This window comes from Veillonella sp. 20925_1_51, from assembly GCF_041431445.1.
GTDB lineage: Bacteria > Bacillota > Negativicutes > Veillonellales > Veillonellaceae > Veillonella > Veillonella nakazawae.
Map to the genome: position 1 here is coordinate 1 of NZ_JAPVXT010000002.1, position 115,343 is coordinate 115,343.

Annotated in this window: 103 protein-coding genes, 1 other RNA gene and 1 other annotated feature (1 of these 105 running past the window's edge); of the genes, 18 read left to right on the forward strand and 86 right to left on the reverse strand. The window is 36.4% G+C overall.

Annotation, left to right across the window (positions count from 1 at the left end; translation table 11 throughout):
* The 30 genes from O3607_RS02500 to O3607_RS02645 form a co-directional block, all read right to left on the reverse strand.
* Positions 1 to 1,243 (reverse strand): aminotransferase class I/II-fold pyridoxal phosphate-dependent enzyme (locus O3607_RS02500; RefSeq protein ID WP_371443259.1); only part of this gene is annotated, 1,243 nt, incomplete at its 3' end.
* Between the two features lie 243 nt (positions 1,244 to 1,486).
* Positions 1,487 to 2,056 carry a porin family protein gene (locus O3607_RS02505; protein WP_371443260.1) on the reverse strand — a complete coding sequence of 190 codons (570 nt, stop codon included), beginning with the start codon at positions 2,054 to 2,056 and terminating at the stop codon, positions 1,487 to 1,489.
* An 81-nt stretch (positions 2,057 to 2,137) separates the two neighbouring features.
* Positions 2,138 to 3,181, reverse strand: a complete 1,044-nt coding sequence (gene ftsZ / locus O3607_RS02510) for a cell division protein FtsZ (RefSeq protein WP_060924208.1) — start codon at positions 3,179 to 3,181, stop codon at positions 2,138 to 2,140.
* A gap of 138 nt (positions 3,182 to 3,319) precedes the next feature.
* On the reverse strand, positions 3,320 to 3,664 hold the full coding sequence (locus O3607_RS02515) for a small basic family protein (protein WP_005386246.1): 345 nt from the start codon (positions 3,662 to 3,664) through the stop codon (positions 3,320 to 3,322).
* Positions 3,661 to 4,356, reverse strand: coding sequence for a DUF881 domain-containing protein (locus O3607_RS02520; protein WP_024065456.1), 696 nt, complete (start codon positions 4,354 to 4,356; stop codon positions 3,661 to 3,663). The genes O3607_RS02515 and O3607_RS02520 overlap by 4 nt, the downstream gene beginning before the upstream one ends.
* A gap of 23 nt (positions 4,357 to 4,379) precedes the next feature.
* Positions 4,380 to 5,237, reverse strand: coding sequence for a cell division protein FtsQ/DivIB (locus O3607_RS02525; RefSeq protein WP_024065457.1), 858 nt, complete (start codon positions 5,235 to 5,237; stop codon positions 4,380 to 4,382).
* Between the two features lie 27 nt (positions 5,238 to 5,264).
* Positions 5,265 to 6,197, reverse strand: coding sequence for a D-alanine--D-alanine ligase (locus O3607_RS02530; RefSeq protein WP_060924207.1), 933 nt, complete (start codon positions 6,195 to 6,197; stop codon positions 5,265 to 5,267).
* The gene (gene murC / locus O3607_RS02535) at positions 6,194 to 7,576 is read right to left on the reverse strand and encodes a UDP-N-acetylmuramate--L-alanine ligase (protein ID WP_178884779.1); all 1,383 of its coding nucleotides are present in this window, start codon (positions 7,574 to 7,576) and stop codon (positions 6,194 to 6,196) included. The genes O3607_RS02530 and murC overlap by 4 nt, the downstream gene beginning before the upstream one ends.
* Positions 7,577 to 7,590: 14 nt before the next feature.
* Positions 7,591 to 8,700, reverse strand: coding sequence for an undecaprenyldiphospho-muramoylpentapeptide beta-N-acetylglucosaminyltransferase (gene murG / locus O3607_RS02540; protein WP_060924205.1), 1,110 nt, complete (start codon positions 8,698 to 8,700; stop codon positions 7,591 to 7,593).
* Entirely contained in the window at positions 8,700 to 10,070 is a 1,371-nt protein-coding gene (gene murD / locus O3607_RS02545) for a UDP-N-acetylmuramoyl-L-alanine--D-glutamate ligase (protein WP_060924204.1), read from the reverse strand. The genes murG and murD overlap by 1 nt, the downstream gene beginning before the upstream one ends.
* A gap of 84 nt (positions 10,071 to 10,154) precedes the next feature.
* Positions 10,155 to 11,141 carry a phospho-N-acetylmuramoyl-pentapeptide-transferase gene (mraY, locus tag O3607_RS02550; protein ID WP_024065462.1) on the reverse strand — a complete coding sequence of 329 codons (987 nt, stop codon included), beginning with the start codon at positions 11,139 to 11,141 and terminating at the stop codon, positions 10,155 to 10,157.
* Between the two features lie 58 nt (positions 11,142 to 11,199).
* Positions 11,200 to 12,558, reverse strand: a complete 1,359-nt coding sequence (murF, locus tag O3607_RS02555; RefSeq protein WP_024065463.1) for a UDP-N-acetylmuramoyl-tripeptide--D-alanyl-D-alanine ligase — start codon at positions 12,556 to 12,558, stop codon at positions 11,200 to 11,202.
* Between the two features lies 1 nt (position 12,559).
* The gene (locus O3607_RS02560) at positions 12,560 to 14,044 is read right to left on the reverse strand and encodes a UDP-N-acetylmuramoyl-L-alanyl-D-glutamate--2,6-diaminopimelate ligase (RefSeq protein WP_178884778.1); all 1,485 of its coding nucleotides are present in this window, start codon (positions 14,042 to 14,044) and stop codon (positions 12,560 to 12,562) included.
* 55 nt (positions 14,045 to 14,099) lie between these two features.
* Complete coding sequence (gene ftsL / locus O3607_RS02565) at positions 14,100 to 14,504, reverse strand: cell division protein FtsL (RefSeq protein WP_060924202.1); 405 nt, start codon at positions 14,502 to 14,504, stop codon at positions 14,100 to 14,102.
* A gap of 21 nt (positions 14,505 to 14,525) precedes the next feature.
* The gene (gene rsmH, locus O3607_RS02570; protein WP_060924201.1) at positions 14,526 to 15,458 is read right to left on the reverse strand and encodes a 16S rRNA (cytosine(1402)-N(4))-methyltransferase RsmH; all 933 of its coding nucleotides are present in this window, start codon (positions 15,456 to 15,458) and stop codon (positions 14,526 to 14,528) included.
* A gap of 9 nt (positions 15,459 to 15,467) precedes the next feature.
* The gene (gene mraZ, locus O3607_RS02575; RefSeq protein WP_060924200.1) at positions 15,468 to 15,899 is read right to left on the reverse strand and encodes a division/cell wall cluster transcriptional repressor MraZ; all 432 of its coding nucleotides are present in this window, start codon (positions 15,897 to 15,899) and stop codon (positions 15,468 to 15,470) included.
* A gap of 398 nt (positions 15,900 to 16,297) precedes the next feature.
* Entirely contained in the window at positions 16,298 to 24,037 is a 7,740-nt protein-coding gene (locus O3607_RS02580; RefSeq protein ID WP_285364988.1) for an ESPR-type extended signal peptide-containing protein, read from the reverse strand.
* A 377-nt stretch (positions 24,038 to 24,414) separates the two neighbouring features.
* Positions 24,415 to 24,735, reverse strand: coding sequence for a thioredoxin (gene trxA / locus O3607_RS02585; protein WP_227282900.1), 321 nt, complete (start codon positions 24,733 to 24,735; stop codon positions 24,415 to 24,417).
* Between the two features lie 9 nt (positions 24,736 to 24,744).
* A complete protein-coding gene (locus tag O3607_RS02590) occupies positions 24,745 to 25,119 on the reverse strand; it encodes a CoA-binding protein (protein WP_371443261.1) in 375 nt (124 codons plus the stop codon).
* A gap of 125 nt (positions 25,120 to 25,244) precedes the next feature.
* On the reverse strand, positions 25,245 to 26,213 hold the full coding sequence (gene gluQRS, locus O3607_RS02595) for a tRNA glutamyl-Q(34) synthetase GluQRS (RefSeq protein WP_227282899.1): 969 nt from the start codon (positions 26,211 to 26,213) through the stop codon (positions 25,245 to 25,247).
* A gap of 117 nt (positions 26,214 to 26,330) precedes the next feature.
* Complete coding sequence (locus O3607_RS02600) at positions 26,331 to 29,240, reverse strand: insulinase family protein (RefSeq protein WP_285364994.1); 2,910 nt, start codon at positions 29,238 to 29,240, stop codon at positions 26,331 to 26,333.
* 140 nt (positions 29,241 to 29,380) lie between these two features.
* On the reverse strand, positions 29,381 to 29,698 hold the full coding sequence (locus O3607_RS02605; RefSeq protein ID WP_005386222.1) for a hypothetical protein: 318 nt from the start codon (positions 29,696 to 29,698) through the stop codon (positions 29,381 to 29,383).
* 7 nt (positions 29,699 to 29,705) lie between these two features.
* Complete coding sequence (locus O3607_RS02610) at positions 29,706 to 30,935, reverse strand: aspartate kinase (protein ID WP_060924195.1); 1,230 nt, start codon at positions 30,933 to 30,935, stop codon at positions 29,706 to 29,708.
* Between the two features lie 219 nt (positions 30,936 to 31,154).
* On the reverse strand, positions 31,155 to 31,544 hold the full coding sequence (locus O3607_RS02615; RefSeq protein WP_060924194.1) for a class II SORL domain-containing protein: 390 nt from the start codon (positions 31,542 to 31,544) through the stop codon (positions 31,155 to 31,157).
* A 148-nt stretch (positions 31,545 to 31,692) separates the two neighbouring features.
* The gene (cobO, locus tag O3607_RS02620) at positions 31,693 to 32,235 is read right to left on the reverse strand and encodes a cob(I)yrinic acid a,c-diamide adenosyltransferase (protein WP_024065941.1); all 543 of its coding nucleotides are present in this window, start codon (positions 32,233 to 32,235) and stop codon (positions 31,693 to 31,695) included.
* A gap of 2 nt (positions 32,236 to 32,237) precedes the next feature.
* Positions 32,238 to 33,617 (reverse strand): cobyrinate a,c-diamide synthase, encoded by a 1,380-nt coding sequence (locus tag O3607_RS02625; RefSeq protein WP_371443262.1) that lies wholly within the window; start codon positions 33,615 to 33,617, stop codon positions 32,238 to 32,240.
* A gap of 29 nt (positions 33,618 to 33,646) precedes the next feature.
* Complete coding sequence (gene cobI, locus O3607_RS02630) at positions 33,647 to 34,354, reverse strand: precorrin-2 C(20)-methyltransferase (RefSeq protein ID WP_371443263.1); 708 nt, start codon at positions 34,352 to 34,354, stop codon at positions 33,647 to 33,649.
* Between the two features lie 86 nt (positions 34,355 to 34,440).
* Positions 34,441 to 35,295 carry a sirohydrochlorin cobaltochelatase gene (locus O3607_RS02635; RefSeq protein ID WP_371443264.1) on the reverse strand — a complete coding sequence of 285 codons (855 nt, stop codon included), beginning with the start codon at positions 35,293 to 35,295 and terminating at the stop codon, positions 34,441 to 34,443.
* A gap of 207 nt (positions 35,296 to 35,502) precedes the next feature.
* Complete coding sequence (locus tag O3607_RS02640) at positions 35,503 to 36,384, reverse strand: sirohydrochlorin cobaltochelatase (RefSeq protein WP_371443265.1); 882 nt, start codon at positions 36,382 to 36,384, stop codon at positions 35,503 to 35,505.
* Between the two features lie 119 nt (positions 36,385 to 36,503).
* Positions 36,504 to 36,860, reverse strand: coding sequence for a hypothetical protein (locus tag O3607_RS02645; protein WP_371443266.1), 357 nt, complete (start codon positions 36,858 to 36,860; stop codon positions 36,504 to 36,506).
* 479 nt (positions 36,861 to 37,339) lie between these two features.
* Here O3607_RS02645 and O3607_RS02650 point away from each other — a divergent pair, with 479 nt between their 5' ends.
* Complete coding sequence (locus tag O3607_RS02650; protein ID WP_371443267.1) at positions 37,340 to 38,329, forward strand: sirohydrochlorin cobaltochelatase; 990 nt, start codon at positions 37,340 to 37,342, stop codon at positions 38,327 to 38,329.
* 51 nt (positions 38,330 to 38,380) lie between these two features.
* Complete coding sequence (locus O3607_RS02655) at positions 38,381 to 39,322, forward strand: ABC transporter substrate-binding protein (RefSeq protein ID WP_371443268.1); 942 nt, start codon at positions 38,381 to 38,383, stop codon at positions 39,320 to 39,322.
* A gap of 68 nt (positions 39,323 to 39,390) precedes the next feature.
* On the opposite strand, the gene O3607_RS02660 is transcribed toward O3607_RS02655, so the two are convergent.
* From O3607_RS02660 to O3607_RS02715, 12 genes are all read right to left on the reverse strand, one after another.
* Entirely contained in the window at positions 39,391 to 40,173 is a 783-nt protein-coding gene (locus tag O3607_RS02660; protein WP_371443269.1) for an ABC transporter ATP-binding protein, read from the reverse strand.
* The gene (locus O3607_RS02665) at positions 40,173 to 41,168 is read right to left on the reverse strand and encodes an iron ABC transporter permease (protein WP_009351759.1); all 996 of its coding nucleotides are present in this window, start codon (positions 41,166 to 41,168) and stop codon (positions 40,173 to 40,175) included. Before O3607_RS02665 ends, O3607_RS02660 begins: the two co-directional genes overlap by 1 nt.
* Positions 41,169 to 41,406: 238 nt before the next feature.
* On the reverse strand, positions 41,407 to 42,072 hold the full coding sequence (locus O3607_RS02670; protein WP_371443270.1) for a precorrin-8X methylmutase: 666 nt from the start codon (positions 42,070 to 42,072) through the stop codon (positions 41,407 to 41,409).
* A complete protein-coding gene (cobK, locus tag O3607_RS02675; protein ID WP_295220732.1) occupies positions 42,059 to 42,847 on the reverse strand; it encodes a precorrin-6A reductase in 789 nt (262 codons plus the stop codon). The genes O3607_RS02670 and cobK overlap by 14 nt, the downstream gene beginning before the upstream one ends.
* Positions 42,844 to 43,533 carry a precorrin-3B C(17)-methyltransferase gene (cobJ, locus tag O3607_RS02680; RefSeq protein WP_004696265.1) on the reverse strand — a complete coding sequence of 230 codons (690 nt, stop codon included), beginning with the start codon at positions 43,531 to 43,533 and terminating at the stop codon, positions 42,844 to 42,846. The genes cobK and cobJ overlap by 4 nt, the downstream gene beginning before the upstream one ends.
* A 29-nt stretch (positions 43,534 to 43,562) precedes the next feature.
* Positions 43,563 to 44,708 (reverse strand): cobalt-precorrin 5A hydrolase, encoded by a 1,146-nt coding sequence (locus O3607_RS02685; protein WP_371443351.1) that lies wholly within the window; start codon positions 44,706 to 44,708, stop codon positions 43,563 to 43,565.
* Positions 44,709 to 44,712: 4 nt separating this feature from the next.
* Positions 44,713 to 45,474 carry a precorrin-4 C(11)-methyltransferase gene (gene cobM, locus O3607_RS02690; RefSeq protein WP_371443271.1) on the reverse strand — a complete coding sequence of 254 codons (762 nt, stop codon included), beginning with the start codon at positions 45,472 to 45,474 and terminating at the stop codon, positions 44,713 to 44,715.
* Between the two features lies 1 nt (position 45,475).
* The gene (gene cbiT, locus O3607_RS02695; protein ID WP_054748358.1) at positions 45,476 to 46,063 is read right to left on the reverse strand and encodes a precorrin-6Y C5,15-methyltransferase (decarboxylating) subunit CbiT; all 588 of its coding nucleotides are present in this window, start codon (positions 46,061 to 46,063) and stop codon (positions 45,476 to 45,478) included.
* On the reverse strand, positions 46,060 to 46,686 hold the full coding sequence (gene cbiE / locus O3607_RS02700) for a precorrin-6y C5,15-methyltransferase (decarboxylating) subunit CbiE (protein WP_054748360.1): 627 nt from the start codon (positions 46,684 to 46,686) through the stop codon (positions 46,060 to 46,062). Before cbiE ends, cbiT begins: the two co-directional genes overlap by 4 nt.
* Positions 46,662 to 47,780: a cobalt-precorrin-5B (C(1))-methyltransferase CbiD gene (cbiD, locus tag O3607_RS02705; protein ID WP_371443272.1), complete on the reverse strand. Its 1,119-nt coding sequence runs from the start codon at positions 47,778 to 47,780 to the stop codon at positions 46,662 to 46,664. Before cbiD ends, cbiE begins: the two co-directional genes overlap by 25 nt.
* 71 nt (positions 47,781 to 47,851) lie before the next feature.
* Entirely contained in the window at positions 47,852 to 48,346 is a 495-nt protein-coding gene (locus tag O3607_RS02710) for a YajQ family cyclic di-GMP-binding protein (RefSeq protein WP_004696277.1), read from the reverse strand.
* A gap of 311 nt (positions 48,347 to 48,657) precedes the next feature.
* Positions 48,658 to 50,274, reverse strand: a complete 1,617-nt coding sequence (locus tag O3607_RS02715) for a WG repeat-containing protein (RefSeq protein WP_371443273.1) — start codon at positions 50,272 to 50,274, stop codon at positions 48,658 to 48,660.
* 205 nt (positions 50,275 to 50,479) lie between these two features.
* Here O3607_RS02715 and O3607_RS02720 point away from each other — a divergent pair, with 205 nt between their 5' ends.
* The 3 genes from O3607_RS02720 to O3607_RS02730 all read left to right on the forward strand — a co-directional run bounded on the left by O3607_RS02720 (position 50,480) and on the right by O3607_RS02730 (position 54,120).
* Positions 50,480 to 51,379, forward strand: coding sequence for an RluA family pseudouridine synthase (locus O3607_RS02720; RefSeq protein ID WP_371443274.1), 900 nt, complete (start codon positions 50,480 to 50,482; stop codon positions 51,377 to 51,379).
* 251 nt (positions 51,380 to 51,630) lie between these two features.
* The gene (gene fba / locus O3607_RS02725; protein WP_060924176.1) at positions 51,631 to 52,560 is read left to right on the forward strand and encodes a class II fructose-1,6-bisphosphate aldolase; all 930 of its coding nucleotides are present in this window, start codon (positions 51,631 to 51,633) and stop codon (positions 52,558 to 52,560) included.
* 3 nt (positions 52,561 to 52,563) lie between these two features.
* Entirely contained in the window at positions 52,564 to 54,120 is a 1,557-nt protein-coding gene (locus O3607_RS02730) for a polysaccharide biosynthesis protein (protein ID WP_005386176.1), read from the forward strand.
* A gap of 77 nt (positions 54,121 to 54,197) precedes the next feature.
* On the opposite strand, the gene O3607_RS02735 is transcribed toward O3607_RS02730, so the two are convergent.
* A complete protein-coding gene (locus O3607_RS02735; protein WP_308522894.1) occupies positions 54,198 to 55,565 on the reverse strand; it encodes a hypothetical protein in 1,368 nt (455 codons plus the stop codon).
* Between the two features lie 121 nt (positions 55,566 to 55,686).
* Positions 55,687 to 56,724 (reverse strand): AEC family transporter, encoded by a 1,038-nt coding sequence (locus tag O3607_RS02740; RefSeq protein ID WP_371443275.1) that lies wholly within the window; start codon positions 56,722 to 56,724, stop codon positions 55,687 to 55,689.
* A 237-nt stretch (positions 56,725 to 56,961) separates the two neighbouring features.
* Between O3607_RS02740 and O3607_RS02745 the strand changes: the two genes are divergently transcribed.
* Positions 56,962 to 57,702 carry a gamma-glutamyl-gamma-aminobutyrate hydrolase family protein gene (locus O3607_RS02745; protein WP_060924173.1) on the forward strand — a complete coding sequence of 247 codons (741 nt, stop codon included), beginning with the start codon at positions 56,962 to 56,964 and terminating at the stop codon, positions 57,700 to 57,702.
* Positions 57,703 to 57,717: 15 nt separating this feature from the next.
* A complete protein-coding gene (locus tag O3607_RS02750; protein ID WP_156718910.1) occupies positions 57,718 to 59,025 on the forward strand; it encodes an APC family permease in 1,308 nt (435 codons plus the stop codon).
* Positions 59,026 to 59,287: 262 nt separating this feature from the next.
* Here O3607_RS02750 and O3607_RS02755 read toward each other — a convergent pair whose 3' ends face one another.
* Entirely contained in the window at positions 59,288 to 60,127 is an 840-nt protein-coding gene (locus O3607_RS02755; RefSeq protein ID WP_371443276.1) for a hypothetical protein, read from the reverse strand.
* 139 nt (positions 60,128 to 60,266) lie between these two features.
* On the opposite strand from O3607_RS02755, the gene O3607_RS02760 reads away from it, so the two are divergent.
* From O3607_RS02760 to O3607_RS02775, 4 genes are all read left to right on the forward strand, one after another.
* Positions 60,267 to 60,926 (forward strand): HAD family hydrolase, encoded by a 660-nt coding sequence (locus O3607_RS02760; RefSeq protein ID WP_371443277.1) that lies wholly within the window; start codon positions 60,267 to 60,269, stop codon positions 60,924 to 60,926.
* Positions 60,927 to 61,280: 354 nt separating this feature from the next.
* Positions 61,281 to 61,892 carry an acetate uptake transporter gene (locus tag O3607_RS02765; protein ID WP_371443278.1) on the forward strand — a complete coding sequence of 204 codons (612 nt, stop codon included), beginning with the start codon at positions 61,281 to 61,283 and terminating at the stop codon, positions 61,890 to 61,892.
* A 247-nt stretch (positions 61,893 to 62,139) separates the two neighbouring features.
* Positions 62,140 to 63,543 (forward strand): hypothetical protein, encoded by a 1,404-nt coding sequence (locus tag O3607_RS02770; protein ID WP_371443279.1) that lies wholly within the window; start codon positions 62,140 to 62,142, stop codon positions 63,541 to 63,543.
* Between the two features lie 14 nt (positions 63,544 to 63,557).
* Complete coding sequence (locus O3607_RS02775; RefSeq protein WP_371443280.1) at positions 63,558 to 64,790, forward strand: threonine/serine exporter ThrE family protein; 1,233 nt, start codon at positions 63,558 to 63,560, stop codon at positions 64,788 to 64,790.
* 120 nt (positions 64,791 to 64,910) lie between these two features.
* Here the strand turns inward: O3607_RS02775 and O3607_RS02780 are convergent, their stop codons facing one another.
* The 3 genes from O3607_RS02780 to O3607_RS02790 all read right to left on the reverse strand — a co-directional run bounded on the left by O3607_RS02780 (position 64,911) and on the right by O3607_RS02790 (position 67,965).
* Complete coding sequence (locus O3607_RS02780) at positions 64,911 to 65,513, reverse strand: hypothetical protein (protein ID WP_371443281.1); 603 nt, start codon at positions 65,511 to 65,513, stop codon at positions 64,911 to 64,913.
* Positions 65,514 to 65,785: 272 nt separating this feature from the next.
* The gene (locus O3607_RS02785; protein ID WP_371443282.1) at positions 65,786 to 66,556 is read right to left on the reverse strand and encodes a hypothetical protein; all 771 of its coding nucleotides are present in this window, start codon (positions 66,554 to 66,556) and stop codon (positions 65,786 to 65,788) included.
* A 191-nt stretch (positions 66,557 to 66,747) separates the two neighbouring features.
* Positions 66,748 to 67,965, reverse strand: a complete 1,218-nt coding sequence (locus O3607_RS02790; protein WP_371443283.1) for a hypothetical protein — start codon at positions 67,963 to 67,965, stop codon at positions 66,748 to 66,750.
* A 247-nt stretch (positions 67,966 to 68,212) separates the two neighbouring features.
* Between O3607_RS02790 and O3607_RS02795 the strand changes: the two genes are divergently transcribed.
* From O3607_RS02795 to O3607_RS02805, 3 genes are all read left to right on the forward strand, one after another.
* Positions 68,213 to 68,263 carry a hypothetical protein gene (locus O3607_RS02795; RefSeq protein ID WP_353511575.1) on the forward strand — a complete coding sequence of 17 codons (51 nt, stop codon included), beginning with the start codon at positions 68,213 to 68,215 and terminating at the stop codon, positions 68,261 to 68,263.
* A 443-nt stretch (positions 68,264 to 68,706) separates the two neighbouring features.
* Complete coding sequence (locus tag O3607_RS02800; RefSeq protein WP_371443284.1) at positions 68,707 to 69,927, forward strand: OFA family MFS transporter; 1,221 nt, start codon at positions 68,707 to 68,709, stop codon at positions 69,925 to 69,927.
* Between the two features lie 193 nt (positions 69,928 to 70,120).
* Positions 70,121 to 70,171 (forward strand): hypothetical protein, encoded by a 51-nt coding sequence (locus O3607_RS02805; protein WP_353511575.1) that lies wholly within the window; start codon positions 70,121 to 70,123, stop codon positions 70,169 to 70,171.
* A 263-nt stretch (positions 70,172 to 70,434) separates the two neighbouring features.
* Here O3607_RS02805 and O3607_RS02810 read toward each other — a convergent pair whose 3' ends face one another.
* Positions 70,435 to 71,697, reverse strand: a complete 1,263-nt coding sequence (locus O3607_RS02810) for a hypothetical protein (protein ID WP_316057571.1) — start codon at positions 71,695 to 71,697, stop codon at positions 70,435 to 70,437.
* Between the two features lie 248 nt (positions 71,698 to 71,945).
* On the opposite strand from O3607_RS02810, the gene O3607_RS02815 reads away from it, so the two are divergent.
* Positions 71,946 to 71,996: a hypothetical protein gene (locus O3607_RS02815; protein WP_353511575.1), complete on the forward strand. Its 51-nt coding sequence runs from the start codon at positions 71,946 to 71,948 to the stop codon at positions 71,994 to 71,996.
* A 202-nt stretch (positions 71,997 to 72,198) separates the two neighbouring features.
* Here O3607_RS02815 and O3607_RS02820 read toward each other — a convergent pair whose 3' ends face one another.
* The 11 genes from O3607_RS02820 to O3607_RS02870 all read right to left on the reverse strand — a co-directional run bounded on the left by O3607_RS02820 (position 72,199) and on the right by O3607_RS02870 (position 88,015).
* A complete protein-coding gene (locus O3607_RS02820) occupies positions 72,199 to 73,452 on the reverse strand; it encodes a hypothetical protein (protein WP_371443285.1) in 1,254 nt (417 codons plus the stop codon).
* Between the two features lie 67 nt (positions 73,453 to 73,519).
* On the reverse strand, positions 73,520 to 77,407 hold the full coding sequence (locus O3607_RS02825; RefSeq protein WP_371443286.1) for an AAA family ATPase: 3,888 nt from the start codon (positions 77,405 to 77,407) through the stop codon (positions 73,520 to 73,522).
* Between the two features lie 157 nt (positions 77,408 to 77,564).
* Positions 77,565 to 77,840, reverse strand: coding sequence for a hypothetical protein (locus O3607_RS02830; protein ID WP_371443287.1), 276 nt, complete (start codon positions 77,838 to 77,840; stop codon positions 77,565 to 77,567).
* Between the two features lie 370 nt (positions 77,841 to 78,210).
* Positions 78,211 to 79,260: a DUF4238 domain-containing protein gene (locus O3607_RS02835; RefSeq protein ID WP_371443288.1), complete on the reverse strand. Its 1,050-nt coding sequence runs from the start codon at positions 79,258 to 79,260 to the stop codon at positions 78,211 to 78,213.
* 79 nt (positions 79,261 to 79,339) lie between these two features.
* A complete protein-coding gene (locus O3607_RS02840) occupies positions 79,340 to 80,941 on the reverse strand; it encodes a type I restriction-modification system subunit M (protein ID WP_371443289.1) in 1,602 nt (533 codons plus the stop codon).
* A gap of 15 nt (positions 80,942 to 80,956) precedes the next feature.
* On the reverse strand, positions 80,957 to 81,805 hold the full coding sequence (locus O3607_RS02845) for a hypothetical protein (RefSeq protein WP_371443290.1): 849 nt from the start codon (positions 81,803 to 81,805) through the stop codon (positions 80,957 to 80,959).
* Position 81,806: 1 nt separating this feature from the next.
* Positions 81,807 to 82,331 carry a hypothetical protein gene (locus O3607_RS02850; protein ID WP_371443291.1) on the reverse strand — a complete coding sequence of 175 codons (525 nt, stop codon included), beginning with the start codon at positions 82,329 to 82,331 and terminating at the stop codon, positions 81,807 to 81,809.
* Positions 82,332 to 82,347: 16 nt separating this feature from the next.
* On the reverse strand, positions 82,348 to 83,577 hold the full coding sequence (locus tag O3607_RS02855) for a restriction endonuclease subunit S (RefSeq protein ID WP_371443292.1): 1,230 nt from the start codon (positions 83,575 to 83,577) through the stop codon (positions 82,348 to 82,350).
* A 29-nt stretch (positions 83,578 to 83,606) separates the two neighbouring features.
* Positions 83,607 to 86,834, reverse strand: a complete 3,228-nt coding sequence (locus tag O3607_RS02860) for a type I restriction endonuclease subunit R (protein WP_371443293.1) — start codon at positions 86,832 to 86,834, stop codon at positions 83,607 to 83,609.
* Position 86,835: 1 nt separating this feature from the next.
* Positions 86,836 to 87,405, reverse strand: coding sequence for a restriction endonuclease subunit S (locus O3607_RS02865; RefSeq protein WP_371443294.1), 570 nt, complete (start codon positions 87,403 to 87,405; stop codon positions 86,836 to 86,838).
* 145 nt (positions 87,406 to 87,550) lie between these two features.
* A complete protein-coding gene (locus tag O3607_RS02870) occupies positions 87,551 to 88,015 on the reverse strand; it encodes a hypothetical protein (protein ID WP_371443295.1) in 465 nt (154 codons plus the stop codon).
* A gap of 108 nt (positions 88,016 to 88,123) precedes the next feature.
* On the opposite strand from O3607_RS02870, the gene O3607_RS02875 reads away from it, so the two are divergent.
* The gene (locus tag O3607_RS02875; protein WP_155086756.1) at positions 88,124 to 88,360 is read left to right on the forward strand and encodes a hypothetical protein; all 237 of its coding nucleotides are present in this window, start codon (positions 88,124 to 88,126) and stop codon (positions 88,358 to 88,360) included.
* Between the two features lie 110 nt (positions 88,361 to 88,470).
* Here the strand turns inward: O3607_RS02875 and O3607_RS02880 are convergent, their stop codons facing one another.
* Together O3607_RS02880 and O3607_RS02885 are read right to left on the reverse strand one after the other, a co-directional pair.
* On the reverse strand, positions 88,471 to 88,686 hold the full coding sequence (locus O3607_RS02880; RefSeq protein WP_371443296.1) for an MmcQ/YjbR family DNA-binding protein: 216 nt from the start codon (positions 88,684 to 88,686) through the stop codon (positions 88,471 to 88,473).
* A 6-nt stretch (positions 88,687 to 88,692) separates the two neighbouring features.
* On the reverse strand, positions 88,693 to 89,922 hold the full coding sequence (locus tag O3607_RS02885) for a hypothetical protein (RefSeq protein ID WP_371443297.1): 1,230 nt from the start codon (positions 89,920 to 89,922) through the stop codon (positions 88,693 to 88,695).
* 111 nt (positions 89,923 to 90,033) lie between these two features.
* Between O3607_RS02885 and O3607_RS02890 the strand changes: the two genes are divergently transcribed.
* Positions 90,034 to 90,270 (forward strand): hypothetical protein, encoded by a 237-nt coding sequence (locus O3607_RS02890; protein ID WP_156720083.1) that lies wholly within the window; start codon positions 90,034 to 90,036, stop codon positions 90,268 to 90,270.
* Between the two features lie 97 nt (positions 90,271 to 90,367).
* Here the strand turns inward: O3607_RS02890 and O3607_RS02895 are convergent, their stop codons facing one another.
* The 4 genes from O3607_RS02895 to infC form a co-directional block, all read right to left on the reverse strand.
* A complete protein-coding gene (locus O3607_RS02895) occupies positions 90,368 to 91,009 on the reverse strand; it encodes a hypothetical protein (RefSeq protein WP_371443298.1) in 642 nt (213 codons plus the stop codon).
* A 173-nt stretch (positions 91,010 to 91,182) separates the two neighbouring features.
* A complete protein-coding gene (gene rplT, locus O3607_RS02900) occupies positions 91,183 to 91,533 on the reverse strand; it encodes a 50S ribosomal protein L20 (protein ID WP_005376311.1) in 351 nt (116 codons plus the stop codon).
* 46 nt (positions 91,534 to 91,579) lie between these two features.
* A complete protein-coding gene (rpmI, locus tag O3607_RS02905) occupies positions 91,580 to 91,777 on the reverse strand; it encodes a 50S ribosomal protein L35 (protein WP_004696338.1) in 198 nt (65 codons plus the stop codon).
* Between the two features lie 21 nt (positions 91,778 to 91,798).
* The gene (infC, locus tag O3607_RS02910) at positions 91,799 to 92,317 is read right to left on the reverse strand and encodes a translation initiation factor IF-3 (protein WP_005386139.1); all 519 of its coding nucleotides are present in this window, start codon (positions 92,315 to 92,317) and stop codon (positions 91,799 to 91,801) included.
* Positions 92,318 to 92,803: 486 nt separating this feature from the next.
* Between infC and O3607_RS02915 the strand changes: the two genes are divergently transcribed.
* The gene (locus tag O3607_RS02915) at positions 92,804 to 94,297 is read left to right on the forward strand and encodes a DASS family sodium-coupled anion symporter (RefSeq protein ID WP_371443299.1); all 1,494 of its coding nucleotides are present in this window, start codon (positions 92,804 to 92,806) and stop codon (positions 94,295 to 94,297) included.
* A 76-nt stretch (positions 94,298 to 94,373) separates the two neighbouring features.
* Here the strand turns inward: O3607_RS02915 and O3607_RS02920 are convergent, their stop codons facing one another.
* From O3607_RS02920 to rnpB, 20 genes are all read right to left on the reverse strand, one after another.
* Positions 94,374 to 95,579, reverse strand: coding sequence for an MFS transporter (locus tag O3607_RS02920; RefSeq protein WP_024065674.1), 1,206 nt, complete (start codon positions 95,577 to 95,579; stop codon positions 94,374 to 94,376).
* A 245-nt stretch (positions 95,580 to 95,824) separates the two neighbouring features.
* Positions 95,825 to 97,735, reverse strand: coding sequence for a threonine--tRNA ligase (gene thrS, locus O3607_RS02925; RefSeq protein WP_314363771.1), 1,911 nt, complete (start codon positions 97,733 to 97,735; stop codon positions 95,825 to 95,827).
* Positions 97,736 to 97,807: 72 nt separating this feature from the next.
* Positions 97,808 to 98,039: a binding site (T-box leader), on the reverse strand.
* A 248-nt stretch (positions 98,040 to 98,287) separates the two neighbouring features.
* Positions 98,288 to 99,277 (reverse strand): hypothetical protein, encoded by a 990-nt coding sequence (locus tag O3607_RS02930; RefSeq protein ID WP_119209134.1) that lies wholly within the window; start codon positions 99,275 to 99,277, stop codon positions 98,288 to 98,290.
* A gap of 61 nt (positions 99,278 to 99,338) precedes the next feature.
* Complete coding sequence (locus tag O3607_RS02935; RefSeq protein WP_060923942.1) at positions 99,339 to 99,614, reverse strand: DUF4911 domain-containing protein; 276 nt, start codon at positions 99,612 to 99,614, stop codon at positions 99,339 to 99,341.
* A gap of 96 nt (positions 99,615 to 99,710) precedes the next feature.
* A complete protein-coding gene (locus O3607_RS02940; RefSeq protein WP_119209135.1) occupies positions 99,711 to 100,952 on the reverse strand; it encodes a U32 family peptidase in 1,242 nt (413 codons plus the stop codon).
* Positions 100,952 to 101,560 carry an O-methyltransferase gene (locus O3607_RS02945; protein WP_105098738.1) on the reverse strand — a complete coding sequence of 203 codons (609 nt, stop codon included), beginning with the start codon at positions 101,558 to 101,560 and terminating at the stop codon, positions 100,952 to 100,954. The genes O3607_RS02940 and O3607_RS02945 overlap by 1 nt, the downstream gene beginning before the upstream one ends.
* 23 nt (positions 101,561 to 101,583) lie before the next feature.
* Complete coding sequence (mltG, locus tag O3607_RS02950) at positions 101,584 to 102,990, reverse strand: endolytic transglycosylase MltG (RefSeq protein ID WP_119209136.1); 1,407 nt, start codon at positions 102,988 to 102,990, stop codon at positions 101,584 to 101,586.
* Positions 102,991 to 103,160: 170 nt separating this feature from the next.
* A complete protein-coding gene (locus tag O3607_RS02955) occupies positions 103,161 to 103,457 on the reverse strand; it encodes a DUF1292 domain-containing protein (RefSeq protein WP_005386121.1) in 297 nt (98 codons plus the stop codon).
* A gap of 28 nt (positions 103,458 to 103,485) precedes the next feature.
* Positions 103,486 to 103,905: a Holliday junction resolvase RuvX gene (gene ruvX / locus O3607_RS02960; RefSeq protein ID WP_005386119.1), complete on the reverse strand. Its 420-nt coding sequence runs from the start codon at positions 103,903 to 103,905 to the stop codon at positions 103,486 to 103,488.
* The gene (locus tag O3607_RS02965; protein WP_371443300.1) at positions 103,905 to 104,165 is read right to left on the reverse strand and encodes an IreB family regulatory phosphoprotein; all 261 of its coding nucleotides are present in this window, start codon (positions 104,163 to 104,165) and stop codon (positions 103,905 to 103,907) included. The genes ruvX and O3607_RS02965 overlap by 1 nt, the downstream gene beginning before the upstream one ends.
* A 154-nt stretch (positions 104,166 to 104,319) precedes the next feature.
* Positions 104,320 to 106,935, reverse strand: coding sequence for an alanine--tRNA ligase (gene alaS, locus O3607_RS02970; RefSeq protein WP_371443301.1), 2,616 nt, complete (start codon positions 106,933 to 106,935; stop codon positions 104,320 to 104,322).
* 216 nt (positions 106,936 to 107,151) lie between these two features.
* A complete protein-coding gene (locus tag O3607_RS02975; RefSeq protein ID WP_060923946.1) occupies positions 107,152 to 107,961 on the reverse strand; it encodes a C40 family peptidase in 810 nt (269 codons plus the stop codon).
* Between the two features lie 82 nt (positions 107,962 to 108,043).
* Positions 108,044 to 109,054, reverse strand: coding sequence for a glycosyltransferase family 2 protein (locus O3607_RS02980; protein ID WP_119209137.1), 1,011 nt, complete (start codon positions 109,052 to 109,054; stop codon positions 108,044 to 108,046).
* Positions 109,055 to 109,576: 522 nt separating this feature from the next.
* Entirely contained in the window at positions 109,577 to 109,954 is a 378-nt protein-coding gene (locus O3607_RS02985; protein WP_060923948.1) for a hydrogenase expression/formation C-terminal domain-containing protein, read from the reverse strand.
* Between the two features lie 47 nt (positions 109,955 to 110,001).
* On the reverse strand, positions 110,002 to 110,580 hold the full coding sequence (locus O3607_RS02990; protein ID WP_024066802.1) for a HyaD/HybD family hydrogenase maturation endopeptidase: 579 nt from the start codon (positions 110,578 to 110,580) through the stop codon (positions 110,002 to 110,004).
* Positions 110,573 to 111,382, reverse strand: a complete 810-nt coding sequence (gene cybH, locus O3607_RS02995) for a Ni/Fe-hydrogenase, b-type cytochrome subunit (RefSeq protein WP_119209253.1) — start codon at positions 111,380 to 111,382, stop codon at positions 110,573 to 110,575. The genes O3607_RS02990 and cybH overlap by 8 nt, the downstream gene beginning before the upstream one ends.
* A 14-nt stretch (positions 111,383 to 111,396) precedes the next feature.
* Positions 111,397 to 113,298 (reverse strand): nickel-dependent hydrogenase large subunit, encoded by a 1,902-nt coding sequence (locus tag O3607_RS03000; RefSeq protein ID WP_119209252.1) that lies wholly within the window; start codon positions 113,296 to 113,298, stop codon positions 111,397 to 111,399.
* Positions 113,298 to 114,437, reverse strand: a complete 1,140-nt coding sequence (locus tag O3607_RS03005; protein WP_060923952.1) for a hydrogenase small subunit — start codon at positions 114,435 to 114,437, stop codon at positions 113,298 to 113,300. The genes O3607_RS03000 and O3607_RS03005 overlap by 1 nt, the downstream gene beginning before the upstream one ends.
* 277 nt (positions 114,438 to 114,714) lie before the next feature.
* Entirely contained in the window at positions 114,715 to 115,044 is a 330-nt protein-coding gene (locus O3607_RS03010; RefSeq protein ID WP_024064517.1) for a co-chaperone YbbN, read from the reverse strand.
* 57 nt (positions 115,045 to 115,101) lie between these two features.
* An RNA gene (gene rnpB, locus O3607_RS03015) (RNase P RNA component class A) lies at positions 115,102 to 115,343 on the reverse strand; it runs 109 nt beyond the window's last position.

Sequence of the window (115,343 nt, forward strand, 5' to 3'; positions counted from 1 at the left end):
ATTTGCCGAGTCGTTTCATAGCATTATAAATTTTTTCAGCTAGTCCTGTCATTTGGAATTTAGGAATACCACAAGCAGCTATGCGAATACCGTTAGCTAAAGCGATAACATAGATATGTTCTTTTTTCAACTCTTCACAGATAGCATTAGCAGAATCTGTAGGAATCGTAATAAAGAAACCACCGCGATATGGCAACATAGGAAGACCAACTCGTGCTGCTTCTTGTTTAAATATATCAGCACGATCGCGAATCAATTGATAATAGCAATTACGTTCATCTTCATAAGCTTTAAACTTAGCTGGATCAGCTACAATATTTGCCATTGTACGCATTGCAGGCCGGCATATATTAGACCATGTAGCACGGCTTGTAGATTTGTTGATTTCTAAGAATTCATCAGCAATTTCTTCATCATCAGAAATACCAATCAAGGCACCTACACGTTGTCCATACATAGTGAAGCCTTTAGACAAGCTATAGCAAACACATGTAAGGATTTCTTTTGGCAAATGACTGAATTTACTAAAGAATGCACGAACCTCTTCTTTTTCACCAGAATAATCAAGGTATGCAACATCAATGCCAATGATTACATTATTACGGCCTATAGCAACGAGTTCTTTCAAGAAGTTAAGGATAGATTCCCAATCTTTGTCCTCTATAGAGTAACCTGTTGGGTTATTACCAGGTGTATTAAACAAAATTACGACATTTGTTTGTTTTGCAGCTAATTCATTTACACGATTTTGGAACGCTTCATGGTTAAAGTTATTATGTTCATCAAATAAAGAATAGGTAACAAGTGTACGACCTACATCGCTACAAAGTATACGATAGGCACCCCAGTACCAATCAGCAGTCAACACCTCATCACCAGGTTCTGTATAGTTATGAACTAAGTGATGAATACCGCCTGTACCACCTGTAGTAGCAATACTACGGATATGACCTTCTGGACGAGATTGTCCAAAGCATTCCGCCTCTGCAGCAGCAAGGAACTCAGGTACACCTGCAATCGGAGCATAACCAACATATTCAGAATCTGGAAGACTTAAATATTCGTCCTTAACGGTTTTAAGGAATACTAATTTACCATCCTCATCATAAATCGCACCTAATGTACCATTAACAACGTTCTCGCGACCATTTTCTTTAGCATCAGCTTGGGCTTGGCCAGCAGTTACAAAGATTACATCTTTAAGTTTTTTCCCTTTTGCATGCTTTGCAGCAACACTTGTCATAACTTGCACCATCCTATCTAAAATGAATTATTACATATTTATCATACCTAAACTTATTTAATTATACAATGAGTATTTAAAAATATATTGTATACATAAGAAAAAATACTAATTACAATCTGAATTATAAAAAAGCTAAGGTATATAGGATATATACAATATCCTATATAAAATATTTTTATAAATCATATGCTAGTATTTATAAACAAAAAAGACCACTCATTAGAGTGGTCTTTGATATCCTTAGAAGGAGTAGCCTACACCAGCGTGTAAACCTTTTGCAGTTTTATCGTTGCTATTTACGCTATATTTATCATAGCCATAGTATACGTTCAAGTCTACATCAGGGCGAACTTCATATTGAGCACCTACTTGGTAAGTTTGTTTAATATCGTTACCCCAACCAGCTTTAGCAAAGCCGTTTACTTTTTCTATCAATGGCACATGACCAATAACACCAGCTTGGAAACCTAATTCTGTATCATTTGTACGAATTGCAGTACCAGCACCATATACGTTTACGTTTGGATGCACTTTATAAACTAATGCTAATTGATGATCTTTAATGTCGCCATTTTTTGCATTCAATTTATCATAAGAATATTGAACAGCAGTTTTATTAGAAAGATCGTGTTGCAAAGAAACCCCGAAACCGTCGTTACTATTGCCGCCACCTTTAGATACATGTTGTTTAAATGCATAATCAGCTTGTACTTTAGTGGAACCGTCGCTAATTTTTGTTACAGGTGCCGCTGCAAATGCACTACCTGCCACAACTGTAGCTGCTAGAGTTAATAATACTAATTTCTTCATTTGTACCTCCTATACACATATCTCAAGATATGTCTTACTAAGTTACTTATTTACGAATGTTTTGATTATACACTCTATAAATTAACGTTTCATGAATACAGGGATATCTGGGATACCGCTGTTAGTTGTTGTTGTAGTGGCTGCTGGACGAGATGTAGTAGTTGTTTTACCGAATTCTGGTACGCTTTTAGCGTTATTGCCAAAACCAGTTGCTACAACAGTAACTTGAACTTTATCGCCCAAGCTTTCATCGATAACAGAACCGAAGATGATATTTGCATCAGGGTCTGCTGCATCAGAAATAATTTGAGCAGCTTCGTTTACTTCAAAAATACCCAATTCGGAGCTACCAGAAATATTAAGCAAGATGCCTTTTGCACCATCGATGGAAGTTTCCAATAATGGGCTATTGATAGCCATTTTTGCAGCGTCTGCAGCACGGTTTTCACCTGTACCTTCACCAATACCCATCAAAGCTTCGCCTTGATTAGTCATGATAGTTTTAACGTCTGCAAAGTCAAGATTGATTAAACCAGGAATTTGGATCAAATCGGAAATACCTTTGATACCTTGACGAAGAACTTCATCAGCTTTGCTGAATGCATCAGATACGGAACATTTTTTATCTACAACTTGTAACAATTTGTCATTAGGAATAACAATAATTGTATCAACTTTTTGAGTCAAGAACTCAATGCCTTTTTCTGCCGCAGCACGACGACGTTTGCCTTCGAATGCGAAAGGTTTAGTTACAACGCCAACTGTTAATGCACCAACTTCTTTAGCACATTCAGCTACGATTGGAGCAGCACCAGTACCAGTACCACCGCCCATACCAGCAGTTACGAATACCATATCAGCACCTTCAAGAGCTTTAGTAATTTCTTCACGGCTTTCTTGAGCTGCTTCTTCACCGATTTGTGGGTTAGCACCAGCACCAAGGCCTTTAGTAACTTTTTCACCGATTTGAATTGTTACATCCGCTTTAGACAATTCAAGCACTTGGTTTTCTGTATTAACGGCTAAAAATTGAACACCTTTAATTTGGTTATCAACCATACGATTAACAGCGTTATTACCGCCGCCACCAACACCGATAACTTTAATATTTGCAAAATCAGACATTGAACTTCCTCCTCTTATCGTTATCTATTGTATCAATATACGTCCCAATGTATCGATTTATATACTGACTATCTTATAACAATTACATTTATTTTACACTAAAATTTAAAAACTTTCCACTATATAGAATGTGATTTATTAGAACCGCTTAGTCATAATTATTTTGCGTATAGCGCCTACATTAATAAATACACGTAACCCAAATCCAATAAGGGCCACATAATATAGGTTAATGCCTATTAAATCACCAACATATACAAGAATAACAGCTAATACCATATTTGAAAAGAACCCAATGACAAAGTTACTAAGATCAAATGTTCTTTCCAATGCTGCTCGACTGCCACCAAATACTGCATCTAAAGCTGCTAGAACAGCTACCGAAGTATAATTCGAATAACTAGCGGGGATATGAAGTGGTGCTATCCATCCTAGGATAGCCCCTATAATTAGGCCAATGATGGCAAAGATATAGATATTCATTCTTTACCTCCTAACTCATTAGGCTTCATATGTTCTTCTCTAAAAGTACCTGTGAAAGCAGGAATCGCTACATCCTCTTCTTGCTTTATAGTTACCTTTATTCCCCAATGTTTAAGTGAATCTACTACACCACCGCGCATAGTTAGCGCAGAATTTAATGTCTTTGGATCTCCAATAGCTTTCACCGTAAAGGGAGCTCCAAAGACCTTCCCATTTACAGTAATAGTCGGGCCTGAACATCGTATTTCAGACGTTCCTATGAGGCGTTGATCATTAATAGCTATCGCTTCAGCCCCACCAGCCCGTAATTCATTAACAATTCTTAGAATATCTTCATCATGAATTACATATAAATTGGGGTTTTCTCCACTTTGTACAGGCTTTAAGCTATCTTCAATCAACACACTAACGCCCGGCCCTTTAACATTAGTTAAAGCCGCTTTCATCATGAGCTGTTCATCAGCTTTACCACCGCCATTAGCGCCAGATTTTTTTAGTGACTCAATTTGCTTTAACAAAGCATCACGTTCACTCTGGGCCTCTCTCAATTGTACCGCTAAATCGCCAGTTCGTTGTAAGCGAATATTTTCTTCTATATTATCTTGAGTCATCTTATATTGGGTAACAACCATGAACCCTAATATACAGCTGACTATGGCAATTGCCCACCGTTCGTGTCTCACGACAATCATCTACCTTTATATTCAACATGACCTTATCTATCTTGTTTTTTATCATCCTTCTTAGTAGATGAATTTTCTGTAGTCGGTGCTCCATTCTGATGCTTTTTAACTTCTGGCATCACATCGGTTTTAATGTACGGTGATGAAACATTAACATCTATATACTGTACATTACCATGTGTCTTTTTAATATCTTGTAACATCGACTGAGTTAGCTCTGCTTTTTTAGCTAAGTCTTTGCCATCCCCCAGTCGAATCTGTACACCTGAAACAGTATATGCCATTATCGCATCAGGATCTCCAATATTAACCTCTGCAATATTCTTGAATGTCTCCTCATCGAGTGAGTTCAAATATTCAAGAGCCGCCAATATCGGTTTATCTACTACTGTATCACCTAATAGTATATTTCCAGCTTTCACACCAGAAATCATAGGAACAGATGTGTCTTGTATAGCTGGCTCAGATGCGATCACTTGTCCCTTACTATCAAGGGTTAAGTATCCAAACTGAGCCGGTACAACTGCAACTGCCTTGCGTTCTACTACATTTACCACCATTGTCAGTGGCAACTGATAGCTAATTTGAGCCTCTTCGACACGTAAATCTTTCGATAATCTAGTTTTTAATTTTTCTGTACTAATCTGCAATATATTAACAGGTTCATGAATATCACCAGCTACCATTACATCTTGTACAGTTACCTTATCCGATCCAGTAACTTTTAAAGATCCAAAAGGAATAGGTAGTGTAAACAACCCCACCAACACGAGAGTAACTGCACCACCGATTTTTAACACTCGTTTTCTAAATACAGCCCGTTCATCACGAACAGGTGTAGAAGACTGCATCTCCCCAGAGTTGGATGGATGGTTTTGCTTATCATCCATAGTTAACTCCTTATCTTCTATTAGCCCTTAAAATTTCCCTATACTAGCTGTTAATAGAATTCTTTCACATAATGTTGGGAAGTCAATTCCCATTTCTTTTGCTGCTTTTGGTACTAAAGATGTTGCTGTCATACCAGGCACAGTATTGTATTCAAGAACATACATATTATCTGCATGGTCTGTCATAACATCAACACGAATTACCCCACTGCCTTGTACTTCACGATACACAAGTTCCCCAATGCGTTGCATTTCAGCAGTCATTTCTGCACTAATAGGCGCTGGCACTAAATACTCAGTAGCACCTACAGTGTACTTACTCTTGTAATCATATTCACCAGAATGTGGACGAATTTCAATAACAGACAATGCTTTACCATCTAATACAGATACTGTAAATTCACGACCATCAAGAAATTGTTCTACCACAAGAATAGGGTCATATTTTAGAGCTTCCGTTACAGCCTCTTCTAACTGAGCTTCATCGCGAACAATAGTAACGCCAATGCTGGAGCCTTGCGTAGCAGACTTCACAACTACTGGAATTGTAAAATCCTTACGAATATGTTCAATAATAGCTTCTGCAGATTCAAGATTACCAGTAAAGGACTCGGATGCCGCAGTAGGAATATTGGCACCTTTAAATACATCTTTACTTACTTTTTTATTCATACCTACTGCATGAGCCATAATACCTGACCCAGTGTATGGAATTTCAGCCATTTCTAATAGGCCTTGCAACGCACCATCTTCGCCGTAACGACCATGAATTGCATTAAATACAACCTCGCCACCTAAGTCTTCAATATCTTTTAATACAGTGCGTGGATTTAGTTCTAAAGTTTGGGCATTATAACCTTTGCTTTCAAGTGCTTCTGCAATAGCAGCGCCAGTACGACGAGATACTTCAGCCTCTTTGGAAGGACCACCCATTAATACGATTATTTTTTTATCTTTCATTGTAAGCCTTCCTCCAATATAGCTAATAATTTTGGCCCATATTGATTAATAGAACCTGCACCCATGGTGATAACTAGATCATTAGGTCTTACTATTTTCGCTAATACCTCAGGCAAATCGTCAACAGATGGTACATAATTTACATCTTGACCTGTGGCCGTTTTAATAGCATTTGGAATCGTATTGCCATCAATACCAGGGATTGGATCTTCACCAGAGCTATAAATATCTGTCATATATACTTCATCAGCGCTTGTGAAAGCAGTAGCAAACTCATCCTTTAACAAGCTTGTGCGAGTAAAGCGATGTGGCTGGAATACACAGATAACACGATGCTTTTCCAACTCTTTTGCTGCTTTCAATGTTGCTTTAATTTCTGTAGGATGATGAGCATAGTCATCAACAACCCATACACCTGCTACGTGACCTTTTGTTTCGAAACGACGTTTTGCACCGATAAACTTACCTAAACCTTTTGTAATAATGCGCGTTTCTACACCACAGCAATCATGAGCAACAACAAAGGCAGCCAACGAATTCAATACATTATGTTCACCAGGAACTCGTAAGCGAATGCGCTCAACATTCACACCATTATGGTATACATCATATACCAAAGTAGAGTCTACATAGTGAATATTTTTAGCTACATAGTCATTATTATCACTTAAGCCATATGTAATGAAATTACGATTTACACGGCTCATAACATAACGAATATTCTCATTATCTCCACATACGATTGCTTTGCCAGATTCTGGTAAGGTTTCGACAAACTCACAAAATGCATTTAACAAATTATCCATTGTTTTGTAGTGATCCATGTGATCATCTTCAATGTTAGTAATAACAATAGTATGTGGGCGTAGTTTCAAGAAAGACCCATCACTTTCATCTGCTTCAACTACAGAGAAATGCCCCTTACCTAGACAACTACTACCTTTTAAATAATCTACTTCACCACCGATAATAACTGTTGGATCAGCTTCTGCTTCTACTAAAATTTGACCAATCATGGATGTAGTAGAAGTTTTACCATGAGCACCAGCTACTGCAATGCCATCTGTTACGTCTAACACAGCTTTTACAATATCGGAACGGTGTAAAATTGTAATACCTTGCTCTTTAGCAGCTACAATTTCAGGGTTATCTTCGCGAATAGCCGTAGAACGAACTACTGCATCAACGCCTTTTACATAATCTTTATTATGGCCAATATGAACTGTAGCGCCCATATTTCTGAACTTTTCAATAACTGCAGAATCAGCTACATCTGAACCAGATACGTCATAACCTTTTTGAATTAAAATATTCGCTATAGCACGCATGCCAGACCCACCTATACCAATAAGATGAATCTTATGAATACCGTCTAACATAAAACCTCTCCTTGTTACTTTGCAATAGATAATGCTAACTTTGCAATATCATGAGCCGCATTAGGTTTACCTAACTGCAACGCTCGTTCTCCCATTTGTGACAATAAATCACGATTGGCCATAAACATTTCAATTTCCCCTATCAAATCATGGGCACTTAACATTTGATCAACAATCATATGCGCTGCCCCTTCTTGAACAAAAATACGGGCATTATAGGTTTGATGATCTTCCGCTGCATATGGATATGGTACCAATACAGATGGAATACCTCGAACTGCTAGTTCAGCAAGACCGATAGCACCAGACCTAAAGACTGCTAAATCAGCTGCCGCCAATGCTTTTGGCATATCGTGTAAATATGGCAAGATCAAGGAGGAATCACCTAAACCATCACCATTGGTAATACCAAGCTGAGATAACACAGATTGATATTCCCCATCCCCTGTAATATGGATTAATTTAATTCCTTCTGTTCCTTGAAAATGCTTATGTACATCAATCATAGCATTATTGATGGTTCTCGCCCCACGAGAACCACCGGCTATAAGAACAGTGAACGTGTCATCACTTAAATTAAAATAATTACGTCCATCTTCCCTAGTATCAACTAATACATCAGGACGTACTGGATTACCAGTATATACTACGCGTTTTGCCTTTGAAAAAGATGATTCTGCATCCTTGTAACCCATAGCGACTACATCAACAAAACGGCTTAGAATTTTATTTGTAATGCCTGCAATGACATTTTGTTCCTGTATCAACGTTGGAATATTGCGCAATGCTGCGGCCATAAGAATAGGACCACAAACATAACCGCCCGTACCAATAACTACATCAGGCTTAAAGTTGGAAATGATTGTATTAGCTTTCACAAGAGAAAAAGCAGTCTTGCCTAACGTCACCAACGTACCAAAAGATAATTTACGTTGCAAACCTTGTACAGGTAATGTAGTAAATTCAATGCCTTCTTTAGGCACTAAGGTAGCCTCTAAGCCCCTTTCCGTTCCTACATATAAAACCTGTGCATCAGGGTTCTGTTTCATAATTTCCTTATATATAGTTATTGCTGGGTATATATGTCCACCAGTGCCACCACCTGAAATAATGATACGTTTCATTAATGGTGTCTCCCTTCTTGCAACATATGAACACAGTTTTTAAAATCATCGCCACGTTCTTCAAAACAGCTATACCAATCAAAACTTGAACAAGCTGGCGATAATAATACAATATCACCTTGGACAGCCAATTTATAACCCTGTTCTACAGCATCTTTCATAGATGAAGCTCTATAAATAGGCTGAACACCAGCCTCTTTTGCAGCAGCTTCAAATCGATCCGCCGCTTCCCCCATAAAGATAACAGCTTTTGTGTGATGTTTAACAAGCTGCATAAAGTCTTCTAACGGAGTCATTTTATCATGACCACCAGCTAATAAAATAACGGATTGATCAAAGGATTCCAATGCTTTTACAACAGAGTCAACATTAGTAGCTTTAGAATCATTATAGAATGTAATTCCATCAAGAGTTTTAACTCGTTCTAATCGGTGTTCAACACCATGGAACTCGCTTATAATACGATGAATAGTTTCTATCGGCACACTTAACGCATAAGCTAAAGCGATAACAGTTAAAATATTTTCAATATTATGGCTACCTGGAATGTGGATATCAGCACTACCAATAACAGGTGTTGCTATACCATTCTTTGTTACATAACATTGTCCTTTATCATAGTAAGCACCATTTGAAACCACTTGATGTTGACTAATTTCAAGGATATGGCTAGGTGCACGATGTTTCATGTCTGCTACAATAGGATCATCAATATTAAGCACCATAAAATCTGTACTCAATTGATTTTCAAAGATGCGTTCCTTCGCAGCAATATAATTTTCCATTGTCTTATGACGAGCTAAATGATCTGGTGTAATGTTGAGCATAATAGCACCAATCGGTCTAAAATGCTTAATTGTTTCTAATTGATAGCTAGATAACTCAGCTACCAAAAAACCATCTGCTGGCATGGAATAAGCTACTTCACTAAGAGAATCGCCGATATTACCACCAACGCGAACTGGCTTTCCAGTTCCTTCCAATACCTTAGTTAATAATGTTGTAGTAGTGGTCTTACCATTTGTACCTGTAACGGCTACAATTGGCGATTTAGATAACTCATAAGCTACTTCTACTTCACTAACCACATCAATACCACGAGCTTGAGCGGCTTTTACAATGGGAATATCTAGAGAAATACCTGGAGAAATAACAATGCGATCCACGCCATCAAGCAAGGATTCATCTTGTCTACCGGTAATAATATCTACACCTGCTGATACAAGTCTTTTTTCCTCATCTGCAGGCAGTGTAACAGGCTTATAATCATTTAACACTACATGGGCCCCAACTTGAGCTAATACCCAAGATGCGCCTATACCGCTGGCACCAGCGCCAAGAACAAGTATATGTTTATCTCCGTATTCCATCTATATCACCTAAATTATCAACAAAAATAATGTATTCCTATCTTATAAGCATACCATTATTTGCGTGTTCCGTTAAGTATTATCTTACAAAGTTATAGTCGCTAAAACGACACCAATAACAGCTAATACAGCACCACCAAACCAGAAGCGATTAACAACAGTTTGCTCAGCCCAACCAGATAACTCAAAATGATGGTGAATTGGGCTCATTTTAAATACGCGTACACCACGAGTTTTAAAGGATATAACTTGAATAATAACGGACAATGCTTCCATAACAAAAATGCCACCAATTACAACGAGTAGCAATTCTGTTTTAGTCAAAATTGCCATAGCCGCAAAAGCACCACCTAAAGCTAAGGATCCAGTATCCCCCATGAACACCTTCGCAGGGTTTACATTGTATACCAAGAAACCAAGGCAAACAGCGGCTACAATAGCGCCAAAGTAAGCAACGCTTTCAGCACCAATAGAATTTGTTGTAGATGCAGCCATAAGACCAATCACGGAGAAAGCAATCGCAGCTACAGCAGAGGTACCACTAGCTAATCCATCAAGACCATCTGTAAGGTTTACTGCGTTCGTAGCACCTACGATAATTAAAAACGCCAAAACATAATAAGCCCAACCTAATTGAAGATGTATATCTGCTACAGGAATCCACAATGTGGTAGGAATAACCATAATTTCAGTAATACAGTAACAGAATATGGCCGCCAAAATAAATTGACCTAGCAATTTTTGCTTAGCTGTTAAGCCAAGATTACGTTTTTTAACGGCTTTTACAAAATCATCAAAAAAGCCCAATAAACAATGACCCAATGTTAAAAACAATAACATGCCTGTACCTACATTCCATGGTGCGAAAATAGCAACACCAAGAACAAGGGCGATCATCATGAAGGCACCACCCATTGTTGGCGTACCCGCTTTCGCCTGATGACTTTCTGGACCTTCTTCACGAATACTTTGTTGTGCGTGTAAAGAACGCAACATAGGAATAGCAATTTTACCTAGCACTACTGTAATGATAAAGGTCACTACAAAGGCTAATAGAATATGATATATCATATGAACCCTCTACTCATTAATAAACAGATGACGGCTAGATATAACTAGCCGTAACCATTTATTCTCGATCTTTTAATTCTTCAACAACCCGTTCCATTCGCAAGCCTCGGGAACCTTTGACAAGGATAACATCCCCTTTTTCACGAATATCGCTATAGGCATTAGCCATTTCCAAATGGCTATTACAACGGAATGCAGTTAAACCTGCTTTTTTTGCTTCCTTAGCGATGAAGGCCGCAGCATCACCAAATGTGAATACTACACTATAGCCTTCTTCAGCAAGCAATTGACCAATTTCACGATGCGCCTGTTCAGTATAATCACCAAGCTCAAGCATATCACCAAGCATAGCGATTTTACGTTTACCTTCTAGTTGACCTAATGCTTTAATCGCTTCAGCCATAGAGGAAGGATTTGCATTATATGCATCATTTAAGATAACAATATCTTCAAATGGTACGATTTCTTGGCGCATAGGAGTGCCAGTAAACTCGCTTAAGCCTTTACGAATGGTGTTGGATTTAATCCCCAAAACACGACCAGCTACAATTGCTGCCAATGCATCATATACATTGTGTTCACCAATCATAGGTAAGAAGATATCGAAGACTTCGTCATAACATTTGCAAGTAAACTTAATACCGTCTTTTTTATAACGCAAATGGCTACCAATACAAGTAGCGTTGCGTTCAATACCATAGGTAATAGTTTTACCCTTAGCAAGGCTATCCATAGCCTTAACATATGGATCATCTTCATTGAGAATAGCCACACTATTTTCAGGCAAACAACGAATTAATTCACCTTTAGCTTGTGCAATGGCTTCACGAGAGCCTAACAACTCAATATGGCTAGTACCAACATTGGTAATAATGCCCATAGTTGGTTCCGCAATCAATGCAAGCTCTTCAATTTGACCAAGGCCACGCATGCCCATCTCTACGACACATGCTTGATGTTCTGCAGTTAAGCGCAACAATGTTTTTGGCAAACCAATTTCATTATTAAAGTTTTTTTCAGTTTTCAAAACATTAAATTCTGTACCAAGTACAGCGGCCACCATTTCCTTTGTCGTAGTTTTACCAGAGGAACCAGTAATAGCTACTACAGGAATATCGAAACGGCGACGATGGTAACGTGCCAAGTTTTGGTATGCTACCAAGGTATTTTCTACCTCAATACAAACAATACCTTCTACGGCACGACCTTTTTCTACGATTGCACCTGTAGCACCCTTTTCAATGGCCGTGTTGATGAAATCATGACCATCAAAGGTATCACCTTTTAAGGCTACAAATAAAAATCCTGATTCAATCGTTCTTGTATCAGTAGATACATCTAAGAACTTAATATTGTCGGTATGTGTACTCGTCCCTTCTGTGGCTTCTACCACTTGAGACAATGTAAATTCTGCCATATTAGATCTCCTTGAGGGCTGCTCGCGCCTCTTCACGATCATCAAAATGAATCGTTTTATCCTTTAAGATTTGGTAATCCTCATGCCCCTTACCTGCAATCAGTACAATATCCCCAGGTTTTGCATTTTGTATTGCATGTTGAATCGCTTCCCGACGATCAACAATAACTTCATAATGAGAGCCTTCACGAAGGCCTTCTTTAACGCCTGCTTCAACATCTTTTACAATTTGTACAGGATCCTCTGTACGTGGATTGTCAGACGTTACATACACAACATCACCATATTGTGCAGCAATACGGCCCATGATAGGTCGTTTTGTCGCATCTCGGTCACCACCACAACCAAAGACTACAATAATGCGATTTTCTTGAATAGCCTTTGCAGTTTGTAGAATATTTTCTAGCCCATCTGGTGTATGTGCATAATCTACAACCACAGCAAATGGTTGACCTTCTTCAATGAGCTCAAAACGGCCAGGCACAGCGCTAAATGTTTTCAATGCTTTATCTATATCTTCCATAGATATGCCTTCTAATAGACAAGCACCAATAGCAGCCAAAGTATTATATACATTAAATAAACCTGTGGTATTCATAGCTACTGTATAGTCATAGCCATCATAAGAGACAGTGTAACGGCTAGACTTAGGTGTCATTTCTACATCATGAGCATTCAACGTACCTTTACCATCAATACTGTAAGTAATGATAGGTGCTGTTGTTTTCTCAATTACACGATGACCATATTCGTCATCGATATTAATGATAGCCCCTTTACCAGATTTAGTTTGATTAGGTGCGCTAACTTGTTCAAATAATTTACACTTAGCTGCCAAATAATTTTCAAAGGTCTTGTGAAAGTCCAAATGATCTTGTGTTAAGTTTGTAAATACCGCTGTATCATATTCAACACCAGAAACTCGCCCCAATGCCAATGCGTGTGAAGAAACCTCCATTACGCAATGTGTAACACCTTCCTCTACCATTTGATGAAGAATATGTTGCAAATCCACTACATCAGGTGTCGTATTATGAATTGGATATGTTGTATCACCAATCATAATATGAACAGTACCAATAACGCCCACTTTATGACCTTGAGCTTTCAAAATATGGCGAATCATATGCGTTGTAGTCGTTTTACCATTCGTACCAGTAACGCCAATCATGCGCATGGAATTTGCTGGATAATCAAAGAAATATGGCACACATGCCATCATAGCTTTACGAGTGTCCTCTACAGTGATAACACAAACATCACCACTTACCTCTACTGGTTTAGATACAAGTACTGCTACTGCACCAGCTTCAACAGCTTTATTTACATAATTATGACCATCTACAGTGGCACCATCTAAAGCAATAAATAAACTGCCTACTTTTACAGCACGAGAATCAGCTGTAATATCTAATACTTTAACAGCTGTATTACCTTCTACATGCGTTGTTTGCAAGGTTTTTACTATATCTTGTAATTGTTTCATATACAATCTCCTTTACACGCAAAGGAAAGCAGCCCAATACGAGCTGCTTTGCCTGCTAGTCTATAATTTGCTGTTTCTCTTGTACAGTGCGTTCAGTAACAGCGCTTTTTGTGCTATAAACAAAAGAATCAGGCAAAACCATCCCTAGTTGTTGTTCTGCGATTTGTTGGATACGAACGGGCGACTTTAAGGAAGCCACTTCAACATCCAAAGCATCATTATCTTTTGTTAATTGTACTACAGCTTGCTGTGTTTTAACTACTTCGTAGCCTAATTTTGTGCTGTACGCATTCATAACCATCATAATAAGCAAAAATGCAACTAATGCAGCAATACCATATACAACTTGCCACATCATAGGACTCAAATCTAAAGCCACACTTGCACTACGTTTTCTCCCTTGTGAAGCGACCAACACATCGCTTTTTACTTGGCCCACAACAGCCTTTCTCGCTAACATAAACACTAACCCCTTCCAATTCTACAACTTGACGGCTACGCGCAACTTCGCGCTTCTAGCCCTCGGATTAACCTCAATCTCCCCTGCACTTGGCTCTATAGCCTTATTCTTCGCCTTCACAACAGCTTTGTGGTTACATACACACATCGGTAGTTCTGGAGGACATATACATGCTGTACTCAACTCTTTGAAAGTTTGTTTTGTAATTCGATCTTCCAAGGAGTGAAATGTGATAACCCCAATTTTCCCCTTTGGTTTCAACATGGATACAGCATCTACAAAACTATCATGCAAGATAGCTAATTCTCTATTTACTTCAATGCGAATGGCTTGGAACGTCCGTTTTGCCGGATGCGGTCCATCTTGACGCGCCTTCGCAGGTATTGCTTGTTTAATAATTCTAACTAACTCACCAGTAGTGGTTATTCGTTTTTCTTGACGTGCATTAACGATGAATTCAACAATCCGCTTAGCCCATCGTTCTTCACCATAGTCACGGATAATTTGCAATAGTGCTTCAGCATCATATTCATTAACAACTTCCTCTGCTGTTAATGGTGCTTCCTTATCCATCCGCATATCAAGTGGACCATCATTCATATATGAAAAGCCACGTTCTGGTGTATCTAATTGATAACTTGATACGCCAAGATCAAAGATAAAACCATCTACTTCATAGATGCCCTCATTTTGAAGGGCTTCCTTTAAGTCAGAAAAGTTTGTCGGTATCGTTAACACCTGACACTTTAAATCAGATAGACGCTGTCGAGCTACGCTCAATGCATCTTCATCTTGATCTAAACCGATTATCATGCCTTCTGGGTCAAGCATTTCGCCCACTGCGTGCGCATGTCCTGCCCCACCAAGGGTACAGTCCACATAAATGCCTTTTGGATTAGTTACGACGGAGTCCACCGTTTCGCGTAAAAGTACGCTGGTATGATTAAATTCCATCATAGCCTCCTATAACATAATCCCTTCAAGCCCTTCGACTAATTCTTCCATACTTTCAGCCACTTGATCATCATAGTAATCATATTTTTCGCGGCTCCAAATTTCAACGTGATCCCCAGCACCGACAATAACGGCCTGTTTATCAAGGCTCGCATATTCACGTAGTGGTACAGGAATGAGGACACGACCTTGTTTATCATACTCAAGCTCAGCAGCACTACCAAAAACAAAACGTTTTAAGGCACGTACGCTAGCTTTAGTGGAGGATTGTGATTGTAAAGCTGTAGAAATTTTCTTCCACGCTTCTTCGGTGTAAATAGCTAAGCAGTTATCTAGGCCCTTAGTCACAATGCATACTTCGCCTAGTTGTTCACGTATTTTCGCGGGTATAATCATCCGCCCTTTTGTATCAATGGTGTGATTATATTCTCCCATGAACATACGTATCACCGCCCTTTACTATTCCTTATCCACCACTATATGGTAAATTCTACCACAATTCCCCACCATTCACAATAAAAAATCCATTTTTATCCCACTTTTTTATATTTTTCTTTCATAATCTCTATTTTTCTCGTTTTTTCTTCGATACATATGTTCGAAAATAAATAATAATTAGCTCATAAAAACCACTATCTACCACCAAGAGGAATTATATAGTTCTATCTGTATCTAATCCCCACTACAAGATAGCTATCCACTCTATTACACCAAAATATAAAGATATATATGGAGATAATCACCACACATCCACACAAAAGAAAACCGCGTAGCATTTCTGCTACGCGGTTTCTATACCTACGATAGATTATCATGTAACCCATCGGTTGGGAGGCATATTATTTAGTTGTTTTTACAGCTACTTTTGGAGCTTGTTGTGGTTGTTGTGCAATCACTTTATCAAGAAGTTCACGAATTTCTTTGTTTTGTGCTTGCAAATCAGCCACTTTGTCTTCAAGAACTTTTACAGTTGCAGGAGATGCTTTAGGAGCTGTAGGAGCATTACCAATACCGATTGTTACACCAGCATTTGCCATTACGCTATGGTCACCACCATAAGCTGCACCAGCATGGATTAATAAATCAGGATTTGCATAATGAGCTACACCCAACGCAGTAGATGTTTTACCTTTGTAAGTACCAACAGCGGCCATAATTTGAGCTTTTTGACCTTCATGGTATTCGATAGGTTTCAATGCTGCCAAAGCTGCTGCATTAGCACCTACAACTTTAACATCACGTTCTACGCTGCTAATGCGGCGAGAGTTTTCTGCGATTTGTGCATCATGTTGTACAAGTGTTGCATGATCTTGTAATGCAATGTTAGAAGCTTTCAAGCTGTAATTTGCAGCTTCTGCTAATGTACTGATATCTTGAGTATTTTTATTTACTTGTAAGCCCAATACATTAACTTTTTCATTATTTTCTAATGCAATAGCACCAATGTTTTTAGTTAATTTAACGTTTTCATCAACTTTAGTATTTACATTTGCAATTGCTGTTGCATTGTTAGAAATGTCTTCTGTATTTTTGTTTACTTGTAAACCTAATACACTAACTTTTTCATGATTTTCTAGTGCTAGAGTACCAACAGCTTTAGTTAATTGTGCATTTTCGTTAACTTGGTTAGCTACTGCAGTTACACGGTTATCTACCTTAGTGATATTTGTAACATTAGTATCTACTTTAGCATTTAGAGTGTTGATGTTTGTAGTATTTGTATTAACTTGGCTAGATACTTTGCTAATATTGCTTGTATTTGCATTAACTTGGTTAGTTACATTTGTAATATTAGTTGTATTTTGGTTAACAACATTATTAATATTAGCAATATTAGTTGTATTAGTATTAACTTGTTTAGATACATCGTTAATAACTTTACTATGTTCATCAACTTTGTTGATTACTTTTTGTACAGTTACATTAGTATTTTGAATTGCTTCAGCATTTTGCTTGATCGCTGCTTTGTTAATATTGATGTTTTCAGTGTTATGTTTGATTGCTTCAGTATTAACAGAAACTTGGCTTTGAACATTTTTAATGCGTTCTTCGTTAGCATTTGCTTTTTGAGTATTAACATTAACTTGTTCTTTTACTTTGTTTACATCAGCGCTTACATTTTGTAAGTTCTTAATTGCTTCAGTATTTTTGCCAACTTGATCTTTCAAACCAGATACATCAGTTTTGATATTGTTGATTACAGTATTTTGATTATTAACTTTCACATCAATATCATTTACCTTGCTATCGATATTAGTTACTTTATTGTTAATATTAGTAACTTTGTTATCAATATTTGTAACTTTAGCATCAATATTCTTCACATCGTTTTTAACGTTAGTAATGTTGTTGTTTACAATATTGATTTTTTGATCAACTTTAGCATTGATGTTTGTGATATCGGCTTTAACTACTGTCACATCAGCTTTAATATTGTTTACATTCTTTTCAACGTTAACAACATTAGCTTTAATGTTATTAATATTGGAAGTGTTATTTTGAATGTTTACAGTATTAGCTTGGATATTACTATTTTGAGCGTTAATGTTTTGAGTAATATTTTCTACTTTTTGAGCTACATTAACGATTGTAGTATTGCCTTTACCAACTTGACCTTTCAAGGATTCAATAGCTTGAGAGTTAGCATCAACTTTACCAGTTAACTTGTTAATAGCTGTTGTATTAGATTCAATACGGCCAGTATTAGCATTTACTTTAGCAGTTACATCTGTAATGTTAGCAGTGTTACCAGCAACTTGTTTGCTAATGTTTGCAATAGCTGTTGCATTGTTAGCAATGTTAGTTGTATTATTTGTAACTTGTTTGCTTACATTCGCAATAGCTGCAGTGTTATTAGCAATATTTGTAGTGTTAGACTCTACTTTATTGTTAATATTAGCCACATTTGCTTTGATGTCAGTAATAGACTTGCTATTATTAGCAATTGCATTTGCATTAGCTTCAACTTTTACATTTACTTCATTAACTTTGTTGTTGATAGTTTTATTAATTTCTGTGTTGTTATTAGCAATCTTAGCATCAATATTTTGATCAACTTTGTTAATGATTGTTGTGTTATTTTCGTTGATTGCAGTTTCAATGTTTTTGTTAATAACAGTGTTATTATTAGTAATTGCAGTGTTGATATCATTTCTAATCACTGTGTTGTTTGCTTCAATCTTAGCATTGATTGTGTTTTCAACATTAGTAACTGTTGTACCAACTTGGCCTTTTAATGCTTTAATAGCATCTTCATTAGCACTGATACGTGCAGAGTGATCTACAATGTTACCTTGTAAGTAGTCTAAACGTTCATCATGACGATCTACACGTTTAGTAAGACCAGCTACATCACCTTTAACACCATCAATCTTAACATTTACATCACCAATCTTAGTATTAATAGTGTTGTTGATTTGTTTGTTGTTTTCATTGATTTTTACATCGATGTTTTTATCAACTTTGTTAATGATTGTTGTGTTATTAGCAGTAATCTTAGCATCGATATTTTGATCTACTTTGTTAAGAATTGTAGTATTGTTAGCTTCAATCTTGTTATTGATAGTAGATTCGATGTTAGTGATAGTAGTACCAACTTTGCCGTTCAATGCTTCAATAGCTTTTGTATTCTTGTCGATAGCAGCTTTGTTATTGCCAATGAATGTACGGTTTTCGATAGCAATTGTACCAGCTACATTGATGTCTTTTTCATTTTGGTCAACACGTTTAGTAAGACCATTCAAGTCACCTTTAATGCCGTCAACTCTAACATTTACATTGTTGATTGTATTGTTAATCGCTTTGTTGTTTTCAGCGATCTTAACATCTACAGATTTATCAACTTTGTTAATAATTGTTGTGTTATTTTCGTTGATTGCATTTTCAATGTTTTGGTTAATTACAGTGTTGTTAGCTTCAATCTTAGTATCGATGTTTTTATTAATAACTACATTGTTTTCAGTAATTTTGTTATTAATAGTAGTTTCGATATTTTGAACTGTTTTACCAACTTGACCTTTTAATTCATCAATAGCTTTTTTGTTATCGCCGATAAATTTACGATTTTCGATAGCAATTGTACCAGCTACATTGATATCTTTTTCATTTTTGTCAACACGTTTAGTAAGACCATCCAAATCACCTTTAACACCGTCAACTTTTACATTTACATTGTTAATATTTGTAGTGTTGTTTGCGATGTTTGTGGAATTTTCAGTGATACGTTTGCTATTGTCAGCAATTGCTACTACATTAGCTTGAATGTTTGTAGCATTGTTAGCAATGTTAGTAGTATTATTTTCTACTTTACCATTGATATTAGTAATTTGGTTTTTAATATCGTTGATTACTGTAGAAGATTTACCTACTTGACCTTTTAATTCATCAATAGCTTTTGCATTAACATTGATATTTGTAGTGTTATTTTCAATTGCAACTTTGTTATCGCCAATGAATTTACGGTTTTCAATTGCAATTGTACCAGCTACATTGATATCTTTTTCGTTTTGTTCTACACGTTTAGTAAGGCCAGCTACATCACCTTTAACACCGTTAACTTTAACATTTACATTGTTAATAGCAGTTGTATTGTTAGCGATGTTAGTAGTGTTAGCATCTACTTTCACATTAGTTGCATCGATACGTTTGCTATTATTTACGATAGCCTTTGTATTAGCATCAACTTTAACGTTTACGTTGTTGATCGCAGTTGTATTGTTAGCAATATTAGTAGTGTTAGCATCTACTTTCACATTAGTTGCATCAATACGTTTGCTGTTGTCTACAATAGCTTTAGCATTAGCATCAACTTTAACATTTACGTTGTTAATTGCTGTAGCATTTTTAGCAATATTAGTTGTATTATTTGCAATATTTGTAGTATTGTTTTCTACTTTACCATTGATATTAGTAATTTGTTTCTTAATATCGTTAATAACTGTAGATGATTGACCTACTTGACCTTTTAACTCATCGATAGCTTTAGCATTGATGTTGATATTTTTAGTATTGTTTGCAATAGCAACTTTATTATCGCCAATGAATTTACGGTTTTCCATTGCAATTGTACCAACTACATTAATATCTTTTGCATTAGCTTTCACACCATCTTCAACTATAGAGATACGTGTGGAATGATCATTAATATTATCTTGTAAGTAGTCTAAACGTTGATCATGACGATCTACACGACCTTTAAGGCCATCTAAATCACCTTTAAGACCATTCAAATCACCTTTAACGCCATCAATCTTAACATTTACATCACCAATCTTAGTATTGATTGTATTGTTGATTTGTTTGTTATTTTCATTGATTTTTACATCGATATTTTTATCAACTTTGTTAAGAATAGTAGTGTTATTTGCATTGATTTTAGCGTCAATGTTTTGATCTACTTTATTAATGATTGTTGTGTTATTATTATTGATTTTTTGATCAATATTTTGGTTAATAACAGTGTTGTTAGCTTCAATCTTAGTATCGATATTTTTATTAATAGTTACATTATTTTCTGTAATCTTATTATTAATTGTAGTTTCGATATTTTTAATTGTAGTGCCAACTTGACCTTTTAATGCATCAATTGCTTTAGTGTTTTTATCAATAGCAGCTTTGTTATTGCCGATGAATTGACGATTTTCCAAAGCAATATTGCCAACTACATTGATGTCTTTTGCATTAGCTTTAACACCATCTTCTACTACAGTAATACGTGTAGAGTTATCTACAATATTATCATGTAAGTAGTCTAAACGTTGATCATGACGATCTACACGCCCTTTAAGGCCATCCAAATCACCTTTAACACCATCAATCTTAACATTTACATCACCAATTTTTTTGTTGATTGTATTGTTAATTTGTGTGTTATTTTCGTTGATTTTCACATCAATGTTTTTATCAACTTTGTTAATGATTGTTGTATTGTTAGCATTGATCTTAGCATCAATATTGTTATCTACTTTATTGATAATAGTAGTATTGTTAGCTTCAATCTTATTATCGATAGTTTTATTAATTACTGTATTGTTTTCGTTGATTTTATTAGTAATTGTATTTTCGATATTTGTGATTTGATTGCCAACATGACCTTTTAGCTCATCAATAGCTTTTTTGTTAGCACCAATAAGTGTACGGTTTTCAATAGCAATTGTGCCAGCTACATTGATGTCTTTTTCATTTTGAGCTACACGTTTAGTAAGACCATCTAAGTCGCCTTTAACACCATCAATTTTTACATTTACATTGTTGATATTATTATTGATTACTTTATTATTTTCAGTAATCTTAGCATCAATGTTTTGGTCTACTTTATTAATGATGGTTGTGTTATTATTATTGATTTTTTTATCAATATTTTGGTTAATAACAGTGTTGTTAGCCTCAATCTTAGTATCGATATTTTTATTAATTACTGTATTATTTTCATTGATTTTATTAGTAATTGTGTTTTCGATATTTGTGATTTGTGTGCCAACATGACCTTTCAAATCATTAATCGCTTTTTCATTGTTGGAAATACGCGCAGAGTTAGCATCGATGCGTTTACTATTATCTACAATGTTTGTAGTATTAGTTTTCACATTATCCTCAACAATGGAAATACGTGTAGAATTATCTGCAATATTATCTTGTAAGAAGTCTAAACGTTGGTCATGACGATCTACACGGTCTTTAAGGCCATTTAAATCACCTTTAACACCGTCAACTTTTACATTAACGTTATTAATTGCAGTTACATTTGCGTCCACTTTGCTATTGATATTAGTGATATTGTTTTTAATATCTTTAATATCTACTTGAACATTGCCGATGTTTTGACCAACTTTACCTTTCAAATCAGCAATATCTTTAGTGTTGATATTAACTTGGTTTTGAGTGTTGGATACATCAGTCTTAATTGTTTTATTATCTTGTTCAAGCGTCTGGATGCGACCTTCATGATTAACTAAAACTTTACCTTGATTATCAACTTTAGTGTTTAATTCAGTAATTGCAGTGGCATTTTTATTGATATTTGTAGTGTTGTTAGTGATGTTTGTTGTATTAGCATCTACTTTAGCACTTAAATCAGTTACAGAATTATTAATCTTAGTAATATCAGCTTTAACAGCATTAATTTTATTATCAACGTTAGTATTTACTTGATTAATAATAGTTGTGTTGTTAGCTTCAATTTGAGTATTAATATTTTTGTTAACTTCATTAATAATATTTGTTTTGCTATCGTTGATTTTTATATCTACATTCTTATTAACTTCATTGATAATCTTAGTGTTATTTTCACTAATTTTATTATCAATAGTTGTGTTAATATTATTGATTGTTGTGCCAACTTTACCTTTCAAGTCTTCGATGGCTTTTTTATTTTCACCGATAGCTTTTTTGTTATCGACAATACCTTTGCGGTTTTCCATCGCAATAGTATTGTTGAAAGTAATGTTGTTAGTGTTTTCTTCAACTTTAGCAGTCAAATCAGCAATAGATTTACTATTATTATTAACGTTAACAGTTAAATTATTGATTGCTTGTTTGTTGTCGTTAACCTTAACATCAACATTGTTAATGTTATTATTCAACTCAGTCTTCACATTGTTAATATTTGTTTTAATATCATTAATCTTAACATCTACATCTTTGTTCACATTGTTAATAATAGTAGTGTTATTATTTTCAATTTTTTGATCTACTTGATTAAGAATTGTAGTGTTATTGTTTTGTATTTCATTTTTAATATTTTGATTTACTTGATTAATGATATTAGTATTATTAGCTTCAATATGTTTTTTTACACTAGCATCAATGTTTGTATTTACATTATTAACAACATTATTTGTAATATTAGTGATTTTATTATCAATTTTTACATCAATATCGTTGTTAATTTTAGTAAATTTAGCATCAATATTATTGTTAATATTTGTGATGTCTTGTTGGATATTAGTGATTTGAGTGCCGACTTTACCTTTTAATCCTTCAATATCTTTGCTATTTTGATTAACTTTAGCTTTGATATTTGTAATGTCAGTTTTTACACTCTCAACCTTATTATTAACAGTATTAATATTAGTAGTATTGATATCTACCTTTTTATTTACAACGTTAATGTTATGTGTATTTTTCTTAACATTTTCAACATCAGTAGTTACAACTGTATAGTAGTTATTAATTACGGTATTACCATTGGAACCGCCTTTTTTAGGGATTTGTTGTTGCTGCTGTTGTTGCGGCACTTGTTGTTGCCATTGTTGTTGCTGTTGCTGTTGTTGTTGTTGCTGTTGTTGTTGCTGCTGTTGTTGTTGCTGTTGGTCTAATTGTTGTGGATCAACTTGATGTTGATCTTGCATATGACCCCAAGCATTTTGATCAGGTGTTAACCATCTTTGGCTACCAATAAGATCAGCTCTAGCCCAATCCTCAGGGCTGGATGCATTAGCAACACCTCCAGAAAAGCTAGCCGCCAAAATAACGGCTGCTACAATTGTAGTAGCAGATTTTTGGTGAGACTTAGCTAACTCAGACGTTACGACATAAGCGTGCTTCGTTGCACTCCATACAACTTTGAATACCTTATTCATATTAAGTTCCCTCCCAACATTTGTGGCTCTCACCCCACAATGAAGAAATAAATCAAATATTGCACTCTTTTCACTAAATATTCACAATATTTAACATAATACTATCATATATTATTTTAAATTTCCATTAAAAAATTAATAAGTTAAACTTATGCTTCATTTTTACTCATTAAAAAACGATGAATTATCCGCATAAATGCTGTGTTATTAATAATATTGAATTATGTAAAATGAAAATTTATATTTTATTTTAATTTTATATTTATGCGATACTTTTTATTTACTTCTATATAAATTATGAAAAAAACCTCATCAATGTATGTTTTATACATTGATGAGGTTTTTTTGCCTCTATTTATATGGTTTTATACCGATTATTAGAATTTAGATTCAATAGCACCTTGAAGGTCACCTTTTGGCATGAAGCCAATTTTGCGGTCTACTACTTCGCCATCTTTTAAGATAACAAATGTTGGCAATACTTCAATTTGTAAATTACGTGCTAATTCTGGTTCTTCATCAGCATTTACTTTTACAAAGTTAGCTTTACCTTCAAGCTCACCTGCAATTTCCTCGATGATTGGCATCATACGTACGCAATAACCGCACCATGGAGCCCAAAAATCAATAACAGTAACGCCACCTTGATTTACTAAATCTTGATATTCAGCAGTTTTTAATTCTTTTAATTCGCTCATTGTACCCTCCTACGGTAGTTGAACTAATACACAATCTTGAATGACATGCAGGTTTAAAGCATGTGCTTTTTCAACAACAGATGGTTTATCCGCTCCCGGTTGCAACCACACAGTAGGAATGCCAAGTTCTTTACATTCATCAAGTGCAGCAAGGCCCGCTGCTTCTGGCACAACAAAATCTACCACAGTTGGTACAACAGGAAGTGCAGAAAGACTAGGGTAACATTTGTTACCATCTATCTCTGCAACATTAGGATTAACTGGATATACTTCATATCCGTGATCTTTAAGACATTTATAAATCTTATAGCCGAACTTTTCGGTTTTATGAGTGGCTCCAATAACGGCCCACACTTTTTGATCTAAAGCTTGTTGAATTGTCATTTTGACCACCTCTTATATACTATTATAGCGAAATATCGAATATTGTCAATATAATATATCGAATTTTATAGTTGAAGAATTATACTCTTTTAGCAAATATTTCAGAACTAAAATCAATGTATCTATTATCGCTCAATGACAATTGTTTTTTGTCTTAAACTAGAACACGATAGATCTAAATTCATTAACTCAGAAAGATTTATTTCTCGATGAGTATATCTGTCTCCATCTATAAGTCCACCAGCGACAGCTAATTCCCATAAAATTCTGGATGCTGACCATTGCTGTTCTCGTAGTTCACGTATTGTAATACTCTTTTGACGCTTAGAAAGTCTATTTCCATCTGCATCTACTAAAAGTGGTGCATGACCATACTTAGGAACTTCTATATTTTTATAGGAATAGCATTGTTGTAATGTGTTATATAAATATAATTGTTGCCCTGTTGTATCAAGTAAATCATCACCGCGAATCACTTCAGTTATTCCCATAGCTATATCATCTAATACGACTGCCAAATTATAGGCATACATACCATCACCACGACGTAGTACATAATCATCTAGTTCACCTTCCAAATGAATATGCTGTGTACCTTGCCAGCGATCATCAAATTCTAGATTACATGAATCTATAGCTAAACGTAAGGATGGTTCTTTTATAGAGGATAATTCGTCTACTGCATTCTTGCTTAAATGGCGACATTTACCATCATAACGATGAACTACTTCTCCTACATGAGGCGCTGATGCTATAGATTGTAGCCGTGCTCTATTACAAAAACAAGGATAAATTAGTTTTTCTAATTCTAGATATTCTAGTATATCTGCATAATATGTTTGTCTTTCACTTTGCCAATAAGATACCTCAGGTCCACCTACACGAGGCCCTTCATCCCATTCAAATCCAAGCCATTCTAAATCATCTAGTAAAGCTTCACCTAATTCTCGTTTTGACCGTTGCAGGTCTATATCCTCCATCCGTACAACATATTTTCCTTTTTGTTGGCGTGTGGAGATATATGATAAAAGCGCTATCCACACATTACCAAGATGAATATATCCTGTTGGACTAGGCGCAAATCTACCTTTCATGAGAACTCTCCTATAGTAGAAAACAAGTGGCATATTCATTATGAATATGCCACTTATCCATCCAAAGATATGTCAAACTAAAAATTAAAGCAATATCATTTATAGATATGAAATTATTTAGCCTAAAGACACAATGTTATCAAACACATTACCAGCATCTTTAATTTTTTGTTCGTTACCCATTGTGCAAATATGATTATCATTCAGTACAGGTTCTACTACATCTGCTAGTGCAACAATATCTTCTGGCTTACATGCAATCACTTGTTTACGGAACTCTACTTTGTCCTCTAATTTAGCATCACTGAAGTACATACCCATTGCACGTGGTCCACGCAGCGCTGGCGTCATTGGCAAGTCCAAAGAACTCATAGTACCAATAATATATTTACGCATTTCACGATCAGTCAATGTGAAGTCACGAAGGTATTGAGGCAACTCTTTATATACATCTAAAGTTTCTAACAAGTTAGGATCACGATAACTACAGAAAATCATATTGCCATCATCATAGAAATTAGCAAATGCTCCGTAAGCACCACCTTGAACACGAATACGAATCCAAAGGTATTCATAACGTAATATCGTTTCTAATACGCTCATGGGACCAACATGTTTGAAACCATGATCGATGAAATTACCACCTTGAGCTACGTATTGAACCTTACCAGCTGTAACGATACCATCATTGCCGGAAAGACGAGTGATTTGTAATACATCATTACTCAATTCGGTAGTATCCCAAGTGTCAACCAATGGTTTCATTAGGTTTTCAAAAGCTTCTAATTCGCCTTCTTCACCAACAAACATAATATCTACATTATTAGCACGGAAAATTTTACGAGCTACTTCAGCTAATTTTTCTGGTAATAATGGCAAAGCCGCTGGATTAGAAGCTAGCTCGCTGATTTTTTGATAGTAACCTAAATTGCCATTATCTCTAAACTTACCAACTGCAGAAACTTGAGCCATAACACGTTGACTCACGATAGAATTACCGCGGCGGAATGCTTCATTATCCCAAATAGCTTTGCTTTCTTGAACAAGCTCAGTTAAACGGCTATCATCACTGTAATCTGCCTTTTTTACGACTTCATTAATCAAGCGACATAAATCAGGTAATTTAGAATGTAATGCTTTCGCACGCACAATCATAAGAGGCGTAAATTCATCACGCTTACCATCTTTACTGATGGCCGTAATATCAGAACTCAATCCCCCTAAATTCATATTAATATCTTTAGCCAGTGCTTCATAACCGCGCTCGGATGTATCAACACGGCCGAGGATATCACTTAAAATATCTGCGTAGAACAGCTCATCTTCTGTGAGACAACTCAAGTTAAAGTATAACCCTACATAGTTAATGCCTTTTGTGAAAGTTGGCACAAAGTGTACTTTTGTATTACCAATCTTGCTTTCACGGCGTTCTACAGCTTCCATATTAGGATTTAAATCAGATAACTCGAGCAATGGAATAGACGCTAGAGCTTCATCACTATCTGGAGTTTCTTGACGAATTTTAAGGCGTTTTGTTTGTTCTACAATCGCGTCAATCTCCTCTTTTGTCATATTCGCTTTTACAGCAGCTAAATGTTCTTTAACCTCTGCATCTTTGCGCTCTTGAAGGCCACGTTCAGGATAGATAGATACAAGAACCTTATGGTCATTATTCAAGATAGAATGACGAATTAAATCTTCGAAATATGTACCAGCTAAGCCTTTTCGAATATTCGCTAACGCCTCTTCATAGTGTAATAACTCTAATGGATCATTATCATATAACCAATTATCCATCATGCGGATAATATACGCTAACCCAATAGGTCGTCCCCCAAAGTCGCTTTCACGAAGAGCAAATTCAATGCTATTCAAAGAAGCTTCTAATAATTCTTTATCTAAGCCCTTATCACATAGCTCTTGTAAGGTAGATTCTACAATGCGTTGCAAGTCAGCTTGTTTATCTAAGTTTGAACCCGTAGCTTGTACTGTCCACATAGGTTGACGAATGCTATCTAAATAATAGCCGCTTACGTCAGAGCCAATACCAGCTTTTACCAAAGCCTGTTTAAGAGGCGCCGCTGGAGATGTTAACAAAGCATGTGTCAACACTTCAAAAGCCAAGCTATGTTCAGGCGTTACATCAGGTAATACATAAGCAAAGGAATGCAATGTGCGATTATCTGTTGGTTCTTCAGAACCTACACTATATGGATAGCTCACTACTTTTCCTTCTGTAAATGGAGCTTGTAGAGCTACCTCGGTATGAACCTCAATAGCATCAAAATGACTTAAGTACTCATCATTCAAAAATGCTAATTGCTCTTCAATATTCATATCACCATATAAGAAGATATAGCTATTAGATGGATGATAGTGGACACGGTAGAACTCTTGGAATTCTTCATATGTTAAATCTGTAATATGATCAGGATCCCCACCAGAATCAACACCATAGGTCGTATCTGGGAAAAGTTCGCGCATCATTTGACGCTCTAATACGGAATCAGGGGAAGAGTACACGCCCTTCATCTCATTAAATACAACGCCTTTGTAGGTGAGTTCATCATCTGCATTTTCTAGCTCATAATGCCAACCTTCTTGCATTACGATTTCTGCATCTTCACGAACACGTGGGTAGAATACTGCATCAAGATATACGTCCATCAAATTATGGAAGTCTTTATCGTTCTTGCTGGCTACAGGATACATTGTTTTATCCGGATATGTCATAGCATTCAAGAACGTGTTTAAAGAACCTTTTACCAGTTCAACAAAGGGCTCTTTTAATGGGAATTTTCGAGAACCACATAGAACAGAATGCTCCATAATATGTGCCACACCGGTACTATTGTGAGGTGTTGTTCTAAACGCAATATTGAATACTTTATTAGAATCTGGTGAATCAATATAAATTAAACGAGCACCAGATTTTTCATGCTTCATTTCATAAGCGGTACCATTGATCTCATCAATGCGCTCAATGCGGTCAAGGCGAAAGCCAGAATAAACCTTATTTATTTCCATGCTGTCCCTTCTTTCTATATAAATATAATTAATTTCTTCCTAACAATTCATTATAACACATCGACAACTCTATATATAGATGTTAAGAATAATTATCGAAATTCAAAACCCCATAGGCATTACCGCCTATGGGGTTCATTTTATTTATTATGTTGCATTTGCCACTTTTGATTGCGGCGCAAGGTTAACAAGCCTTCTAACACTGCTTGGAATTGTACAAAGCTTAACGTATACGGTGGGTACATATCAGGTACCACCTTATAAGAAATAGTAACTTCGGCCTTATCATAATCGTAGAAAATGCCATGTAAATTACTTACCGTAGTATAACCAGTTTGAGCTTGCTCCAATGTTGGAATAGGCTGATTTTTTAGATTTCCTAGTAGATCGCTAATGAAACCTTCCTTACGACCTTGGTCATTGAGCATTTCATCCATAAAACTACGTAGACTATCCATAAATAGATTAACCTCTTTGATCTAACAATAAGCCATTGTGGATTACACGAACAGCATCTTTAACGCGATCTTCAGCAACAAGGCAAGAAATACTAATTTCAGAAGTAGAAATGATTTCAATATTGATGCCTTCTTGGCTCAAAATATCAAACATTTGAGCTGCCACGCCTGGTTGACCTAACATACCTGCACCAATGATAGATACTTTTGCCATTCTTTCGTCAATATTTACAGCTTCAATATCAACAGTTTTTTGTAATTCTGCTAATACTTCACGAGCTAGTACAACATCATCCATAGCTACAGTGAAGATGAGGTCAGTTTTAGGTTCACCTACGGCGCGGATAGATTGAACAATCATATCAACATCCACGTTTTTTGCAGCCAATGCTTTGAACACAGTTGCTGCAACACCTGGTTTATTTTCAACGCCTACAAGGGCTACTTTTGCTGTATTAGTATCATCAGCTACGCCAGTAATTACGTGTTTATTTGCTTCCACAGTATAATCCTCCCGAATAATAGTACCTGTATTGTCACTAAATGTTGAACGTACGTGAATAGGTACACCATAACGGAAACCCATTTCTACAGCGCGAGGTTGCATTACACCTGCACCAAGGCGTGCCATCTCAAGCATTTCGCCATATGTTACTTCTTCTAATTTGAAAGCCTCTTTTGCAACACGAGGATCTGTAGAGTAAACGCCTTCAACATCTGTGAAGATTTCACAAACATCAGCTTTCATAGCGCCTGCCAATGCAACAGCAGTTGTATCGGAGCCACCACGACCTAAAGTAACCATGTCACCATATTCAGTAATACCTTGGAAACCTGCCACCACTACGATATTGCCTTCATCCAAAGCTTCAAATACGCGATTTGGATCAACGCCTAAAATACGGCCTTTATTGAATGTATCACTACTTGTAATACCTGCTTGGTCACCTGTTAAGGACATAGCTTTATGACCACGTTCGTTGAAAGCCATCGCCATTAATGCAATCGTTACTTGCTCACCTGTAGATAGCAAGCGGTCCATTTCACGACCATAAGGCTTAGATGTTACTTCTTTAGCCAATGCTACCAAGTCATCTGTTGTATCACCCATAGCGGATACAACGATAACGATTTTATCGTCTTCTTTCTTCTCACGAAGGACGCGATCAACAATATTAAATATTTTTTCTGGTGTAGCTACGGAACTACCACCAAATTTTTTAACGATTAAGGCCACAATAATCCCTCATTTAACTTATCTACTAAAAATCAATATGCATATACTTTACCACAAACAAATAGCACTGTAAAGGGATATAAGGCAATTTATCCACTATACAAAAACAAAACTCTTTTGAGTGCGGACACAACTTTAGCATGATTATTTCAGTTATTATTAAAATTTACATACAAAAGACCAGCCTTATGGCTGGTCTTTATTAGTTGATTAAGTTAATTAAGCAACTGTGATTGCTTTTTCGGATTCCCACAAACCGTGGATGTTGCAGTAGGATACAGCAATCAATTTACCAGATTTGTTCAAGGAAACTGCCAAAGAACCTTCAGAAATTGCATGTACAGGGCCTTCGTTTGCAGTTGCGCCATCACCATGTACGTTGAAGGAAATTTCACCAACTTCGAATGGCAATTGAGTACCTTCAGCTACGAAGTACAATTTGATCCATTCAATGTGATGTTCTACAGTGTTAGGATGTGCGATATCTTTACCAACGGACAATGTTACGTGGAAAGTTTCACCTGCTTTTACAGTGTCAACAGTCTCGATAACAGGAACGTGTTTTTCAGTAGCGAAATCGCCGGATTTAATGTAATCATGTACAGCCATAGTTAACCTCCTGGTTAGTGTTATATACATACTTAATGTCAAGAATATTTAGCACCTTGTGCTTATGACTATATTATACATTTTCGATATAGTTTTAGCAAGAGCTTTTTCGAAAATTTTAGATTTATTTATATTCAAGCTCTGCGTATTAGAACTCTATCCCCTTGGCGGCTTTAATGCCTTTTTCATAAGCATGCTTAACTACCTTCATCTCTGTTACCGTATCAGCCACATCAATGATTTCAGGTTTAGCATAACGACCTGTCAAAATTACGTGTAAGCGCTCAGGTTTATGTTTAAGCATATCTACTACAGAATTCACATCAATAAGATCGTAATTAATGGCATTATTAATTTCATCCATAATGATAAGATCCCATCGATCTGAATTTACTTCTTCCACTAATGTGTGCCAAGCCTCTTGAGCTGCTGCCTTATGGCGAGCAAGCTCAGCCTCTCCTACTTCATCTCGTTTATAGTAAATAAATCCCTTACCCATGGAACGAATTTCTACTTGGTCCCCTAATTTGGCAAGACCTGCTAGTTCGCCATAGCCATTACCACTTTTAATAAATTGTAAGATTAAAACCTTAAAACCTTGGCCAACAGCACGTAATGCCACGCCTAAGGCTGCTGTTGTTTTTCCTTTGCCATTGCCAGTATTAACTAAAATTAAGCCTCGTTCACTCATATTTAGCTCCTTTTAGCTTTATAGTTAGCACATATATCAACAAAATGTTGTGTACCTTCATCAGAACCAGCAAAGTTCAAATGTAAATACGATGCTAATACATTATCAGTTGCATAGCCGCCATCATAAGATTGAGGTTTGCGGCCCCCTTCTAAGTGAAAGGCCCAAGGGAAATTCTCTACAGTTGGTTCCATCGTAGAGAAATGGAACTCATGCCCACGAAGAGATGTATCTGCAGCACCTAATAAGGTATCTCGCTTAGCTGTAGCCGTAACATACCCTACTTTTTGTAGCTTTTGTTGCATAATGCAATTAGCAGGTACAATACCTACTGTATCATATACGGCGCCCTCAAAATCGTGGATACTTTCACATAAATACATGAGGCCACCACATTCTGCATAAATAGGTATACCTTTTTCATTAGCTTCACGGATAGATTCCTTCATTGACTCGTTACTAGAGAGTTGGAACAAGAACATTTCAGGGAAGCCACCACCAAATACAAGGCCGTCTACTTCGGGAATCACTAAATCATTAAGAGGGCTGAAATAAACGAGCTCGGCCCCTTTCTCTTCTAAGGCACCTAAACTTGCAGGATAGTAGAAAGAGAACGCCTCATCATAGGCTACACCAATTTTAACTCGCTTTTCAATGGATTTAGCATCTACAGTCTCTGGTAACTCAATAGCAGGTGCACTAGATGCAATGTCCAACAATTGATCTAGATTTACCATTTTCTCAACAGCTTCGCGAATCGTGTTGATTGACTCTGTTGGGTCGATTTCAGTAACAGGTGTGAGTCCTAAATGGCGCTCCGGAGAGTGCATACGATCATCTCGATAAATAGCACCAATAACAGGTACACCAATTTTATCCATACCTTCACGAACCATGCGCTCATGGTTGGCAGAACCTAAGCGGTTTAAGATAACGCCGCCAAAGTTTACCTCTGGATCATAATCACGGAAACCTTTAGCAATAGCAGCCGCACTTTCACCCATAGCCTTGCAATCGATAACAAGCACCACCGGTGCATTCAATTGCTTAGCAATTTGAGCTGTGGAGCTAACACCTTCTCGACCACCATCATATAAACCCATAACACCTTCAATAATAGCAAGGTCTACTCCATGCGCCATAGTAGCAAAGAAAGGATTTAATTTGTGAGGTGGCACGAGCCACGTATCTAAATTATAGCTGTCACGGCCGGATGCAATTTTATGAAAGCCCGGATCAATATAATCCGGGCCCACTTTAAAGGATTGCACCGTACGTCCACCATTTGCATAAGCAGCCAATAAGCCCGCTACGATTGTTGTTTTACCTACACCAGAGTTTGTGCCTGCAATGACAACACGTGGAATATGTACTGTGTTCATAAATATTACCTCGTAATACGACGTGTTTGTTAACGGTCCTTACGTTTTGCAAGGATTGTAGACAAGTAGTTGAGTTTAGTATCTTTTGGCATATTATCAAGGCCTACGAATACTTGCTCATCTGGCAAACCTACACGGCTAATCATAACCGCATCATCTGCCATATTGTGTTTAATCAAAGTTTCTTGTACTTCATCAAAGTTTTTGTACACTTTCATGATTACTGCATCATCAGCTACAGCCAATACAGCATCAATTTTTTCTTTAGGTGCTGTAGCAGGAACGATAGCTAATACTTCTTCCTTCTCTACGATTGGATAGCCAAGGTGGGAACCAATAGCACAGAAAGCAGTAACGCCAGGAATTGTTTCAATTTCATGGTCTGTATTTTCGATCAAGCGATATACATACATGTATGTGCTGTAGAACATAGGATCACCCAATGTTAAGAAGACAACGCTTTTACCTTGATCTAAGTAGGACAAGATAATGCGTTTTGCTTCTTGCCAGCCTTCCTCTTGAGTAGCATCATCCAATACCATTGGGAATACTACAGGAACGATTTCTGTATGTTCTTGAATATATGGGGAAGCAATATTAAGTGCTACAGAACCATCTTTCTTTTCTGTTTTAGGTGTGATGATAATATCTGCTTCACCTACAATAAGAGCAGCTTTAACAGTCATTAATTCAGAATCGCCAGGGCCTACGCCAATGCCATATAATTTACCTTTCATGGGGTTCTCCTATTCTTATAGTTACATTCTATTTATAATTACAATATCTTTTATTATAACTAATTTATGCAAGATATACAAAACTACTATTTAATATTTGGAATTGTTGGACGATGTGTACTACGTTTGCCATACAGATTATCAATACAATCTTGCACATGTTGACGGAAGATATCTTGTATTGCTTCATATTCACCAAGTGCGCTATGGATTGGTTTAACTTCATAACCGTAATTGGCAAGTTCATTAATAACGCTATCTTCTTCATCACCAAAGAGATCGTTTTGTGCATGATCTCCAAGAACTAATAATAATGGGTGCACATAAATTGTGTTTGGCCGTTTACCATCGAGCCATTCCCATGGCATAGCTACATCAGCCACATATGGAGCATTCTCTAAAACAGCAATACGTACATTTGTAAGGCCATCACGAATTAGTTTAAATTGTAGGTTGCCATATGATGAATTACCAGAACCGAGACCACCATGACCAACCAATAGTAACCCGTCTTCTTTAGAAATATTAAGCGATTTAATGAATCGGTCAATCAAAATTTGGTAATCATCTGGATGTTCCTCTTGGCTCATGTAGTATACGAGAGGTCTACCTACACGCAATACTTCCAATTGCCCCTCCCCTTCATGAGCGAGGATATTATTTTTCAATTTATCAAACTCTTCCCCCCCAGTAAAATGTAGAGGTTGCACAAAAATATGTGTATAGCCTTCTTGGATAAGTGTCTCTAATGCCCCTTGTTCAGTAGGAATCTCAATCCCCCGTTCTCGTAATCGTTTAACGATAATACGAGAGGAAAAAGCTAGTTCCACAGTATAGTCCGGATACGCTTTACGGATATATTCTACTACGGAATCAATATTATGTTCACGAGCACTGTCAACAGTGGACCCAAAGGCAACAACTAAAATAGCTTGTTTCATGGAAGTCTCCTTATTTAATTAATAATGTATCTTAATCATACCATAGACGACACCTTAGGGGCATACCATAGGACGTATAAAATGGATATTATAAATATTTTTCATAGTAAAAGTAAAAATCCTCCTCATTGGACTTCCAACAAGGAGGACTTTTACGTATATAAAGGAGTGTGGAGAGATGTATGTCTAATTATGTGAGAGATTAAACTAAGAAATCATACCTTGTGCTTCCATACGAGAGTTTGTCATTACAGGTTTTACAGATTCACGAGGCATGGGACGCTTCCGATCAGACATGCGGATAGCTTGGCCTAAATGTTTCAAGAATAAATCTTGTACATAAGGGTTTTCACCAAGACCTTCATTCCAAATATCTACATTATACCCTTCTTCAGCGAGCAATGCATAAATGGAGTCAGAACGCTCACCGCCAAGATAGTCCATTAAATGTGTAGAACCAATAAGAGCTAATGGTACTACTAACAAGTCTTTATGACCCATACGGTCTAATAATGTAAGAGCTTGTTTAAATGTAGGGAACCCATTTGTAGTAAATACTACTACATTTGGTGCTGCCCCATACATGGCTTTCAATTGTAATGTACTAAACTCTAATTGATTTTGACCATTTGCCATGAGCACTACAGATTTATTAAGTGCTTTTGTATTAACATGGCGTACGATACTTTCTAATGTTGCTTCATAATCGTCAGCATAGTTTTTTACACCTAATGATGTAAGTAATGGTTTACCAATATTTACTTGATTAAAACCATATTCATTGCTATGTAAAAACTTCAATGCTTGTTTACGCATTTGTTGGTAACACTGATCTGCTACTAATGTTACAGGTTGAATGTATACCTCATCGATGCCAAGACGAGCAAAATCTTGCATAGCTTCTGTGAAAGAAGAAATCTTTTCATCATATTTCTCATTCCACTTTTCCACTAATGCATCAGATAAGAATACACGGCGTACCTCCATATCGCTATACATGAAACGTACTTTTTTCTCTATACTGCCGATGGATTTCTCCACAGCATCTTGATAAATTGATCCAAAGGATGCAATAATTATGCCTTTCATATGTGACCTCCATATCGCTCATACATGATACAATCTCCATAACTGAAAATTGTTATCAACTACTATGTAATAATAGTACAAGATTAATGTATAGAAGTCAATGAGAAAAAATATCAAAATCAACCAAAATAATGTATAACCGATGCAACACCACATAAAAGAAGAAAAAATATAACAATAAACTTAATTCGACCTGTAAAGGTATCATACCTTCTCTTGTCGCCAGCTGTAATTTTGCCAGAGCGATTATGACGCCATAGACTAAAGACACAAGCAACACAAAGAATAATAATTAAAATATACTTCAAATCAATCATATAACTTGGTAAAGCAATATAATCACTAAACAATGAAAGTCCAAAGAAACAATTCCCTAAGATACCAATTACAATTTTAACTATTCGTTGCCTAGCTATAATGACGAGATAATTCACCATTAATAAGCCAAAGAGACCAATTAGAATATTCTCAAACATATCTACCCTACTAATTTAAAATCATAGTACTCTAATCTATTTAATATATACATTACACTATTACTTCAAGATACACAAAATGATGCTCTGTACTTGTGTAGCGACATCAAGAACGAGGAGCAAACAAGTATAGGGCATCATTTTTAATATATTTGTAGTAATGTTATGGGGTCCCATCAAAATATGCCTAAATAAAGATCAAATAAAATTACTCATGTATTCACATATTCATATCCATATAACCAAAAAGAATATAATTATAAAATCTACTACCATACTATATTCATCACATTAATTTCTTAAAACTCCTTATTTTTTCTATACTTCTAGGGGTATGGGGTTTATTGACACCCCTATTTCCCTTTGTTACGATTGGCGTAAGGTTATATATATGCAATAAATCTACATTTTTCAATATATTAAAATTATGTAAATAATTGCATATCCCTGTAGTTTTAGTTTTGGATAGGAGTATAGAAATGAAAAAACAATTAGCTTTAGCATCCGCTATTCTAGGTCTTGCAGTATCCTTTGGTGCACCTGTTGTATCTAATGCTGCATATCAATTAAATGAAGAAGTAAAAGATCCTACACCTGCATTAAAAGAAGCATCTACTATTGGTGTTCGCACACATGAAACTAAAGAACTTCAAAATCTTCAAAACAAAGATGCTATCGTAGTTATGAGCTTTGGTACAACTTATAAAGAAACTCGTGCTAAAACAATTGATGCTACTGTAGCAGCTATTCAAGCAGCTCATCCTAATACTAAAGTAGTAACAGCTTTCACAAGCCACATTATCCGTGACCGTATCCAACAAAAAGAAGGTATTACATACCCAACTCCTGAAGAAGCATTAGCCCAATTGAAATCTGAAGGTTACTCCCGCGTAGCTTTGACATCCTTGGATGTTATCCCTGGCATGGAATACAACTATGATGTAGCTGTTTATAACCTTTACAAAAATAACTTCAAAAAAATGACATTAGGTACTCCACTTATGTACTGGATGGGTCAAGAAGGCCAAACTGATGAAGTTATTCAAACAATTAAGGCTGTACAATCTCAATTCCCTAAAGTAGGCAAAGAAGATGCTGTTCTTATCATGGCTCATGGTACTCCAGATCCTGCAAATGCTTACTATTCTGTAATTCAAGACCGCATCCATACTCTTGGCTTGAAAAATGTATTTGTCTACACTGTAGAAGGTACTCCAAATCTTGAACAAGTTATCCCTCAATTAAAATTACATGGTATTAAGCACGTTACATTGATGCCATTCATGATGGTTGCAGGCGACCATGCTAACAATGACATGGCTGGTGCTGAACCAGATTCCCATAAATCCATCCTTGAAAAAGAAGGCTTCAAAGTAGATACTTACCTTCATGGTTTAGGTGAAAACCAAAATATCCGTAACTTGTTTGTTGAACGTGCAAACGAATCTTGGGGCGCTTTACAAAAATAATCAATTCATAATTTAACTAGTATCGTTATATAACGTACATAGGAGTACATCATGAAAAAACTACTACTTTGTAGTCTCGCTTTGGTCATGGTTGTACTAGCAATAGCTGGGTGTGGTAAATCCACATCCAGCTCTTCTGCTACTACGAAGGAATTGACCTTTAATGGTCAAACCTATACTGTACCAAAGGATCCACAAAAAATTGCTGTATTATCTAATTCTGTTTTATCTATGCTTTATGCTGTCGATGGTAAAGCCATTAGCCGTGCCAATACAACGGATAAATTAGCCCCAGAATTAGAAGCTCTACCCGCTCTTGGTCAAACTGCAAATATCAACATGGAACAACTATTAGGCTTGAAGCCAGATGTGGTATTGGGTTTAGTAAATCAACATAAAAAATATGAATCCCAATTACAAGCTAATAATATTCCAACCGTACTTTTTGATTATGATGGTATTAAAGATAATGTACCAATGTTAATATTCCTTGGCGAGTTAACCAATCATCAAGATAAGGCTAAATCTGTTATTACTACCTATGAAAGCAATATCACCAAGGTAAAAGATGCAGTTAAAAATCAACAGCCTGCACGTGTTGCCGTGTTACGTGCCACAGGGAAAGGTGTAACTGCCGAAACTGATGAAGCAGTGACTGCATCTATGGTAAAAGAACTAGGTATGACAAATGTTGTTGCCTCCCACCTAGAGGGTACAACCAAGGATAAAACTGTCCCTTACTCTCTTGAAACATTGACGGCAGATAATCCTGATATTATCTTTGTTGTTACAATGGGCAAAGAAGAAGAAATTACAAAAGCCATGAAACAAGCTATGACAGATAATCCTGCATGGGCTAATTTGAAAGCAGTACAAAATAACCGCGTAATATATTTACCATCTAAACTATTCCTATTAAACCCAGGTCTACAAACACCTGAAGCTATGGCACGTTTAGTTAAAGAAGCATACGGTATTAATGTTACATTCTAACATATTGCACCATGCTAAAGAGGGCATCCCCCAAATAGGGAATGCCCTCTTTTTCTATTAGTATCAAGCTACTCAACTAATCCTTTTACACGCACATATTTTTTATTATCAAATGTATCAAGTTGTACATCTACAGAGAAAACATCTCTAAACAACTCATCTGATATTATTTTATTTGTTTCTCCTGACGTTACTAAATGGCCTTCTTTTATAACAGCCATATAATGTGAATATTGAACCGCCTGTGTTAGTTCGTGAAGTACCATGAGAACGGTTAAATTTTGTTCCTTATTTAAGCATTTCAATAACTCCATAATTTCTAATTGGTGATTAATATCTAAATATGTTGTTGGTTCATCTAATACTAATAATTTTGGTTGCTGTGCTAGCGCCATAGCAATCCAAACGCGTTGCCGTTCGCCACCAGATAGAGATGGGATTAATTGTTCTCTCAAATGATTCGTTTTTGTAATGTCTAATGCATAATCAACAATTTCACGATCTTCTTTAGCCGTGTTTTTCCACCACGTTTGGTATGGATATCGTCCACAATATACCAATTCTTCTACAGTCATATCCTTTGGCATATTCGGTACTTGTGGCAAAAATGCCATTTGCCGTGCCAGATTGTTTTGAGAATATGATTGTAACGGTTTATCAAAAATGGTAATACATTCATGAGGGCTATGAATATATCCGATCATAGATCGTAAAAGCGTACTTTTACCACAGCCATTAGGCCCTATTAATGTCGTAATTTTACCGATAGGAACCGATACATTAATGTCATGTAGAATATGACGATTACCAAGAGTTACGGATAACTGTTTTACATCAATAGCGGTATTCATTAGTTATCCCTCCTCAACAGATACAAGAAGAACGGCGCTCCAAAAAATGCCATAATAATGCCCACTGGTACCTCTATAGGGCTCCACATAACACGTCCTATTGTATCACTGACAACAAGAACTAGTGCGCCTAATAATGCGGATCCAGGTAGTAAATATGCATAGTCGTTACCGATTATAAGACGTAACATATGGGGAATAACCAAACCTACAAATCCGATAAGCCCAGCTATACTTACAGCACCAGCTGCTAAAAGAGCAGCCACTGCAGTCATAATAAACCGTGTTTGTTCTACCTTAAGGCCTAATCCCTTTGCAGTTTCATCACCTAAACTTAAAATGGTAAGTCGTTTAGCTCCTAAACAGGCAAAAATAAGACCAATTATAGCATATGGAAACAGCACTTCTACCTGAGGCCAACTGCGTGCAGCGAGTCCCCCTACCATCCAAAGCAATGCCCCTTGTACACGATCACCGAAGAATACAAGTAGTGCTGAAATACCTGAGCCTAAAAAGGCTGCGACAGCAACACCAGCTAAGATAATACGACTAGGTCGCACTCCATTTTTCCATGCTAATGCATACACCATAAGTGCTGCAGCCATAGCACCTAAAAAGGCCACTAAAGGAACTATATGATCATACCCAGGAAATAAAATAAATATGATAACACCAGCTAGTCCTGCACCAGAGGATACCCCTACAATTTGTGGATCCGCCAGTGGGTTTTTCATAACCGCTTGTAATATAGCCCCCGATACTGCAAGACAGGCCCCTACCAAAGCAGCCACGATATTACGGGGCAAACGAATATTCCAAATAATCTGTGAAGCCGTATCTGTTAATTCATCAGACCATAACGTTCTCCATATCTCTGCTAGCGATACAGGTGTAGAACCCCAGATAAGAGATATAATCATACAAGCTATCACTGCAATAAGTAAAACAATGATAACAGATAAACGAAAGGCCTTTCGTTCATTAATAGACTCCATACGAACCCCCTCTCCATATCTTCATATACAAAATAAGTCATTTTGAAAATTCTATATTTTAGACCTAGTAACAGCGATTTTAGAGATACTACCAATTAAAAATATTTATTTTTAACTGGTAGTATCTAAGAAACGAGTATACTATTGCTAGAAAAAATATTACTTTTAACTGGTAGTATCTAAAATATACAGTAAAACCCGAATCGCAAAACTACTAAAACACGATTCGGGTTTTGTATTATTTAGATTCTTTACCTTCTACAAAAAGCATGTCATTGCGTTTTACATCTGTGTAAAGCAATGCATTACATACGGAAGCAGCGATTGGGCTACCACCTTTGTTACCTTTTACAGTGATGTAAGGAACTGGGGATACTTCCATCAAATAATCTTTGGATTCTGCAGCGCCTACGAAGCCTACAGGGATACCAATGATAAGAGCTGGTTTAATACCTTCTTCAAGAGCTAAGCGCAATACTTCGTACAATGCAGTAGGAGCATTACCGATAGCTACGATTTGGCCTTCTAATTGTTTGCCAAATGTACGCATAGCTGCGATGGAACGAGTTACACCCAATTCTTTAGCCATTTTAGCTACGTTTTCATCTTTGATTAAGCAGTGTACTTTGTTACCGCGAATTTTAAGAGCTGGTTTGGAGATACCTGTACGCACCATTTCTACGTCAGTGTAAATGTCAGCACCATTTTCCAAGGCTTCAATACCTTTTTGAACAGCATCAGGGCTCATTTTTACGAGTTGTGCGTATTCAACGTCACCAGAAGCATGTACAGTACGGGATACTACGCGTACTTCATCATCTGTTAAACCTAAATCTTTTACATAGTCGTAAATGATTTGCATACTTTTATCTTCAATCGCTTTAGGATTTTTAACGTAATCCATTAGTGTCCTCCCATAATTCGAAAAATTCATCATTCGATGATACCACGTGGCTTTCAATCTTAACACGGGGTCTATCGATAACAATAACATGGATACCAAGATCCATAGCTGCTTGTAATTTTGTATCAGCACCACCTACAAGGCCAGAGTTTTTCATAACTACAACGCTAGCCTTCGTATCGTGGAACATAATACGGTTCATATCGTAAGAAAATGGACCTTGTACTGCAACGATGCGCTTTGGACTTACATTGAGGTCTTCCATCATTTGTAACACCTCTGCGGTAGGCAAAATACGTGTCCATACTTCACAGTCTTGTAAGGCTTCAGATTTAGCAAAGATGTGCATTGTCTTACTACCAGTAGTCAAATACACATGGTTATTATTTTCCTTCGCTAACTTGCCTGCTAGATTAGCTGCCTCTACTTCATCTACTACGATATGTAATTTATCATACTCTGGTAATGGTACCTCTTTACGTTCAAACCGAACAAAAGGTATACCTTCGGCCTTTGCTGCATCTTGAGCCGTAGCTGTAACAATAGCAGCATACGGATGACTTGCATCAATTAAGAGTCGTACATTGTGCTCTTTAATCAAGTTTTGCATCGCCTCTTGGTCAAGACGGCCCGTATGTACGGTAATGCCTTTATGGGCAGCAAGCTCTGCACCATACTGACTAACAACCGTAACAAGCACATCTTCACCAGTCCGTTTTTGGATTTCTACCGCTAAGGTGCGACCATCCAAAGTGCCGGCAATGACCCAAATCATAATTTGTAGCCTCGAGGTGTAATCATGCGACCATTTTCAACATAGGTTTGGCTGTTACCGATGATAACAAGTGTTTGCATATCTACTTCTTCGTTAGTGAAGTTTTCAAGGTCAGAAATTACCATATGTTGACCTGGACGACCTGCTTTTTGCACGATACCAACAGGTGTTTTAGGATCGCGGTATTTAAGAACGATTTCGCGAACTTCATCTAAGTGTGTAACACGTTTTTTACTGCGTGGGTTGTACAAGGAGATAACCATATCGCCTTGTGCACAAAGGTCGGCACGTTTTTTAATAAGATCCCATGGAGTCATCAAATCACTCAAAGAAATGACTGCAAAGTCATGCATCAAAGGTGCACCCAATACAGATGCTGCTACGTTTACAGCACTAAGACCAGGTACGATATCTACGGAAGGACGTTTTTCTGCTGGCACTTTATTAGCAAGTTCTAACACAAGACCTGCCATGCCATATACGCCGGAGTCACCAGAGGATACTACAACGACTTGATGGCCTTCTACGGCTAAATCAACTGCTTGTTGGCAACGATCTACTTCTTGCATCATTGCAGTACCTACAGTTTCTTTACCTTCGATAAGGTCTTTGATCAAGTCGAGGTATGTCAAATAACCTACCACGCGGTCAGCTGCTAAGATAGCTTCGCGTGCTTGAGGTGTCATAAACTCTTCATCGCCAGGGCCGATACCGATTACTTTGATGTTACCTGTGCAATGGCTACCGTTGTTTTGGGATAAATTGTTTTGTGCTGTATTAATGTTCGGCTCTTGGCCGCTAGTAATGCCGTTGTCTCGCATACGTTTCCTACTCCTATAGTTCCTTTTACAAAATTAGATTCTTTTAATTTTTCTTCTTCAATGAGTGGCGCCATCTCGTCCTGTGTATAGAACACGATAGGCCACCCCATAATTTGCATAGCCTCTAAAAGGCCTACTTCGTCTTGTTTAACGATAACCGATGCTGCCGTAACAAGGCTTTTTGGTGAAAGCTTATGTGCTGCTAGCGACTGTTGTATGGCGTCAACGATCAATTCCTTTGGCGTATCTCGACGACAGCCAATGCCCATCGTATAGGTACGAGGGCGCAAAATCAATTGATTACCATACTCTGCAATTACTTTGTCTGTAATAACTACGCGAGAAGAACCTTCTTCAGCGCTTTCATTTTTACATGGAATGGAGTCAAGTTCCTCTAGAGAAACAACATGAACCATACCATGCTCACCAATATGAGCTTTCGCAGCTTGTTCTAAAGGCTCTGCATTTGGTAAGCTAGCATCGATATAATAATCAACTCGTTCTCCTCCAACGATGGCAGAGTTCACATTGATTAAGGTTTGGAAATCATCCACCAACAGATGCTCATGGCGCGCCAACACGTCAGGCGCTGGCAATCCGTTTACATCCGTAGCAGTTGTAATGACGGGGTCCGCATCGATGGCCAGCGAAATGGACTGCGTCCATTCGTTGGCGCCCCCAAGGTGCCCAGACAATAAGCTAATCACATGGTGTCCTACTTCGTCCATTACGACTACAGCAGGATCTTTGGATTTATGCTCAATATACGGTGCAATCATGCGCACTACGATACCGAGTGCCATAATACAAAGTACTTGGTCGTAATCCTTGAAAATCTGTCCAATATGGTTTTTCAGGGAATCAAAATAAATAGCCTCACCACCAGAGGGACGGTTTTCCTTTTCAAAGCAATCCGCATGGGGTGCCACCAAAGACTTGATGCGTTGACCTAGCTTTGCACCTCGTTCAGATACAGAGAGAATAGCCGTTCTATTCTTCTTAGCTCCAGTTGTAGATGCAACAGTTTCTAGTTCTTTCATCATACTAGTCCTTAGCACTGCGGTACATGTGAGCAAAGCCTTTATCGTAAAGCTTAGATAATTCGTATTCACTATCTAATACATGGCTTACTACGATCATAGCTTGGCGCAATACGCCTTCTTTCGCTACGATATCCGCAATGGTTTCCAATGTGCCACGAATAATGCGTTGGTCTGGCCAAGACGCTTTTACCACGATTGCCACTGGAGTTGTTTTGTCATAACCGCCCTCGATGAGTTCAGCTACAACCTTATCTAACATTTGAACGCTAAGGAAAATACACATTGTCGCTTCATGAGCTGCTAACATGCGCAATTTTTCCTTTGGAGGCATCGGTGTACGGCCTTCCATGCGTGTAATGATAACTGTTTGGGACACATTAGGTAATGTGTATTCTTGTTTTAATGCCGCTGCTGTAGCAAGGAAAGAACTTACACCTGGCACAACTTCATAAGAAATGCCCATGCCAGCTAGTGCATCCATTTGCTCTTGAATCGCACCGTAAATAGCAGGGTCACCTGTGTGAAGGCGAACTACGCTTTTACCAGCCTCAACGGAAGCTTTCATAACAGCCAACACCTCATCAAGGTTCATAGTAGCACTGTTATGGATTTCACAGCTTGATTTACAAGCCTCTAAAATGGCAGGGTTTACCAAGGAGCCAGCGTAAATAACAACGTCTGCCTCTTGCACTAAACGATACCCTTTGCGAGTGATTAACTCAGGATCTCCAGGGCCTGCGCCTACGATATGTACATCAACCATATTACTCTCCTTCTGCGATACGCGTTGCAGATACAATGAAAATTGGGCTCAATGGATCTAACAAATGATATGGACCAGCCTTGCGGTAACGGCTGATAGACATTTGGTAACCTTCATACGTGAAAGGACGACCTTTCAACTCTTTAAGAATTGTGTAGCCAGTTTCCATTGTTACAGCAGTTACAACTAGACGGCCACCAATTTTTAATAGACGTTGCGCCTCATCCATGATGCCTGTCATACCACCAGCACTACCGCCGATAATAACCGCATCAAGCTCAGGCAATTCTTCCATGCCTTCAGGAGCTTTAGATTTGATAACCGTCATATTATTTACATTGAATTTCTTCATATTTTCATTGATAAGGTCGATGCCTTTATCAAAGCGCTCAATCGCATATACATGCCCTTTAGGAGCTGCCAAGGCTGCTTCAATGGAGATAGAGCCCGTACCAGCACCTACGTCAAGAACGATGCTATCTTCCTCGATGCGTGCCTCGTTCATAACGGCTTTGCGAATCTCGCATTTCGTCATCGGCACGTCACCGCGGATAAATTCCTCATCAGGAATTCCGAAAAAATGTCTCATCCTAGTACCACCATTACAGAATGACCAAAGCCTTCAAGCTCAGTTAATACCTCTAACGTGGAGTCTACAATTTTTTCATCATCATAGCTCAAACGCTCAAGGGCTGCTGCTCTCGTTTCTTTTGGCCAACCTGCATCTATTAAAATACGCGCAATATGCGCCGGATTATATTCAGGATCCGTCAAGAACCCCATCTTTTTACCTGCTTCATATACGAGCTTCTCTGGTGCCGGTTGGCGACCGTGAAAGCTCATTAAATCTGCATCATGCCACACCTCATTGAGTCGTGCGAAGGCAAAGGTCATAGAACTAATGCCGGGCACAACCTCAATAGGGTTAGCAGTAAATTTCTTTTTCAAATACGGTAACAAGCTGTAGTAGCCTGTATCACCGCTTACCATAACTACAACATCATGGCTATTGAGTTCATGCTCAATTTGCTCAGCCAGTAAGCTAAGCTTACCTGTTACAGGATATGTAATTTGACCAGGCTCTTGAAAGTCCTCTAAGGACCGTTCACTGCCTACCAATACGGTGGCATGTTTAATTAAATTAAGGCCTCTAGGCACCACATAATCAGGATTACCTGGTCCAATGCCTACGATATACAAGGTATGTGCCATTGTTCAAGCTCTCCTATCTCTTTAGCATGCTTATCCATTGCCAAAATCTCACCCTTTAAGGTGGTAATAATGATACCTACCTCTGCTTCATTAGCAATGTATCGCTCACTACGTAACGATGCACGATCTACCACACGTTGGTACACCCCAGTCAGTCCTTCACGCTCCAATATTGGGAACGTAGACTCTGTAGTTTGGCAATTAAATAGCTCTTCACACACCGCTTGGGATGCCCCTTCTAAAGCAGCGTAGGCCACAATACTTTCCATGCGGCCATCACTCATGCGATTGTGTGTATGGAAACTACCACTAGCAAGTTTTATTAGCTTACCAATATGACCGATGATCAAAATACGCTTGAAGCCAATTTGTACTGCCTTTTCCAGCATAAAGCCAATAAAGTTACTGGTCTCTGCCATTTGGTTCTTATGTATACCCAGAACTTGTTCCGCCAGATCCTGACCGATACGGCCCGGCACGAGAACAGCCGTTTCACAACCATTAGCTTTCATAACCTTTAGCTGAGGTACTAACGAGTTCTTGAACCCTTCTTCACTCATAGGCTTAACGATACCCGTAGTACCGATAATGGAAATACCACCTTCGATACCCAGGGTATGGTTTAAGGTTTTCTTGGCTAATACCATACCGTTTGGTACGCTCACCGTTACCGTTACACCTTGGCCATGTACACAATGCTCTTCAAAGACGATTTTCATCATCGTCCTAGGCCCTGGATTGATAGCCGGTTCTCCTGGCGGCATCGCAAGGCCCGGTTTCGTTACCGTCCCAACGCCAAAGCCCGCCCGGAATCGTAGTTCACCAGTATCATCAAGAGTCACCGTCGTTTCCACATCATTGCCATGAGTTACATCAGGATCGTCGCCGCCGTCTTTCATAACGGTCACCTTAGCCTCTGTATCAGATATGACCTCTACGGCTTTAATAGGCACCTCAATATACTGACCTTGAGGATTTTCAATGACCACTTGATCCACGATGTTCTTATCTAAGAGGGCCAATAAACCAGCTTTCATACCTGCCGTAGCACATGAACCTGTGGTATAGCCACCCTTCATGTCCTCTACTTTCATAAGGCCTCCTACACCGATAGGGTTAGCAACTCCAATGAATCAAACTAACCCTATCTTATGGACATATGTTATTAGGAACGGAAGTTAACGAATTGCAATTCTACAGGGATATCCAATTGTTTTAACATTTGGATTACTGCTTGCAAATCATCTTTATCCTTACCAGATACACGCACTTGATCCTCTTGGATAGATGCTTGTACCTTAATTTTCATGTTTTTAATTGCTTTTACTACTTCTTTAGCATTTTCTTTTGTAATGCCTTTTTTAATAGTAATGATTTGGCGAACTGTAGCACCAGCAGCTGGCTCAACTTTGCCGTAGTCAAGATTTTTAATCGCTACGTTACGTTTAACCATTTTGCCTTTTAAAACATCGATAATGGCATTCAATTTATATTCATCATCACCGATGATTTTGATAGTGTCGCCTTCAAGACTAATTTCCGCTTTAGAACCACGGAAATCATAGCGCGTACCAATCTCTTTTTTCGCTTGGTTTACCGCATTATCTACTTCCTGCATATCCACTTCGGACACAACGTCAAAGGAACAATCTTTAGCCATTTTATACCTCCTACACCTGAACCCGTTGGGCATGGGGTTCATAGCATTACTTTCATCATCCTCATATTCCAAGTGAAAGTGTAAATGTACACCAAATCGGAATACATCTCTATAATTATACCTTATAACAGGCTTATTTTCTAGGTAAATCGATATTTTTAATTATAACTATTATTAATCATAGAAGAATTATCCATTGGATATCTATTGAATAAATATATAGATAAATATAAAAATTTTATACATATAATCAATATAGTCAAGAAATAGAAAAAGACTGCACTCTTTCAAATGCAGTCTTAAGGTTATAATTATAAAATTGTGATTTCATCGTAAGTAGGTTGAACTACTAACTCGCCTTTAGAGTTGATAATCCCCCATTTGCCTTTAATTTTTACAGGGCTGTAACCATGAGAGAAGCTACCAGTACCAGAAATATCTTTCATAACTGGAGTTTCTGTCACTGTACCATCAAGGGATAGAATCTTATAATTACCATCTTTATTATATACCCATGTATACGTATCACCAAGGAATGTTTTTACGTTCATAGATTTATCGCCTTTATAGATAACGCGACCAGTAGCCATATCTACTACATAACGATTTGTATCGTTAGTAACAGACATTTCATGTTCACCAACAAACTCAATAGTATCGTATTTAAATGGCACCTCTTGTTTGCCCGTTTCCATATCAAAAATACCATATTTATTGGTATCTTTGTTTTTCAATGTCAACAATACATTATTCATATCGATAGTACCTGCTTCATAGTTGCCAGGTTGAATTACATATTGGCCTTGACGATTCATAAAGCCTAATTTACCTTCATTACGAACCAAGGTACCATGTTCTTCCATAGGATATACATAATCGTTTTTGCTATCGATTACAACCGCACCATTACGATCAATATAGCCTCGTTTCATGCCATCATCAACAAGACCGCCAAGGCCATCAAGATATACCCCGCCGTGATTATAGAAATATCCCATACCTACAAGGCCTAGAATACCACCAAGGCCAAAGTGACTAACCTTACGGCGGAATTCAGCTAAGCCATTTTTATATGGATATACTTCATTAGATGGAGCATTAAACAATACAGTACCTTTACCATCGATAGCAACTGCTTTGCCATTAGCTTTTACGAAGGCACGGTCCTCACTAAATTTAGTTTCTACATCAGATAACGCTTTAAATTGAGGCTGAATCACTACATTGCCATTTGCATCTTTAAATCCTAGTTTACCTTTTTCTGTGAAAGCTACATAAGAATCACTTGGATAGTTTTGACTAGCAGTTTTAGGATCAAAATCATTTAACTCTTTAACAGCCGTATTCTTCTCATTAAGGCTGCTATATAAAGCTTCTTGCGCTTCTTTGCCGGATTCTAATACAGTACCATCGCCTTTAATGTGAGAAATTTTATTTTTACCTTCCTCAACAAAGAACGTACCATCCTTTTTACTAGATGCGTCTAAAGATTTATAGGCTGGCGCAAGTACGACTTGACCATTAGTACCTACGATACCCCATTTTCCCTTTTCTTTAACAAGGCCTAAATATCCCTGTTGTAATAAGGAGTCATCTTTTAATACCTTCATAGCTTTTTTAACAGCTGCTGGTGGTTCTTTAACAGCCCCAGAAATAGGTACAAAAGTATCAAGTCGACCAATACCAACACCTACGCCCACAGAGGTACTGCTAGAACGGTTTGAAGATTTTTCTGTAATAGTTGTTGTAGATGTAGATATAGTCGAAGTATGTTGTTCACGTGTAACTTTTGTACTAGTAGATGTTTTTGTATCTTGATTTGTTACTGTTGTGCTAGTAGTAGATGTTGTAGTAGATGCTGCGAAAGCACTTGTAGACATAGCCGCCAACACACAAGCGACTAATAAGGATTTCTTGTTAAGATTCATAAACCTCTCCTTTTACAAAGCAAACCATATAATCATCAATATATGGTTTTAAGAAATTGAACTGCCAAAGCATTCAAATAAATAAAACACCAATACATAAAAAATATATAAAAAACATTAATAAAAATTATACTATAAGGTTTCTATAAAGACAACGAATTATGAAAAATTTTTCATCCATTATTTATTTGATATAATATTATGTATGAAAACAGCAACTATTATCGACTTGATTGTAGATTCTGACGTACATACGCAGTCTATGAATCACATTATAAAACAACAGCATATTTCCCAACGTATGAGGCGGCGATTGCGAAATGACAGTATCATAACAGTCAATGGCAATGCTGCTACGTGGAACACCCTAGTACATGGTGGTGACCATCTCGTTATGAAATTGACACCAGAGCAAGAATTTAGTGTAAGTCCCATGAATCTAGATATTGTCTACGAAGATGAGTATATTCTAGTCATCAATAAAGAAGCAGGTATTCTAATGCATCCTACCTCAACGGTACGAGATCATACCTTAGCAAACGGCATTCTACATTACTACCAACAGACAAATCAGCATTATGATTTTCATCCGGTTCATCGATTGGATAAGGATACCTCTGGCATTGTTATCATCGCAAAAACATCTGTTGTACAACATGCGTTTGATAAAAAGCGTACTCATTTCCATAAAAACTACGACGCTATTGTAGAAGGTCAATTACCTACTAATCACATAAGCATTCAGTGGCCTATCGGACGCAAACCAGGCAGTATTATTGAGCGTTGTTGTACAATCGAAGGTAAACCAGCGCACACAGATATAACGGTTCTTAGTAGTAATGCCATTAGTCAAAATATGGTAGACCAATACTTCACTCATGTTCAATGTTTGTTACATACAGGGCGAACCCATCAAATTCGTGTCCATCTATCTCAACTGGGATATCCCTTGGCGGGAGATGATTTATATGGTGGTCATTTAAATTATATTGGACGCCAAGCACTCCATGCATCACGGGTTAGCTTTTACCATCCCATGACAGATGAATGGTTAGAACTACAGGCACCAATACCATCGGATATGAAGGCATTAATGACCTACTAAGGTAATCAATATTTACTAAATAAACACCAATACATAAAAATTAACCCACATGGGCCATAAAATTTGACGAATTTTATGCATAAGTTATACAAAAAATATTGGCCCTTTATAGTGTTTCTTGATATACTTAACTTGAATTGATATATGATTGCAATAACACTAGTTTTTTATCTAGCTCATATGCGCTAGAAATACTAGCAGTCACAGTATTAATAACATGATATGACAGGCCTATGGCCAAGGAGGACAACATGCCATTAGTTACTACTACAGAAATGTTCAAAAAAGCCTATGAAGGCGGCTATGCTGTTGGCGCTTTCAATGTAAACAACATGGAAATCGTACAAGGTATCGTAGACGCTGCAAAAGAGGAACAATCCCCTCTTATCTTGCAAGTATCTGCAGGTGCTCGTAAATATGCTAAACATATTTACCTTGTAAAACTCGTAGAAGCAGCTCTTGAAGATAGCAATTTGCCTATCGCTCTTCACCTTGATCACGGCGATTCCTTCGAAATCTGTAAAGACTGTGTAGATGGTGGTTTCACATCCGTTATGATCGACGCATCTCACCATGACTTTGATGAAAACGTAAAAATTACTAAACAAGTTGTTGAATATGCTCACGCTCATGGCGTTGTAGTAGAAGCAGAACTAGGCCGTTTGGCTGGCGTTGAAGATGATGTAAACGTATCTGATGCAGATGCTCGCTTCACTGACCCAGAACAAGCTGCTGAATTCGTACATCTTACAGGCGTAGACTCCTTAGCAATTGCTATTGGTACTAGCCACGGTGCTTATAAATTTAAAGGCGACCCTTACCTTGACTTCGACCGTTTAAAAAAAGTTGGCGAATTGTTGCCTGACTTCCCTATCGTATTACATGGCGCATCCTCCGTATTGCCTGAATTCGTAGCAAAATGTAACGAATTTGGTGGCAACATTCCTGGTGCACAAGGCGTACCTGAAGAAATGCTTCGCAAAGCAGCTCAAATGGCAGTTTGCAAAATCAACATCGATACAGACCTTCGCCTTGCAATGACTGCATCTGTACGTGAATACTTGGCTCAAAATCCATCCGAATTTGACCCTCGTAAATACTTAGGACCTGCTCGTGATGCTATTAAAGGCATGGTAGCTCACAAAATTAAAAATGTTTTAGGTTCTTCCAACAAACTATAATCAATGGCTAGTGGATTTTTAAAAGGAACCTTAATTTTAACCATTGCCGGTTTCGTAGTGAAAGCCATCGGTAGTATTAACTGGATTCTTCTATCCCGTATCTTGGGTGGTGAAGGCATCGGTATCTACCAGATGGCCTTTCCTATCTATTTGTTACTATTACAAATTTCGAGCGCAGGTGTGCCGATTGCCATCTCTATTTTGACAGCAGAACGATTAGCCTTACACGACTTTGGTGGTGCTAAGAGAGTATTTAATATATCTTTTACAATGTTAACCATTACAGGCTTTATCGCCAGTCTTGCCATGTACTTTGGTGCAGATTGGCTAATCTCTAGTGGACTCATTGCTGAAAGCCGTGCCTACTACTCTATCATCGCGCTCGCTCCGGCAGTATTCTTTGTAACGTGGATTTCCTGCTTCCGCGGGTATATCCAAGGCTATGAAATGATGACGCCAACAGCGGTCAGCCAAATCGTAGAACAACTGTTACGTGTTATCGTCATGCTCGGTGCCGCAGCTATCTTGTTACCTTATGGTCTACCGGCTGCTGCAGGCGGTGCTAGCTTAGGTGCTGGTGTCGGTGCCTTTGGTGCCTTCCTAGTCCTCTTGTACTACTACTATAAATTACCTAAGGCTAGTAGCACTGGTGAAAGCTATGATGGTCCTCGTGAATCAGCTAAAGAAATTTTGTCACGACTCTTAACATTGTCTATTCCAATTTCCTTAGCAAGTATCATGTTGCCACTGACGGCTAACCTCGATTTGCTCATCGTACCACGTCGACTCTTAGATGCGGGATTCCCGATGAACGAGGTAACAGAGTTGTTCGGTTACCTTACAGGTATGGCGGTACCGCTCATCAACTTGGCAACCATCATTACAGCGGCCCTTGCAACAAGCATTGTACCAGCTATCTCTCATGCCTTTGCCAAACGCGATCACCAAGGTATTTATGAACGTACCTCTGGCTCCATGAGATTGACATTTATGGCTACTGTACCATTTACGGTACTATTATATGTCTTAGCTGCCCCAACAGTTACTTTGATTTATAATGCACCTAAGGCAGAATTAGCAACGCAAATTACAGCGTTCTCTATCTTCTTCCTCGGTGTACACCAAGTAACAACAGGTATCTTACAAGGTCTCAACAAACCGCGTATTCCTGTAATTAATATGGGTATTGCGTTAGTAATCAAAGTCATCCTGAACTGGACATTAACGGCTATCCCATGGCTTGGTATCGGTGGTGCCGCTTGGGCAACCGTTGCTGATATTGGCTTTGCAGCGTTACTTAACTTGATTTACATCAAAAAATACACAGGCTACTTCCTTGATATTTCCTTACTATGGAAAAACGTGGTCAGTGCCGGTGTCATGGGTATACTCATCTTTATGAGTTACCACTACTTAACAGATATCTTACCAATGTGGGTTAACTTTATACTCACAGGTATCGAAGGCTTATTGCTCTACGTTATTATCATGGTTCTTTTAAAAGGACTTAATAAAAATGATGGTGCAAGCATGCCACTCATTGGAAGATTTTTTAGATAATCATAACAAAAGAGGTTTAACACTCAAGTGTTAAACCTCTTTTTTACGCTAACTATTACATTATTTTTTATTGCTACTTATTTTTTATCATTAACAACTTTTTTATTATCTGGACGTACTTCCATAAATTGGATTCGATTCGGAGTAAAACCAATCCCTACAGTAGCCTTGTCAAATAACCCTTTACTAGATTTAATATCTACATATTGAATCACATCACGCAATTTATAATTACTTACATGAACATCATGTGGTTTATATAAATAATACGTATATATATTTTGATTATCATATAATACCATACCAAAGAGTGTTGAATTTTCTTTAACCGCTTCAAAGTATAATGCAGGTACACTATTATTCCAAACTGTGGCATATTGTAATCGTTTATGCCCTTTTAATCCATGATTTTCAACAATCATTCTTAAATAACTATATAGAATATTCTTTTTCTCAACACTAAGACCTTCTGCTAAAGGTTGCTTACCCAATACAGCCTTAATACGTCCTGCTTGATAGATATCATAATCCGCTTTACCTATAACTTCATGCTCCTTAAATTTACTATTTTTTAATACTCTGAATGTATAAGGTCCAAGACGTACTGGATCAGTATATTCCAACACATCACTAGCAGACTTAATCGAAGGTAACACAAAATTAGCCAATGGTCCCATTGTGTCCGAGATAGAACGTTGCGTATCGTCTTTAATAATATTTTTTATAATATCATTATTGAGGGATTGCCCTATATGATAAGAAAGAGTCGGTGTTTTCGGTAACGTAAAATTAATTGTCCCCTCTACATGATGATTATCTAAGCCTATTACATCCCAAGTTGCTTTCTCTAGACCAGGATATGTAAAAACACCTCCATCTACAAACCGAGGAACTATCTTTTCTTTTTCTAAATTCTTTCTAATCACATCCTGTATGATAGATTTATTTACGTCTGCATACTCAACATTTGTATTTTCCCACTTAGAACCTTTAGGTTGTGGTCTTGTTTCATAGCCATAATCAGCTACTCCTGACAAAGTTATGCCACCATTCTTAATAGGATATTTAGAAAAATGTTTAGGATCAATAGACCATCCTAATATACTTTCTTTTGGACTAGTATATTTAATATCTGCCCCATTATCTGTAATAATATATACAGTTTTAGACTGATAAATCGCCCTCACTAATTCTTGTGATCTATAAATATCATCAGCTAATTTTTCATTATTATAATTTGGTTGATTTTGTGCCCATTTTTTTACTTCCCTTGCTTGACGGTCATCAATTTTTTTTGCCACGTCCCCCTGAATACGATATTCTTGATAGGCCTCTTTAGGAATATCTGGATGCGCTCCCGGAATATTGACCTCAATGGCTTGAGAAATGCCCATTGCACCTATAACACCAATACAACTTAATATTAGTAAACGCCTTAACTTCATAATTCTCTCCTCAAACGCAATAGGATATTTTATACTTTTAACACTTATTTTATAGTTTATCATTTTTACATATTTAGGTAAATAAGAAAGGTCCGACATTATAGTCAGACCTTTTTATTGTTTATGCTGTTATGCCTATCATAGTTAGGATTTCCATAATAATTGGTATAGCTACCACAAATAGTATTGTACTAATCATGACAAGTCCTGTAGCAAATGGCAAGTCAGATTTCGATTCATTAGCTACAATTGGTAATACTGCAATAACGGGACCCGCCGATTGTACAACAAAGGTAATGATTGCAATTGGTTCTAGGACGATACCTGCTCCATATTGCAAGCCCATAATGACACAGAACATAATAATCGGTGAAATTACAAAACGACCGATAATACCACCAATGGAATCTTTATTAAGACTCATACTTTTTAGCCCCGCATCATGAAGTACGATACCAATATAAATCAATGATAATGGGGTTACCATATCACCTAAGTAATTTAATGTAGTATGTAAAATTGGTGCTAAAGGAATTTCAAAGAATAAGAATATCAATGCTACAAAGAACCCTAACAATGGTGGAGGTAATAACTTCTTCAAATCAAATTTAAACTTCTTATGCTTTGTTTCTGTATCTACTGTGCTATTACTTATACCATCAGTTTTACTATTATCAAAACCTAATTCGCCATTAGGCAGTGGATCTAATTCTATAAGGAATACCCCTACCATCCATACTGAAATAGTGTTACCGATATAATATAACAAGAAATATGGTAGCGCATCTTGACCAAAGAGGGCGATTTGCACTGGTAATCCAATAAATAAGCAGTTATCATTAACTACCATATTTATAAAAATACCACGCCTACCTCGAGGTACTTTCAGTGCTTTCATCATGATAAAAGCAATGATATACGCAATTACATAGGTTAATGTAACGGCTAGCATCCCATATCGAAGGTCCCATAAATCCGATGTATGTAGATGATGCAATACAGATACGAATACACCGGCTGGTAACGCAACAGACATGATAAATCTAGATAGATTACCACTAAATATGGGATGAAACATCCCTCGCCCTTTTAATATATATCCTAGCGAGATCAGCAATACAATAGGTATGATGCTCTGTAAGGATGTAAGAAAAACCATAGTAAACCTCCCGTACAGTTTATTTGTTATCTATCATATCATGTTTTTAATAAAACATATATGAATATAATTTCCCTGCAGAGCTAATAAGAATATTAGAAAATGTATCAATCTTAACATATTTTAGTATGTATAAGTTTTATAATTAATTACAATAGTAGTATTATTTATTCACGAATATTTGATATACTAAAACTATACTAGTTGTACAAATTTTTACACATCTGAGGTGATATTATGACAAAACCATTCATTGGTGTATCTGGCAATATCTTACGAGATAACGGCGGTGCCTACGTAGATTTATTACGTTCTTATGTAAACCATGATTATCCACGCTCTATCGAAGAGGCTGGTGGCATTCCAGTTATCATTCCATTTACAAAAAATCTCGATGTAGCCCGTGAAACAGTGGCAAAACTTGATGCCTTATTATTATCTGGCGGCCATGATGTATCTCCACTTAATTACGGTGAAGAACCATTGCAAGGTCTAGGCGATGTATTCCCTGAACGAGATCAATTCGATTTTGCATTATTGAAAGCAGCGGAAGAAAAACAAATTCCTATCTTTTGTATTTGTCGAGGCATTCAAATTTTAAATGTATATCGTGGTGGTTCTCTATACCAAGATTTAAAGTATGACGAAAACTGTACGATAAAACATTCACAAAACCAAACACCTTCTCTTGGCACTCATACAGTAGATATTGAATTTGAATCAAAACTAGCAAGTGCAATTGGTCGCTCCACATGGATTACAAATTCTCACCATCATCAAACAGTAAAACATGTTGGTAAAGGTTTACAAGTAGTAGCAAGAGCTAAGGATGGTACTGTAGAAGGTTTAGAAGACTCTTCCTATCCTTGGTTAGTAGCCTGCCAATTCCATCCAGAAATGATGTCTGAAACAGATGAGAATGCAAAACGTTTATTTGCTGCCTTTGTAACAGCAGCTCGAGAAAATATAACTAAATAGTAGGAAGGTTTTAGTATGAAAGAAACAGGAAAATTTGGCTTCTGGAGTATTGTACTCCTAGGCATCAATGGTATTGTAGGGACAGGTATATTTCTACTACCAAACAAAGCATATTCTATCATTGGTTCCGCTAGTTTAGGCGTCCTATTATTTGACGCCGTTATTGCAGGCTGTATCGCCCTTTGCTTTGCTGAAGCAGCAAGCTTATTTACACGTAATGGCGGACCTTACCTATATGCAAAACATGCATTAGGTGACTTTTGGGCCTTCGAAGTAGGCGTTCTAAAATGGATTGTAACCGTTATTGCTTGGGCGGCCATGGCCGTTGGCTTTGCTACCGCATTAGGTGCTGCAGTACCGGCGTTAAGTGGTGATTTTGCAAAAGATGTTATTTCATTTATCTTGATTGTAGGTCTTACGATTGTAAATATCTTTGGTGTTAACGTTTCAAAATTTGTTAACAACTTAATCACTATTTCTAAGTTAGTTCCTCTTGCCCTATTCATTGCAATTGGCATTTTCTTTATAAATGGAGCTAACTTTACGCCAGTCTTCCCGCAAGATACTTATGTAGATGGTTCATTTGCACAAGCTGCCGTTCTTCTATTCTTTGCCTATACAGGATTTGAAGTTATTGCCATTGCTGCAGAGGATATGAAAAATCCTAAAAAGAATTTACCACGGGCTATTATCATGTGTATGCTTCTCGTGTCCGTTCTATATATGGCAATCCTCGCCGTATCTATCGGTGTACTCGGCTCTGACTTGGCTAATACAAAAGCACCAGTCCAAGATGCTTTTAACGTAATTGTAGGTCCTATAGGTATGTACGTTGTATTAGTAGGAACACTGATTTCTATGGGTGGTATCAACTTTGCGGAGGCTTACTATGCACCTCGTGTGGCTACCTCTATGGCTGAAGACGGTATGTTACCAAGTGCACTAGCAAAACGTAATCGTTATAATGCACCATATGTTGCAGCTATCGTTACAGCCATTGCCAGTGTATTACTAGCATGGTCTGGTTCTTTTACTACATTAGCAGCCATCAGTGCAGTATCTCGTTTTACACAATACTTACCAACATGTTTAGCAGTTATTATCTTCCGTCGTAAATGGGCAGACAAAACTCGATCTTATACAATCCCTGGTGGCTATTTAATCCCAGTTATTGCGATCGGCACCTCCCTATGGATGCTCGCCCAAGCACAAACTAACCAATTACTATGGGGTCTAGGCGGCTGTATTGTGATCTTGCCATTCTACTACTCCTATTGGAAAAAGAAAAAAGCTGGTCTCATTAAGGACCATGATGAAATGTAAATACTATTTTAGTTCGCTTACATATATCTATTTTAGAGATACTACCAGTTAAAAATAATTATTTCTAATTAAATTTAAAACTACCAGTTAGTCATATTGTTTTGTAAACCGATCTTCAATAACAGGAGGTCGATCTACTACAACGTGAAATTAACTGGTAGTTTTTTACATTTCTAGACTAAATATAATACTTTTAACTGGTAGTATCTCGCTAACCATATATATTTAGACTAAGTATAGTAAATTTTACTGATAGAGTTAATTAAAATAAATCTTCTTCAGTAGTTGTTGTCTTGGTTAGTTCTTCTTCAATATAGCCAACTTCATCAGTGGCTTCATCTTCGTCACGTGTGTCAATATAGATACTAATAAGCGCTAGTGCGCCTTCTTCATTGAGGGTTGCAATGGCACTCATAGGACCATAGGTTAAAATAAGGCCATCTTCTTCATCGCGAATGATATGAGGCACCGCATCAAAGTGTTGGTTCATGAGCTGATCAAAGTAATCTTCTACATCAAGGCCACTTTCAAGGGTGATGGATTCAGCATCGCCTTTTTGGAATACAACACGTGTGTCTTCATCGATGTACTGATAAAAATCATCCACATCGACATTCGCTGTTTCAAGCCACATGCTGAGGGCTGTAATCCAATCCTTTACCGTAGTTGGTGCAGAAATAAAAGCATACTCGCTTTCATCATCGCCAAAACGAAGATCATCATACTCAATACTATAGTTTTCCTGACTAGAAACAATTCGGTCTACAAGGCCTTCATCATTTACATCTACAAAAATCATATACACATAGTTATCGCCGCTTTCATAAGAAACAGTCAAACCATGACGGCCCTCATGGAATAGCGCATCCTCCTCGTACACATCGGTAATATGCATCACCTTGCACGTAACAGGCACATTATCAGCCTTAATAGACTCAGTCATAGAGGATAAAAACTCAATACTTTCATTACGATTGCGGCCAATAATGCCACGACCTGTGGACATGTATTCGCAATCCTCGGCTAGAATATTTTCAATGCCGTGAATATCTGCGGATTCAAGAATAGATTTTATCAATAAAAGAGCTTGTATTTCAGTCATACTACGCCTCCTATACACTGTAATTAATACTGCTATTATTGTAACACAATTAAAGTAACAAATACGGCTATTCTCTTGATTTTCTCCATATTTATCATATACTTATAAAGTACATATTGATTTAACATCGGAGGTCCCCATGAAATATACAACCATCGTCTTTGATTGCGACGGCACATTGCTCGATACAGCTACAGATTTAGCAAATGCTGTAAATCATGTACTACGTACACATAACTTTCCTGAAAAGTCTCTAGCAGAGGTAAAGGCAGCGCTTGGTAATGCAGTAACGTACTTGATGCGTCAATGTTTACCAAGTTCTGTAGCAGATAACGAATTAGAGCCATACATCAATGAATTCAAAGCATACTATGGTGAGCATCTGAAAGATACAACAGCTCCCTACCCAGGCATCCTAGACATGCTTGATGTATTACGTGAGCAAGGCTATAAATTGGCTATCGTATCTAACAAAATCCAAGAAGGTGTAACACCTCTCAACAAAGAATACTTCGGTGATCGCTTACCTGTTGCTATTGGTGAAAGACCTGGCTTACAACGTAAACCAGCACCAGACATGGTACTCCAAGCCTTAAAAGAACTAGGCTCTACACCAGAAGAGTCTATTTATGTAGGTGACTCTGAAGTTGACGTAGCAACTGCAGAAAACTCTGGACTACTATGTATCGGTGTTACCTGGGGCTTTAGAGAAGAATCTCTCCACCAAGAATTAGGCGTAACACATATTGCTCGTAAAGCAGAGGATATCCTAGGCATTGTAGAAAACTTAAATAAATAATATTTTAAATTATAGTCATCAACCTATAACAAATTCATATAAATCAATCGATTTATGAGTTTAAACCGCAGAAAAACAGGAATTAAAACATTCTAACTCCTATTTTCTGTGGTTTTTCTTTTATTTTCTTTCTTTTAGTAAAATTTTCACACTATGCATTTTTAGCATTCTTACTATCTCATTTCTATTGCCCCAAAAATGTGATATATGTTACATTTATATGGCAGTGCTTTCACATAGATACGCCGTCAATTCAATAGCTAGTGTATTGAACAGGAGATGACAGCATAAAATCATGTGACAATTTACTGTATGGTTGTAGTTAGTTGTCCCCCACGGAGAAATGAGGAACAAATGGAAAACGAAGTAAGAAAAGTTGAAATGAGTGAAAATGTAGCTGATCCTACAGGTCTTGGTCTACTAGGTTTAGCTATTGTATGTTTTGTAGTATCCACGTCCCGCGTAGGCTGGTCTGGTCCTACAACATCTGTTATTATCCCTTGGGCAGTTTTATTAGGTTCTATCGCCCAATTAATGGCAAGTTATTTTGATTTCAAGAAAAACAATCCATTCGGCTCTGTTGTATTCGGTGCTTACGGTTTATTCTGGTCTGCTATGGCTGGCGTTTGGTTGATCCAAATGGGCTCCTTCGGTCCTGAAATTCAAAAAGGTTTTGATGTAACGCAATTGGCATTCGCTTTTGTAGGCTTCTTAATCTTCTCTATCTTTGGTACAATTGCATCTTTGAAAACAAACAAAGTTGTATTCGCTATCATGTTCTTAATCTGCTTCCTATTCTTTGGTCTTGCAACAGACCTATTCTTAGGCAGCAAAACAGGCTTCTTCGCTCTTGCAGCATGGTCTGAATTATTTATTTCCCTATTGGGCTTCTACGGTTCTGGTGCTGTACTTGTAAACAAAGTATTCGGCAAAACTGTATTCCCTATGGGTAAAAGCATTCTGTAATAGTTTAACAACTATACAAATTACTTGCACGATAAAAGAGGTTCCAATTGATCACCTAGGTGACTATTAGGGACCTCTAATTTATTTACTTTTACGTTCCACATAGCTATATTGAAATTGAAGCCTATAAATAGCTCCATTCTTAGCTAACTTTATAGAAATTGGCAGTAAGATTTTCATCAATTGAATCATTAGTATGATATAATATTAGATTATTAAGTTATATATTTGAAAGGCGGAAAATATAATGCAACAATCATGGAAAATTGCATTTGCCTACATAGGTGTTATTGTAGGTGCAGGACTCTCGAGTGGACAAGATCTTTTACAATATTTTATAAGTTTTGGCCAAATAGGTCTTATTGGTGTTCTATTACTAGGTCTATTAAATGCCGCATTTGGTAAAATCATGCTTTCTTTGGGGAGCTACTATCGTGCAGACAATCATGAAGAAGTTTTTACACAGATTTCCCATCCTATTATTACAAGAATACTTGATTTTGTACTAATCGCTGGTAGTTTTATTATGGGCTTCGTTATGATAGCCGGTGCAGGATCAAACTTAGAACAACAATTTGGACTTCCTTTTTGGATTGGCGGATTAATTTGCTCACTTTTAATCATAACCGTATCATTTATGGACTTTGATAAAATTACCAATGTTCTAGGTATTTTTACACCTATTATGATTGTAATGATATTCATCATTACAGGTTACTCTTTTATTGGTAAAAGTCATGATTGGGCTGCGTTAGATACTATAGCCCACACAATCAAACCAGCCACAAGCAATGTATGGTTTTCTGTCATTAATTATTATTCTCTATGTGCTATGACAGCTGTTTCTATGGCCTTTATTTTAGGTGGTTCTGTTGTTCGTATTGGTATTGCTGAAAAAGGTGGCACTCGTGGCGGCCTATTAGTCGGATTAGTTGTTTTTATAGCTGCTATCTCTATTTTTGCAAATCTAGATACAGTAAAAGATGCAGATTTGCCGATTCTTGCTATTGCCAATCAAATTCATCCTTGGCTAGCATATATATATGCAATCACAGTCTTTTCACTTATTTTTAATACAGCATTCTCTCTTTTTTATTCTATTGCTAGACGTTTTGCCAACGGCAGCACAAAAAGAATGAGAATTGTTATTATTTCTGTAGTAATCATAGGATATATATGTAGTTTCTTTGGTTTTAAAGATTTGATTAGTATTCTCTACCCAATTCTCGGTTATATGGGACTATTACTCCTAATTATTCTTATTTATGGCTGGCTCCGTGATCGTAAGGATATCATTATGGAAAAACTCTTCCGAAGAAAGATGCTCCATTTATCATTAAAAAAACATAGTCCTCACAAAAATCTTTCAGAAAAAGAACGTGAACTATTCCATACATTAGGTGATATTAGTCAAGCAGATACAAAATCTCTTAAAGAAGATATTCATAATGAAGCAAAAGAAATACTTTCAAATACAGAAACAGTTCAAGAGCTAAAAGACTATGTGGAAGAGCATCTCTCAGTAGATGAAGAAGTTATACATCAAAATATCAATATTCTACAAGAACAACAGGAAGAATCAAAACCAACTGAATCTTCTAAAGATAGACCTATCAAAAAGTCCAATATAAATAACAATGAAGTAAAATGAATAACGAGGAAATAATGACAGGTGTGGAATTAGAAATTATACTAAAAGCTGGAAAAATACTACTTAGCAGTGGCGCCGAAATCAGTCGTACAGAGGATACTATGAACTACATAGCACGAGCTATGAATTTTAAAGATTTAGAAGCCTACGTATCCAATAGAGGTATTTTTGCAACTGCTAAGAAAGCTGATGGAACTGAAATTACTCGTATTTATAACGTTCCTGAAGTCGATATTAACCTCAGTAAAATTGAATCTGTTAATGCTCTCTCCCGACGTATCACACAAAAAAATATTACTATTGAGGAGATTGAAAGTGAACTTAATCAAATTGATACCATGTCAGACTATTCTTTTTTTTGGAGATTAGCAGCTTATACGTTAGGAGCTTCGGGCTTTAGCTATGCAATTGGTAGTTCTATAACAGACTCTATAATTGCAGGTATTATAGGCTTAATATTAGGCGTCTATATGTGTACGATTAAACGCATACTTAGCTCTGATGTATTGATTACCATTTTAGGTAGTATTCTAATAGCCTTATTGGGTAATCTCTTTATCCACTTTGAATTAGGCTCCAACCTATCAGTTATATTACTAGGAGCCATGATTGACATTGTTCCCGGAGTTCCTTTCGTCAATGCTATTAGAGAGTATAGCCAGAATAACTATAATACAGGAATAACCCTTATGATGGGCGCGTTACTTACCTGTATTTCAATGGCTGTAGGGGTCGCAGTAGTACAATCACTACTCTTCAACACACAAATGATTCCTCTTTATACCTCTAATTTAGATACTAATTCCTTAACCTCTATGTTTATGCGTAGTATAATGGCTGGTATTGGTACTACAGCATTTGCAATCTTATTCCGTGTAGCTAAACAACATTTTATCGATTGTACAATATTAGGATTCATCTCATGGTTCTTGTTCTTAACATTATCTTCACTACAGTCTAATGTTATGCTCTCCATATTCATCAGTGGTTTTATCATCGCCATAGCATCAAGAATATTGGCTGTTAAACGGAAATGCCCTGCTATAGTTTTCCTAATGACTAGCTTATTCCCTTTACTACCAGGCCTCAGCTTTTATCGATCCATTTATTATATGCTAATGGGACAAGAAACTATTGCCATTAGCTTCGCAAAAGAATCCTTTTTGATAGCTTTTACAATTGCTATATCTATCGTAATTGTAAAACATATAAAACCACCACAAATCAAAAAACACACTTATAAGTAATATAACCTTATATCAAATTCATGTAAATTAAAGCATTATAAAAGAGGTTCCTATAAGTCACTACTATGACCATTAGAAACCTCTTTTATTTATAACTATATTGTGCTAATTAGATATCACTTATTTATAACTGAACTGCGCATCCATAATCATTTGGCGCAACTGTTCAATGCGAACACCATTTGGTAGCTTGTCTCTATAAAACTGCAACTTATAATAGTAACGAGTTTCCTCATAATCAGTAACTAATACCATATCAGTCCTATTATGTAACGGCCAGCCATACATAAATTCGGCTAGCAAACTACGCACACCATCATTATTGACCTCTATTACATCATGCTTAACAGGCAATACCATCTTTACGGTAGGTTCAGGAACTGTTCTATCATTAATGAGCTGATTAACCTCAGCATCTAGAGTAGGAGTAGGACTATTACTATCAATAGATCTAGCCTTTACATGCATAAATACCCCATCAGAGGTTCTAAACGCCCTACCATCGATGTCCTTTGTTTCACCCTGCGTTTCGATAGCATTCTTTAATACTCGGAATTGATACGGTCCATAAAACTTTGTATCTGTAATAGCATCTAATGCCGCATCATATTGACCATTATGTACATTCGTAACATGCATAAGAGGTTTAATATCGTTAGCTTGTGAAAGCAGCGGTACGGCTAAACACAAACCTAAGCTTATTAATGTAATATAACGTTTCATACAAATATCCCTCATTGAACTCTAATATTAACTGTATTGTAACATAATAAAAAGATATTCATGAAAATGCTGATTGAAGGCATGAAAAAAGGCCCGACATAGAAGTCAGACCGTTTCTTCAATTTTAAAACTTTAGAAGCGAAGTCTGGCGACCAAACCATTTATGCCTCACTTTGATATAAATTATATCATATCTAAATAGGGAAAGGAGACTCATACGATTTCTTTTTATTTTAAAGCATAATGAACCTATTCAAGAAATAATATGCAAACTAAGCTTCAGTGTCGTCAATATAAATATGTACAGAATTTGCTGGCCCCGCTAAACTACGGCCGATTTCAATCGTCATAGGTCCATACTTTATAAAGGATCTATTATTCTTATCATTAATTATATGTGGCATAGTATAGAAAAATAAATTCATTATCTTATCAAAGTCATTTATAATTTCTTCCTTACCTAACAACAAAATAGGTTCTTGATTTTTTCTTTGAAAATGTACACAGCACTCATCAGCAAGTGAATCATAAAAAGAATGCTTATCTACATATCCAGTTTCTAACCAAATACTAATGGCTGTAAGCCAATCCAAAAAATCAACAGGCTCCTTATAAAAAATGTAATCTATAGGAGGGGAATTATATTCAGCACGATGTTTATCAAGTCTAAAACTCGGAATATTATTACTAACAATAATTTTGTTAATAAAATTATTTGAATCTAACTCAATAAACATACCTATAGCATAATTGTCCAATTCATTGTATGCAATAGCGAGCCCTCTTTCACCTTCATAAAAAAACTCTTTTTCGTTAGTTCCCTCACTAAGTGTCATCATATGTGCATACACAGCTAAATTATCATCTCTGGTCCTTTTTGCCATTGAATTTAGAAAATCATATACTTCTATCTTTCCATTTTTTAATATATTCCTCTCAACATTAATATACTGACAATTATCTGCTAACAAATTATTAATCCCCTTAAAATCAGCATATTCTAATGCAGATTTAAATATTAATAACACATGATTTATATTCATCTAGGACACCGCTTTCAAAAAAAAAATAATTATTAGCGCCTTAATTACTGAATTGACTACAAAAAAATAAACCATACCTCATACATCTAATAATAATTTCATTATATAGTAAAATTTATTGAAATAAATTTATAAAACCCAAAATTCAGAAAGATAGATGAGGCTTTTTTACTATAAGATAAAAATAAGAATTAGATAAACCAAACATCCTCTTGATACATATTACCAGTGTCAGATAATGTTGCATCTGTAATTAATTTTCGTAATTGTGCCTTGGTATATGCACCATTATCTAAGGGATAGTGGATTGAATTTTGGTACTTAAAACTGTCATCATAAGTAATAAACATGAATATACCTTGTCGATTATCTAATTCAAGATCTAGTAATAAACCTGGTACACCATCATTCCAAACAAAGGAATGGCTACCTTTAGTAATCTTTGGGGAACCAGGAAGTCCAAAGAGTTCTGCAGTTTTATTATCAATTTTATGTAACAGATCAATTTCGTCAAATGAACTAAATATACCCTTTTCCAAATTATTCGCAGGGTCAATCAAAATTTGTTGCCTTATATCTTTATTAACTGTGAAAGTCACACCATCTATCTTAACATTAGGGTTATTTTCTTTAACAGCTGATTTAGGAACTCTAAAAGAATATTTCTTATAGTTTTCTACTCGGCTATAGTCATCTAAATCTCGAAGAGATTGAATTGAAGGCAATACATAATTGGCCATTATTTTATTAATATCATTTGATGTGACACTCTCCGTTACACGAGGATACAGAATAACATTATATGCTTGCTTAGGATGCTTACTCAACTCAAAATTTAAAGCAATAATGTCCATATCTACAGCACCAGTAAGAGTTATTTTTCTCCAGTAACTTTTACTAAGACCATCATATTTAAAAACCATATCTGTTTTATCAGGAGAATATGGCATTTTATTTTCAATAATAGCAGTAACAATCATTGGGGACTGAAATAAATAACCAGCCGTTGCATCCGGAAAATCACTTAATGCCTCTTTTTGTACTGCACTAAATGGTAATGTTACTGATAGGCCACCCTTTTTATTATGTAAATTCACTACTGTGTTACCATCAAACTTACGGCGTTCAATAGTATAAATCTCATTCTTTAAGGCTTCTACTGCATCGTCATCTACAACAACACCAAACTCTTGATTAAAGCGCTCTTTAGAATAAGCGGAAAATGAATCTGCCTTCTTTTTTAATCTCTCATCATATGTAGACTCAATTTTATCAGTCGTATATACCGCCTGTACATATGCATCACGCGAAATACTTGGATCTGCACTAGGAAGATTCACATCGACAGCATAACTAGAAACACTAATAGCGCTCAATACAATAGCACTTAATAATAATCGTTTTAACATATACATCTCTCCACAAATAGTAATATTAACTGTATTGTAACATAATGCATCAATTTTAGTTATAATACTTACAAAACGAAAGAGGTTCCTATTGGTCACCAAGGTGATTATTAGGAACCTCTAATCTATTTACTTTTATTATTGACAGCACTATATTGAACTTGAGGCCTCTAAATGGGTCCAGCCTTTGCTAATCATCTAGAGATTGGCGGTGATCAATATGAGTACATTCAAAGTATTATCATTGATGATTTCCTTTGGTATACTTGTAGCGACCATTATCATGGCAGCAAAGTGATTGACCTCTAGCTGAAAGCTAGCTTTCTAATCGTGGTATGAAAAAAGGCCCGACATAGAAGTCAGACCGTTTCTTCAATTTTACTTACTAGAAGCGAAGTCTGGCGTCCAAACCATTTATGCCTCACTTTGATATAAATTATATCATATCTAAATAGGGAAAGGAATCAAAGGATTTCTTTCCCTATTTTCAATTACAAATGTTTATGGTGCATACGATAGTGACTTATATCATCGACAAGATATCCTCTTAATTGCTATATTTATAATATATTACTACTGGGCTGACGGATTCGTAGAATTGACTACATGCACAGTAGCGCACATCGTGTGATAGCCGACCGTCTGGGCAAGCTTTTGTTCAGGCGGTCTTTTTTTGTTCTCTCATAGCAAATTTGCTATATAAATTTTTAATCATTTCACCGATATGAAAGGAGTTTTCTTATGAGAAATCGTTGGCTTATTGCACTAGCTGCCATTGGTCTGCATATATCCATCGGTAGTGTGTACGCATGGAGCGTGCTCACACGACCTATCATGACAGATATGGGATTTACTATGTCTCAAACAACATGGACCTTCTCCCTAGCTATCCTGATGCTTGGACTGTCTGCAGGCTTTTTAGGATCCTTTGCAGAAAAAATAGGTCCTAAGAAAAGCGGCCTTCTTGCTATGTTATTCTGGGTGGCAGGCCTATTAGGCACTGCTTATGCACTTAGTGTCCATAATCTTACCTTACTCTATCTCTTCTATGGTATCATCGGTGGTATCGGACTAGGTATTGGTTATATAACACCAGTTTCTACACTGGTAAAATACTTTCCAAATCGCCCAGGATTTGCCACCGGGTTAGCCATTATGGGTTTTGGATTTGCTTCACTCATTGCAGGCCCGCTTATGCAATTCCTCGTAGCGCAAGTTGGATTAGTAAATAACTTCATTATCCTCGGCGTAATCTATCTAGTGGTTATGGGTACCTCTTCTCTCTATTTAAAAGCACCTCAACCAAAACAACCACCTCGAACTACGAAAGATAAATCCACTATGTACGTTCACAACCATGGTATGCTAGCTAATGATGCTATGAAAACTTGGCAATTTGGTGCCCTTTGGTGGATTTTCTTTATTAATATTACCTGTGGTATAGGTCTTCTATCCTTAGCATCCCCTATGGCACAAGAAACCATTGGTATGACACCTGCAGCAGCTGCATCACTAGTTGGTATCATCGGTATCTTCAATGGTGGAGGTCGCATTGCATGGTCCACTATCTCCGACTACTTTGGCCGTGCACAAACTTACATACTATTCTTTATTATACAAATCATCGCATTCTACGTACTTGCCGAAACTAATAATGCTCTAACATTCCAAGTTTTAATTCTTCTCATTATCACCTGCTATGGCGGCGGATTCGCCTGTATGCCAGCATATCTTGCAGACCTCTATGGCATACGCCAACTCTCCACTATTCATGGCCGCATTCTGACTGCTTGGGGATTAGCAGGCATCGTTGGGCCTATGCTCGTGTCATACTTTCACGAAGCAGGATATGGCTATACTACAGCCTTAGTATGCTTTGCTCTTCTATTTGTATTAAATACAATTATTGCTATAATCTTAAAAATATACGGTAAACGAGGGCTGCATAAAAGATACTGTTAATTCCCCCGAACTAATTACAAAACGAAAGAGGTTCCTATTGGTCACCTGGGTGACTATTAGGAACCTCTAATCTATTTACTTTTATAATTGACAACATTATATTGAACTTGAGGCCTCTAAATGGGTCCAGCCTTTGCTAATCTTCTAGAGATTGGCGGTGATCAATATGAGTACATTCAAAGTGTTATCGTTAATGATTTCCTTTGGCATACTTGTAGCGACCATTATCATGGCAGCAAAGTGATTGACCTCTAGCAAAAGCTAGCTTTCTAATCGTGGTATGAAAAAAGGCCCGACATAGAAGTCAGACCGTTTCTTCAACATTAAATTCTAGAAGCGAAGTCTGGCGACCAAACCATTTATGCCTCACTTTGATATAAATTATATCATATCTAAACAGGGAAAGAAATCGTATTATTTCTTTCCCTGTTATCATTGTGCGCCAAATAGACATATATATGTTTATTAGGCTCTACTATTTTATTACTTATTGCAATTCAAGATAAGCTAAGACTTTAATCTTAGATTAAATAAGTCAATATCTCTATTATACATATCTCCAGTATTTAACAACTTTACATCTAACAACATATTTTTTAGTTGCTCCAAAGTATAATAGCCATTTACTCGATATGAAACAATATGACGATATTCATAGTCTTTATCGTGTGTTATAAATTCTAATCTACCCTCTCCATTAGATAATTCATAATCCAATAATAACCCCGGAATACCATCAAACCAGACGAAGCTTTTACTAATCCGAGACAATCTAATCTTTTTATTTAAGGTATGACCATATAAAGAATTAATATACTCAATATGGGTCTCAAAGTTATATGGATCATCTGGTTTGGCATTCAATAAAAAATGCTGTTGCTTATCATGTAGTGGAATCATCTGAAGGACTTGATTTACTCCATGTGGTCCTTTATGCGTTACAGTATAAGATTTAGATCCATATATACTGTCCTTATCTGTCGATTCTGTACGAGTTGAACCATTTAGTATCCGATACTGTAAATTCTTCGACATCGTAATAGTAGAAAATTCGTTAAGTCTATTCAAGGAACGTATCGAAGGCAATACATAATTTGCAAGAATTCTATTGGCTTTTATATTACGTTCTGACTCTGATTCAGATCCTGCAACATACGTACCAATACTATGACTAGTATTAGGATTATCTTTGCTTGTAAAAGTAATGCCTACTATAGTACCTTGATTTGATTTATCCAAATTAGTAACGTTTAGATTCCAATATTTTGTATTATCTAATTTTTTATAAATAAATGTTCTTTCAGAACCACCTTTTTCAACAACATTATAATCTCTAGCGACATATGTACTGCCAGTAAGACCTTCTAAGGTATAGTTATGTTCACTATTTTGAATCTTAAATATACTTGAAAATGGAACTGTGAGCTGTATCCCACTATTTTCTGTATGTTCTATTATTTCTGTTTGTCCATCTATTGGCGTCATAAACTGCTTAAAATCATGGCGTAACGTTTTCTCCAATTCAGCATCATCAGATATCTTACGCCATTCTTTTAATTTTTCAAAAGTACCATCAGCTTTAATTTGATTAATCATAGCCTGTGTACTAGCAATTTGCTCCAATGCAATTTTAGGACTAAGATATACATAATCTTTATACTCATCTTCAGGTATTTTGGAGTTTGCACCAGGTAGGTCTACATCTATTGCATGACAAGATACACAAATTGAACTCAATACAATAGCACTTAATAATAAACGTTTTAACATATACATCTCTCCATAAAATAGTAATTTTAACTGTATTGTAACATAATAAGAACACAATTATGAATACGATTACAAAATGTAAAAGGTTCCTATTGGTCACCTAGGTGACTATTAGGAACCTCTAATCTATTTACTTTTATTATTCACAACATTATATTGAACTTGAGGCCTCTGAATGGGTCCAGCCTTTGCTAATCTTCTAGAGATTGGCGGTGATCAATATGAGTACATTCAAAGTGTTATCATTGATGATTTCCTTTGGCATACTTGTAGCGACCATTATCATGGCAGCAAAGTGATTGACCTCTAGCTGAAAGCTAGCTTTCTAATTGGGGCATGAAAAAAGGCCCGACATAGAAGTCAGACCGTTTCTTCAATTCAATAAATCTAGAAGCGAAGTCTGGCGTCCAAACCATTTATGCCTCACTTTGATATAAATTATATCATATCTAAACAGGGAAAGAAATCCAAGGATTCTTTTCCCTGTTTTGTTGTTATAACTTAAAACTTTTCCCAATCAAAAGCTTCAATAGTTTCTCTTAGCTTGTAATCAATGTCTCGTACCCACTCAATAAACGGTTGCCCTTTATTTTCATCCCAAGATGCTAACACTGGTTCAATACCAATATGAATCAAGGTATTTTCATAATAGTTGCCATGTAGAGGTCTAGTGACACATTGATTATAAGCACTACTTAATGTCTCCAATTCATTTAAAATAGTTTCATTAATCATAGTATTAAGCTTATCATATACCCTTTTACGTAATACCTTTCCAGCTTCGCTTGAGTCATTATTATAATATCGCAGTGATAGATATAAACCTTTTGAGTCATGATCTACGCGCCAAAACATCCAAGGCTTAAAGCTAGTTGGAGGATCAGACCAGATGGCCTCTGATTCTGTTCGACTCCAAAAACGACGATTAGTCCACGGACTACCACCTTGATTTGTACCTGTACTGTATTGATTGGTATATGTACTCATATCTTTCCATAACCAATTCCCATCTAAACCTTCATTATCAAATAAAACCTGTAAAAAACCATGCTGCGTAATACGTTCCCACTTAATATAATGACATTCTTCATCATCATATTTCCCATCAATCTTAGATACAGCTTGATACCAATCTAGTTGACTTTTTAAGTGCTCACAATAGCCTTTTAGAATATCGCTTTCACAGTCGTAATAAATTTTTAAGATATCCCAAAACATAGGACCAGTTAAATAGTTATCTACAGAATTGCTATGAGCTACTTGCCAATCATAATCAAAGTAATATCCTGTCTTAAAATAGACCGTATGAATATGATAATTTGCTATATCAGCATGGTCTATATTAAGGTTTACTAACTTAAAAGCTTTCTCTAATTTACTATAAGCATTCCAAGGTTTCTTATTTTCAAAAACAACCTCAAGAGACTCTCTATAAAAACTAATTTGATTACCATGTTCACTAGTACTTGTTTTATCTTCTATGATAATAGCTAAATTATATTGAGGAATTATAGCTAATACATCAATATTTAACACTTGTTGAACTAAAATAATTTTATCTATTGAATTGATATCGACATCTAGTAATTGATTTCTTTCTGACAAGTTATCTATTAGCTTAGCTAGTAAATCTAAACCAAGTTGACGATATCTATCTGTAGTTATATTATCTGGTTCATTAATCCAATTTAGACACCAGCAAATAAAAGCATCTTGGGATAGCTCGCCTGTAGCAAAAGAAAATATATTATTCATAGGAACCTCTAACATTTATAGCCAAAGATCATTTTATATTCTTGGCTATAAATGTTACTAGAAATAACTAAAATGGATTTTTGACAGCTAACAAACTATTAACATAATTAGTCAAAATAGGATTATCAACATTTTGTACAATTTGCTCTACAGACGATTTAACACTAGGAATAATATATTCATCAGCAAAATCAAACCCACTCAATTTATCAAATTCAAAATATTGCTCTAGTGCAGTATCTAACATAGTATTTTCAACTAATAATTGTTGATGTAAAGATAAAACAGCTCCAATTGAAAGGTCTAATGTTTTTAGTGCATTATCTACTTCATTGTAGGAAAGACCCTCTTCTACTTCATTTTCAATATTATCCTCATCATCGTCAGATTCACCAGGATTAATGGCATCCTCTAAAGTTGAAAGTATATTTGCTAGACATTCAACAACCCTATTAACATCCCCTAGAGTCTGATTAATTTTTAATGCTTCATACTGGAATTTAAGTTGCAATACAAACGGACTTAATTCTGGAATCTCATAAATAGATTCTTCGCCAAATATATCTACGAGTTCTGATAAATCAACCTCTTCAAGTTCATCAATATATTTTACAATACTCTCACATATATCATCTATTTTGGTTTCTGCATATTCATTGTTTTTCATTAAATTATAAGCAGATACATATAACTTTAATACTTCGATAATGTCAGAATCTTCTATTTTCTCATCAGGTTCATAATCTGATAAAAGTGACTCTGCCTGATTAATTAGTTTTTCAGCAGTAATAAATCTAGAAAATTGATCCTCTCCATTATATGAGAATAGTTCAAGATTACTCTTATCTAAACACTTTTCATATTCTTTATTTTCTAAATCATCTATCTTAAGAAGTAGTTCATCGGATAATGATTTAGATGCATATTTCAAAAGATTTCTAGCCTTATGATACTCACTATATTCCAAACAAATATCTACTGCTAATTTAATATATTTATTACAATCTACGAGTTTCTTAAAATCATTAATTTTTAGTAATATTCCATCAACCAATTTTACTACGAACAGATTATTTCCTAAGGCTTTGATTGTTTCTTCTAATGAATGAACAACTAAATTTGCTAAACCACTACTTGGTTTTAGTTCATAATAGTCACGCCACGCAGCTATATTAATTTCATACCGACTTATATTAGATACTATTTCAATTGAATTCATAGACTCTATAAATAAATATTCTATATGTTTACTATCAATATACTCAGGCCAGCTAGTTAAAAAGTATCCCAATATGGAGTCTCTTTCTTCAATATATAGTCCACTTTTAATCTGATTATAAAACCAGTTATAAATAGCCTGCAAATCAATATTATTCTTATTAACTTCTAAAATATTAATTGCTTGTGACTGTAACTCTAGAACGCGATCTTTATAAACAGATTGAATATGTTCATCGTCCGTATATTCTTTAATTGCAATATCTGGATTTAATCTTAATAAACTGTAAAGCCAAGATAAAAGTGCCAACGTCTCCTCTACAGTTGAAGACAACGAGTCTTCATCCAACGTTTTAATTTCCTTTAACAAGATTGGTAAAAATAAGTTGCATAGGTTTAAGCCCCATTGATAATCTTTTTTTACTCTATAATTATATTGAGCATTCCAATCATCAGCTAAAAGCTCTAACTGTTTATCAACATCTTTTGAAATCTTATATAAACTTAATGTACATATTTGAGTACCTAAATAATAAGCCCAGTTTATATCAGAATGTCTTCTTTCTATTTGTAATATTAATTCTTTGGCTCTATCAAGATTATTATGACGCAAATAAAATTCAAGCTCTGCAAACTGTGCATCAATAATACATTCAGATTTCAGTCCAATAGCAACGGAAGTCACTTTAGAAATATATTTAGCCTGTAAGGAGGAGTCAGTACTAATTAATAATAATAGATTCTCAATTATATCGTCATATTGTAAGGAATCCCAAGAATTCCCATACTCCTCTAAATAGTCTAAAAGCTTTCCTATAATCTGTCCTGCTTTTGTAAAATTCCCACCATCAATATTAATCTCGGCAACTGCTAACATTAACTCTGCATCATCTATCTCTGACTCAGTAAAACTAGTCAACATAAGAGCCGTATTTAAATATTGACTAGCCTTAGAATATTGACCAAAGCAGCCGTAAAATTGAGCATAGATTTTTAATGCACGTATTTTGAGATGTTGAATTAATTCATTATCGTTATGTTTAACTAGAATTAATTCATCAATAACCTTATCAAAAAGAGTATCGTATAGAGAAATCTGAGACTCAATCGTCTTATATAATCCATCTAACTCTAAAGGTGACGGTGTTTGTTCTTTAGTTTCTTTATATCGCTCTACTAGTCGTTCAATACTAAATAAACCATGTTCTATCGCCTTTAGTGAGTTTTTACCTTTCATATAATGATAAGAAGCCATTTTATGATAGAAATCTCTAACTTTATTAATCTTACTATACTTATCAGATATAACTGGTTTAGCAACCAGATCGGATAAATCTAAGCTATCAACAGTCTCTTCTATATAGTCGATAGCTTTTATTTTAGAGGAATAATACTCACCTAGAGAATTCTCATAATAAGTGATTTGATGAACAGACATATCATTTCGCAGAGCTTCAATTAGAGCTTTAGATTTAATTTGGTATCGATTTTGGACCTCTAATCCATTATCTACTTCACCTTGTTCAATAATAAAGCCCATTTTGATTAATCTATTAATTGGCCAATATAAATCTGATTCAATAATTTTACAAACATGAGCTAAGCTTTCAATAGTAAAATATTCCTTAAAAATAGAGGCTACATATAGAATCTTTAATTCTGTATCCGTTAGATTACGTAATGCTTCAAGAGCAACTACAGACTTACTTCTAAAAGCCCCTTGCTTTTCAAGACGTAGCATTCTACCTTTTAATGCAGGGCTATCAGATATATAACTAACTTCATTAAAATCGACCCATCCAGTGGATGTACTTTCAACTGCACTATTCTCACGTAATACATCTATAAGATTGGACAGTAACAACGGATTGCCATTACTGGACTCACATAACCAACGCTTTAATCCGTCAGAAAGTTTTTCATCATTATCAAAATTGTAGGTAATAAGAGCTTGAACTGATGCAGCATCTAGTTCTTGAACCTCATGTTGAATCATCAACTTTTGAGTTCGGCCAAAATTGTAACGATCCATAAAGCTAAACATTTCATTAATACCATTATGAAGTGAATCAGCCTTAGCTTCTGAACCTCGTAATGAGCCAATTAATAACAAATTAAATTTTTTATCATTTAATCCTTGTCGAGACTCCAACATAATTTGAAAGATATGTTTAAACACATTGATAGTTCCTCGATCAGCCCAATGAAGATCATCAAAAACTACAACTAACGGTTTCTCCATACTAAGGCCCAATATGATATCTGAATAGAGTTTAACTTTATCATTTTTATAAGTCTCAGCTAAAACCTCCGGATTTGTATCCCCTGCATAAGCAGAGATAGCTAGGTCAATAATTGCACTTGGTAATTCCAACCCAGGAATGAACCCTAAAATCTTACCACCTACATCAAAAACTTTTTCCATATTAAAAGAGCCAAAGAACTTTTTCACTTTAGATTGTTCTTGCCATTTAATCGACTCTATACTATTCAAAAGATCAGAACAAGGCTTATACAAATCATCTGCATCAGTCAAAGCAGAGCATTGTACATATAAGGTTTGTACTTCTGGATGCAAGACAGCAAACTTATTTATTATTCCACTTTTACCAATTCCAGCGTCTCCATGTAATAAATCAATACAGCCTTTCCCTTTTAAGGCAATCTCAAGACGGTTTGATAAAGAATCTAATATACTATCTCTACCAAACAATTCTCCTACATAACTAACACTCATAATAAATCCCCTTTCAGGAAAACTACATATAATGATATTTATATTATACGTCTTCACTACAATAAATGAAAATAAAATGAAGTCAAAATTTATATAAAATAAAATAGAGATAATTACTATGGTTTATCCATCTGTAATCATCTCTATTTATTATTGACTATTTATTTTCTAGAGCTTCAATAATCTCATCTAAAACTATTAAGCGAGCATCATAGTCTATTATTTTATAGTAAATAAAATATGCAATCGGTAAAAGAAAAGATAATAAACTAAATATAAAAATTAGAATAGCTACTAGCGCATTACTCGTTTCTATTCCAATAGTTAAAAGTAATGCTACTAAAGACAAGAAAAAATAGGGTACAAGATAATAGGATTTATGCTTTTTCAACTTATAATCGAACCACCATGTTATCAAATATAAAATACCCATAGCTCCTACTAATAAAAGTATTGTTAGAATATTATAATTTTATACTTATAATTCCATTTATAATACTAGGATTAACATTAGATGTTACCGTGCTAAGAAAAGACATCAATATTGAAAATAAACCACCAGTTTTAATATAATTTTTCCTTAACTCAACTACAGAATATTCCATCTTAGCATCACTTAAGGAAAAGTTAGCAGCTTTATAACATTTTCTATAATTATTTTTCTGTTCTAATATCCATCCATTACTTTGGCATAGTGAATTACCAAGATTTTCCATAACTTAGTGCATTCCTTTCAGGTAATATTAATCTATAAATTAAACACCTAGGAGATTTCTTTTTTTAGTTATATATTATTTTTATTTCTAAATATGATGCTTCCAATAATCTTGAATTACACCACTATATATATCACGGTGTTTAATCATCTTTAAGTTAAACTCAAGTTGATCTTTATCAATTATTCTACTTATTGGATATCTACTTATTTCAGGAATTAATCCTAGAGAATAATCTAATTCTATCCATGGAATATTAACGTAATATGGAATAAAACCACTTTTATTAGCAATAAGTAATTTTCGTCCAACTTCAACACTATTGACTTTATTATATTCAATTTTGTGCTTTCTATAACCTTCTAATTTAGAGTTATTCACTTTATTAGTAAAAAACGCAAAATTATTACCAATTAGTAATCGATTAGCATTTATATATTGATATGAATTAATTCTATTGATTTCCTCCTTGTCATTAATACTATAATTCATAATCTTGAGATTTACCGATTTTCTATCATAAAGTAATAGTAAACGCTTTGGAGAAATTGGGATAAAAATAATAGTTCCGATTAATTTAAGACCAATAGCAATATTGGTAAAAATATTTGTGCATATACATGGATTATCAGATATAATAAAGTCAACATCAGTTGTATTATCAATAATTACCGAATTTAAATCTCTTATTGCTTCATATGCTTCATCAGGCATATTAAGTAGAATCTTAATATCTTTCTTTAAAGGTTGTAATTTTATTCCTTTATATCTTAAAAGATCTTCTAATCCTGTTATACTGTCATCTAAGTATTTTTTTGCACTTAAGGTCCTTAGTAATTGGTAAACTATAAATTTATATATGGATACTTTTATCTTAGGTGAAAGAGTATGTCTTCTTCCCTCTATAATTCTCCTAAAGTTACTCGCCCATTCAGCCTCTAGTTTAGCTAAATCAGACTCAATTACACCATCTTCTCCATAAAAATATTCTTCATGGCAAATGTCTTCAACACAGACATTCTCATGATTTATTGAATTCTCTATGTTATATATATTAATAAGATATTTTTTCTTCCCCTTCCAACCAAAAAATCTTAAAAAAAACTGTGGTACATAATGTTGCTTAATAACCGGCATCAACCTACTCCTTATATAAATTACAAGAAAATATAAAAGAGGTAGAAAAGTCCTATTTAGTCTTTTCTACCTCTTTTCCTTACATTTTGACGCCTAATAGGGCTAATTGTTCGGCTATTTCTTTTTCAAGTTGTGCAATTTCTTGGTTATCTTGTTCAATCATACGATTGATTTCATCAAGATTAAGTTCTTCTTCTTCCTCAAATGTATCTACATATCGAGGAATATTTAAATTATAGTCATTTTCTTTAATTTCTTCGATAGATGCAACATGTGCATATTTATCAATGTCTTGTCTATTTCGATAAGCTTCAATAATTTTAGTAATATTTTCATCGCTCAAATTATTTTGATTTTTACCTTTTTCAAACTCATTGCTAGCATCGATAAATAGTACATCGCGTGTCGTGCGGTTTTTCTTAAATACAAGGATTGTTGTAGGGATACTTGTGCCATAGAACAAGTTCGCAGGCAAACCAATCACCGCATCAAGGTAATTCTTTTCTATAATAGTTTGACGTATCTTACCTTCTGCTGCACCACGGAATAGAACTCCATGAGGTAAAACGATTGCCATTGTACCTTCATTGTTTAGATGATATAAGCTATGTAATATAAAAGCATAATCTGCTTTAGAGGCTGGTGCTAATTTACCATATTCACTAAAACGTGGATCTTTAAGTTTACTTTCATTATTATCCCATTTGGCAGAGTATGGAGGATTCGCAACAACTGCATCAAAGGAACGTGGTCTATCGATACCATCACGGTCAGGCCCATCTGGCCAGTCGCTTTCAAGAGTATCCGCATTATTCAATGTCATATTATTATAGGTAACACCATGCATCATCAAATTCATACGGGCCAAGTTATATGTTACTGTATTTAGTTCTTGCCCATAAAAGCTAACCGCACCTTGACGAGATCCATCAGGCAATTCATTACGAACCGTCAATAATAGTGAACCAGAACCCATTGTTGGGTCATAGACTGTAAAAGTATCAGTTTGAGATTCTATATTGCCCGTAACAATCTTAGCCAAGATTTGACTAACTTCATGTGGTGTATAGAATTCCCCACCTTTTTTACCAGCATTAGCTGCAAACTTACCAATTAAATACTCATAAATCTCACCAAGTATATCCTTACCATTTTCATCTTTATACTCGATCTCATCAATTTTAGTAACAACTGCATTTAAAGTCTTAGTTCGACCTGCCGTTGTTGATCCAAGCCCAGAGTCACCAAGATTAATATAGTTAAAAATACCTCTAAAATCTGCTGCAGCTTCTTTATTAATTTCAGCATTCTTATTAAAGTTTTCAAATAATCGTTGATAATCACTAGGAATAACGGAACCATTATGAATGCTTTCAGTTAAAGAAGCCCATGTATCCTCAGGATTAATAGCATATCCTAATGTACCTGCAATATCAATTAAACAAGCCTCTAAACCTGCGTCTTCAACAAGCTCCTTATATGCCTCATTAACAGATTTTCCATCTGAAATATCAACCAAATCATTATTAACTAAGTACTCTTCTTGATGAATGGAAAGATATTTATAGAATAAAAATGGAAGAATGTAATCTTTGAAAGAACTTGCATCCATTGTGCCACGCAAATCGTTGGCAATAGCCCACAATTGGCTTGAAATATTCTGTGCTTTTGATTCTGCCATACAAAATCTCCTTTATTAAAATATAGTCTTTGCAGTATTTGCAAGCATTTTATCATCTGTAAGTGGATTGATGTAAAAACGACCTAATGCTAGTTTTAAAAACTGTGACAGATCACTCTCATTATTAATTATAAATTTATTATTTTCAACACTCAGAGTAATAGCATCAAAGTTAGCTGCCTGACTAATCATTTGTTGAATATACTCGGGTTGATTCAGGTTAATTTTGGGATTATCCTTTATAATTGCAATCATTTTCAAATTTCTAATCCCGATCTCTCTTGTATAACCTGATAACTCCAAACAAGCACTATTTTTGAAGGACGCTACTTCTTCTTCATTAGCTTCACGATAAAATATATCTATCCCTTTAAAAATATTATGTATTTTATTAAAATTCTTAAAATACAATCTATTATTACCATCATAATAAGCATCAATATTTCCGTCTAACTCAATGCCATTAGGAATATTGATTACTTTTAAGGCACTTGGACCTACTTGTCTACCTTTTATTTGTAAAATAGAAATATTTTCAAGTCTCTTAGCTTTAGTAATTTTTTTTAAAATCAACTCATTAGACTCTTTAGCTTTAGTTATCAAAAAATCCATAGAACTAAAACTATCATCATCAAATGTATTTAAATTAGCGGTTGATTTAAATAAATCTAAAAAAGGAGTAATTATCTCTTCTTTATGATTTAAAAGATTAATATATAACCATTCATCCGCTTCACATTTTGCTTCTGAGTTAAACTCTATTAACTGTGTCTGCTCTGTTATAGGAGATTGATATAATTGATTTATATCTGCTTTCTTTAACTTTAATATCTTATACTCCCGTTTACATTTTGCTAATATCATACTATACCTCTACCTCTATAAATGAAAAATTACTAATACGAACTAACTTTAGTTTCTCCTGATGATTAGAATCTATAAGCTTAATATCGCCTCTTATTGTATAAACACTATATACATTTCCATTTAAATCCTTAACTTTATATAGTCTATATTTAATCAACCAAAAAATATTGAAATAATACGATTGTTCTAAAAATCGCCACCAAATAATAAATAAGATAAAAATTAGTAAGTATTGTAGAGAAATTGATAGGGCACCAATATTAAGCATAATCACAAATAAGCCTATATAAATTGGTATAATATCTTGTTCCATGGGTTGAATTTCTTGAATTATTAATGTGTCATATTCATCACAATTACAACAATAAAAAAAATCTAAACATAAAGCAAATACAGACAATATAATGATTGCCCCTACTATCATTAACCAATAATATTCAAACAACAAATGAAATGGATTAGTAAATAAATATAGTATTCCCCCTGCGGAAAAAGAACTTAGGCTTAGAAAAAAACGATACATATAATGTCTCCATGCATCAAACAAACAATTGTTGTAATAAAGATTTCTTTTGAATCTGTAAGTGTTCTAACTTACGCTGATGAAGGGTAATACTCAAATCAATATTCCTTAAGAAGTTTCCTAACAATCTTTGTTCCTCATCATTTGGCAAACTTATCTCAAGTTCCATAACTTTATTTTTTGAAATATTATACCGTGATATACCTTGAGCAAGAATTTTAATCTTGTCTCGCATATATGGCGCACGTAATGAATACCCTAAAAAATATGGATCAATCTTTTGATTAGGTCTAAAACCAAAACAAAAGCTATTTAAATAAATATTAGGCATATGTCCAAGCCATACCGATGACATACCGACTTCTTCTGGTGTTTCAGATGAGGTGGTAAATAATACATCCCCGTATTTCACCTCATTTTGTGTTGTATCTATTTCTACTTTATCAGTCATAGTTATATCTGAGACTGTATTTTGAAATACATTTAAATATGTAATATATTGTGCCTCACCATGCCCAAAGCTTTCTTTCGTTTTACCTGATAATCCGGTATATGTTGAGCCAATACTACCTAACTTACGCTGTTCCCAAGGAGCAGTAAAACCAGGAAAACGAAAATCAGGGTATCGATTTCCATTTCTTGGAAAAAGTTTCTGAAGTAATGCTTTTTTCTTTAATATAAGATGCTCCACCTTACGCTGATGAAGATTAATAATGTTAGATTGAAGTTTTAATAGTCGACCAATTTTTTGCTGCTCTTCTTTAGATGGAAGTAAAATCTCTTGTTTTAAGAATTCATCAACCACCAACTCGTGCATCATAGTACCTTTTTTTGTGGAGTTAACAAGTTTTTTTTGCATTATAGGTTCATAATTAATATATTCTTTCCAAAATTCAACGTCCAATACCTTAATAGGTCTAAGTGCTGTAAATCTGGGTGACATAATTCCATCACCAATATCATTCATTACAAAGCGTCCATATTTAAACTCTTTATTCTCATGACCTTCAAATGCTATATCACCAAATCTTAATACTTTGTAGTTATTTAATGATTCATCACTAGCACCATTTCCCAATTTATTATATTTCATTCTCGCTATTGAAATAGTCTTATTAGAATTAAATTTTCCATCATTTCTTTCCAGATTTTTCTTTAACAAATTATTAAATCTATATTGTTCCCAATCTTCCGTAAACCCCGGAAATCGTAATTTAGGTACTCTCCGTTTTTCTTTACTCATCATAACCGCGCTTTCTTTTTATCATAACAACACTACCTTTCATTAACATAAGAATCTGCAAATTTATATAAAGCTGCTACAAGTTCATTGCCATATTTAATTTTATTAAGGCTTACAATTTCTCTATCTTGTGCTTTTGCCTGATATTCTGCACGTGCATCTTTTTTTAACTTACTAATTCTACCTGTACTATCTAAATCCTGTTTACCAGCAGTATGTCGAGAAAATAGATCTAATATTTCGTCATTACCAATAACATCAATAATGCCCCATTTTAAGCGGAAATCAAAAATATCATCTTTCATAATCATCGTATTTACATCATCGATGACTTCTAAACTAGTTAACTTTACAGGATACTGGATTTTCTTTCCTTCTGGTGGATACGTACCTTTATAGATTGCATCAACTGCATTATTGATTTGTTTTGCATATTGACGATCATCTAAAGCCATTGCAAAATCACTAATTTTTTCACGATAATCTGCAGCAGCATCCATACGGTTTTCATGAACAGCATTCATTAAGGCTTCGATCAATTCAGTGAGGTAATCATAGTTAACACTAATTTGTTTTACATGTATCATACGTAGTTCAATTTGAGCAACTGGTACATCATGATTTTCAGCAATTCGTTCTTTTAAATCGTTATACAAAGAAGTGGTTAACATTTCTTCTTGTTCAGGTGTCATCCCAAGCAATGTAACAAGCTCATCTGGATTATCATAGTCAAAGCCGATATCTTCTCCATTAACAACCTCTGGATCATATTGTTTTAGTTTCGACATTCCTGCACTATATTTACGCATAAGATTAAACATTTCCTCTTGCTTAGCTTCACTAGCAGGAACTTCTGTAAAATTATCCGTCATATCTGCAAGACGATCTACCACTTGTTTTACCTCTTCAAATTGTTCTTTGAAAGGTTTGGCTAAAACACCAGTATCAACTAATGCCTTCGTATCTACTAAGGTATCTTGTACATCAGCTGAGTGTTTATTCGCATAAATGCTTAAAGCTCGGTTCATGAGTTCTTCGTTTTTAGCTGGCCATCTGTAATTGACTATACGGCCCCACGGCTTACCTTGATTATCGGCAATACGATTAGTTCTAGAATAAGCCTGGATTAGCATCGCATCCTTCAATGTACGGTCTACATACAAGGTATTGAGTTGCGGAGCATCAAAACCAGTCAATAGTTGATCCACTACGATAACAATATCTAAATATTGCCCATCTTGTGCTGTACGATTTAAACGTGTTGTTAAGTCTTGAGTGTAACCTGATACATCATCTAGTCCAAAGCTCGTACCAAACATTTTATTGTAGTGTTTCATAGCGCGTAATAAACCATCATTTGTAGTTAATTGGTTATCACTATTATTGGTACTCATACTGAAAGTAATACCCACTTTTAACGTTGGTACCCCTTGCTCTTGGCGTTCTTGATTTACTCTTTCAAATTCATCAAAGTACATTAAGGCCATTGGTGTACTTGCTCTATTCCCACCTACATGTGTAGTAAGCATCGCGTTATAAGCACCATCATTAGAACGGTTTCTCCAATTTTTAAAGATATCTTCTACAACCAATTTTACGTGATCAAGATTATTATCATAGAAACTTGGCTCTATCATATCATCCATATCATTATCGGTAAGGTTAGCAATCTTTCTCTCAATATCGAGCTCATTCCAATTAGGGTATTTCTCTTTATAAAACTTTGGTAAGTATTCTAGTTTCATTTTGTCTTCTGCAATCGTAGTTTCGAAATCTACCTTGAAACCTAATACATTTTTATCTGCAATAGCTTCTCGAATAGTATATGCATGTAACAACTTACCAAAAACTTCATGCGTTTTAGTACCCTTTTTACCAACCACCTTATCAAACATAGGTGTTCCTGTATAGCCAACCCAAGCAGCACCTTTGAATACTTTTTGTAAGTCCTCAAAGCTTTCACCACCGGTAGACCTATGTGCCTCATCGACAATAAACACAAAGTTCTTATTAGGTACCACAAAGTCTTTACGATTAATGAGAGTATTTAGTTTTTGTACAGAGGTAACAATGATGCCATACCCTTTTTCATTTAATTTTTTCTTTAAGGCTGAAGTATTTTCTGTCCCTCCAACGGTATCGAATTGTTTACCATCAATATCAATAGAACCTTCAGGGTCATATGCCTTATAATTTGCTTCAGTTTGTTTTGTTAATGCAATACGGTCAACGACGAATACTACCTTATCTACATTTGGCATGCGACTTGCCAGCCATGCAGTTTTGAAACTAGTAATCGTTTTACCAGAACCTGTAGTATGCCAAACATAACCTAATTTATTAATTGGTAAATCAAAATCAGCACGTTTTAATTCATTTAAAACTGCTTTTGTGGCATACACCTGATAAGGGCGCATAACCTTAAGCATTTGTTTATTCTTAGTACCATCGAGAATAGTAAACAATGTAGACATTTGATGTGCCATTGGTATGCTAAGGAACATATCTGCAAAGGTAGTCCAATTACGAACAACCTTATTATCATTAGGATTTTGCCATTCAAAAGCAAAATCTTTATTAAACAAATCGGCCGTAGTATTCGCCATATATTTAATTCGATTTGGAGTCATTGCGACTAGAATTTGAACTGTTGAGAAAATATCACTATACTGTTTTTCCTGAATATATTGATGCATTTGATTTAATGCCTCATCCACAGAATGTTTTACAGATTTTTCCTCAATTTGAATAATTGGCAAGCCATTAATGAGTAGTGTTGTATCAAAACGACGTTCTGGACGACCTGCAATTTGCGGTTCTCGCTTAATTTGACTAACTACTTGATAGACAGTATTACCTGCCCCAATTTGTTTTTGATCAAATACTGTTAAAAATACATGACGGCCATCATCTAGGTCAACTTCTACTTGGGATACGCCATTGATACCATATAAAAATTGCCCTGCTTGATATGGTGTATACAGTTCATTAATTACCTTTTGAACTTGTTTAAATTCCGTATCACTTAATGGTTGTGTCAGTTGATTTTGATTTAATTGATATAAAATCTTGCGGAAATTCTCCCAAAGCGCCTCTGTTGTTTTTATAGTTGGCTCATATTTCCAAAGTTTACTTTTATAAACCTTCATATTACCATAAGCATCTGTTGTATCACCTATTTGATTAGAGTTAACTGCATTAGTCACAATCCCAGTTGATAATTGCTCAATTAATTTATTTTCAAATTCTAGCTCTGTCATATTAGTTTACTCCCTGTAACGTAATAATTGCTTTACGATACGTGTTATCTGCCACACGCTGTTTTAATGCTTTTAGACGTAATTGTTTAAAATAAATATCCCCCATAATACGTTGTGTTTCTATTGATGGTAGTCTTGGTAACTGTATTTCTTTTAATAAGCTAAGACTATATCGTACAACCTGACTCCCTTGTAAGTTCTGTTTAAACTGCTTTTTAATTTTAGGATTCTCATTAATCAAATAAGCCATATATTTTTTGTCTATTGGTGTATTTAAAGGCTCCATTCGAACATAATTTTGAGTAAAAAGATAACCATCATGATCCTTAGTAACAAGTGTAGCCATGCCAGATATTGTACTAAATATTAAATCGCCTACTTTAAGAGTGGATCCTTTATACTCTGTACGAATCTGCTTTCTATCACTCATATCTCCAGGTACACCAGATAAGTCCTCATATAATTCATTTTGTCCATACAATGTATACAACACTGCATTTTTACTAGTACTTTCCTCTAGTCGATACTGTGATACCCCTGTATTACTATGAAATATATCTTTAATATACACTAGATCACCTCTTTCTTAAAGATAGTTTTCATCTTATTTTTATTTTTGCATGTAAAAAAATTACACTGCATCACTTTTAAGTAAAGTATACAGTGTAATTTATATTAAAGCAACTATATTTCTGTAATTTTTAAAAATGCAAATTCTATTTTGTCATTTGTTGATATTGATTAAATTCAGCCTTAGCCACATTAATTATTTTTCTATATAAATCTTGGTTAACTTGCATATCTGTATAACGAATAAACTCACCAGTTTTATCAAATGGTTTCGATTTCGCAGCAAATGGATTAACATGAGAAGCCACGCCAGCTTCCCGCCCAATGATTACTGTATCATGATATGGATTTACATAAAATAGATAATAAGTACCCAAATGGCTTCCACCAGATGCACAATAAGCCACAGGAACCAGTCCATAATCCTTAAATGTGCGCATAGAATATGCTGCTACTTCAGATACAACACCATCATTCATAGACATGTCCGCAATAACCCAACCATTATAAGGGCCGTAGCCCTCACCTTTACCAACTAACTCAGATGTTCTTGCCTGACAACTAAAAGCAATTGTGCTAATAGCTAGTAATGCAAATAATAACTTTTTCATTTAATTACTTCCCTCCTTAACTCTCTCAAATATTATATATATAGAATATCATATTTTATTTGACTCATAGTAGTATAATATAAATATAGGAACAAGGAGGTAATTACTATGAAATTTACAAAACGTATACTCATCATGACTGCTTTAGCCGTAACCGCTGTTGCATCTACTGGATTTGCTTACGATTATGTATGCAATAACTCTCAGTACAATTGCAACACTAACACACAATACAATTCCGATAACAATACGAACAATACTAACTATGCAACATCCAACAATGACAACCAAAATTATTGCGGTCCAAACTCTAATTTTAGAGGATGCGGCGGATATAGAAGATAATATGGTAAATACGATAAAGGCCTATAGTACTAAACACGTACTATAGGCTTTTGTCATATACTTTCAGAAGACAAGAAAAATATTAGAATAGTAACTGTTAACAAATTTGGCTACTTATGCCCCACCAACTGATAGCTCATATCCACTAGCATTTTAAGTTTCTCTATATCTTCATAGCTTTCTATATCCACCGATATCCAGTGTTGTTTATTCATATGATACGCAGGATAGATTTCACTTTCACGAATTAGGGTAAAAATTAAATCAGGCTCACATTTTAGGTTAACTATTTCCATAGGTTCGGTCCTAAGGTCATTACGTTTCATAATTATTTACTGCTTTTTGGGAAATAAAGTCATATCAAATACACCTTTTGGTATAGCTGACATACCTGCTAAACTTTTTGAGTATTTGTCTTTATCATTTGCATTGTCTACATACTGGACCACATCACGCAAGTCTTTTGACGGTACTTTATAATCTAAATCTGCCATGATAAAGTGCGTATATAAATACTTATCATCATATAATGATTGAATATACATTTTTGATGTGGATCGCTCTACTTCCATATAAATAGCCGGGGTAGCATCATTCCAAACGGTTGCATATTGAATAGGTCTATACTCAGAGTAAGGCTTATACATAGCAAAGTATTGTATCAATTTAGCATTTATTGTATGTGGTTTAGCCAATTCTTCTGGTTGTAATTCTCGTACCATAATGCCTTCACGATAACTTTTACCATCATAAATATAAATTGCATCATTATCAGGTCCGTTATAAGTTAAATCACTAGATTTCAACGTTTGGAATGTAAATCCATTAATTGTGATAGATTTAGTTTTTGAAAGTAATTGCTTAGCTGGCTCAATAGACGGCAACACATAATTAACCAAAGGAGTCATGAGCTGTTTATATACATACTCTTGATCATGTGTTTTCAACAGCTCCACTTCTTTCTTTTTAGTCAAATCAAAAGCAATCCGATACGATACTGAAGGCTCTGCCTTAACTTTAAAATTAATAGCCCCCTCTAATGAACCCGTTTTTGTGGGGCTAATCTCCCATGTTGCATTTTTAACAGTCGGATAGGAAAATGAATTACCTGTAGATGTGCTTTGATTTTCTTTGCGAATGTTATAATTTAGATTTCCATCAATTAAAAGAAAGTTTCCTTGCTTAATCTCTGTAGTTAATGGGTCTCCCTTAATGGTTTTACCAAACTGAGTCCCTTCAGGAAAAGTAAATTTTAAATTAGCTCCATTATCTTTAAGAATAAAAACAGAAGATGAGAAGTTAACTGAATGATTTAATTCTTGAGTTAAATATACTAATTCATCTATCGTCCATTTTTTAGGCATATTATTTGCATATTTAGCCCTCACCTTATCGCCCACATCGACTTCCATTTTCTTCGTGGTCGTATCTACCTTTCGATAGTTTTGATAGGCATCCTGTGAAATTGAAGGATCTGCACCTGGTATATTAATATCAATTGCTTGGCTACCTAATGTCACAAAACTAAAACATAGTGCAACCATTAACGTACGTTTCATCATAAACTCTCATCCTTTCACATAATGTCTCCCCAATATTATATATATAGAATATCATATTTCATTTGACTCATAGTAGTATAATATAAATATAGGAACAAGGAGGTAATTACTATGAAATTTACAAAACGTATACTCATCATGACTGCTTTAGCCGTAACCGCTGTTGTATCTACTGGATTTGCTTACGATTATGTATGCAATAACTCTCAGTACAATTGCAACACTAACACACAATACAACTCCGATAACAATGCGAACAATACTAACTATGCAACATCCAACAATGACAACCAAAATTATTGTGGTCCAAACTCAAATTTTAGAGGATGCGGCGGATATAGAAGATAATATGGTAAATATAATAAAGGCCTATAGTACTAAATATGTACTATAGGCTTTTATATTATGCTATAACAGTAATATTTAATGTATCAATACACTTTGATTAGTTGTTCATTCGATTAAAGTATTCAATAGCACTAGGGCTAAATTCTATAAAAGTATTTCCATATGAAAAAGGTCCTAATTGATATGGTTGATAAATAAGATCTATAATTCCACCACCACGTAGACAATAGTCATCTGATACATGTATTACATGCCAACCTTGAGGAAGATATGTTTTCTTACGTGTTTCTGTATAGTAAGATAAAACATTAGTCCTTAATCCCATAGCCAGTTGCTCTACACTAGCAATTTTAACATAATTATATAATGGAATACGTTGACCAGTTACTTTATTATAAACCAGACCATTCGTAAAATAATGTTCGTGTGCTGCACCAGCATGATAGTAATTGGTAGTTAATAAAATAGATACTACCTGACTGTCCTCATATGTTACTTTATAATTTTGCCAAACTTTATAAATATGACTATTATAATAAGCTTGTTTTGCAGATTGGACATATTTAGCTATATCTTTATTAATAGAATCTTGAGCCTCAATATTATCAGTATAAACTAATGGATATTGTAAATGTAAATTAGTATCAGTCTGTTCTCCAGTTACAACTCGAGCATAACTTGGTAAAGATACCATCCCTACTAACATTCCTAATAATGCCATTCTTTTTACGGATACCATATTATCAGCTCCTTACATTAATAATAACCTCATAAATATACATATAGAATAATTTCTACAGATTATATGAAATTTCCTCTTTTAAAAGATTATACTTCTTATAAAATCTATAATATCTTTATATACAAAAAAGGACCCTCCAAAGAGAGTCCTTAGTCTGTATTGTTATGCTATTAAGCGTTTTTAGCTACTTCAACAAGTTTAGCGAATGCTGCTGCATCGTTAACTGCCAAGTCAGCCAACATTTTACGGTTAACTTCAACGCCTGCTTTAGTCAAACCAGCGATGAAACGGCTGTAAGTTGTGCCATTGATGCGAGCCGCTGCGTTGATACGAGCGATCCACAATTGACGGAATTCGCGTTTTTTCGCACGACGGTCACGACGAGCGTAGTATAACGCTTTCATTACTGTTTCGTTAGCTTTTTTGAACAAACGGGAACGTGTACCGCGGTAACCTTTAGCTAATTTTAAAATCTTTTTATGACGTGCATGAGCTGTAACGCCCTTTTTCACTCTTGCCATTGTATATTCCTCCTAAATTACGATATATCGATCTAATAGTTAACGATTAAGCGTATGGTAAGCATTTAGCTACGCGTTTGTGGTCAGCTTTTGCAACCAATGTAGCTTTACGCAAATTACGTTTACGAGCTGGAGATTTTTTCTCAAGAATGTGGCTTTTGAAAGCTTTTGCACGCTTGAATTCACCAGTACCAGTTACTGCGAAACGTTTAGCCGCTGCGCGACGAGTTTTAATTTTTGGCATAATTATAATCCTCCCAAAACATTATTTACTTACTAAAATCATGGTCATGTTACGACCTTCTAATTTAGCTGCTTTTTCAATAGACGCTGTTTCTTTGAGTTCTTCAGCGAAACGTGTCAACACTGCCATGCCTAGTTCTGGATGTGAAAGTTCACGGCCGCGGAACATGATAGTCACTTTTACTTTGTTACCTTCACCCAAGAATTTGGATGCGTTTTTCATTTTTACGTAAAAGTCATGGTCTTCAATATGTGGACGTAACTTAACTTCTTTTAAAGTTACGATTTTTTGTTTCTTCTTCGCTTCTTTCTCGCGTTTTTGTTGTTCATAACGATATTTACCATAGTTCATAATGCGAGCTACTGGTGGTTTAGCGTTAGGTGCAATTTCCACAAGATCAAGATGCTTTTCTTCAGCCAATGCCAATGCCTCACGGCCAGACATAATGCCGATTTGTTCGTTTTCAGGACCTACGACACGAAGTTCACGAGCACGAATCTCTTCATTAATGCGTGGTGTATCCTTGCTAATAGCGTTCACCTCCAAGAGAATAAAAAAAACGGACGGCAAACACCATCCGAATAGAGTTCTCTATATTAACCTCATACTTCTCGGTATTAGGTGAGTGGCGGATGGCCTCTGCTTCATAAATTACTTAATCATAATAACAAATCGACTGGTGAAAGTCAACAAAAAATATTGAGCTTTTAACAATGAATTTGTTATTACAACTCTTATAGTATAACAGACATTATAAGTTCTGTATATAGGTATACTTACTGACACCGCTCTCTCTTTATGTATACAATATTCTTATAAATTATACAACTAATTCTATAGAAAATACGATACAATACTATTTATAGAATAGTCTAGCTTATATAGTGTGCTTTATAGAATAGCATATATTATAGGATAGTGTACTTTATAGAATAGTATACTTTATAGGATAGTCTAGTTTATATAGTTCACCTTATTTATTATTATACAGTAATAGTTATGATACAAATTGAAAGGAGTTTTATTATGAGTGTAACAACTACTGCCCCTCCACAAAAGGTGCGTACAACTGCTCAAAATATTGGACTTATTTTATCTTTCATTGTTCTAGGTGGCATTTTATTATTACCTACACCAGAAACATTATCTACCGGTGGTCATCGTATGATCGGTGTACTCGCCTTTGCCATCATCTTATGGATGACCTCAGCTGTTTCCTATCCAGTAAGTGCTACCATGATTACTGCACTTACCGCTTTACTATTAGGATTCTCACCGAATCCCGAAGCACCTGCTAAGGCGATGGGCACAGCCAATGCTTTGAAGCTGATCATTTCTGGTTATTCTTCGCCAGCCATGATTCTTGTAGGTGCTGCTATGTTTATCTCTGTAGCCATGCGTAAAACGGGTCTCGATCGTCGTATCGCCATGTTAGTACTATCTAGCGTTGGTACTAAGGTTAGCCGTATTTATTTAGGTGTTATTATTACAGGTCTTATCCTCGCCTTCTTCGTACCCAGTGCAACAGCTCGTATTGCTTGCCTAGCACCAATTATCATTGGTATTGTTGAGAACTTAGGCATTGAACGTAAAAGCCGCGTAGCCGCGCTACTCATGGCAGGTGCCGTACAAGCCGATACGTTCTGGAATATTATGATTCAAACGGCTGCCGCACAAAATCTTGTGGCTGTAGGCTTTATACAAACTCAGATGAATACATCTATTAGCTGGATAGATTGGCTTACTGCAGCGGCTCCATTCTCCATCGTTATGGTTATCATCGCCTACTTCTTAACACAAGCATTAATCAAGCCAGAGTTCAAGGAACTTATAGGTGGCGATGTACAACTCGCTAAAATGCGCCAAGAAATCGGTCCTATGAGTACTGATGAAAAGAAACTGTTATGTATCTCTATCGGTCTTCTCGCATTGTGGGCTACCGGTGGCAAGCTCCATTCTATCGACACAACAACTACAACAATTGTTGCCATCGCATTGTTCTTCTTCCCTAAAATTGGTATTATGGACTGGAAATTTGCACAGCCAAACATTGACTGGGGTTCCATCGTTATGTTTGGTGCTGGTATCGGTCTTGGCTCTGTATTACTGAAAACAAAGGCAGCTACTTGGCTTGCTCAAGTATTCGTAAACGCCTTCTCCCTTGAAAGTGCCAGCGTATTTATATTAATTGCCGTAATGGCTGCCTTCCTCATTGTCATCCACCTAGGCTTTGCATCTGCTACAGCCCTCTCCTCTGCTATGATTCCTATTGTAATTTCTATTGTAGTAGGACATAACGCAGAAGGTCTTAATCCAATTGGGGTAACCATGCTTATGCAATATGCAATCTGCTTCGGTCTAGTATTACCAGTAAACTCTCCACAAGGTATGGTAGCTTACGGTACCGACACATTCGACGTAAAAACATTTATGACTACAGGCATTCCATTGACTATTATTGGCTATGTAATGATGCTCGTATTTGCCCTTACATATTGGCACTGGATTGGAATCGCATAATACTGTACTTTCATAACAATCATATATAAACCAAAAGGCTCTGTCATGAGACAGAGCCTTTTAGATATTCACTATATTATTCTAATTCTTTACCTTTAAGTTCAGGGATTAAGAATACAGTTGCTAGAATATCAAGTACGTAGATAATAGCTAGGAATGCAATTGCTACTTGGTAGGAGTACATAGAGATAATCATGCCTACTACCATTGGGCTAAAGCCGCCTACAGCACGACCGATATTAAATAGTACGTTTTGAGCCGTTGCACGAGCAGTTGTTGGATAGGCTTCTGCCATCAAAGCACCATAGCCACCCATCATACCGTTTACAGAGGCGCCTAAGATAGCACCGGCAAATAGCATGGCAGTTGGATCAGATAGTTGAGAGTAAATCAAAATAGATGCTACAGCACATACTTGGAATAGGATGAATGTAGGTTTACGACCTATTTTATCAGCCAAGCGGCCAAATAACCAAATACCGACCATCATGCCACAAACAGTAACCGCTGTCCACAAACCAGATTTTGTTAGAGAGAAACCTAATTGCTTACTTAAGAAATTAGGTAACCAAATCATAATACCGTAATAACCAAAGTTTTGAACAGATGTTAAAATAGCAACACCAATAGATGTCTTTGTAGTTCTTACATCTTTTACTAATAACTTGAAAGAGTTTGTATGTGAATGCTCTTTATCTTCTTTACTTTGTACAAAAATTTCTGGTTCATGTAGTTTCGCACGGAATACCCAAGCAACTAGTGCTGGAATAATGCCAACCATAAACATACCGCGCCATCCAATAATAGGAATGAGTAATGGTGTTAACAAGGCAGCAGCCAACACACCTAATTGCCAACCAAGGGCCACATAGCTTGTTGCTTTTGCACGATGTTGTGCAGGCCAAGCTTCAGCAGCGAGTGCCATACCAATACCAAATTCACCACCTAAACCAATACCTGCGATTGTGCGGTAAATAAGAAGATCCCAATAGCCTTGAGCAAAGGCACAAAGGCCAGTAAATACTGCAAATAGCACGATAGTCCAAGTCAATACGCGAACGCGACCAAATTTATCTGACAAGGTACCGAAGATGAAACCACCAAGTACGGCACCAACCAAGGTCCACGTCACCAATGAACCTGCTTGGCCAGTGGTCAAGCCTAAATCTCCAGAAATCAAGGTTAGCATAAAGCCTAAAATCAAGAGATCAAAACCATCCATAGCATAACCAATGGAGGAACCAATAACGGCTTTCCAGCCATATGAATTTACTTCTTTCATACTATTTCCTTTCGCTACTCACAGGTAACAATTAAAGAGATAGTCCCCACTATACAAATGGCCAACGCCTAGACTTAAGTCTAATGAAAGGCTTTAGTATATGGAGGCTAAATTTATATCTGTTTATTTTGATGCATATAAGAAATTAAATCTTATTTTGATGCATATAAGAAATTAGATTATAACAATTTCAAACATGACAACTCATCCATCGGTAATATTGATGGATGAGTCATAATAGTCAATTAGTTGCGTTCTTTAATTTCAATTTTAATGGAGTTGAAGAATTCGTCGAATGGAACTGTACCTAATTCGTCACCGCCGTGTTTACGTACGTTAACGGAATTATCTTCCATTTCTTTATCGCCAACAACGAGCATGTATGGAACTTTTTCCATTTGTGCTTGGCGAATTTTGTAACCAATTTTTTCGTTGCGATCGTCTACTTCTACGCGAACGTAGTCATGGCGCATTTGTTTTGCCAATTGGTTAGCGTATTCCACGTGTTTTTCGGAGATAGGTAATACTTTCACTTGAACAGGTGCCATCCAAGTTGGGAATGCACCAGCATAGTGTTCAGTCAAAATACCGATGAAACGTTCCATGGAGCCGAAGCATGCACGGTGAATCATGATAGTACGATGTTTTTGACCATCTTCACCAATATATTCTACGTTGAAGCGTTCAGGCAAGTTCATATCCAATTGAATAGTACCACATTGCCATGTACGGCCCAAGGAATCTTCGATATGGTAGTCAAGTTTAGGGCCGTAGAATGCGCCGTCGCCAGGGTTGATAACATAATCGATGCCTTTTGCTTCGATAGCGTTACGCAATGCTTCTGTAGCTGCTTCCCAAATTGCATCATCACCCATTGCATTATCTGGTTTAGTAGACAATTCAACATGGTATTTCAAACCGAATTGGCTATAGATACGATCGAACAATTCGATAACTTTCATCAATTCGGATTGCATTTGTTCAGGCAACATAAATACGTGCGCATCGTCTTGTGTGAAAGCACGAACGCGGAATAAGCCGTGTAGTGCGCCAGATAATTCATGACGGTGAACTAGCCCAAGTTCTGCATAGCGAAGTGGCAAGTCACGGTAGGAATGCATTTCGTTTTGGTAAACCAAGATACCGCCTGGGCAGTTCATAGGTTTAATTGCATATTCTTCGTCATCAATGATTGTAGTATACATATTTTCACGGTAATGTTCCCAGTGACCAGATGTTTCCCACAATTGTTTATTCAAGATGATTGGTGTGCGGATTTCATCATATTCGAAATCATGATGTACTTCGCGCCAGAAGTTTTCCAATTCGTTTCGAAGAGCCATGCCTTTTGGCAAGAAAAATGGGAAGCCAGGACCTTCTTCTTTGATAACGAACAAACCAAGTTCTTTACCAAGTTTACGGTGGTCCCGTTTAGCCGCTTCTTCAAGCATATGAAGGTATGCATCTAGTTCTTCTTTCTTTTCAAATGCTGTACCGTAAATACGTTGCAGCATTTTGTTATTTTCATCGCCGCGCCAGTATGCACCTGCAATACTTTGTAATTTGAAAGCTTTTACCTTACCAGTGGATGCCACGTGAGGGCCTGCACAAAGATCGATGAAGTCGCCTTGCGCATAGCAAGAGATAACAGCATCTTCAGGAAGATCTTCAATTAATTCTACCTTGTAGTCTTCATTTTTAGATTTGAAGAACTCGATAGCTTCTTGACGAGACATTACAGATTTAGTGATAGGCAAGTTTTCTTTTACAATACGACTCATTTCCTTTTCGATTTTGCCTAAATCTTCAGGAGTCAAAGTATGTTCCATATCGATATCATAGTAGAAACCTTTATCGATAGCAGGACCGATAGCCAATTTAGCTTCAGGCCATAAGCGTTTTACCGCTTGAGCCAAGATATGAGAAGCTGTGTGGCGCAAAGTATGTTTACCACCATCTTCTTCGAATGTTAAGAAAGCTACTTCAGAACCATCTACGAGTTCTTCGCGAAGGTCTGTTAATTCGCCATTTACATTAGCAGCAAGTACTTTTTTAGCCAAGCTGTTAGATAATTGTTTTACTGCTTCCCCAAGAGTAGTGCCAGCAGCGTATTCCTTTGCACTACCATCAGGTAAAATGATTTTTACATCTGCCATTTTTCTTTCCTCCAATTTATAAACTAGGATAGTTGGATTTTGGTAATAAAAAAAGACCCTCTATCCCTACAAACAAGGGACGAAGATCATTCGCGGTTCCACCCTAGTTAACTACCTATACAAATATATATGTATAGTAATTCACTTCATTAAGCCCGATAACGGTGGCGGCCGTATTTGCCTACTTAGGTTCGACAAATCAGTTTAAAGGGGGTAACTCTAATATATGTGTAAGGCATTTCCAGCATCTGCCTCTCTCTGGTACACAGGGATATGAGAATCATGTCCTTTGCATAACTTTTACTAGATTATAGTATCACAGAGAATTAAAAAATTCAATACGGTTCAATAGTAAATTTCATAAATTCTATAAATTAAAGAAACGCCTTCAAACACATCATATAAAAACGGCCCGATATAACTGATATGTACCCCTTTTACGGGTTGTCTATTAAGAGGGGTACATATCAAACTCGAACCGTTTATTAAGATTATCATATATACGCTAACCAATGTAGCTGTACTACAGCTCACTGTACATGAGCTAGATTATTAGCGTTTGAAGTTTGTAGATAACATAGCACCAATTACTTTTTCCAACTTACTATTGGAAAGATCTGGGCCTTTATATAATGTTAAGAGTACATCGTTAGAGTTATCTTGTTTAGATACCATCATAACACCACTACCACGTGCACCGTTATCGTCGTAATCTTTTGCTACGATAACGAGGTTCAAGTAATGATCCTTCATATATGTGTACACTTTACTTGTACGTGCAGAGGAACCAATCATTTTTGCCATGCTCATACCACGGTTGAATACGATTGTATTTGCATTATGTGGGTTTGCCGCTAATTGTTGTTTTTCCTCTTCATTTAAAGGCATGAGATTCACCATGAGGGAATCACCCATTTTACCACGGAACATAGCTGGCATTGTTTCGCGCACGTCTTCAGGAATACCTGTGTCAACAGTCAATTTTAATTCCTTAGGAACCGTCATGTATAAAACGCCCTTGCTATTGCGGCCTACCTCTGTTGTACTGAGGTCTACAGCGCTAAGCATAATGGAATCTTTAATAGTTGCTACTTGATTTGCCAATGGCTTTTCAGGAATGCCACGGCTTGCCAATTGCACGTCACCAGATTTAGTTTTTTTCAAGGTTTCTACATTCCAGTTAGCACCTTTTTTGTCAGCATCGCTAGCCTCAGTGAAAGCATTCGCCCCATCTTTTGTGCCTACATACACGTAAGTTTGCGCTGGGATAATTGTATCTGGCGCACCAGTTTTATTGAACGCTGCACCATATACAACATTAGGAATCACAGAGGAACCAATTTGTAAGTTGTTATTAGTTTGGCTTTCCACATCAAAGTTAATATTGCCAGTGAAGGTCATATCAGGACCATGATTGATAACTACTACATCCCCTGCTTGAGGAATGACAACTGGACCTACTGGGCCCGCCATAGCTACACCCGCCATAGAAACACTAAGGCAAGCTGTTAATAATGCACGTTTCAACATAGATTGTTTCATAGATATACTCTCATTTCTCTACTAGGTCTAAACAGTTTGATGTAATTATAAAAATATTATATTAATCCTCGATAGTGACATAATCCGATAGACTACTTAATAATTCAATAGCCAAGGGCCGTGTTGAAGGTGTACACCTTAGCATACAACGTCCATTTACATCAATAGATGTCATAACACCTAAGTATTCATAGCCTTCAATGATGCGATTGATATAGTTCGTATGCTTCGGTTCAAGATGAAAGTACACATACGCCTCTTCCCCAGAGGTTGCTAAATCTGGTACATCAGTAAATGCACCGATAGATTTACTCGGTTCTAAAGATGTACCACTCATAAGTCCTCCTACACATCATTACTATAAAATGTAAATGCTATACATGTCGCTAGTATAGGCATCCATTAGATATGTTTCTCGTTAATATACTACCTACTAAGCTTCTTTTGGTTTGCACTCACGGCGCATCATAGAATATGGCTCAAGTGGTGTATCCATGTAGATACGCACCTTCATTTGCGCATGAGGCGCTACGTCGATTGGATTACCATCTTCGTCTGTCATTTTTTCAATTACAGTTTCCACAAGTTCACCTTTAGGTTGGCAGAATTCTACTTTATCGCCTACCTTGAAGTTATTACGTTGTTCAAGATCAACGTATTTTTCTTCTTCGTTGTAGCCCATAACTAAACCGATGAAGTCATGGCTTTGTGTATTGGTAGATTTACCATAGTTTTGAGCTGTTTCATCAGGACGACCTTCTGCAAAACCATCTGTATATGGACGGTGAGAAATCTTTTCTAATTCTGCAATCCATTCTGGCCGAACATACCAATCTTTACCTTCTTTAAGATATGTATCGATAGCTGTACGGTATACCTTTGCTACTGTTGCACAATAGTGAACGGATTTCATACGTCCTTCAATTTTAAGGCTATCAATACCAGCTTCATATAAATCAGGAATGCGGTGAATCAAGCACAAGTCTTTAGAGTTAAAGATATATGTGCCATGCTCATCTTCTTCAATTGGATAATATTCACCAGGTCGGTTGGATTCAACAAGGGAATATTTCCAACGGCAAGATTGAGAACATTGACCGCGGTTCGCATCACGGTTGCCTGTCATGTAGTTAGACAAAAGGCAACGGCCAGAGTAAGAAATACACATGGAACCATGTACGAAGGATTCGATTTCGATATCTACATTATCCTTCATTTCTTTAAGGTCTGCTAAGGATACTTCGCGAGCCGCTACGACGCGTGTAGCCCCCAGTTCTTTCCACATTTGCACTGTATGCCAGTTTGTTGTAGATGCTTGTGTACTTACGTGAAGCTCAAGGCCTGGAGCCACGCGTTTAGCAAGGCTAAAGATACCCATATCGGCTACGATGATTGCATCAACGCCGATGCTTTCAAGGAATTTCAAATAGTCCTCTAAACCTTCAAAGTCCTCATTATGAGGAATGATATTACATGTAACATGGAGTTTTTTACCATGAGCATGTACGAATTCTACAGCTTCCTTTAATTCCTCGTCGGAGAAATTAGAGTTACCTGCGCGCAAGCCAAAACGTTTGCCTGCACAATATACAGCATCCGCACCATAGCGAATCGCCATTTTAAGCTTGTCCATATTACCGGCTGGACAAAGCAATTCCATAAAATGTTCTGCCATTATTTGTTGTGCCCTTTCCACACACTCACACTCATACCATCACCCATTGGATAGATGGTGGTGTTAAACAATTCTTTATTTTCAACATACGTTAAGTATTCCTTTAACCGTTTTACGATAGTCTTAAACCGTTTTGGCGGCTCCTTATCGCCTCTTACATAGCCTCTAAAAAGTACATTGTCTGCAAGGATAACGCCTCCTTCTTTCACATGAGGCAAAATGAGCTCTAATTGCTTTAGATATTGCCCCTTAGGACCATCTAAGAACACTAGATCATATTCCCCAGTGAGTTCCGTTAAGACTTGAGACGCATCGCCTTTCAACAATGTAATTTTATCGGCATAATCGGATTGGTTAATATAATATTTCGCCATTTCGTGACGCACATCATCTAATTCAATAGATGTAATGTGTCCCTCCTCTTTATCGAGTAGCGGAGCCATCAATAAAGCTGAGTAACCAATGGCGGTGCCCACCTCTAACACAGAGGTGGGCCGGTACAAACCTATTAATTCTTCAAATAGATGAACCTCGGATTCACGTAAAATCGGTACATCATTAATCATCGCATAAATACGCTGTTCATTTAAAATATTATTTAATGTCATGAAAGTAGATTCAATCTCCTACATTATTTATTGCTATTACCACTAGGAACTACCAACGTAGAACGATCCACAGATTCAGCTGGCTTTACTTCAATATGAGGTACTTGTTGTGTACTTGGTACAACATTTTGCATAGATTCTGGAGCAGGTGTTGTAGTCGGCACATAAGAGTTAGCGCTAGATGATTGAGTTGCTGGTGCAGATTGAGCTGGTGCTTGTGGAGCTGGTGTTGGTGCTGGAATTTCAGCAGCTGGAACCGTTGTTGGTGTATATTTGTACGTAGGTTCCACATTAACATATTGAGAATCTGCTTCCACCGCTTCTTCAGAGCTGTAATTGTAGTTAGGCTCTGTCGTTGCCACAGCCACGTCATAGTTAGGACCAGCTTGTACTGCGGCCTCTGTATTAGAGGATGTAGCCGTATCATTACCATAGATTTTATGAACTTCCGCCAAATGTTCTTCATATGTTTTAGAGAAGTGGTTATGTCCATCTTTATCTGCTACAAAGTATAAATAATCTGTATCTTCAGAATGCAAGACTGCATCTAATGCTTTTTTACCAGGGTTCGCAATTGGACCAGGTGGCAAACCTTTGGATACATATGTATTGTAAGGGCTTTGTAATTGTGTATCACCAATAGTTACATCTTCTTTTGCATAACCTAGTACATAGGAAATTGTCGCATCAGATTGCAATGGAATACCATGGGCTAACCGTTTTTTAAATACCCCTGCAATTGTTGGACGATCTGCATCAAATAAAGATTCACGTTCAACAATGGATGCCAATGTTACAAAGTCATGAATACTCATGTGTTGAGCTTGAATTTGTTTCTTCACAGCCGGTGTGAGGTAACGATTCATTTCGTCAGCCATCATTTGAATCACTTCACGTGGCGTTGCACCTACTGGAATTTCATAAGTACTTGGGAATAAGAAGCCCTCTACCGGATATGTAGCAGGTCTTGTACCTTTCATATATGGATATGGTACAAAGGTCTTTGCTTCTGCTAAGAAATCCTTTGCCTTCATAATTTGATTTTTTTCAAGAACGATAGCTATATCACCAACTGTGTATCCTTCAGGAATTGTAACACGAATAGATTCTACATGACCTTCTTGTAATAAAGAAATGAGTTCTCGCACAGTTACCTTGTTAGGAATTTGATAGTGACCAGTTTGAAGTTTATCATTGGTACCGCTCAAATATAACCAAAGCTTAAATCCTTGTGTGGAACGAATAAGACCTCGTTCATAGAGCATGTCTGCAATTTCAGTACCAGTCTGCCCCTTTTCGATGACAAGTACCTGTGTACCATCATCTTGCGCAAAGGTATTTGGCACTAAATAAATTGCTCCCAAACCACCTGCGATGATTAATACGCCTACAATAATAAGGATTAAAATATATCTTAAGGCTTTTCTCACGACGTTGAGTTCCTTTCTGTAACATAACAGTATTTATCATCTTATTATACCATAAAGTCCATATTTCCCCTATATAAAAGGACATTATCATATTATGGGCATCTTAATATATAACAAATAAAAATAGCGTATTGCCCAAAGACAACACGCTAGATTTATAAAGAAAACAACTACTCGCCATCTTCCATTTCTTCATACAATTTTACTAGAGTCTCAAAAACTTCATCTTCTTCATCTAAAGGTACGTATACTTCTACGCCTTCTTCATTTTTTTCGATGCTAGCCAAGATCATGTATGTGTCATCTTGACCTTCGTGGTCTGCCTCTTCGTCTTGTACATGTACAAGAACTGCATACTCACGACCTTCATGGTTTAGAACAACATCTTCTGTGAAGTATTGTTTATTGCCGTTTTCGTCTTCGAATTCTAAATAATACACTTCACCTTCAAAGTTTTGGTCAACCATTGGAAACCCTCCTTGTGGAAAAAAAGATTTATTTATTGAACTGCAAGCGATCTAAGTATCCTTGCAAAATTACAACCGCTGCCATTTTATCAATAACGGATTTACGCTTTTTACGACTTACGTCAGCTGCAATGAGTTGGCGTTCAGCCATAACCGTAGATAACCGCTCATCCCAATATGAAACAGGTAAATCGATGACTTCTTTCATCTTTTCAACGAATTCTTCAGTCTTTTCAGCTCGTTCACCTTTTGTACCATTCATATTCTTCGGCATACCTACTACAAGCTCATGTACTTCATATTCAGCAATGAGTTCTTGTAAGCGATTAAAATCTTTTTCAAGAGATGTTCTACGAATGGTTTCAATACCTTGTGCTGTCATGAGCAGTGCATCACTACAGGCAATACCGATAGTACGGCTGCCCACATCTAATGACATAATTCTCATTATAGTTGTTTTGCCTTTGCGTATTCTTTCAACAATTCCTCAATCAAGTCATCCCGCTCTAAACGACGGATATCAGAACGTGCATTATTATAACTTGTAATGTACGCTGGATCTCCAGAAATAAGATACCCTAAGATTTGATTGATTGGATTGTAACCTTTTTCGTGAATAGATTGATAAACACGAGTAAGAACCTCTTCAGCTGTCATCGGTTCATCGTCTACTTTACGGAATAACATAGTTTCATCAGAAACCTTCATCGTATCCCTCCTTTTTATTACATTGGCAGGTTTCACTGTAAAAGTGAAACCTCGCCTACTATTATACTTGAATTAAAGGTACAAAGTCAGTAACTTTTTATGCATCATAAAATTTTTCTATAACAGATACAAGTATAATTATAAAATTATATGCCTATTGTAACATAGATGTTAAAGCTTCACCACCAGCTTTTAATGCTTCCATCAATTTAGCTGGTTCTTTACCACCTGCTTGAGCCATATCTGGACGGCCACCGCCATTACCACCAGCTACTTGAGCTGCTGCTTTTACGATATTACCAGCTTTAGCACCTTTAGCCACTACATCTTTGGATACTTTACATACAAAGTTAACTTTATCATCGCCCATAGCAGCACCTACGAGGACTACGCCAGAACCATCTAATTTATCAAGGCCCATATCAGCCATATCACGTAACTCATCAATAGAGGAAGCTTTTACAGCAGCCGCTACAAATGCAACGTCACCAATCATTACCTTACCAGCAATGATATCTGCCGCACCAGCTGCAGAAACCTCCTTGCGAATTTGTTCTAATTCTTTAGCAGTTTCTTTTGCTTCAGCCAATACTTGGTGTAAACGTTCTTCTACTTGAGGTGCTTTAGTTTTAAGCTCGCCTGCCATACGTTCGATAGTCAAGCGATCATATTTTGCTGCATCTAGAGCTGCGCGACCTGTAATTGCTTCAATACGACGTACACCAGAGCCGATACCCGCTTCAGATGTTAAGCGGAATGAACTAATGAAAGCTGTATTACCCACATGAGAACCGCCACATAATTCAACGGAGAAACCAGGAACCTCTACAACGCGAACTACATCACCATATTTATCACCAAAGAGTGCCATCGCACCTTTAGCTTTTGCTTCGTCCATAGACATTTCAGCAATAGCTAAATCTGTAGCTTTTAAAATCTCTTCATTTACAAGAGCTTCAATTTGATCAAGTTCCTCTTGTGTTACAGGAGAGAAGTGAGTGAAGTCAAAACGCAAGTAATCTGGAGTTACTAAGGAACCTGCTTGGTTAACATGCTCGCCTAGAACCTTTTTCAATGCGGCATGTAACAAATGTGTTGCTGTATGGTTACGAGCCATAGCAGCACGGCGATTTGTATCTACTTCAAGCGTTACATCATCGCCTTCGGAAATGGAACCTTCCACAACAGTACCGATATGGTATACAGTGCCTTCAGGTAAACGTTTTGTATTATGAACCTCTACCTTACCCATTGGGCCAACGATAAAGCCTGTATCACCTAATTGACCGCCCCCTTCAGCGTGGAATGGTGTGGTGCGTACGATAACAGTAATTTCATCGCCATCAGCAGCTGTTTGCAAACGTTCAGAGCCTTTGCCAATCATTAATACGGAAGAAGCAGTTACAGCTTCATCTTCAAGAAGCTCTTCGTCTTTCAAGAATGTGATGTCAGGTGTTGCTACCTTAGCATCTTCTTTTACACGAGCTTCACGAGCGCGTTCACGTTGTTCCTTCATAGCTGCTTCAAAACCTTCATGGTCGATTGTAAAGCCGCGTTCAGAAGCAATTTCTTCTGTTAATTCCCAAGGGAATCCGTATGTATCATATAATTTGAATACTTCTGTACCAGGCACTACAGTTGCTTTTTCAGCAGCAAGTGTATCAATCAAAGAATTCAACAATTCAAGACCTTGTTCCAAGGTTTGGTTGAATCGTTCTTCTTCGTTTTGTACAACCCGTTTAACGAAGTCTTGTTTCTCAGCAATGGATTTAATACCAGGGCCAAGAATATCTACTACTACATCAATAAGTGGTGTTAAGAAGATACCTTCAATACCAAGTAAACGGCCATGACGTACAGCACGACGTAAAATACGACGCAATACGTAACCACGACCTTCGTTAGATGGCAATACGCCATCGGAAATCAATGCAGTTACAGCACGAGCATGGTCAGCGATAACCTTTAAAGAAACATCAGTATTTGGATTTTCGTTATATGTAACACCAGCGCGTTTAGCTGTAGCTTCAATAATTGGGAAAATCAAATCTGTTTCAAAGTTTGTTTTACAACCTTGTAATACGGAAGCCAATCGTTCAAGGCCAGCGCCGGTATCGATGTTTTTATGTTGCAATGGTTCATAAGAACCATCTGGCATTTTATTAAATTGAGTGAATACTAAGTTCCAGATTTCAAGATAGCGATCGCAGTCACAACCTGGTGCACAGTTAGGATCATCACAACCATGTTCAGGACCTTGGTCGAAGAAGATTTCACTATCAGGACCACATGGGCCTTCACCGATTTCCCAGAAGTTATCTTCAAGGCGTGTAATATGACTTTCTTCTACGCCACAATCATTGTGCCATGTATCATATGCTTCTTGGTCATCTGGATATACAGTAACATACAATCTATTTTTATCGAGTTTAATAACTTCAGTTAAGAACTCCCATGCCCAGTGAATTGCTTCTTTTTTGAAGTAGTCACCAAAGGAGAAGTTGCCAAGCATTTCAAAGAATGTATGGTGACGAGCTGTGCGACCTACGTTTTCAAGGTCACCTGTACGCATACATTTTTGGCTTGTTGTAATACGATGACAAGGAGGTACCAATTTACCTGTAAAGAAAGGCTTTAATGGCGCCATACCTGCCCCAATCAATAATAGAGATGGATCGTTTTCTGGTATAAGAGAAAAACTATCTAATTTTAAATGTCCTTTGCTTTCAAAAAACTGCAAGTATGCTTGACGCAGTTCATTACCCTTCATGTGTATATTCCTCCTAAAATTATTTACTCTTCATTATATCGTAAAAATGACATAAAATCTATTAAAAACATTGAGATTATGCGGAATTTACCGACTTTCACAATAGCAAATATAAGGATAAAATTCAATATTTCTAGAAATGAGAAAAAGAGGTTATACAAATCAACAGAACATAATTGATTCGTATAGCCTCTTTTAAAGCTAATATGTATTGGTTTATACAACGCGTTTTGCGCCGATATAGCGTTCACCCCAATAGCCAGTATCAAGATCTGCTACTGCTACACCACGACTGGAAGTGGCGCTGATGAACTTGCCATCACCAATATAAATACCGGAGTGAGATGGACCTGGTTCATATGTTTCAAAGAATACCAAATCCCCTGCTTTTAAGTTCGCACGAGAAACCTCAACACCTACGTTATATTGTTCATCTGCCAAACGTGGTAAAGAAATACCTTGTTTTGCAAATACATATTTAACGTAACCAGAGCAGTCAAAACCACTTGGTGTAGTACCACCAAATACATATGGTACACCGCGATATTTGTCTGCTTCCGCCAAGATAGCATGAATGCTACTTGGTGTTTCGTTTTTCGTAATATTATTTAATTTAATATTTTTGCCAGTAATGGATTGACCAGCAACACGCCGAGATGTCGCATTGTTGTTTGTGAAAGCGGATTTTGTTGCTACTGCTTTAGTCGCAGCATTTTGAGTCAATACTGCCTTCGTAGAACGAGGAGCACTCATCAATGCATTATACGTAGCAGGACCTACAATACCGTCCACTGGTAAGCCACGATCTTGTTGGAACAGACGAACTGCCCATTTCGTTTCTTTACCATATACACCATTTTTATCTGTAGCATTATAACCGTGTTTAATTAGTTGTTGTTGAACCGCTGTAACACTTTTGCCCTTATCACCATATTGTAATGTTGTTGCACCTACCATGGCTGTTGTGGCACACACAAAAGTTAATGTTAATGCCGTTATTTTAACCTTACTATATTTTGACTTCATATGCTTCCTTTCCAAAACTTTTAAAGTAAGTTATTTATTCAAAATATACTAACCGTCTATTTATTTGCATTCACAAATACAGCTAGTCTTCTTTGCTTTTGTTAGTATAAGTCTCAGGTGCCATAAACACATCTGCACTACTTGGTCCAAGTAATGGAGCATCTTCGTGCTCATCAAAGTTTATAGCTGACTTAACCCAATACAAAGGCCGTTGCTTCACCTCTTCAAAAATACGACCTACATACTCGCCAATAATTCCCAGTCCGACGAGTTGAATTCCACCAATAAACAAAATTGATACGCCCAAGGTAGTCCATCCATTCAAGGCTTGTCCCGTAAGATATACATACAAAAGATGCAATATAAGCAAGAAGCTTAACCCACCACATAGTACACCGACGTACAAGGCAGCCCGTAAAGGAACTCTTGAAAAGGCGGTTACCCCATCGAGAGCAAATCGTATCATTTTACGCACACTAAACTTTGAGACACCTGCAAAACGAGGTGGCGCCACAAAGTGCAACTCAGCTTGTCTATACCCCAAGGCACCGACAATACCGCGCAAGAAACGACCATGTTCTCTAAACCGTTTCAATGTGCCCAATGCTTTACTATTCATGAGACGGAAATCAGATCCACCTTCAACAATAGGAACATCGGCCATTTTGTTCATTAGTTTGTAATAATACTTAGACGTGAAAGATTTAGCCCAACTAGCATCTTCAGTTGAATCGCGTATGGTGCGCACCACATCATAGCCTGACTCCCACAACCTAACAAGTTCAGGAATCAAAGCCGGTGGATGCTGCATGTCACCGTCCATTGTAATAACTGCATCTCCATGAGCATAATCAAGACCACAAGTAAGCGCAGTCTGATGCCCAAAATTACGAGCAAGCAATAACACTTTGACATGTTTATCATTGTAAGCAATTTCACGCAATATCATAGCTGACGAATCACTAGAACCGTCGTCTACGAAGATTAGTTCATAATCGTACGTGAGTCCTGACATAACATCAGTTACAGCTTTATAAAAATTCGCTATGTTCTCTTCTTCGTTATATACAGGCACTACAATAGAAAGTAACATAAATCCTCCAAAGTATTTTACTCACATATTTTAAATTAATTAGTAAATTAAGGCAAATCGCCAAGGTTAACAATAGGAAAAATAATATCTATAACCCCAGTAAACATGCGATTTCTACAAACTCTATAGACATTTCTCTTCATTTATCCCATATATAAGCATGATGAATAAGTTATTATTTTACTTATCTAAATAACTACTCAATAAACCGTATTATAAAATAAATTTATATCACTAAAAATCAATGAAATACAGTTAATTACTGATTTAATCGTTAATTAATCAAAATATCAAATATATTTTTCGCTACAAATATAAGGATCTCAACCGATTTCATCTTAAATTCATAAAATTTGAAATAATTTTACTAATCACTCTGTGCATAAATCAATCATATATGCCCTAAAAGATGCATAAAATACTAATAATATAAAAAACTAACATTATGCTATTAATAAAATAAATTTACTAGAATCTTTTCATCAATAGAGAAGAAAGAGACCCTTATCAGGGTCTCTTTTATTATAGGCCAGCAGCATCAATCCAAGATTGTAAATCTTCCTCTGCAAGCTCCATATCCTCTTCATATGCACCAGCCACTACAGGATACTTCGAAACCTCTACGGTGTGCAAAATTGAATCATCTCGGCCATTTTTAAAGGTTCCAATCCAAATTCCAGAGAATTGAGATTCATACCACTCTACAGGCTGATCAGTTTCATTGAAGTTAATCGTAATATGACCACGGCCAAGTGTTTCTAATACTTCCACTTGTTCTTCTTCTGTGAGCCCTGTTTTCTCAATATAAATTGAATATGTCTCACCCGTTTCTCGCAAGTTTTTAAGAGCTAAACGCAACTCATTTAAAACAGCGCGAACATTACTATAATTCTCAATCATAAATACTCCTATTAGAGATACTCTTTATATCCTATAAACGCATTATTTTAAGTATTAAGCTCTGCAGTTACGCCCCATTCTTGTAGAACATGTAATACCCGCTCTTTTACCTCTGGTAATGCTCGTTGTACAGGCGCACTAGGTTCAAAGCCAATTTCTAATGATTCTGGTTCTACGCCAATAACCACTGCATCCTCTAATGGATCCTCTTGAATAGCACGGATACGTAAAATATCTTGCATCCCTACTTCATGTACAGAAATATGCTCTGTAAAATATTGTTCTAATTCCTTATGAGGAAACTCATATATAGTTCCTGGTGCTTCTCCACCATTGATAGCATCTACAAGAAGAATTTTCTTCATTCCACGCATATAGGTAAGTAGCTCCATCCCCATTGTGCCACCATCAATAATGGAAATGGCTGGTGTAAATGTGAAAGATTCTTTCAACTCTTTCACTACATGAACACCTAATCCCTCATCAGTAAGCAATATATTCCCTACGCCAAGTAGAACAATTTCATTATTCCCATCATCATAAAGGCTATTTAAATCAATACGCGGACCCTCAGAGTCCGCGTATTGTTCCAAGCCACTGATGATATCAGTACTTGTATTAGTCATTATCTTGTAATTCTCTTTCTCTAGGATCGTTAGGATCACTTGGACGATATGTAGTACCAGATGGTTTATCGATACGTTCACCACGACGGCGTTTACCGTTTAGATCTTCAATATCGATTGGATCATGCGCATAATACTTCATGCCGGAAACCATAGCAGATACTTCGCCGGATTCCTCCATAACGTCTTCTCGGAATGCCATGTACACGTGAACGATAGTAAAGAACAAGAATCCCCACGCAATATAGTGATGAATAATGTGAACCTTATATTCACCACCAAATAATGTAACAACTGGTGCGAATAGGGTTCCTAGAATACCATTAGGATCCACCATAGAATACATTGTTAAACCCGTTAAGATTTCAAAGAAAAACATTACATATACCATCATATATGCAGTTCTTGCTAAGGAGTTACGAAGCCAATGATGTTCGTGTTTTTGTGGAATCATCAAATAGTGCAATGTAGTTTCTTTAAGACCATACCAATACCGTTTTTGGCGGAATTTAGGTAATAATCTATCTCCTCGATTCCAAAGAGCTCCTGCAAATCGGAAAATAAAGGAGCATGTTAAGATAACCCCTGCAATGAAATGGATACGACGCATAGTTTCCATAGAGAACCAGCCATCAATAGCAAAGGTTGGCTCTGGATTACCTGTGATAGCCGCAAATCCTGGATCACCAATATATAGGCCTGTCCAGAATAATGCAGTTACGCTTAGCACCATAGTCCAGTGGAATATGCGCAGCCATAGACTAAATACGACATACGCCTTTTTGTCAGTATGTATTAACATAAGCCCACCACCCTTTATTTACACAATGCATCTGTATTGACGGAAACAATTTTTTCGCCTTTTTTATTGTATAAATGGGTTGCACATGCGAGACATGGGTCAAAGGAGTGAATTACCTTCAAGATTTCAAGTGGTTTATCTGCAATTTTTACATGTGTATCAATCATGGAATCTTCGTAGGCACCATGTTCATTTGCTGCAGTCTTAGGACATGCATTCCATGTGGATGGTACGATACATTGATAGTTTGCAGAGCGTCCATCTTTAATGTGAATCCAGTGGCCCAAACCACCACGAGGTGCATCTACAAGTCCAACGCCTTTAGCATCTTTATCCCATGTATTTGGCTCAAACTTAGTTGTATCAGCCACTGTAGTATCACCATTTTTAATGTTCGCTACAAGTTTATTGAAGAAGTATTGGCTCATATTTGTTGCTACTTGTGCATCAAGGCCACGACAAGCTGTTCGACCAACCATAGTAGTCATCCATACGTGAGCAGGTACCCCTAATACTTGAGATACTGTATCGATTTGACGAACAATCATAGACTCTGCCCAAGTTGGGTCTTTAATGATACCTTGTTTTACTTTTGTATATACAACGATATATTTTGCTAATGGGCCAACCTCTGCAGTTTTACCTTTGAATGTTGGGGATTTAATCCAAGAGTATTTTTTATCTTCATCAAGGAATTCCCACTTTTCTTTTGTACCAGATTTAGGACCTGTAAACTTAGGATCTGTAACACCCTCGATAGGATGAAGAGAGCTTTTACCATCTGGATATGTGAACCAGGAGTGATCAACCTCTTCACTAAGGTATTGAGGATCCATAAAGTCTTTACCTTCTAATGGAATAAATGTAGCTTTATCTACGCCTAAAGCAAAGTTTTCAACTACACCATTGGAGCGAACCACACATTTCTTATGGTAATCACCATTAGAAATGCCAGAATATGTATCATCTGGGTAATCACCATAAGACATAACACGTTTTTTCGCTAGGCCACCACCATCGACCATGCCCTTTTCTACATACATTTTGCCAATAGCCAATAAATCTGGAACATAGAAATTATCTACTAGATCTTTAGCCAATGCAATAGATTGTTCTACCGCAGCAAGACGTTGTGTATTAATAGGTGCATTCATGTCATTCATTGAAATGGCGCATGGCATACCACCAACAATGTAATGTGGATGAGGGTTTTTACCACCAAATACAACGTGTGGAATAACGATATCACGTTGACGGTCAAGAATATTCAAGTAATGGGATACGGCCATCAAATGAACCTCTGGTGGCAATAAATTATAATCAGGATGATCCCACCATTGAGCGGAGAAGATGCCTAATTGACCAGATTCTACGATTTTCTTAACCTTTTGTTGTACCGCTGCAAAATAGGCAGTGGTAGCTTTAGGGAACTCTTTAGGATATGCAGAGTCTTTAGACGCAGTTTCAGCTGGCGCCAAACCACTTACATTATAAGTAGCTAATACATCATTTTGTAATTGTGCAGTTTTAGCTGGATCTGCACTAAGAGCTGCTACTGGGCTAACCCAGTCAAGAGCATGCAAGTGATAGAAATGTACGATATGGTCATGTACATCTAAACAGCTATGCATGATATTACGAATATAGTTTGCATTTTTAGGAATGGTAATACCAAGTGCATCCTCTACAGCACGTAACGCTGCCAACGCATGTGTTGTAGTACATACGCCACAAATACGTTGTACGAAAGCCCAAAGGTCACGAGGATCGCGATCTTTAGCAACAAGTTCGATACCGCGCCAAGCAGTACCAGAAGACAATGCGTCCTCTACCTTACCACTCGCTTCATCAACTTTTATTTCTACCCGTAAATGACCTTCAATACGGGAAATCGGATCTACTACTACGCGTTTCATTAGTGACCTCCTCCATTATTATGTTTCTTTTCGTCCCATAAGCCTTCTTCTTTTAAGCGTTTTTCTTCTTTCATATCAAGAATTTTATTACGCGTAAGAGTTGCAGCACCATGAACAATAACAGCTGCAGTGGCACCAACAGCAGCTACGGTACCGATCGTATCAGCAGTTGTGATGGTTTTAGCCAATGGAATATCTGGTAAACGTTTATAGAATACGTCATTATCCCAGAAGCCCTTTTCAGAGCAGCCAATACAACCGTGACCGGATTGAATTGGGTAGGATAACCCATTCCACCAACGCAAGTTACCACAAGAATTATATGTTTGAGGTCCACGACAACCTACTTTGTACAAGCACCAACCAGATTTGGATGCATCATCATCAAATTTTTCAACGAATAGACCAGAGTCAAAGAAGGCACGACGATAGCATGTATCGTGAATACGATTGCCATAAAATTGTTTAGGACGGCCTTGAGAATCAAGAGGTGGGATTTGGCCGAATAATGCATAATGCATAATTACACCAGTCATAACCTCTGGAATTGGAGGACAGCCAGGAACTTTGATAATAGGCTTACCAGATACAACAGAAGATACAGATACTGTATTTGTTGGATTTGGTTTAGCCGCTTGAATACCACCCCAAGATGCGCAAGAACCATATTCAATGATCGCTGCTGCACCTTTAGCCGCTTCTAGTAAAGACTCTTTAAATGTACGTCCACCTACTGTACAGTAAACACCATCTTCATCGAGTGGTACGCCACCTTCAACAGCCAAAATATATTTGCCTGCTTTTTCTTTAATGATTTTCTCTAAATGTTCTTCTAATGGTGCACCAGATGCAGCCGCCAAAGTATCATCATATTCAAGGGAAATCATGTTCAAAATTACATCGGATGTAAACGGAGAAGATGAACGAATGAATGATTCACTACAACCAGTACATTCATGACCATGTAACCAAATCACTGTAGGCAATTCAGTTGTTTCAGCTGCCTTAACAACGGTATCTAACATCGTTGGTGGCAAACCGAGAATAGCGGTGAGTGCTACACAGGATTTCATAAATGTGCGTCGACTCAAACGTCGCTCTTGGAAGAGTGTCCATAAACTGTTTATACGATTCTTCACGGAATATAGCCTCCTTACAACAACTTTGCGCAATATATCAATATTACTTAATAAACTACAACCATTATGATAATAATCATACTATGATAATTAATTTTACCATTCAATATATCATAGCTATTATGATAACAATCATATTCTTACAACTTTATTATATCACTTAATAAATGTTAAAACTACAGATTTCAAACAAAAAAGCTGTATACAAGAAAATTTATTCAACTTGTATACAGCCTTGTATTATATGATATTGTAAAAAATTTCAATTATCACTAAATTAGATAACTTCCTTGATTAGAGACTCAAGCACATCAGCTTTCTTGTAACCTACAAGGGAATCAAGCATTTTGCCATCGCGATAGAATACCATGGATGGAATACCATCAATGTCTTCTTTCAACAAAACGCCACGAAGATTTTTATCTTCTGCATCAACACTAAAGAACGTTACTTGTCCTTTCAAACGTTCTGCTACCGCTTCTACCTCTGGACGCATAACAGTGCAAGGTTCGCACCAGGCAGCCCAGAAATCAACAATAGCTAAACCTTTAGAGCCAAGTACTTTTTCATCAAATTCTTGTACACTAGTAATCGCTGTAATTGCCATGAAGTTCTCCTAACAAAGATCTACAATCTTATATACTATAAATTATATCTTAAATATGGAAGCAAGCAATCAATAAGCCGAGTTCTGTTCCGCTTGCGCGGTGACGATTATCTTTCTAGGCGTACAGTCGCCTGCACGCTCGAGCGACACAACCCGGAAGGTAGGCGGGACCACCCTTAACCCTTCCCTATTCGGTCTTGCTCCGGATGGGGTTTACCGAGCCAGCCTGTTACCAAACTGCTGGTGAGCTCTTACCTCACCTTTCCACCCTTACCACTGATGTGGCGGTTTCCTTTTCT

Excerpts from the sequence above, each read along its gene's own strand:
- O3607_RS02515 (WP_005386246.1), bottom strand. The coding sequence starts at position 3,664 with ATGAATATCTATATCTTTGCCATCATTGGCCTAATTATAGGGGCTATC.
- O3607_RS02670 (WP_371443270.1), bottom strand. The coding sequence starts at position 42,072 with ATGGATTACGTTAAAAATCCTAAAGCGATTGAAGATAAAAGTATGCAA.
- O3607_RS02785 (WP_371443282.1), bottom strand. The coding sequence starts at position 66,556 with ATGAATATAAATCATGTGTTATTAATATTTAAATCTGCATTAGAATAT.
- O3607_RS02800 (WP_371443284.1), top strand. The coding sequence starts at position 68,707 with ATGAGAAATCGTTGGCTTATTGCACTAGCTGCCATTGGTCTGCATATA.
- O3607_RS02940 (WP_119209135.1), bottom strand. The coding sequence starts at position 100,952 with ATGGCAGAACATTTTATGGAATTGCTTTGTCCAGCCGGTAATATGGAC.
- O3607_RS02580 (WP_285364988.1), bottom strand. The coding sequence starts at position 24,037 with ATGAATAAGGTATTCAAAGTTGTATGGAGTGCAACGAAGCACGCTTAT.
- O3607_RS03010 (WP_024064517.1), bottom strand. The coding sequence starts at position 115,044 with ATGGCAATTACAGCGATTACTAGTGTACAAGAATTTGATGAAAAAGTA.
- murD (WP_060924204.1), bottom strand. The coding sequence starts at position 10,070 with ATGGAATACGGAGATAAACATATACTTGTTCTTGGCGCTGGTGCCAGC.
- O3607_RS02850 (WP_371443291.1), bottom strand. The coding sequence starts at position 82,331 with ATGTATCGTTTTTTTCTAAGCCTAAGTTCTTTTTCCGCAGGGGGAATA.
- O3607_RS02750 (WP_156718910.1), top strand. The coding sequence starts at position 57,718 with ATGAAAGAAACAGGAAAATTTGGCTTCTGGAGTATTGTACTCCTAGGC.
- O3607_RS02530 (WP_060924207.1), bottom strand. The coding sequence starts at position 6,197 with ATGAAAGATAAAAAAATAATCGTATTAATGGGTGGTCCTTCCAAAGAG.
- O3607_RS02720 (WP_371443274.1), top strand. The coding sequence starts at position 50,480 with ATGAAAACAGCAACTATTATCGACTTGATTGTAGATTCTGACGTACAT.
- O3607_RS02770 (WP_371443279.1), top strand. The coding sequence starts at position 62,140 with ATGCAACAATCATGGAAAATTGCATTTGCCTACATAGGTGTTATTGTA.
- rplT (WP_005376311.1), bottom strand. The coding sequence starts at position 91,533 with ATGGCAAGAGTGAAAAAGGGCGTTACAGCTCATGCACGTCATAAAAAG.
- O3607_RS02740 (WP_371443275.1), bottom strand. The coding sequence starts at position 56,724 with ATGGTTTTTCTTACATCCTTACAGAGCATCATACCTATTGTATTGCTG.
- O3607_RS02605 (WP_005386222.1), bottom strand. The coding sequence starts at position 29,698 with ATGGATAGTCTACGTAGTTTTATGGATGAAATGCTCAATGACCAAGGT.
- O3607_RS02505 (WP_371443260.1), bottom strand. The coding sequence starts at position 2,056 with ATGAAGAAATTAGTATTATTAACTCTAGCAGCTACAGTTGTGGCAGGT.
- O3607_RS02775 (WP_371443280.1), top strand. The coding sequence starts at position 63,558 with ATGACAGGTGTGGAATTAGAAATTATACTAAAAGCTGGAAAAATACTA.
- O3607_RS02880 (WP_371443296.1), bottom strand. The coding sequence starts at position 88,686 with ATGAAACGTAATGACCTTAGGACCGAACCTATGGAAATAGTTAACCTA.
- O3607_RS02875 (WP_155086756.1), top strand. The coding sequence starts at position 88,124 with ATGAAATTTACAAAACGTATACTCATCATGACTGCTTTAGCCGTAACC.
- O3607_RS02765 (WP_371443278.1), top strand. The coding sequence starts at position 61,281 with ATGGAAAACGAAGTAAGAAAAGTTGAAATGAGTGAAAATGTAGCTGAT.
- O3607_RS02760 (WP_371443277.1), top strand. The coding sequence starts at position 60,267 with ATGAAATATACAACCATCGTCTTTGATTGCGACGGCACATTGCTCGAT.
- cobO (WP_024065941.1), bottom strand. The coding sequence starts at position 32,235 with ATGAGTGAACGAGGCTTAATTTTAGTTAATACTGGCAATGGCAAAGGA.
- O3607_RS02835 (WP_371443288.1), bottom strand. The coding sequence starts at position 79,260 with ATGCCGGTTATTAAGCAACATTATGTACCACAGTTTTTTTTAAGATTT.
- O3607_RS03000 (WP_119209252.1), bottom strand. The coding sequence starts at position 113,298 with ATGAAACGCGTAGTAGTAGATCCGATTTCCCGTATTGAAGGTCATTTA.
- rpmI (WP_004696338.1), bottom strand. The coding sequence starts at position 91,777 with ATGCCAAAAATTAAAACTCGTCGCGCAGCGGCTAAACGTTTCGCAGTA.
- cbiT (WP_054748358.1), bottom strand. The coding sequence starts at position 46,063 with ATGAGACATTTTTTCGGAATTCCTGATGAGGAATTTATCCGCGGTGAC.
- cybH (WP_119209253.1), bottom strand. The coding sequence starts at position 111,382 with ATGTTAATACATACTGACAAAAAGGCGTATGTCGTATTTAGTCTATGG.
- O3607_RS02945 (WP_105098738.1), bottom strand. The coding sequence starts at position 101,560 with ATGACATTAAATAATATTTTAAATGAACAGCGTATTTATGCGATGATT.
- O3607_RS02635 (WP_371443264.1), bottom strand. The coding sequence starts at position 35,295 with ATGAAACAAGCTATTTTAGTTGTTGCCTTTGGGTCCACTGTTGACAGT.
- O3607_RS02645 (WP_371443266.1), bottom strand. The coding sequence starts at position 36,860 with ATGTTTGAGAATATTCTAATTGGTCTCTTTGGCTTATTAATGGTGAAT.
- O3607_RS02885 (WP_371443297.1), bottom strand. The coding sequence starts at position 89,922 with ATGATGAAACGTACGTTAATGGTTGCACTATGTTTTAGTTTTGTGACA.
- murF (WP_024065463.1), bottom strand. The coding sequence starts at position 12,558 with ATGGCAGAATTTACATTGTCTCAAGTGGTAGAAGCCACAGAAGGGACG.
- O3607_RS02780 (WP_371443281.1), bottom strand. The coding sequence starts at position 65,513 with ATGAAACGTTATATTACATTAATAAGCTTAGGTTTGTGTTTAGCCGTA.
- O3607_RS02735 (WP_308522894.1), bottom strand. The coding sequence starts at position 55,565 with ATGAAGTTAAGGCGTTTACTAATATTAAGTTGTATTGGTGTTATAGGT.
- O3607_RS02755 (WP_371443276.1), bottom strand. The coding sequence starts at position 60,127 with ATGACTGAAATACAAGCTCTTTTATTGATAAAATCTATTCTTGAATCC.
- ftsZ (WP_060924208.1), bottom strand. The coding sequence starts at position 3,181 with ATGTCTGATTTTGCAAATATTAAAGTTATCGGTGTTGGTGGCGGCGGT.
- O3607_RS02855 (WP_371443292.1), bottom strand. The coding sequence starts at position 83,577 with ATGATGAGTAAAGAAAAACGGAGAGTACCTAAATTACGATTTCCGGGG.
- cobI (WP_371443263.1), bottom strand. The coding sequence starts at position 34,354 with ATGAAAGGTAAATTATATGGCATTGGCGTAGGCCCTGGCGATTCTGAA.
- O3607_RS02560 (WP_178884778.1), bottom strand. The coding sequence starts at position 14,044 with ATGAAACAATTACAAGATATAGTAAAAACCTTGCAAACAACGCATGTA.
- rsmH (WP_060924201.1), bottom strand. The coding sequence starts at position 15,458 with ATGGAATTTAATCATACCAGCGTACTTTTACGCGAAACGGTGGACTCC.
- O3607_RS02920 (WP_024065674.1), bottom strand. The coding sequence starts at position 95,579 with ATGAAAGAAGTAAATTCATATGGCTGGAAAGCCGTTATTGGTTCCTCC.
- fba (WP_060924176.1), top strand. The coding sequence starts at position 51,631 with ATGCCATTAGTTACTACTACAGAAATGTTCAAAAAAGCCTATGAAGGC.
- O3607_RS02965 (WP_371443300.1), bottom strand. The coding sequence starts at position 104,165 with ATGAAGGTTTCTGATGAAACTATGTTATTCCGTAAAGTAGACGATGAA.
- O3607_RS02985 (WP_060923948.1), bottom strand. The coding sequence starts at position 109,954 with ATGATTGAGAATTATAGTAATGTTCGCGCTGTTTTAAATGAGTTGCGT.
- O3607_RS02890 (WP_156720083.1), top strand. The coding sequence starts at position 90,034 with ATGAAATTTACAAAACGTATACTCATCATGACTGCTTTAGCCGTAACC.
- alaS (WP_371443301.1), bottom strand. The coding sequence starts at position 106,935 with ATGAAGGGTAATGAACTGCGTCAAGCATACTTGCAGTTTTTTGAAAGC.
- murC (WP_178884779.1), bottom strand. The coding sequence starts at position 7,576 with ATGTTAGACGGTATTCATAAGATTCATCTTATTGGTATAGGTGGGTCT.
- O3607_RS02930 (WP_119209134.1), bottom strand. The coding sequence starts at position 99,277 with ATGAAACAATCTATGTTGAAACGTGCATTATTAACAGCTTGCCTTAGT.
- O3607_RS02810 (WP_316057571.1), bottom strand. The coding sequence starts at position 71,697 with ATGTTAAAACGTTTATTATTAAGTGCTATTGTATTGAGTTCAATTTGT.
- O3607_RS02870 (WP_371443295.1), bottom strand. The coding sequence starts at position 88,015 with ATGAAAAAGTTATTATTTGCATTACTAGCTATTAGCACAATTGCTTTT.
- O3607_RS02820 (WP_371443285.1), bottom strand. The coding sequence starts at position 73,452 with ATGAATAATATATTTTCTTTTGCTACAGGCGAGCTATCCCAAGATGCT.
- O3607_RS02915 (WP_371443299.1), top strand. The coding sequence starts at position 92,804 with ATGAGTGTAACAACTACTGCCCCTCCACAAAAGGTGCGTACAACTGCT.
- O3607_RS02650 (WP_371443267.1), top strand. The coding sequence starts at position 37,340 with ATGAAAAAACAATTAGCTTTAGCATCCGCTATTCTAGGTCTTGCAGTA.
- cobJ (WP_004696265.1), bottom strand. The coding sequence starts at position 43,533 with ATGACACCTCAAGCACGCGAAGCTATCTTAGCAGCTGACCGCGTGGTA.
- O3607_RS02710 (WP_004696277.1), bottom strand. The coding sequence starts at position 48,346 with ATGGCTAAAGATTGTTCCTTTGACGTTGTGTCCGAAGTGGATATGCAG.
- O3607_RS02935 (WP_060923942.1), bottom strand. The coding sequence starts at position 99,614 with ATGAGTGGTACATCTTTAGAACCGAGTAAATCTATCGGTGCATTTACT.
- O3607_RS02525 (WP_024065457.1), bottom strand. The coding sequence starts at position 5,237 with ATGGATGATAAGCAAAACCATCCATCCAACTCTGGGGAGATGCAGTCT.
- ruvX (WP_005386119.1), bottom strand. The coding sequence starts at position 103,905 with ATGAGAATTATGTCATTAGATGTGGGCAGCCGTACTATCGGTATTGCC.
- O3607_RS02990 (WP_024066802.1), bottom strand. The coding sequence starts at position 110,580 with ATGACTAATACAAGTACTGATATCATCAGTGGCTTGGAACAATACGCG.
- O3607_RS02665 (WP_009351759.1), bottom strand. The coding sequence starts at position 41,168 with ATGGAGTCTATTAATGAACGAAAGGCCTTTCGTTTATCTGTTATCATT.
- O3607_RS02625 (WP_371443262.1), bottom strand. The coding sequence starts at position 33,617 with ATGAACACAGTACATATTCCACGTGTTGTCATTGCAGGCACAAACTCT.
- O3607_RS02845 (WP_371443290.1), bottom strand. The coding sequence starts at position 81,805 with ATGATATTAGCAAAATGTAAACGGGAGTATAAGATATTAAAGTTAAAG.
- O3607_RS02975 (WP_060923946.1), bottom strand. The coding sequence starts at position 107,961 with ATGAAGTCAAAATATAGTAAGGTTAAAATAACGGCATTAACATTAACT.
- O3607_RS02660 (WP_371443269.1), bottom strand. The coding sequence starts at position 40,173 with ATGAATACCGCTATTGATGTAAAACAGTTATCCGTAACTCTTGGTAAT.
- gluQRS (WP_227282899.1), bottom strand. The coding sequence starts at position 26,213 with ATGAAAGGTAGATTTGCGCCTAGTCCAACAGGATATATTCATCTTGGT.
- trxA (WP_227282900.1), bottom strand. The coding sequence starts at position 24,735 with ATGAGCGAATTAAAAGAATTAAAAACTGCTGAATATCAAGATTTAGTA.
- O3607_RS02685 (WP_371443351.1), bottom strand. The coding sequence starts at position 44,708 with ATGAAAGAACTAGAAACTGTTGCATCTACAACTGGAGCTAAGAAGAAT.
- thrS (WP_314363771.1), bottom strand. The coding sequence starts at position 97,735 with ATGGCAGATGTAAAAATCATTTTACCTGATGGTAGTGCAAAGGAATAC.
- O3607_RS02830 (WP_371443287.1), bottom strand. The coding sequence starts at position 77,840 with ATGGGTATTTTATATTTGATAACATGGTGGTTCGATTATAAGTTGAAA.
- O3607_RS02745 (WP_060924173.1), top strand. The coding sequence starts at position 56,962 with ATGACAAAACCATTCATTGGTGTATCTGGCAATATCTTACGAGATAAC.
- O3607_RS02980 (WP_119209137.1), bottom strand. The coding sequence starts at position 109,054 with ATGTTACTTTCTATTGTAGTGCCTGTATATAACGAAGAAGAGAACATA.
- mraY (WP_024065462.1), bottom strand. The coding sequence starts at position 11,141 with ATGATATATCATATTCTATTAGCCTTTGTAGTGACCTTTATCATTACA.
- O3607_RS02860 (WP_371443293.1), bottom strand. The coding sequence starts at position 86,834 with ATGACAGAGCTAGAATTTGAAAATAAATTAATTGAGCAATTATCAACT.
- O3607_RS02840 (WP_371443289.1), bottom strand. The coding sequence starts at position 80,941 with ATGGCAGAATCAAAAGCACAGAATATTTCAAGCCAATTGTGGGCTATT.
- O3607_RS02790 (WP_371443283.1), bottom strand. The coding sequence starts at position 67,965 with ATGTTAAAACGATTATTATTAAGTGCTATTGTATTGAGCGCTATTAGT.
- O3607_RS02825 (WP_371443286.1), bottom strand. The coding sequence starts at position 77,407 with ATGAGTGTTAGTTATGTAGGAGAATTGTTTGGTAGAGATAGTATATTA.
- cbiD (WP_371443272.1), bottom strand. The coding sequence starts at position 47,780 with ATGAAAGTAGAGGACATGAAGGGTGGCTATACCACAGGTTCATGTGCT.
- mraZ (WP_060924200.1), bottom strand. The coding sequence starts at position 15,899 with ATGTTCATGGGAGAATATAATCACACCATTGATACAAAAGGGCGGATG.
- O3607_RS02600 (WP_285364994.1), bottom strand. The coding sequence starts at position 29,240 with ATGGAAATAAATAAGGTTTATTCTGGCTTTCGCCTTGACCGCATTGAG.
- O3607_RS02615 (WP_060924194.1), bottom strand. The coding sequence starts at position 31,544 with ATGGCTGTACATGATTACATTAAATCCGGCGATTTCGCTACTGAAAAA.
- murG (WP_060924205.1), bottom strand. The coding sequence starts at position 8,700 with ATGAAACGTATCATTATTTCAGGTGGTGGCACTGGTGGACATATATAC.
- O3607_RS02715 (WP_371443273.1), bottom strand. The coding sequence starts at position 50,274 with ATGAATCTTAACAAGAAATCCTTATTAGTCGCTTGTGTGTTGGCGGCT.
- O3607_RS02640 (WP_371443265.1), bottom strand. The coding sequence starts at position 36,384 with ATGAAAGGCATAATTATTGCATCCTTTGGATCAATTTATCAAGATGCT.
- cobK (WP_295220732.1), bottom strand. The coding sequence starts at position 42,847 with ATGATTTGGGTCATTGCCGGCACTTTGGATGGTCGCACCTTAGCGGTA.
- O3607_RS02730 (WP_005386176.1), top strand. The coding sequence starts at position 52,564 with ATGGCTAGTGGATTTTTAAAAGGAACCTTAATTTTAACCATTGCCGGT.
- O3607_RS02520 (WP_024065456.1), bottom strand. The coding sequence starts at position 4,356 with ATGATTGTCGTGAGACACGAACGGTGGGCAATTGCCATAGTCAGCTGT.
- cobM (WP_371443271.1), bottom strand. The coding sequence starts at position 45,474 with ATGGTTGATGTACATATCGTAGGCGCAGGCCCTGGAGATCCTGAGTTA.
- O3607_RS02655 (WP_371443268.1), top strand. The coding sequence starts at position 38,381 with ATGAAAAAACTACTACTTTGTAGTCTCGCTTTGGTCATGGTTGTACTA.
- O3607_RS02955 (WP_005386121.1), bottom strand. The coding sequence starts at position 103,457 with ATGGTTGACCAAAACTTTGAAGGTGAAGTGTATTATTTAGAATTCGAA.
- O3607_RS02895 (WP_371443298.1), bottom strand. The coding sequence starts at position 91,009 with ATGGTATCCGTAAAAAGAATGGCATTATTAGGAATGTTAGTAGGGATG.
- O3607_RS02590 (WP_371443261.1), bottom strand. The coding sequence starts at position 25,119 with ATGACAATTCAACAAGCTTTAGATCAAAAAGTGTGGGCCGTTATTGGA.
- cbiE (WP_054748360.1), bottom strand. The coding sequence starts at position 46,686 with ATGGCACATACCTTGTATATCGTAGGCATTGGACCAGGTAATCCTGAT.
- ftsL (WP_060924202.1), bottom strand. The coding sequence starts at position 14,504 with ATGTTAGCGAGAAAGGCTGTTGTGGGCCAAGTAAAAAGCGATGTGTTG.